The sequence below is a fragment of the Bernardetia sp. Wsw4-3y2 genome (assembly GCF_037126295.1).
GTDB lineage: Bacteria > Bacteroidota > Bacteroidia > Cytophagales > Bernardetiaceae > Bernardetia.
The window spans coordinates 2,589,705-2,705,047 of record NZ_CP147017.1 but is presented as its reverse complement, the minus strand read 5'-3'; the positions used below and the strand labels follow the sequence as shown (position 1 = coordinate 2,705,047).

100 protein-coding genes and 1 tRNA gene (2 of these 101 cut by a window edge) are annotated in these 115,343 nt (G+C 31.5%); 49 read left to right on the top strand and 52 right to left on the bottom strand.

Annotated elements, in window-relative coordinates; genetic code table 11:
- A protein-coding gene (locus V9L05_RS11000) for a glycosyltransferase family 4 protein (RefSeq protein ID WP_338811938.1) crosses the window boundary here: on the bottom strand, positions 1-951 show its 5' portion. It extends 285 nt beyond the left edge of the window; the window shows 951 of its 1,236 coding nt (coding positions 1-951); it begins with the start codon at positions 949-951; the stop codon falls past the left edge of the window.
- 81 nt (positions 952-1,032) lie between these two features.
- Here V9L05_RS11000 and V9L05_RS10995 point away from each other — a divergent pair, with 81 nt between their 5' ends.
- Complete coding sequence (locus V9L05_RS10995) at positions 1,033-1,794, top strand: class I SAM-dependent methyltransferase (protein ID WP_338811937.1); 762 nt, start codon at positions 1,033-1,035, stop codon at positions 1,792-1,794.
- Positions 1,795-1,870: 76 nt separating this feature from the next.
- Here V9L05_RS10995 and V9L05_RS10990 read toward each other — a convergent pair whose 3' ends face one another.
- From V9L05_RS10990 to V9L05_RS10975, 4 genes are all read right to left on the bottom strand, one after another.
- Positions 1,871-2,536, bottom strand: coding sequence for a methyltransferase domain-containing protein (locus V9L05_RS10990; protein ID WP_338811934.1), 666 nt, complete (start codon positions 2,534-2,536; stop codon positions 1,871-1,873).
- Between the two features lie 93 nt (positions 2,537-2,629).
- Positions 2,630-3,595: a glycosyltransferase gene (locus V9L05_RS10985; RefSeq protein ID WP_338811931.1), complete on the bottom strand. Its 966-nt coding sequence runs from the start codon at positions 3,593-3,595 to the stop codon at positions 2,630-2,632.
- Between the two features lie 115 nt (positions 3,596-3,710).
- Positions 3,711-5,060 carry a flippase gene (locus V9L05_RS10980; RefSeq protein WP_338811928.1) on the bottom strand — a complete coding sequence of 450 codons (1,350 nt, stop codon included), beginning with the start codon at positions 5,058-5,060 and terminating at the stop codon, positions 3,711-3,713.
- A 39-nt stretch (positions 5,061-5,099) separates the two neighbouring features.
- The gene (locus V9L05_RS10975) at positions 5,100-9,194 is read right to left on the bottom strand and encodes a gliding motility-associated C-terminal domain-containing protein (protein WP_338811926.1); all 4,095 of its coding nucleotides are present in this window, start codon (positions 9,192-9,194) and stop codon (positions 5,100-5,102) included.
- A 143-nt stretch (positions 9,195-9,337) separates the two neighbouring features.
- Between V9L05_RS10975 and V9L05_RS10970 the strand changes: the two genes are divergently transcribed.
- A complete protein-coding gene (locus V9L05_RS10970; protein WP_338811925.1) occupies positions 9,338-10,426 on the top strand; it encodes an IS4 family transposase in 1,089 nt (362 codons plus the stop codon).
- Between the two features lie 61 nt (positions 10,427-10,487).
- Here the strand turns inward: V9L05_RS10970 and V9L05_RS10965 are convergent, their stop codons facing one another.
- From V9L05_RS10965 to V9L05_RS10955, 3 genes are all read right to left on the bottom strand, one after another.
- Entirely contained in the window at positions 10,488-10,946 is a 459-nt protein-coding gene (locus V9L05_RS10965; RefSeq protein WP_338811924.1) for a DUF4174 domain-containing protein, read from the bottom strand.
- Between the two features lie 201 nt (positions 10,947-11,147).
- A tRNA-Asn gene (locus tag V9L05_RS10960) sits at positions 11,148-11,221 on the bottom strand.
- A 363-nt stretch (positions 11,222-11,584) separates the two neighbouring features.
- Positions 11,585-11,932, bottom strand: coding sequence for a HepT-like ribonuclease domain-containing protein (locus tag V9L05_RS10955; protein WP_338793203.1), 348 nt, complete (start codon positions 11,930-11,932; stop codon positions 11,585-11,587).
- A 312-nt stretch (positions 11,933-12,244) separates the two neighbouring features.
- Between V9L05_RS10955 and menC the strand changes: the two genes are divergently transcribed.
- The 8 genes from menC to V9L05_RS10915 all read left to right on the top strand — a co-directional run bounded on the left by menC (position 12,245) and on the right by V9L05_RS10915 (position 22,323).
- Positions 12,245-13,294 carry an o-succinylbenzoate synthase gene (menC, locus tag V9L05_RS10950; RefSeq protein ID WP_338811923.1) on the top strand — a complete coding sequence of 350 codons (1,050 nt, stop codon included), beginning with the start codon at positions 12,245-12,247 and terminating at the stop codon, positions 13,292-13,294.
- A 23-nt stretch (positions 13,295-13,317) separates the two neighbouring features.
- Positions 13,318-13,944 (top strand): hypothetical protein, encoded by a 627-nt coding sequence (locus V9L05_RS10945; protein ID WP_338811921.1) that lies wholly within the window; start codon positions 13,318-13,320, stop codon positions 13,942-13,944.
- 329 nt (positions 13,945-14,273) lie between these two features.
- On the top strand, positions 14,274-15,638 hold the full coding sequence (locus V9L05_RS10940) for a Na(+)-translocating NADH-quinone reductase subunit A (protein WP_338811920.1): 1,365 nt from the start codon (positions 14,274-14,276) through the stop codon (positions 15,636-15,638).
- 105 nt (positions 15,639-15,743) lie between these two features.
- Positions 15,744-16,958, top strand: coding sequence for an NADH:ubiquinone reductase (Na(+)-transporting) subunit B (locus V9L05_RS10935; RefSeq protein ID WP_338811919.1), 1,215 nt, complete (start codon positions 15,744-15,746; stop codon positions 16,956-16,958).
- Positions 16,951-17,742: an NADH:ubiquinone reductase (Na(+)-transporting) subunit C gene (gene nqrC / locus V9L05_RS10930; RefSeq protein WP_338811917.1), complete on the top strand. Its 792-nt coding sequence runs from the start codon at positions 16,951-16,953 to the stop codon at positions 17,740-17,742. The genes V9L05_RS10935 and nqrC overlap by 8 nt, the downstream gene beginning before the upstream one ends.
- A gap of 82 nt (positions 17,743-17,824) precedes the next feature.
- The gene (locus tag V9L05_RS10925) at positions 17,825-18,514 is read left to right on the top strand and encodes an NADH:ubiquinone reductase (Na(+)-transporting) subunit D (protein WP_338793209.1); all 690 of its coding nucleotides are present in this window, start codon (positions 17,825-17,827) and stop codon (positions 18,512-18,514) included.
- Between the two features lie 78 nt (positions 18,515-18,592).
- The gene (gene nqrE, locus V9L05_RS10920; protein WP_338793210.1) at positions 18,593-19,207 is read left to right on the top strand and encodes an NADH:ubiquinone reductase (Na(+)-transporting) subunit E; all 615 of its coding nucleotides are present in this window, start codon (positions 18,593-18,595) and stop codon (positions 19,205-19,207) included.
- Between the two features lie 173 nt (positions 19,208-19,380).
- Positions 19,381-22,323 carry a hypothetical protein gene (locus V9L05_RS10915; protein ID WP_338811916.1) on the top strand — a complete coding sequence of 981 codons (2,943 nt, stop codon included), beginning with the start codon at positions 19,381-19,383 and terminating at the stop codon, positions 22,321-22,323.
- 52 nt (positions 22,324-22,375) lie between these two features.
- On the opposite strand, the gene V9L05_RS10910 is transcribed toward V9L05_RS10915, so the two are convergent.
- Both V9L05_RS10910 and V9L05_RS10905 read right to left on the bottom strand, forming a co-directional pair.
- Entirely contained in the window at positions 22,376-23,158 is a 783-nt protein-coding gene (locus V9L05_RS10910) for a hypothetical protein (RefSeq protein WP_338811915.1), read from the bottom strand.
- Positions 23,159-23,231: 73 nt separating this feature from the next.
- A complete protein-coding gene (locus V9L05_RS10905; protein WP_338811914.1) occupies positions 23,232-24,197 on the bottom strand; it encodes a VWA domain-containing protein in 966 nt (321 codons plus the stop codon).
- Between the two features lie 350 nt (positions 24,198-24,547).
- Here V9L05_RS10905 and V9L05_RS10900 point away from each other — a divergent pair, with 350 nt between their 5' ends.
- Complete coding sequence (locus V9L05_RS10900) at positions 24,548-26,710, top strand: GAF domain-containing protein (protein ID WP_338811913.1); 2,163 nt, start codon at positions 24,548-24,550, stop codon at positions 26,708-26,710.
- Positions 26,711-26,714: 4 nt separating this feature from the next.
- Here V9L05_RS10900 and V9L05_RS10895 read toward each other — a convergent pair whose 3' ends face one another.
- Complete coding sequence (locus tag V9L05_RS10895) at positions 26,715-28,784, bottom strand: OmpA family protein (protein WP_338811912.1); 2,070 nt, start codon at positions 28,782-28,784, stop codon at positions 26,715-26,717.
- Positions 28,785-28,913: 129 nt separating this feature from the next.
- Between V9L05_RS10895 and V9L05_RS10890 the strand changes: the two genes are divergently transcribed.
- The gene (locus V9L05_RS10890) at positions 28,914-29,222 is read left to right on the top strand and encodes a hypothetical protein (protein WP_338811911.1); all 309 of its coding nucleotides are present in this window, start codon (positions 28,914-28,916) and stop codon (positions 29,220-29,222) included.
- A gap of 37 nt (positions 29,223-29,259) precedes the next feature.
- On the opposite strand, the gene V9L05_RS10885 is transcribed toward V9L05_RS10890, so the two are convergent.
- Together V9L05_RS10885 and V9L05_RS10880 are read right to left on the bottom strand one after the other, a co-directional pair.
- On the bottom strand, positions 29,260-30,522 hold the full coding sequence (locus tag V9L05_RS10885; protein ID WP_338811910.1) for an S-adenosylmethionine:tRNA ribosyltransferase-isomerase: 1,263 nt from the start codon (positions 30,520-30,522) through the stop codon (positions 29,260-29,262).
- An 87-nt stretch (positions 30,523-30,609) separates the two neighbouring features.
- Complete coding sequence (locus tag V9L05_RS10880; RefSeq protein WP_338793219.1) at positions 30,610-31,029, bottom strand: ATP-binding protein; 420 nt, start codon at positions 31,027-31,029, stop codon at positions 30,610-30,612.
- 344 nt (positions 31,030-31,373) lie between these two features.
- On the opposite strand from V9L05_RS10880, the gene yidD reads away from it, so the two are divergent.
- The 4 genes from yidD (at position 31,374) to V9L05_RS10860 (ending at position 34,636) form a co-directional block, all read left to right on the top strand.
- Positions 31,374-31,607 (top strand): membrane protein insertion efficiency factor YidD, encoded by a 234-nt coding sequence (gene yidD, locus V9L05_RS10875; RefSeq protein ID WP_338794187.1) that lies wholly within the window; start codon positions 31,374-31,376, stop codon positions 31,605-31,607.
- A 307-nt stretch (positions 31,608-31,914) separates the two neighbouring features.
- Positions 31,915-33,420 carry a Do family serine endopeptidase gene (locus V9L05_RS10870; protein WP_338811909.1) on the top strand — a complete coding sequence of 502 codons (1,506 nt, stop codon included), beginning with the start codon at positions 31,915-31,917 and terminating at the stop codon, positions 33,418-33,420.
- 285 nt (positions 33,421-33,705) lie between these two features.
- Entirely contained in the window at positions 33,706-34,143 is a 438-nt protein-coding gene (locus tag V9L05_RS10865) for a hypothetical protein (RefSeq protein ID WP_338793221.1), read from the top strand.
- A 67-nt stretch (positions 34,144-34,210) separates the two neighbouring features.
- Entirely contained in the window at positions 34,211-34,636 is a 426-nt protein-coding gene (locus V9L05_RS10860; RefSeq protein ID WP_338811908.1) for a hypothetical protein, read from the top strand.
- 10 nt (positions 34,637-34,646) lie between these two features.
- Here the strand turns inward: V9L05_RS10860 and priA are convergent, their stop codons facing one another.
- A complete protein-coding gene (gene priA / locus V9L05_RS10855) occupies positions 34,647-37,193 on the bottom strand; it encodes a primosomal protein N' (RefSeq protein ID WP_338811907.1) in 2,547 nt (848 codons plus the stop codon).
- Between the two features lie 285 nt (positions 37,194-37,478).
- On the opposite strand from priA, the gene V9L05_RS10850 reads away from it, so the two are divergent.
- The 3 genes from V9L05_RS10850 (at position 37,479) to V9L05_RS10840 (ending at position 39,879) form a co-directional block, all read left to right on the top strand.
- Positions 37,479-37,772, top strand: a complete 294-nt coding sequence (locus tag V9L05_RS10850) for a hypothetical protein (protein ID WP_338793224.1) — start codon at positions 37,479-37,481, stop codon at positions 37,770-37,772.
- A gap of 554 nt (positions 37,773-38,326) precedes the next feature.
- Entirely contained in the window at positions 38,327-38,839 is a 513-nt protein-coding gene (locus tag V9L05_RS10845; RefSeq protein ID WP_338793225.1) for an RNA polymerase sigma factor, read from the top strand.
- 149 nt (positions 38,840-38,988) lie between these two features.
- Complete coding sequence (locus V9L05_RS10840; protein ID WP_338811906.1) at positions 38,989-39,879, top strand: phytoene/squalene synthase family protein; 891 nt, start codon at positions 38,989-38,991, stop codon at positions 39,877-39,879.
- A 103-nt stretch (positions 39,880-39,982) separates the two neighbouring features.
- On the opposite strand, the gene V9L05_RS10835 is transcribed toward V9L05_RS10840, so the two are convergent.
- From V9L05_RS10835 to V9L05_RS10810, 6 genes are all read right to left on the bottom strand, one after another.
- Complete coding sequence (locus V9L05_RS10835) at positions 39,983-40,504, bottom strand: hypothetical protein (RefSeq protein ID WP_338793228.1); 522 nt, start codon at positions 40,502-40,504, stop codon at positions 39,983-39,985.
- A gap of 135 nt (positions 40,505-40,639) precedes the next feature.
- Entirely contained in the window at positions 40,640-41,176 is a 537-nt protein-coding gene (gene dcd / locus V9L05_RS10830; RefSeq protein WP_338811905.1) for a dCTP deaminase, read from the bottom strand.
- A 58-nt stretch (positions 41,177-41,234) separates the two neighbouring features.
- On the bottom strand, positions 41,235-42,329 hold the full coding sequence (ribD, locus tag V9L05_RS10825; protein WP_338811904.1) for a bifunctional diaminohydroxyphosphoribosylaminopyrimidine deaminase/5-amino-6-(5-phosphoribosylamino)uracil reductase RibD: 1,095 nt from the start codon (positions 42,327-42,329) through the stop codon (positions 41,235-41,237).
- A 62-nt stretch (positions 42,330-42,391) separates the two neighbouring features.
- On the bottom strand, positions 42,392-43,609 hold the full coding sequence (locus V9L05_RS10820; protein ID WP_338811903.1) for a hypothetical protein: 1,218 nt from the start codon (positions 43,607-43,609) through the stop codon (positions 42,392-42,394).
- Between the two features lie 31 nt (positions 43,610-43,640).
- A complete protein-coding gene (locus tag V9L05_RS10815; protein ID WP_338811902.1) occupies positions 43,641-44,849 on the bottom strand; it encodes a BamA/TamA family outer membrane protein in 1,209 nt (402 codons plus the stop codon).
- A gap of 158 nt (positions 44,850-45,007) precedes the next feature.
- Positions 45,008-45,436, bottom strand: coding sequence for a hypothetical protein (locus V9L05_RS10810; protein WP_338811901.1), 429 nt, complete (start codon positions 45,434-45,436; stop codon positions 45,008-45,010).
- Positions 45,437-45,538: 102 nt separating this feature from the next.
- On the opposite strand from V9L05_RS10810, the gene V9L05_RS10805 reads away from it, so the two are divergent.
- Positions 45,539-46,339 carry an IS5 family transposase gene (locus V9L05_RS10805; protein WP_338811837.1) on the top strand — a complete coding sequence of 267 codons (801 nt, stop codon included), beginning with the start codon at positions 45,539-45,541 and terminating at the stop codon, positions 46,337-46,339.
- Between the two features lie 15 nt (positions 46,340-46,354).
- Here the strand turns inward: V9L05_RS10805 and V9L05_RS10800 are convergent, their stop codons facing one another.
- Together V9L05_RS10800 and ileS are read right to left on the bottom strand one after the other, a co-directional pair.
- A complete protein-coding gene (locus V9L05_RS10800; protein ID WP_338811900.1) occupies positions 46,355-46,564 on the bottom strand; it encodes a hypothetical protein in 210 nt (69 codons plus the stop codon).
- Between the two features lie 259 nt (positions 46,565-46,823).
- On the bottom strand, positions 46,824-50,192 hold the full coding sequence (ileS, locus tag V9L05_RS10795) for an isoleucine--tRNA ligase (RefSeq protein ID WP_338811899.1): 3,369 nt from the start codon (positions 50,190-50,192) through the stop codon (positions 46,824-46,826).
- 706 nt (positions 50,193-50,898) lie between these two features.
- Between ileS and V9L05_RS10790 the strand changes: the two genes are divergently transcribed.
- The gene (locus V9L05_RS10790) at positions 50,899-51,180 is read left to right on the top strand and encodes a DUF427 domain-containing protein (RefSeq protein WP_338793235.1); all 282 of its coding nucleotides are present in this window, start codon (positions 50,899-50,901) and stop codon (positions 51,178-51,180) included.
- 51 nt (positions 51,181-51,231) lie between these two features.
- Here the strand turns inward: V9L05_RS10790 and V9L05_RS10785 are convergent, their stop codons facing one another.
- The 4 genes from V9L05_RS10785 to ccsA all read right to left on the bottom strand — a co-directional run bounded on the left by V9L05_RS10785 (position 51,232) and on the right by ccsA (position 54,271).
- Positions 51,232-52,497, bottom strand: a complete 1,266-nt coding sequence (locus V9L05_RS10785) for a hypothetical protein (RefSeq protein ID WP_338811898.1) — start codon at positions 52,495-52,497, stop codon at positions 51,232-51,234.
- A 161-nt stretch (positions 52,498-52,658) separates the two neighbouring features.
- Positions 52,659-53,090, bottom strand: coding sequence for a cytochrome c maturation protein CcmE (locus V9L05_RS10780; RefSeq protein WP_338811897.1), 432 nt, complete (start codon positions 53,088-53,090; stop codon positions 52,659-52,661).
- Positions 53,091-53,156: 66 nt separating this feature from the next.
- Positions 53,157-53,477: a CcmD family protein gene (locus V9L05_RS10775; protein WP_338811896.1), complete on the bottom strand. Its 321-nt coding sequence runs from the start codon at positions 53,475-53,477 to the stop codon at positions 53,157-53,159.
- A gap of 107 nt (positions 53,478-53,584) precedes the next feature.
- Positions 53,585-54,271: a cytochrome c biogenesis protein CcsA gene (gene ccsA / locus V9L05_RS10770; protein WP_338811895.1), complete on the bottom strand. Its 687-nt coding sequence runs from the start codon at positions 54,269-54,271 to the stop codon at positions 53,585-53,587.
- Positions 54,272-55,196: 925 nt separating this feature from the next.
- On the opposite strand from ccsA, the gene V9L05_RS10765 reads away from it, so the two are divergent.
- The 4 genes from V9L05_RS10765 (at position 55,197) to V9L05_RS10750 (ending at position 58,253) form a co-directional block, all read left to right on the top strand.
- Positions 55,197-55,418, top strand: coding sequence for a DUF2795 domain-containing protein (locus V9L05_RS10765; RefSeq protein WP_014797151.1), 222 nt, complete (start codon positions 55,197-55,199; stop codon positions 55,416-55,418).
- 224 nt (positions 55,419-55,642) lie between these two features.
- Entirely contained in the window at positions 55,643-56,674 is a 1,032-nt protein-coding gene (gene hemE / locus V9L05_RS10760) for a uroporphyrinogen decarboxylase (RefSeq protein ID WP_338811894.1), read from the top strand.
- Positions 56,675-56,858: 184 nt separating this feature from the next.
- Positions 56,859-57,770 (top strand): hypothetical protein, encoded by a 912-nt coding sequence (locus tag V9L05_RS10755; RefSeq protein WP_338811893.1) that lies wholly within the window; start codon positions 56,859-56,861, stop codon positions 57,768-57,770.
- 99 nt (positions 57,771-57,869) lie between these two features.
- Positions 57,870-58,253, top strand: coding sequence for an EbsA family protein (locus V9L05_RS10750; RefSeq protein ID WP_338811892.1), 384 nt, complete (start codon positions 57,870-57,872; stop codon positions 58,251-58,253).
- A gap of 177 nt (positions 58,254-58,430) precedes the next feature.
- Here V9L05_RS10750 and V9L05_RS10745 read toward each other — a convergent pair whose 3' ends face one another.
- Entirely contained in the window at positions 58,431-59,099 is a 669-nt protein-coding gene (locus tag V9L05_RS10745) for a sigma-70 family RNA polymerase sigma factor (RefSeq protein WP_338793244.1), read from the bottom strand.
- A gap of 208 nt (positions 59,100-59,307) precedes the next feature.
- Positions 59,308-60,381, bottom strand: coding sequence for a glycosyltransferase (locus V9L05_RS10740; RefSeq protein ID WP_338811891.1), 1,074 nt, complete (start codon positions 60,379-60,381; stop codon positions 59,308-59,310).
- Positions 60,382-60,536: 155 nt separating this feature from the next.
- Between V9L05_RS10740 and V9L05_RS10735 the strand changes: the two genes are divergently transcribed.
- Positions 60,537-60,851, top strand: a complete 315-nt coding sequence (locus V9L05_RS10735; RefSeq protein ID WP_338811890.1) for a hypothetical protein — start codon at positions 60,537-60,539, stop codon at positions 60,849-60,851.
- A gap of 1 nt (position 60,852) precedes the next feature.
- On the top strand, positions 60,853-61,338 hold the full coding sequence (locus V9L05_RS10730) for a hypothetical protein (RefSeq protein WP_338811889.1): 486 nt from the start codon (positions 60,853-60,855) through the stop codon (positions 61,336-61,338).
- Between the two features lie 19 nt (positions 61,339-61,357).
- Here the strand turns inward: V9L05_RS10730 and V9L05_RS10725 are convergent, their stop codons facing one another.
- Positions 61,358-62,416: a DUF1838 domain-containing protein gene (locus V9L05_RS10725; RefSeq protein ID WP_338811888.1), complete on the bottom strand. Its 1,059-nt coding sequence runs from the start codon at positions 62,414-62,416 to the stop codon at positions 61,358-61,360.
- Positions 62,417-62,554: 138 nt separating this feature from the next.
- Here V9L05_RS10725 and V9L05_RS10720 point away from each other — a divergent pair, with 138 nt between their 5' ends.
- The 9 genes from V9L05_RS10720 to V9L05_RS10680 all read left to right on the top strand — a co-directional run bounded on the left by V9L05_RS10720 (position 62,555) and on the right by V9L05_RS10680 (position 73,718).
- Entirely contained in the window at positions 62,555-62,989 is a 435-nt protein-coding gene (locus tag V9L05_RS10720; RefSeq protein ID WP_338793248.1) for a RimK/LysX family protein, read from the top strand.
- Between the two features lie 565 nt (positions 62,990-63,554).
- Positions 63,555-64,568, top strand: coding sequence for an AraC family transcriptional regulator (locus tag V9L05_RS10715; protein ID WP_338811887.1), 1,014 nt, complete (start codon positions 63,555-63,557; stop codon positions 64,566-64,568).
- A gap of 176 nt (positions 64,569-64,744) precedes the next feature.
- Positions 64,745-64,927 (top strand): PspC domain-containing protein, encoded by a 183-nt coding sequence (locus V9L05_RS10710; RefSeq protein WP_338793250.1) that lies wholly within the window; start codon positions 64,745-64,747, stop codon positions 64,925-64,927.
- 338 nt (positions 64,928-65,265) lie between these two features.
- Positions 65,266-66,270, top strand: a complete 1,005-nt coding sequence (locus V9L05_RS10705; protein WP_338793251.1) for a type IX secretion system membrane protein PorP/SprF — start codon at positions 65,266-65,268, stop codon at positions 66,268-66,270.
- A gap of 570 nt (positions 66,271-66,840) precedes the next feature.
- A complete protein-coding gene (locus V9L05_RS10700; RefSeq protein ID WP_338811886.1) occupies positions 66,841-67,914 on the top strand; it encodes an SUMF1/EgtB/PvdO family nonheme iron enzyme in 1,074 nt (357 codons plus the stop codon).
- Positions 67,915-68,863: 949 nt separating this feature from the next.
- A complete protein-coding gene (gene gldL / locus V9L05_RS10695; protein ID WP_338793253.1) occupies positions 68,864-69,673 on the top strand; it encodes a gliding motility protein GldL in 810 nt (269 codons plus the stop codon).
- An 89-nt stretch (positions 69,674-69,762) separates the two neighbouring features.
- Positions 69,763-71,364 carry a gliding motility protein GldM gene (gene gldM / locus V9L05_RS10690; RefSeq protein WP_338811885.1) on the top strand — a complete coding sequence of 534 codons (1,602 nt, stop codon included), beginning with the start codon at positions 69,763-69,765 and terminating at the stop codon, positions 71,362-71,364.
- A gap of 233 nt (positions 71,365-71,597) precedes the next feature.
- Positions 71,598-72,887 (top strand): amidohydrolase, encoded by a 1,290-nt coding sequence (locus tag V9L05_RS10685; protein WP_338811884.1) that lies wholly within the window; start codon positions 71,598-71,600, stop codon positions 72,885-72,887.
- A 132-nt stretch (positions 72,888-73,019) separates the two neighbouring features.
- Positions 73,020-73,718: a hypothetical protein gene (locus V9L05_RS10680; protein WP_338811883.1), complete on the top strand. Its 699-nt coding sequence runs from the start codon at positions 73,020-73,022 to the stop codon at positions 73,716-73,718.
- 18 nt (positions 73,719-73,736) lie between these two features.
- On the opposite strand, the gene V9L05_RS10675 is transcribed toward V9L05_RS10680, so the two are convergent.
- Positions 73,737-74,540, bottom strand: coding sequence for a class I SAM-dependent methyltransferase (locus V9L05_RS10675; RefSeq protein ID WP_338811882.1), 804 nt, complete (start codon positions 74,538-74,540; stop codon positions 73,737-73,739).
- A 219-nt stretch (positions 74,541-74,759) separates the two neighbouring features.
- On the bottom strand, positions 74,760-75,197 hold the full coding sequence (locus V9L05_RS10670) for an organic hydroperoxide resistance protein (protein WP_338793258.1): 438 nt from the start codon (positions 75,195-75,197) through the stop codon (positions 74,760-74,762).
- A gap of 549 nt (positions 75,198-75,746) precedes the next feature.
- Between V9L05_RS10670 and V9L05_RS10665 the strand changes: the two genes are divergently transcribed.
- The 4 genes from V9L05_RS10665 to V9L05_RS10650 all read left to right on the top strand — a co-directional run bounded on the left by V9L05_RS10665 (position 75,747) and on the right by V9L05_RS10650 (position 78,996).
- Positions 75,747-77,135, top strand: a complete 1,389-nt coding sequence (locus tag V9L05_RS10665) for a tetratricopeptide repeat protein (RefSeq protein ID WP_338811881.1) — start codon at positions 75,747-75,749, stop codon at positions 77,133-77,135.
- A gap of 125 nt (positions 77,136-77,260) precedes the next feature.
- On the top strand, positions 77,261-77,644 hold the full coding sequence (locus V9L05_RS10660; RefSeq protein WP_338811880.1) for a transposase: 384 nt from the start codon (positions 77,261-77,263) through the stop codon (positions 77,642-77,644).
- 50 nt (positions 77,645-77,694) lie between these two features.
- A complete protein-coding gene (locus V9L05_RS10655; protein ID WP_338811879.1) occupies positions 77,695-78,540 on the top strand; it encodes an IS3 family transposase in 846 nt (281 codons plus the stop codon).
- Between the two features lie 150 nt (positions 78,541-78,690).
- Positions 78,691-78,996, top strand: a complete 306-nt coding sequence (locus V9L05_RS10650) for a GNAT family N-acetyltransferase (RefSeq protein ID WP_338811878.1) — start codon at positions 78,691-78,693, stop codon at positions 78,994-78,996.
- On the opposite strand, the gene V9L05_RS10645 is transcribed toward V9L05_RS10650, so the two are convergent.
- On the bottom strand, positions 78,993-79,595 hold the full coding sequence (locus V9L05_RS10645) for a hypothetical protein (protein ID WP_338811877.1): 603 nt from the start codon (positions 79,593-79,595) through the stop codon (positions 78,993-78,995). The two genes, V9L05_RS10650 and V9L05_RS10645, sit on opposite strands and share 4 nt — an antisense overlap.
- A gap of 111 nt (positions 79,596-79,706) precedes the next feature.
- Positions 79,707-80,756: a hypothetical protein gene (locus V9L05_RS10640; protein ID WP_338811876.1), complete on the bottom strand. Its 1,050-nt coding sequence runs from the start codon at positions 80,754-80,756 to the stop codon at positions 79,707-79,709.
- Between the two features lie 391 nt (positions 80,757-81,147).
- Here V9L05_RS10640 and V9L05_RS10635 point away from each other — a divergent pair, with 391 nt between their 5' ends.
- Complete coding sequence (locus V9L05_RS10635; protein WP_338811874.1) at positions 81,148-83,871, top strand: 7TM diverse intracellular signaling domain-containing protein; 2,724 nt, start codon at positions 81,148-81,150, stop codon at positions 83,869-83,871.
- 167 nt (positions 83,872-84,038) lie between these two features.
- Here V9L05_RS10635 and V9L05_RS10630 read toward each other — a convergent pair whose 3' ends face one another.
- Positions 84,039-85,349 carry a metal ABC transporter permease gene (locus tag V9L05_RS10630; RefSeq protein ID WP_338811872.1) on the bottom strand — a complete coding sequence of 437 codons (1,311 nt, stop codon included), beginning with the start codon at positions 85,347-85,349 and terminating at the stop codon, positions 84,039-84,041.
- Between the two features lie 141 nt (positions 85,350-85,490).
- Here V9L05_RS10630 and V9L05_RS10625 point away from each other — a divergent pair, with 141 nt between their 5' ends.
- The 3 genes from V9L05_RS10625 (at position 85,491) to V9L05_RS10615 (ending at position 87,161) form a co-directional block, all read left to right on the top strand.
- Positions 85,491-86,267, top strand: a complete 777-nt coding sequence (locus V9L05_RS10625) for a hypothetical protein (RefSeq protein ID WP_338811871.1) — start codon at positions 85,491-85,493, stop codon at positions 86,265-86,267.
- A gap of 81 nt (positions 86,268-86,348) precedes the next feature.
- Positions 86,349-86,771 (top strand): hypothetical protein, encoded by a 423-nt coding sequence (locus V9L05_RS10620; RefSeq protein ID WP_338811870.1) that lies wholly within the window; start codon positions 86,349-86,351, stop codon positions 86,769-86,771.
- Between the two features lie 105 nt (positions 86,772-86,876).
- Positions 86,877-87,161 carry a TIGR03643 family protein gene (locus V9L05_RS10615; RefSeq protein WP_338811869.1) on the top strand — a complete coding sequence of 95 codons (285 nt, stop codon included), beginning with the start codon at positions 86,877-86,879 and terminating at the stop codon, positions 87,159-87,161.
- An 88-nt stretch (positions 87,162-87,249) separates the two neighbouring features.
- Here the strand turns inward: V9L05_RS10615 and V9L05_RS10610 are convergent, their stop codons facing one another.
- The 3 genes from V9L05_RS10610 to V9L05_RS10600 form a co-directional block, all read right to left on the bottom strand.
- Positions 87,250-88,359: a cytochrome c peroxidase gene (locus tag V9L05_RS10610; RefSeq protein ID WP_338811868.1), complete on the bottom strand. Its 1,110-nt coding sequence runs from the start codon at positions 88,357-88,359 to the stop codon at positions 87,250-87,252.
- 82 nt (positions 88,360-88,441) lie between these two features.
- A complete protein-coding gene (locus V9L05_RS10605) occupies positions 88,442-88,897 on the bottom strand; it encodes a hypothetical protein (RefSeq protein WP_338793268.1) in 456 nt (151 codons plus the stop codon).
- A gap of 104 nt (positions 88,898-89,001) precedes the next feature.
- Positions 89,002-90,033: a lysylphosphatidylglycerol synthase transmembrane domain-containing protein gene (locus V9L05_RS10600; protein WP_338793269.1), complete on the bottom strand. Its 1,032-nt coding sequence runs from the start codon at positions 90,031-90,033 to the stop codon at positions 89,002-89,004.
- Positions 90,034-90,170: 137 nt separating this feature from the next.
- Between V9L05_RS10600 and V9L05_RS10595 the strand changes: the two genes are divergently transcribed.
- Positions 90,171-91,571 carry a hypothetical protein gene (locus V9L05_RS10595; RefSeq protein WP_338811867.1) on the top strand — a complete coding sequence of 467 codons (1,401 nt, stop codon included), beginning with the start codon at positions 90,171-90,173 and terminating at the stop codon, positions 91,569-91,571.
- A gap of 14 nt (positions 91,572-91,585) precedes the next feature.
- Here V9L05_RS10595 and V9L05_RS10590 read toward each other — a convergent pair whose 3' ends face one another.
- From V9L05_RS10590 to mutY, 10 genes are all read right to left on the bottom strand, one after another.
- Positions 91,586-92,905, bottom strand: coding sequence for an anthranilate synthase component I family protein (locus V9L05_RS10590; RefSeq protein ID WP_338811866.1), 1,320 nt, complete (start codon positions 92,903-92,905; stop codon positions 91,586-91,588).
- Between the two features lie 81 nt (positions 92,906-92,986).
- Positions 92,987-93,982, bottom strand: a complete 996-nt coding sequence (gene gap, locus V9L05_RS10585; protein ID WP_338811865.1) for a type I glyceraldehyde-3-phosphate dehydrogenase — start codon at positions 93,980-93,982, stop codon at positions 92,987-92,989.
- A 200-nt stretch (positions 93,983-94,182) separates the two neighbouring features.
- Positions 94,183-95,430: a glycosyltransferase family 9 protein gene (locus V9L05_RS10580; RefSeq protein WP_338811864.1), complete on the bottom strand. Its 1,248-nt coding sequence runs from the start codon at positions 95,428-95,430 to the stop codon at positions 94,183-94,185.
- Between the two features lie 119 nt (positions 95,431-95,549).
- A complete protein-coding gene (gene infB, locus V9L05_RS10575) occupies positions 95,550-98,891 on the bottom strand; it encodes a translation initiation factor IF-2 (RefSeq protein WP_338811863.1) in 3,342 nt (1,113 codons plus the stop codon).
- 490 nt (positions 98,892-99,381) lie between these two features.
- The gene (gene nusA, locus V9L05_RS10570) at positions 99,382-100,626 is read right to left on the bottom strand and encodes a transcription termination factor NusA (protein ID WP_338794188.1); all 1,245 of its coding nucleotides are present in this window, start codon (positions 100,624-100,626) and stop codon (positions 99,382-99,384) included.
- Positions 100,627-100,681: 55 nt separating this feature from the next.
- Positions 100,682-101,278: a hypothetical protein gene (locus V9L05_RS10565; RefSeq protein ID WP_338811862.1), complete on the bottom strand. Its 597-nt coding sequence runs from the start codon at positions 101,276-101,278 to the stop codon at positions 100,682-100,684.
- Positions 101,279-101,468: 190 nt separating this feature from the next.
- Positions 101,469-101,960, bottom strand: coding sequence for an RNA polymerase sigma-70 factor (locus tag V9L05_RS10560; protein WP_338811861.1), 492 nt, complete (start codon positions 101,958-101,960; stop codon positions 101,469-101,471).
- Positions 101,961-102,124: 164 nt separating this feature from the next.
- A complete protein-coding gene (gene gldE, locus V9L05_RS10555; protein ID WP_338793279.1) occupies positions 102,125-103,522 on the bottom strand; it encodes a gliding motility-associated protein GldE in 1,398 nt (465 codons plus the stop codon).
- A 23-nt stretch (positions 103,523-103,545) separates the two neighbouring features.
- Entirely contained in the window at positions 103,546-104,028 is a 483-nt protein-coding gene (locus V9L05_RS10550; RefSeq protein WP_338793280.1) for a single-stranded DNA-binding protein, read from the bottom strand.
- A 149-nt stretch (positions 104,029-104,177) separates the two neighbouring features.
- The gene (gene mutY, locus V9L05_RS10545; RefSeq protein WP_338811858.1) at positions 104,178-105,338 is read right to left on the bottom strand and encodes an A/G-specific adenine glycosylase; all 1,161 of its coding nucleotides are present in this window, start codon (positions 105,336-105,338) and stop codon (positions 104,178-104,180) included.
- 159 nt (positions 105,339-105,497) lie between these two features.
- Between mutY and V9L05_RS10540 the strand changes: the two genes are divergently transcribed.
- Entirely contained in the window at positions 105,498-106,511 is a 1,014-nt protein-coding gene (locus V9L05_RS10540; RefSeq protein WP_338811857.1) for a PorP/SprF family type IX secretion system membrane protein, read from the top strand.
- Positions 106,512-106,560: 49 nt separating this feature from the next.
- Here V9L05_RS10540 and V9L05_RS10535 read toward each other — a convergent pair whose 3' ends face one another.
- The gene (locus tag V9L05_RS10535) at positions 106,561-107,058 is read right to left on the bottom strand and encodes a hypothetical protein (RefSeq protein ID WP_338811855.1); all 498 of its coding nucleotides are present in this window, start codon (positions 107,056-107,058) and stop codon (positions 106,561-106,563) included.
- 157 nt (positions 107,059-107,215) lie between these two features.
- A complete protein-coding gene (locus V9L05_RS10530) occupies positions 107,216-108,427 on the bottom strand; it encodes a lycopene cyclase family protein (RefSeq protein WP_338811853.1) in 1,212 nt (403 codons plus the stop codon).
- 148 nt (positions 108,428-108,575) lie between these two features.
- Between V9L05_RS10530 and V9L05_RS10525 the strand changes: the two genes are divergently transcribed.
- Positions 108,576-109,172 (top strand): Crp/Fnr family transcriptional regulator, encoded by a 597-nt coding sequence (locus V9L05_RS10525; RefSeq protein WP_338811852.1) that lies wholly within the window; start codon positions 108,576-108,578, stop codon positions 109,170-109,172.
- Positions 109,173-109,311: 139 nt separating this feature from the next.
- Positions 109,312-110,127, top strand: a complete 816-nt coding sequence (locus tag V9L05_RS10520) for a sterol desaturase family protein (RefSeq protein WP_338811851.1) — start codon at positions 109,312-109,314, stop codon at positions 110,125-110,127.
- A 111-nt stretch (positions 110,128-110,238) separates the two neighbouring features.
- On the opposite strand, the gene V9L05_RS10515 is transcribed toward V9L05_RS10520, so the two are convergent.
- From V9L05_RS10515 to V9L05_RS10505, 3 genes are all read right to left on the bottom strand, one after another.
- On the bottom strand, positions 110,239-111,156 hold the full coding sequence (locus V9L05_RS10515) for a rhomboid family intramembrane serine protease (protein WP_338811849.1): 918 nt from the start codon (positions 111,154-111,156) through the stop codon (positions 110,239-110,241).
- Between the two features lie 298 nt (positions 111,157-111,454).
- Positions 111,455-112,267 (bottom strand): rhomboid family intramembrane serine protease, encoded by an 813-nt coding sequence (locus tag V9L05_RS10510; RefSeq protein ID WP_338811848.1) that lies wholly within the window; start codon positions 112,265-112,267, stop codon positions 111,455-111,457.
- Positions 112,268-112,373: 106 nt separating this feature from the next.
- On the bottom strand, positions 112,374-113,033 hold the full coding sequence (locus V9L05_RS10505; RefSeq protein ID WP_338811846.1) for a VTT domain-containing protein: 660 nt from the start codon (positions 113,031-113,033) through the stop codon (positions 112,374-112,376).
- A 210-nt stretch (positions 113,034-113,243) separates the two neighbouring features.
- Between V9L05_RS10505 and V9L05_RS10500 the strand changes: the two genes are divergently transcribed.
- On the top strand, positions 113,244-115,343 hold the 5' portion of the coding sequence (locus tag V9L05_RS10500; RefSeq protein ID WP_338811843.1) for a two-component regulator propeller domain-containing protein. 1,317 nt of this gene lie beyond the right edge of the window; only the first 2,100 of its 3,417 coding nucleotides appear in the window; it begins with the start codon at positions 113,244-113,246; its stop codon lies beyond the right edge, outside the window.

Here is a 115,343-nt window from a genome sequence, read left to right as displayed (position 1 = left end):
TTCGGCTTCCGAACACATCAAAAGTGCATCACTTTCCAAAAGTTTTGAGGTAGGATTAGAAATATAACCTTCAAAAATTACTTTTTCTTCTAAAGAATATTGTTTCACTAAATTTTCTAACTCTTCTTGATAGCCTTTAAAATTTGACTTTCCGATAATCTGTAAAACTGTATTTGAATGTTTTTTCTGAACTTCTGCAAAGGCTTTTATGGCTTCGTTTTGTCCTTTAGCTGGATGTAAAAGTCCTAAAATGCTAAAAATAAATGGTTTTTGCGTAGTTTGATTATTAGTTTTTGTTTGTTCGAACTGTTTTTTCAAATCTTCAAAGACTTGCTTTTCAAAAACTCCATTATAAATCAAAAATGTATTTTGTTTTCCTTCTTCATTTTTTCGGCTATTTTCAGTTGGAAAATGATGATTCTGAATAGCTTTTGAAATAACAATTTTAGCATCTAACTTTTGCCATTTTTGACGGACATCTTGCCACGCTGTATAAGGAACAAGAAAATAATCTTTATCACCAAACTCTCTAAAATGCTGAATATGTGGAATATGTAAGGCGTTTGCTACAAACTGCCCCACATCAAAAACAGAGGAGTTTGAATGAATAATATCAATATTTTTTTGCTCTACCCATTTCAAAATTTTTAAAATTGCTTTTTCATTTTTCATTTTTGATTGAATGGCAGAATATCTAAAAAACAGCGAACGAAGTAGTTTTTTTAATCCTTTTTCTTTGGGAGAAATAACTTGCATATTGAGCAAAAAAGGAATAATCTTAAATTCAATATCATTTTTTTGTAACTCCCCTGTAAACTCTCCTTTCTCAGCTACGATAACAAAAGGTTTTATATTTTTAGTAGTATGATTTTTTAACCCTTTTAATAGGCTAAGTAAAGAACGATTTGCACCGAGCAACTCTCCATAATGCGAAAGAAAAAGTAGTTTCATTTTTTTAAAGTATTTTTGCCTACAAATCTACAAAGTTAATCTCAACTCTATATTTATTTTACTCAGACTTTATATAATTTTATGGCAACTAAATGGCTTCCCAAATCAGTAAAAGAATTTATTTTAAAAAAAACCCTCAAAGGAAATTATGTTTTTTGTCCTTGTTGTCAGAATAATTTAGTTACATTTTTTCCGTATGGAACTGTCGCTCGTTCGAATGCCTATTGTCCAATTTGTAGCTCTTTAGAAAGACATCGTTTGACTTGGCTTTTTTTGGAAAAAGAAAATTTATTACAAAATGGAAATAGTAAAGAAGAAAAATTGAAAGTTTTGCATGTCGCTCCCGAACCCGCTCTTTTTCGTAATTTATTAGACTTATCTCAAAAAAATAGAATTGATTATACGCCTTGTGATAAGTTTGAAGAAGGATATGAATATCCCAAAATCACTAAAAATTATGACTTGACAGCTTTACCAGAAAAAGATAATTCATTTGATTTGGTGCTTTGTTCACATGTTTTGGAACATATTCCAGATGATACAAAAGCCTTGGAAGAAATTTATAGAGTTTTGAAACCAAATGGAAAAGCTATTTTGTTAGTTCCACTTGACCAAAAGTTAGAAAAAACATACGAAGATTGGTCACTTACGTCTTCAGAAGAGCGTTTGAAAGCCTTCGGACAAACTGACCATGTGCGTATGTACGGAACTGATTTTGAGAATAAAATAAAAAATGTAGGCTTTGAAGTGCAACAATTTAGCTCAAAAAACTTTACTTCTGAGCAGCAGTTTAAGTATGGATTATTAGACGAAGATATTTTGTTTTGTGCAACTAAATGCTAAATACATTTTAAACACAGAGATCACAGAGAATGAAAATGCAGGATGATATACAATAATTAATTCTGTTTTTGCGACTTTAAGGTTTTTGAATTGTAATAATAAACTGAAAAGTAATCAAATCTCTAAAAAGGGGTAACTTATTCAAAATAGGAATAAATATTCCATCTAACGGTGTTTTTCCTATTTCTTTCAGACGATAATTTCGTGAAGCAATCTTGAAAACAGCATTTTGAGGAGCAAGCGAAGGCAGATTTTTACGCATAAAAAAACGTATATGGGTATCATCATAAATTCCTCTATCTCTCATCGGTAATTTTTGATTTAATAAATGAAAAAAAGATTCCCAAAAACCAAAATTAGGAAGAGAAATAATAATTTTTCCAGTTGAAGAAAGATGACTATACAGCTCTTCGACTATTTTCCAAGGAAACCGAACATGTTCCAAAACATCAGCACAAATAATAGTATCAAACTCTTTATTTTCTAAAAAATTAGGCAAAGCATTTTCATTTTCTAAGTCAATCGTATAGGCTTCATCAACTCTATTTTTGGCTACCTTTATCGCTTCCGAATTATAATCAATTCCTGTTACATGACTTTCTGAAAAAAGAGCTTTGATAGATTCACCTAATGCACCTTCATTACAACCTACATCTAATACTTTTTTTGGATTAGAAAGTTGTTTTATAATGTCTGGTCGTGTGCCTGTGTAGGCTTTTACGTTTTTTACTTTTTTGTTCATTTGTAATTTCTATTAATCAAAGAGTCTTTTTTAGCAAGCAGATGCTTGCAAAATAGTAAGCACAAGATAGAATCTTGTGCTAGAAATAACCTTTTATTCTAAAAAATGAGGAGCTTCTTTTTGACAAACTAATCGTTGTTTTTTGATAACATCCAAGTTTTTCAAGATACGAAAGTAAGCATTCCATTCTGCCCAAAACTCTGCCATTTCATTTTTTTGTAAATGCCTTACAGCTCTTTTGGCTGTATGAGAAAAACTTTTTGCTTTTCTATTTTCGAATGAATAATTAATGTTTTTAAAGAATGCAATTTGGTCAGAATAAAAGCGAGTCGTAAGTTGTTTTTTTCGTTCTGAAAACGATTTTTTTTGCTGTGTATGTCCTTTGTAACGAGCGTGGTGAACAATGCTATTTGTAACAACACCCATTTTGAACTGATGAAAAGCTCGTCTATTATTCAAATCATTATCTTCTCCATATAAGAAAAAAAGAGGGTCAAATCCTCCTATTTTACTCAGACATTGTCTTGAAATAAGCCACGCTGCTGCATTAGTAAAAGGAAGTTCTATTAAATTACTTTCTATTATTTTGTCAAAATCTTGATGAGGATTATTTTCTAAATTTGGCAAAACTTCTTTTAAATGTAAATAATGATTTGGGTCAAAATGAGTTCCTTCTGTATTGACTTGTATAGGCGACAAAATTCCATATTCAGGGTTTTGAAGTGCTTTTTCTACTAAAATAGGAATAGAATTTTGAGTAAACCAAGCATCTTGATTCAATAAAAAAACAAAATCATAGTCGTTTTCCAAAGCGTGCTTCATTCCCAAATTATTTCCTTTTCCGAAGCCTACATTTTTATCTAAGAAAATAAGTTGATGTATTTTTGATTCGTTTTTTTCTAAATAGACTTTTGACTCATCGCTTGAAGCATTATCGACTACAAACAAATCTACTTTGCAAGATTCTTCTCTACTGCTTTTTTCTATACTTTCTACACACTCTGAAAGCAAAGGCATTCCATTATAAACCACCACTACGACAAGCACTTTTGTAGGCATTTCTTTCTGTTTTTTTTAAACAGGGTTAAAGCCTGTTCAATTAATGAAAATACAATTTTATTTCTTTAATGTCGTTGTGGGTGTTTTAGCGTAGCGACACCAACAACATCAGATACTATTCCTTTTCTTGTTTTTTCTTTTTTTCCTCCAAATAAGTTTGTATGAATTGATTTATTCGGAAAGGAAATGTAAAAATACGAATTTGAAAAAGAACTAACTCAATTAATTTTTTATGAAATAAATTACTAATTGTATAAACCAATAAATAAGAAATGACAGTTGCCCAAGCTGCGCCTTTTATTCCATAGATAGGCAAAAAATACCAGTTCAGAATAATATTTACAATTGCCCCTAGAAGAGTTCTGAAAAAGACAATTTTCTCTAGCTTTTCGGCATAAATCCACTTTCCACTTACTGCACCAATAGATATAAAAAAACCTCCTATAATATGAATAGTCAAAATTTCAGCAGAAGGAGCATATTCTTTTCCACAAGCCAATAAAATAATCCAGTCACTAAACAAAAAACAAAATAGAGCCACCAAAATAGCAAACCAACCTAGAACATCAAAAAGCTGTTGTAAGCGTATTTTATATCGCTTTTCATCACTTGCCTTTGCATGAAGAATAGCAGGAAAAACAGAAGCACAAATAGAAAGAGGAACAAAATACCACATTTCACTAAGCCGAACAGCAGCAGCATAATATCCATTTAGAGCATTATCTTGAAGTATTTTTTCTATCATTAATTGGTCTATTCGCATATAAATACTCATCAAACCATTGCTAATAAGTAAAGGTAAAGCAGTCAGAATAAGCCGTTGAGCTACTATTTTATCAAATTCCCATTTAAAAAGGTCTTCTGATTCTAATTGATAGCCAACCAACAGACCAATGACCAAAATTATATTTTCAGCAGCCAAAGCAACAGCAAAATAAATCAAAGGAAGTTCAAGAAATATAAAAACTAACTTCAAAATTGCGCCTATTGACAGAGCAACTAAATAGGCTTTTACTTTTCTATCTGAAATTACTTTTGCTTGAAAATAATAAATGACAATATCAAAGGAATTGAAAAAATAGCCAAAGGAAATAATGCCAATAATCCAGCGAGTTTGAATATCTTGTTCATAAAAAAAAATATAACAAAGCATCGAAATCAAAAATAATCCTCCACCAATTAGGCGAAGGATTAGAGCAGTTCCTAGTATTTTTTGTTGTAATTTAAAGTCAGCTATTAATTCTCTAGTAATGACTTCTGTGATTCCTAAAAAAGTAAGTGTATTAAATAAAACAACTGCACTTTGAGCATAACTGAGCATACCAAAACGCTCTGCACCCAAATAACGAACAACATATAAACCCACAAATACTCCAGAAATGATTTGCAGCAATTTTTCTAAAATTAGCCAATTCGTATTTTTGGCATATTTCAGAAAGTGTGTTTTATCAAAGATTTTTGCCATTTATCAAGTGTCTATTTTAATTTGCTATGTTTCCTTATTTTAATCATTTATGACATGAATCCATAGCCTTACCTCACTATCAGAACAAGCATCGTAAGCAATAACAAAATACATTCCACTAGGTAAGCTATTGGCATTCCAATCGTGCTTGTAGTTATCAGATTGATATACTTTTTCTTCCCAACGAGAATAAATAGACAGTTTTGCATTATCAGTTGGAAATACAAATGTATCATTAAACCCATCATCATTTGGTGTAATTACGTTTGTTACATCTTCTTCTGTAAGTGTAGGGTTAGTAGCTTTTACCTCTGTTGTGTCTTCAAACTGACAACCAAACTCATCGCTTACAATTATTTTATAGACTCCTTCTTGATTTACTAAAATTGTCTTTTCAGTAGAAGTTTGTCCATTTGGAAATACCCATAAGTATTCAGTAAAATTTTCCCTTAATGATAATTCAATTGACTGATTAATACATTTTAGCTCAAAACTATCTTGAATTAAATCTTTTTCTACTTCTACAAACTGAACATTTAAAGAATCCGTAAATCTACACCCAGCAGTAGTTTGAACTTGAATTGTATAAAGTCCTTCTAAAATCGTAGAGATAGATTCGTTTGTAGAAGTTGTGCCATTTGGTAATGTCCACAAATAAGAAGTGTGTTGTTCTGTTAGAGAAATAGTTTGACTTGTTCCACAAGGTAAGCTAAGGTTATCAAGTAGTAGATTTGCTGATTTTACTTCGTTATCCAAAACTACATCAGTTTGGTCTGTAAAACGACAACCTGCTGAATTTTGAACTTGTAGAGTATAAGTTCCTACTTCACTTACTGTAATATCTTGAGTAGTTAAAGTCGTTCCGTTTGGTAACATCCATAAATACGAAGTATAGCCATTTGGGGCTGATAGAGTCGTGATTGCATCACAAGATAAAGAAAAAGAAGTTGGAACTAAATCTAATCCTGTTGGAGTAGAGTCCAAAACTACATTTGTTTGATCAGTAAAACTACAACCTGCTGAATTTTGAACTTGTAATCTATAAGTTCCTACTTCACTTACTGTAATATCTTGAGTAGTTAAAGTCGTTCCGTTTGGCAATGTCCATAAATAAGAAGTATAGCCATTTGGGGCTGATAGAGTAGTTGTTCCTCCACAAGGCAAAGAAAAAGAAGTCGGAACTAAATCTAATCCTGTTGGAGTAGAGTCCAAAACTACATCGGTTTGGTCTGTAAAATTACAACCTGCTGAATTTTGAACTTGTAGAGTATAAGTTCCTACTTCACTTACTGTAATATCTTGAGTAGTTAAAGTCGTTCCGTTTGGTAACATCCATAAATACGAAGTATAGCCATTTGGGGCTGATAGAGTCGTGATTGCATCACAAGATAAAGAAAAAGAAGTTGGAAGTAAATCTAATCCTGTTGGAGTAGAGTCCAAAACTACATCGGTTTGGTCTGTAAAATTACAACCTGCTGAATTTTGAACTTGTAGAGTATAAGTTCCTACTTCACTTACTGTAATATCTTGAGTAGTTAAAGTCGTTCCGTTTGGTAACATCCATAAATACGAAGTATAGCCATTTGGGGCTGATAGAGTCGTGATTGCATCACAAGATAAAGAAAAAGAAGTTGGAACTAAATCTAATCCTGTTGGAGTAGAGTCCAAAACTACATTTGTTTGATCAGTAAAACTACAACCTGCTGAATTTTGAACTTGTAATCTATAAGTTCCTACTTCACTTACTGTAATATCTTGAGTAGTTAAAGTCGTTCCGTTTGGTAACATCCATAAATACGAAGTATAGCCATTTGGGGCTGATAGAGTAGTTGTTCCTCCACAAGGCAAAGAAAAAGAAGTCGGAACTAAATCTAATCCTGTTGGAGTAGAGTCCAAAACTACATCAGTTTGGTCTGTAAAATTACAACCTGCTGAATTTTGAACTTGTAGAGTATAAGTTCCTACTTCACTTACTGTAATATCTTGAGTAGTTAAAGTCGTTCCGTTTGGCAATGTCCATAAATAAGAAGCATAGCCATTTGGTGCTGATAGAGTCGTGATTGCATCACAAGATAAAGAAAAAGAAATCGGAACTAAATCTAATCCTGTTGGAGTAGAGTCCAAAACTACATTTATTTGATCAGTAAAACTACAACCTGCTGAACTTTGAACTTGTAATGTATAAGTTCCTACTTCACTTACTGTAATATCTTGAGTAGTTAAAGTCGTTCCGTTTGGTAACATCCATAAATACGAAGTGTAGCCATTTGGTGCTGATAGAGTCGTGATTGCATCACAAGATAAAGAAGAAGAAGTAGGAAGTAAATCTAATCCTGTCGGTGTTGTATCTATAACGACATCAGTTTGGTCGGTAAAAGTACATCCACTTGCATTTTGAACTTGCAAACTATACGTTCCTGCTGCACTTGCTGTAATATCTTGAGTAGTTAAAGTTGTTCCGTTCGGTAATGTCCATAAATACGAAGTGTAGCCATTTGGTGCTGATAAAGTGGTTGTTCCTCCACACGGTAAAGAGAAAGAAGTAGGAAGTAAATCAGGCGATGTAGGAATTGAAGAAGTTACAGTTGTTTGTGCAAAAAACTCACAATTACTTGTGTTTGTGGCTCTTAAAGAATGTACTCCTACTTGTGAGGTGGTAATCACTCGGTTTGTAGAAGTAGTTCCATCAGGAAAAGTCCATAAATATGAAGTATAGCCTGTTGAAGCAGAAAGAGTTGTACTAGGTGCAGAACATGAAATTGTTGTAGTTCCTGTAATACTTACCGAACCAGTACAACATGTAGAGTTTTTAGTTAAAGCAATAGAACCTGTGTTTAAAGCATTTCCATTTCCTAAAGTTATTGAGGTTGTATTAAATGTAATATTACTTATTGTTCCTGTAATATCTTCAACAGGGTCGGTAAAGTTAGTTTGATTACACTGCACATCTGTATCATCCTCTATTTTTACTGCATAAATATCATTTTGTCCTGCTCCAAAACTAGCTGTTCTTCCAATAATTACGATTCCATTTCCATCATTAGTAAGCACTACACTTCTAGCCTCTTCAAATCCTGTTCCTCCAAATGCTTTGCTCCAAAGATAATTCCCATTTATATCAGTACATAAAACTAACATATCCCTGTCTCCTCCTCCCACAGAAGAAGTGTAGCCTACAAAATAAAGTTTACTTCTATCTGCTGTAGCTGTTGCATAAAAAACTCTTTCGAATCCACTTCTGCCAAACTTTTTCCTTTGTGTAATTGTACCGTTTTGTTGTACTTTACAAAAAGCCATTTCTAAATCTGAAGCTGTGTTTCTATAACTTCCTGCTACTATGGTTTCGGTAGAAGAAATAGGCAAGATTACTCTAAACTCATCATTATCAGATGCTCCAAATCGTTTTCCCCAAACTTGATTTCCACTTCCATCTATACAAGTAATAGAGTTATCATATCTTCCACTAGGTGTTCCAGAACCATTACCTCCGTATGCTGTTGGTATGATAAAATTTCCATTCTGAATTTGTCTAATTCCTATGAAATACTGACTAATTTGATCATCATTAAATCCTCCCCGATGATAGCCTTTACACCAAATTATAGTACCTGTCGCAGAAATTCGCATAACCATTCCACTTCTATTATTTCTATTTGAATCAAAGGCAAAGTATCCAGTTACCATGTAATCTCCATTTGATAATTCTAAAGCATGGGTAGGAGCTACATAATTGGAGTAGGTGTATGTTTTTTGCCATTGAATATTTCCATTATTATCTGTTTTAATAAATAAAACTCTGTCAACAGAACTAAAACTAGCTGTAGTTGATGCAGATATTAGGAAACCATTATCATTTGTTCTGAGAAGATGCCATGATGTTTCGTCTGTATTTGAATCTCCATACGTACGTTGCCAAATTAATTCTCCACTTTCATCTATTTTCGAAAGATATAAGTCTTTTCTACTTCCTGCTTGTACATCTCCTAAGATTACATACCCATCTCCAACAGCTACTGATGCAATTCCCTCTTGATTTCCTGTTAGTCCATACGTATTTTGAAAAGATTGAGAAAAAACATCAGCAAAAGAAAAGAATACAAGATAAAAAAATAGTGTACAGTAAAAATTTTTCATAATTTTATTATATAAGAAAACATGCAAAACAAAAATAATCTGTAAAATTAATCTCAGTCCTCTGACAAAAGATTTTGAAACGAGATAAAAAAAAGCCATAATTGAGTTTCTTACAAAATTTTTCTCACAAATTTTTCTCAATTATGGCAAAAGCAAAGTATGCTTCTAGTGGTAAAGTTACAAAATTAGTTACTGTTTTATCTTCTCATTTAACAGAGTTTCATTTTGCACGAGTTCAATTTATAGGTCTTTTTGTAATAGCTGTTATAAAAGTAGGATTAGGAGGGTTGATTCAAATTGCTACAGCTTTTGAACGGAATGTAGAGTGCAGCTCCTCTTTACGTCGTATTGAACGCTTTTTAAATCACTATAACCTTGATTTTAAGGCAATTACTCTTTTAATTGTTTCTTTACAAGGTATTGATAAGTGGAAGGATATTGTTTTATGTCTTGACCGTTCCAATTGGAAAGTGGGTAAAAAAAATATAAATATTTTGTTACTTTCAGCAGCTTATAAAAATGTTTCAGTGCCTCTTATTTGGTCTGTTTTTCCAAAAAAAGGAAACTCTTCTACTGAAGAACGCATCGAATTAATAGAACGTTTTTTATCTATTTTTCCTAACCTATCTATTTCTTCTATTGTAGCAGATAGAGAGTTTGTAGGTCAAAAATGGTTTACTTATTTATCAGGAAAAAACTTTGATTTTGTAATGCGACTAAAGTCTAATTTTAAAGCGACTAGAAAAGGTAAAACAAAGTCAATTGCAGCCTGGTGTAGAGGACTGGCTATTTCAGAAACGTATCATTTAGAGGGTGTTTTTATAGTCAATGGTGTAGAAGTATATTTATCTGTAAGTAGAACACAAAAAGGATATATTTATCTAGCTTCACCTGTTTTTTTAGAAAACGCTTTTGAAATTTATAAACAACGTTGGGAAATAGAAACGCTGTTTAAAGCACTAAAAACACAAGGTTTTAAGCTAGAAAATACAAAATTGACAGAACCAGAGAAAATAGCTAAATTACTTGCTCTTTGTTCTATTGCATTTGTTTGGTGTTACAAAGTAGGGGAGTGGAAACATAAAAAAACGAAAATAAGAGTCTGTTCAAATGGATATAATGAATACTCTTTTTTCCGATATGGATTACTAGAAATCAAAAAAATACTCAATAATCCAATGAGTAAAGAAACTAAATTCAATCAGAAAATTAAAGTTTTGTCAATGGAGTGAGAAAATTAATAAAAAAACTCACTCCATGTATCCATTTAGATATTTCAAGAATACAAGCAATTTATTCTTTCTTTTTCTTCATTTCATTTTGTCGCATAGGCATAGCATCAATAGTTCCGAATAGCTTTTCTAAGGTCAGAATTTTATTTTCTACTTTTAATTTTGTACCTCCATCTTTTCCCACCAAAAAGACAGCAAATTTATTTTCTGCAAAGGAAAAATCAAATTGTTTTTTCAGTTCTTCAGTATCAGAATTAGAAATAGTTTTCTTACTAGGCATAATTCCTATTTCTTCAAAAACTTGAAATACAATCAAATCACGCTCTTCCAAACTTTCTTTGTCTTCCAAGAAAAGTTGCATTTGTTTTTGAAAGAGACTATTGTCTTTTGTATCTGAAAAAATAATTAAAATACGATTTTTCCATTTGTAATTAGCAAGCAAATCAGTCTTGTTATCCATAAATTTACAAGATAGAAGTAGAAAAAGTAAAGTAATAATAAAATAAATAGGTAGTTTCATAATTTTATCAACTCTATTTTTCTATTCTTGTTTCAAATGTAGAATGACTAACTAACTTTAGCTTACGCAAGAAAGGACATAAAAAAAGCCCTTACAAATTTGTAAAGGCTTTTTTCTATCTTTCAATTATGAAAATCTCAAAGTATCAGAACTACTAGAAAATAAAAGATAGTAATCTAATAATATCCTGTTAAGATTTTGCTCCTTCTCTTGGGCTCGAACCAAGGACCCTCTGATTAACAGTCAGATGCTCTAACCAGCTGAGCTAAGAAGGAATTTAAACTGGCTTCATTATGTTTAAATAATGTTTTGCAAAGGTATGAAAACTTTATTTAAATAACAAAACAAATTATGGTTATTTTTAAATGAGTTTTAAACTTTTTTTTGTTTTTAAAACTTGTCTTCTTTCTTTTTGATGACTTGTTTTTCTCATTTGCTGATGCAAAGGTAAAACGTTTTTTTAAATTACACAATAGTCAGACTAACTTTTTTTTATTTTTTTCTTGTTTTTTTCTCAGAGCTAATCTTATTCAGAGTTATTTTATTGATAAACAATGACTTATTAAAAAAATAATTTTTTCTGCCTTTTTCTAAAAACCTCTGTTTTATGTTGAAAGAGTATCTATTACTTAATTATTTCAACCTATTTGTGATAAAATAAGTTCGAATTGTTTTTTCAAAACAGGAATTTCTTTACGAGCCGTTACCCACACAAGTTCGAAGTTAATTCCTAAATATTCATGTACTAGCACTTTATGTAACTTTTCAATAGCTTCCCAATGTAATTGTGGATAATCATCTTTCAAGTCATCAGAAACTTTTTCTACAATCAATCCAATAATTTCCAGTTGCTTTACGGTCGCAATACGCATCATCGAATTGTTTAGAAAATCTTCATGAGAAGCTCCTTTTACATAACTTTCGATTTCATACATAGACTCCAAAACACTTTGTATACGTGCTAAGTCTGTTTTGCTTTGACTCATAAGGGTTTTGGGATTGGGTTTAAGTAGTTTTTTGAGAAATGAATAGCTTTACTTTAGATACTATAGAAAAGCTAATTTTATTCATTTTGTTGTAAAACCTACAGTATCGTAAAGGAATTTTTGACAAATTATTTAAACAAAGAGATTTGATTTACTTTCCAATATTACAAAACTTCTAAGAGAATTACATATTAAAAAATGTTTTTTTATACTCTTGACCTCAAAAATAGTAATTTCATCTAATAATCTAATCAAAAGTAATTTTAATTTTGTGTAAAGCTCTCACTACTTTCACTTCCAACCTCTTAATTTATGTATTCTGCATCTTATAAAAAACATCGTTTAAAATTTCGTTTCGTAGCTGGCACTTCTCGTGGCACAATGACTGAAAGAGATACCTATTTTATCTATTTATCAAAAAAGGATAATAATAAAATTATTGGAACAGGTGAAATATCGCCTCTTTTTGGATTAAGTATAGATTTTCTACCCAACCTTGAAAGTATAATTATTGATGTCTGTAAACGAATAGAAAAGGCTTCTATAAAATCACTTTCAGATATTTTTGCTTTAATTCCTGATTCTCTTCCTGCTGTTCGTTTTGGTTTCGAAACTGCTTTTTTAGATTTAGAAAATAATGGAAAACGTATTATTTATAAAAATGATTTTTCACTCAATCAAAAACCTATTCCTATTAATGGATTGGTTTGGATGGGAGATTTTGAATTTATGCAAAGTCAATTAGAAGAAAAACTAGAACAAGGATTTTCTTGTATAAAATTAAAGATTGGTGCAATAAATTTTGAAAAAGAATGTAAATTATTAGAATCCATTAGAAAACGTTTTGATGAAAATAAAATTACAATTCGTGTAGATGCAAATGGGGCTTTTCCTGCTAATGAAGCTCTAAAAAAATTAGAAGTTCTATCAAATTATGCCATTCATTCTATCGAACAACCAATTATGGCAAATCAATGGTATGAAATGAGACGACTTTGTGCAGAAACTCCTTTACCCATTGCTCTTGATGAAGAACTCATTCCTTTGGTAAATTTGGAAGACAAAAAGCAAATGTTAGATTATATCAAACCTCAATTTCTAATTTTCAAACCTACCTTATTAGGAGGACTACAAAAAACGGCTGAATGGATAGAACTCTGTAAAGAAAGAAATATAGATTGGTGGATTACCTCAGCTTTAGAATCGAATATTGGATTGAATGCCATTTCACAATTTGTAGCCAATTATAATCCTACACTTCCACAAGGATTAGGAACAGGAAAATTATATCATAATAATATAGAGTCTTCTTTGGAAATTGAAAATGGAGAGATTTTTAGTAGAAGAGGCGATAAAATATAAAACACAAACAACGCTTTTAGAAAATGAATACGCAAAATATTTCAGAAATTCAAACAAATACAATAATCAAAGAAGATCATGATGGATGGATCAATTTACCTGCGTGGAATGGATTTCAAGCTAGAAATAGAACTTATAGTTCAATAGATTCTGAAGAATCTTCTGATGGAATAATTAAAGCACATATAGTTGGTGTAATAACTAATCAAAAATATCTTTTATCTCAGGCACAGTTCAATGCAATTAAATATTTGAATGAAAATTCTGAATTAGTTAGAGATTCTTTGTTAAATAGTCTTTTAGATGATTATTCGAACACTAAAGATATCTATGAAGAATTAATGCCCGAAATTAATGTGATAGAAGATTATAAAAATTATGTTGGTGTTTCATTCTTGCATATAATGGATAGCGAAAAGAATGGCTTTGCTTATTATGGGTTTGAGTTAGGATGTAGCTGGGATGAAGAACATGGGGCAGGTGCAATGATGTATAAAGATAGAGTCATTAAAACTGGGCTTGCTGAAGAGTCATTTAATCACTGGAATTGCTATGAAGATAATGGGACTTTAGAATATCAACAAGAAAAATGGCAAAGAGACAATAAGATAAATACGTATCGAAAAAAATGGTGGGAATTTTGGAAATAAAACTATTTTCTATTGATACGAAATTCTTCATACAAAATGTAAAGCCATAGACTTTTCAAAATTTCTCAAAACAAATTTCCTTTACATTGATTTGTAAGTCGAAAATAGCTTTTTATCGAATTCTAATTTGATTTTTAGTGGTTTTTAGGAACTATTTCAGAAAAAACATGGCATTTCTTAAAATTATCTTTACTTTTATCGAATAAAATTAAATTTATACGTGTAAAGTCTTTAGATATTTTTTAATTTTGCCCTCAATTATTTTGCAAACTTATTTAGATTTGCATAAGATTAAAAATATATGAATCATTAGGTATCAGCCAAGCACAATGAACATAAAAACTCGTAAAGGATTCGACATAAACCTTGCAGGCAAAGCTGCCTTGCAATTAGGAGCTGCCGAGCAATCCGAAACATTTGCCATAAAACCTACCGATTTTGTAGGTATGCATCGCCCAAAAGTAGTAGTACGTGAAGGCGACGTAGTAAAAGCTGGAACACCTCTTTTCTTTGATAAACAATTAGAAAAGGCTCTTTATACCTCACCTGTAAGTGGTGAAGTGGTAGAAGTAAAGCGTGGAGACAAACGTAAACTCTTAGAAATCAAGATTTTGGCAGATAAGCAAATCGAATACGAAAACTTTACCAAGTATAGCGTATCTGATATGGCAAATCTGAAAGGAGAAGACGTAAAAGAATCACTTTTAAAAAGTGGTGCTTGGATAAACATTATTCAACGTCCTTATGGCATTGTTGCTAATCCTGATGAAACTCCTCGTGCTATTTTTATTTCTGCTTTTGACTCAAACCCTTTAGCTCCTGATTATGACTTCCTTTATAAAAATGAAGTACAATATTTTCAAGCAGGTATTGATGCACTAAAGAAAATGGTTGATGTACCTATTCACCTTACTACAAATGGAAATGCTGAAGTTTCAGCTATCTTCCAAAATGTACGTAATGTGGAACAACATACTATTTCAGGACCTCACCCAGCAGGAAATGTAGGAGTTCAGATTCATCATATTGACCCTATTAATAGAGGGGAGGTTGTTTGGACTATTGCGCCTTATGGAGTTATCCAAATGGGAAAATTATTTTTAGATGGGCGTTATGATGCTTCTAAAAAAATTGCTGTTGTAGGCTCAGAAGTAACAACTCCACAATATTATGAAACTTATATTGGTGCTAGGGTAGGTAAATTCTTAAAGAATAATCTCAAACAAGACCATGTAAGAGTTATTTCTGGAAATATTTTGACAGGAACAGCTATTGAAAAAGACAGTTATATTGGCTTTTATGATAATATAGTTACTGTTCTTCCAGAAGGTGACAGACCACGTTTCTTTTTAAGTGATGGTTGGCTTGCTCCTACTTCTCGTTTGAGTTTCCACCGTGCCTTAGGTCTTTTATCTTTCCTAAATCCTAAAAAAGAACGTGTTATTGATACAAGTTTGAATGGAGAAGAAAGAGCTTTTGTAGAGACAGGTGTAATGGAACAAGTAGTTCCGATGGATATTCTTCCTCTACAACTTGTAAAATCTATTATGGCAGAAGATTATGATGGAATGGAAAGTTTGGGTATTTATGAAGTGATTGAAGAGGATGTAGCTCTTTGCGAATTTGTAGATGTTTCTAAACACCGTATTCAAAACATTGTTCGTCAGGGAATTCAACTTTTACGTGAAGGCTAGAAAACTTAGCAATTTCGTAACTGATATATAAAGTTTGAATTAATTTTCAGACTAATTAAAATAAACAACTAATTTGGTTAATTTATACCTTATAAATTCGTAAGTATGAAGTTCTTACATGATATTTTAGAAAAACAAAAACCAATGTTTGAAAAAGGAGGAAAACTTGAAAAGTTTTACTACCTTTTTGAAGCTGGTGAGTCGTTTGCCTTTACTCCTCCTACCACAACTCCTGCGAAAGGCGCACATATTCGTGATGCCATCGACTTGAAACGCATGATGATGACAGTAGTTATCGCTATGGTTCCTGCTCTTTTATTTGGTATTTGGAATGTAGGCTATCAACATTTCTTAGCAACAGGAAATCCTGATGCTGCTCTTTTAGATATTATAATGGTAGGTACTATTCAAGTATTGCCTATTGTTATTGTAGCGTATACGGCTGGTGGTATTGTCGAAGTTATTTTTGGAATAATTCGAAAACACCCTATCAATGAAGGATTTTTAGTAACAGGACTACTTATTCCACTCGTTATGCCACCTGATATTCCTCTTTGGCAAGTTGCTTTAGCTACTGTTTTTGCAGTTGTGATTGCAAAAGAAGCCTTTGGAGGTACAGGAATGAACATTTTGAATGTAGCTCTTACAGCTCGTGCTTTTCTTTATTTTGCTTATCCTACTGATATTTCAGGTACGGTTTGGACATATTTGGGAGAAGGTGGAGCAAAAAATGCTGTTGATGGTTACACAGGAGCAACAGCATTATCTATTGCAGCAGAAGCTCCAGTTGGAACAAGTGTTGATGCAGCTTTGCAGTCAGCTACAAGTGGCTGGGCAGGTGCAGAAAGTTTATTTAGTTTCAATAATATGCTTATCGGTGTAATTCCTGGGTCTATTGGAGAAACATCTGCTTTAATGGCTCTTTTGGGAGCAATTATTCTTATCGTTGCTGGTGTAGCAAGCTGGAAAATTATGGTAAGTGGTGTAGTTGGAGCTTTGGTTATGGGACTTATCTTTAACCTTGCTGGTTCTACTCCTTTTATGCAAATGATGCCTCATTATCACTTAATTATGGGTGGTTTTGCCTTCGGAATTGTCTTTATGGCAACTGACCCAGTATCAGCTGCACAAACAGAAACAGGAAAATGGGTCTATGGATTTTTTATAGGACTTCTTACTGTTCTTATCCGTGTATTTAACCCTGCTTATCCAGAAGGAATTATGCTTGCCATTCTTCTTATGAATGTCTTTGCTCCTCTGATAGATTTTTATGTAATTCAAGCTAATAAAAACCGTAGATTAAAAAGAATCCATGTCTAAAGAATCAAACGCATACATCATAACCTTTGCAGTAATAATGATTGTCGTTATTGCTGCAACACTCGGCTTCGCTAAAGAATTCTTAAAAGAATCACAGACACAAGCCGTAAACTTAGATACTCAGAAACAAATTTTGAGTGCTATCGTTCCACTTTCAGAGGTTGGCGAAACAGGCGAACAAGTAAATGCCTATTACGCAAAACACATCGAATCTATTGCAGTAGATGTAAATGGTGATGAGAAGAAAGTAAACGAGGATGGCGAACAAATCATTCCTGAAAAAGTAAGTATCCGTAAAGAATTTAAGAAGAAGGATAAAGCTGAAAAAATTCTTCCTGTCTTCAAATTTAAAGATGATGCAGGAAAAGTAACTGCTTATATCTTACCTGTTTATGGAAATGGTCTTTGGGATAATATTTGGGGCTATATCGCTCTTGAGCCAGATATGAAAACTGTAAAAGGGGCAGTATTTGACCACAAAGGAGAAACTCCAGGACTAGGCGCACGTATCGCTGATGATGATATTGAAAGTCGTTATGCAGGAAAAACTATTTATAACGATAAAGGAGAACTAGGTATCGAAATGATTAAAGGTGAAGGAAACGTAGAACCAGGTTCTTTAGAAGGCTACAAAGTAGATGGAATGTCAGGAGCAACTATCACAGGACGTGGTGTTAATGACATGTTGAAAAACTATTTCACTTTGTATGAAAATTATATGCAAAAAGTAAAAAAATCTGCTTATAATGCCTCTTCCTTAAAAGAAGTCGCTCTAGTAAAATAGATTAAAAAACAGAAAATTTAGATTTAATTAAAATACTATAAATTTATTGAATGTATTTCAATAAATGCAACTATAACATTCTATGGCAACAGAAACAGCTAAATCTATGGAGGCTACCGTAGTAAAGAAAAAATCGGAAGATTTATTCTCAAAACGCCGTCGTCGTTTGGTAGCAGACCCATTAGACGATTCGAATCCGATTACAGTACAGGTTTTGGGTATTTGTTCGGCTCTTGCCGTTACTGCCAAAATTGCTCCTACTCTTGTTATGGCAACAGCTGTAATGATTGTAGTAATTGGTTCAAACGTTATTGTATCACTTTTACGCAATGTAATTCCAGGGCGTATCCGTATTATTGCACAGCTTGCTATTGTGGCAATGCTTGTAATTTTGGTAGACCAAGTTTTGAAAGCCTATTTTTATGACCTTGCCAAAATTGTTGGGGTTTATGTAGGTCTTATCATTACAAACTGTATTATTATGGGACGTTTGGAAGCCTTTGCAATGGGTAACAAACCATATGATTCAGCTCTTGATGGCTTAGGAAGTGGCTTAGGTTATGCTTGGGTTATTTTAGTAGTTGCCTTTTTTAGAGAGCTTTTTGGTTCTGGAACATTACTAGATATTCCAATTATAGCTCCTTTGAATGAAGCATTGGGAGTAAGTATTCCTAACAACGGACTTATGACTAATCCAGTTGGTGCATTTATCGTTATTGGTATTATCATTTGGGTACAACGCTATTTCAATGGTTATGTAGAAGACCATTAATTTATTGCTTTAAATTTTTTATAAAATAAAATCTTGTCGTTGTTGTGTTTTAAACCAACAATTCATCAATTACTAAAAATGGATTTAATCAATATATTTATTCGTTCGGTTTTTATCGAAAACATGGTCTTTGCTTACTTTTTAGGAATGTGTTCGTATCTAGCCGTTTCTAAGAAAGTTTCAACAGCTATGGGACTTGGTCTTGCAGTAGTTTTTGTTTTGGGCGTAACGTGTCCTGCTAACTATTTGATTCAAGAATATTTACTTAAAGAAGGTGCTTTAGCTCCAGTTTTGGGTGAAGAATTTGCAAAAGTAGATTTGAGTTTCTTACAGTTTATTACCTTTATTGCTGTAATTGCTTCTATTGTACAGCTTGTAGAAATGGTTATTGAACGTTTTTCTCCTGCTTTATATGGTGCATTAGGTATTTTCTTGCCACTAATCGCTGTAAACTGTGCTATTTTGGGTGGTTCACTCTTTATGGTTCAGAAAGAATATGATCTTGCTCAATCTGTTGTGTATGGTATTGGTTCGGGTGTAGGTTGGTGGATTGCTATCATTGCACTTGCAGCTATTCGTGAGAAAATGAGATATTCAAATGTTCCTGCGCCTTTGCGTGGTCTTGGTATTACATTTATCATTACAGGACTTATGGGACTTGCTTTCATGTCTTTTATGGGAATTACGCTGTAAAGATATTTCACAAAATAAAAAGAAATTAGATTGTGATAAACAATTTAATATGCTATTTTTATAAAATACTAAAAACTACTTTCTTTTATCAAAAGAAAGTAGTTTTTTTGTTTAAGAATTACTGTAGCTGACACTAAAGTGTCAGAGCATATCAGTTACTAAATGATAGTTTTATGACAAAATGGAAAATGCGTTTTTTGCGCTTTCGTGTGTGGTTAGAAAATCAATGGAAAATTCGTTCTCAGAAAGAAAAATATACTTTAGGGATTGCTGGGCTTTTAGGAGTTTTGCTTGTCCTTGCCATCTCTTTTGTCATTTGGGATAATAATAGAGAGGCTTCTGTATGGGAACTTGTGCCTAATGATGCCATTTTGGTTTTAGAAACAACTGAAGCACAACGTATGAGAGAAAAAATAGACTCTCTTCCTTTTTGGCAACCCTTTAGAAATTTGCCTTACTTGCAAGCGTATCATTCACGCAAAACCGTTTTAGATAGTATTGGTAGAGATTCTTTGGATATTATGAACTATCTAAAAGGACGAAAAATTTATGTTTCATTGCACCAAACTTCACGAACAAGTGCCGATGTGATGTTTTTTGTTCCCATGTCTTTACAGTCAAGAATTATAAATAGTCTGAGTAAAAAACTAAAAGAAAAAGTCCCTTTTACGCATTCAGAAAGATTGTATAATGATATTACTGTTCATGAGCTGAAATATGAATATGAAACAACAGATGAAAATGGAGAAATAAAAGCTAGAAAGAATTCAAACCGAAAAAATGAAACTCAAAGTGTTATTTTTACTTATGTTATTTATAAAAACTTTTTTATTGGAAGTTATACACCTTTTTTAGTAGAAGATGCTGTCAGAAAAATAGCAAATAGTGAAGGAACGCCCTTTTTTAAGGAAAACAAAGACCTTTTAAAACTCACAAAAATTGAAGATGATGATGCAAATTTATATGTTTCCGCTTCACAAATTCCAAAACTTTTTTCTCTTTTCACAGAAGAAGAAAATACAGCTTTGCTTTCTAGTTTTGAGAACTGGGCAAAATCAGCAATGCTTGATGTCTCTTTGAAAGAACATCTGCTTTTACTCAATGGCTATATTTTGACACAAGAAGAAGGTTCAGAAAGAGATTATTTATCTATTTTAGAAAGTCAAAAATCGATTGATTTTATTGATTTACAGCAGTTCATTCCACAAGAAACGGCTCTTTTATATCGAATTGGTCTTTCTGATCCTCAAAGCTATTTTCATGACTTAGAAGATTATAGAAAGGAATATTTGCCAAAACAGATTGAAGCAAAAGAAACACTCATAGATAATTATAGCTTTTCACCAACTCGTTTTTTGGATAATCTAGGAAATGAAATTGCTGTTGCAGTCTTGGAAATGCCTGAGAATAGAAAGAACCCAGAAAAATTAGCTTTCCTAAAAATAAAATCAGAAGATGGGCAAACTGAAAAATACAAACAAAAAGCAGTTGCATTATTGACTCAACTTGCTGAAAACTCTCGTATAGAAGTAAAAAGTGAAGACGGAAAAGAATCAGAAACAAAACCATTGACAGAGATTTATGAAGAATTACCTATTACACGTATTGAAGTAGCTGATTTTCCTAAAAAAATGTTTGGAGAAGGATTTAGTGGATTTTCTCAGTCTTATTTTACAGTTTTGGAAAGCAAATATATTGTTGTTGGAAGCAGTTTTCAAGCAATTCAAAAACTTATCGATGACTATAAAAATGAACGAGTTTGGGGAAAATTGGTAAGACAAAGACAGTTTTTTGAACAAATAGGAACTCGTTCGACAGTTAGTGTAATTGTAGACTTACCTCGCTCTTGGAACTGGCTGATGACAAATGTTTCTCCTGAATGGCAAAAAACATTTGAAGCCTATAAATACGACCTTTTGAAAGTAGAGTTTTTGGCGTGGCAAGCAGAAGGAGAAGAAAAGCGTTTTGCAAGTTCAATTATTTTTCAACAACAAAAAACGGCTGAATTAGTCGCTCAAAGCAAGAAAGAAGAAGCTAAAACAGTCTTTAAAAGTCGATTGGAAAGTCCTCCTTATTTGGTCAGAAACCATTTGGATAGAAGTCAGGAAGTTTTGGTTCAAGATGATAAAGATATGTTGTATTTGGTTTCGAAAGAAGGAAAAATACTTTGGAATTATTATCTCAATGGAACAATGCGTCCACAAGTCTATCAAATCGATGCCTATAAAAATGGAAAATTACAATATTTGATTGCCACTCCTACAAAGGTCTATTTGATTGACCGTTTGGGAAGAAGTGTTTCTGGTTTTCCAATTTCTTTTCCAGAAAATACATTTATTACGCATCTTTCTGTAATTGATTACGACAACTCAAAAAATTATAGAATTGGAGTAGCAACAAGTCAAGGCAATGTTTATTTGTATGATAAAACAGGCAAAAGTCTCCCTGGTTGGCAGCCTCGTAAATTAGGGATGGCTCTTTCTGCTCCTTTAGAACACGTAAGAGCAGGTAGTAGAGATGCCATGATTGCGATTGAACAAAACGGAATTGTCAATTTATTGAAACGAAATTCTCAGAGTTATTCTAATTTTCCACTCAATTTCAATTCTGATATTACCAATGACTTTCATGTTGATTATGGAAATACACTTGCTACAACTGAAATAAGTATGCTTACCGAAGCTGGCGAACTGATTCGTTTTAATTTGGAAGGAAAGATAATGGATAGAAAGTTTTTTGAAAGAGGCGAACAAGGCGCAATTTTCACACTAGCAGCCGATAAACAGCGTGAACAAAACTTTGTAATTGCAAGACAAGATAGTAAAAAACTAACGCTTTATTCGTCAGAAGAAGAGCTATTATTCAGCAAAACTTATGATAATGATGGTACAAAACTGATTCAATATTTCAATTTTGGAGCAAGTATAGAAGTCATTGCTGTTACAGATATGCACGCACAAAAAACCTATTTGTATTATACCAACGGAACAATGGTAGGAGGAAAAACAATACAAAGTAATACAACCATTGCGCTTTTTTATTCAGAACAAACAAGCCTTTTTACGCTTTACAGAACATTGGATAAAGAATGTCAGAAGTTGGTTTTTGGGAGGTAGATGGTAAAATAAAAAGTCGTCGATGGGACACCGACAACAGCAGAAGTTGATTTTATAGTTTAAATTTTTCAGTAACACTCTTAATATCCTGTCTGCTATACATACAACCTCCACAAATGTATATTGTACCATTTTTATGACATATAAAATTTATGATTTTTACTTCCTTGTCTGTTAATCTTACTCCCATTTTATTTAGTTGAAATAGTCCATCAACAGCATATACTTGTTTTTCTGTGTTTGTTGATGTTAGCCATTTTAGCAGTTCTGTTTTATTTTTCGCTGTAATCCATTCTTCAATTTGTTCTCGTCCAGTCGGATTTATTCCTGCAAAACCACAATGTTTTCCATATACAAAATCAATTATAAATAATTCATTTTCATTAATGTCTGTTTGATAAATACTCTTAAATGAAATCTTCAATTTATCGAAAGCTTTGTCATTTTTAAACTTTTCAAGGATTTCAAAATAGTTTTCCCATTCATTTCCAACTTTTTTGTATTTCTTTTCGCTAAGTTCGTAGTATGCAATATTTTTATCTGTTGTTACAAGTTTTACACGAAATCTATAAACTGAAAATGATGAAGGATTGTCTTTATCTGGAACTGATTTTTCAAAAATAAAAACACCTTCTTGAAATTCATTCGTTAAGTCACGCAAACATTCCCAATGAGAACTGATTCTCTTCTCTTTATTTGACAAATTATCTGCATATTTTTTGAAAGCAATAAAATCCTTTGAAGCAAGAATCTTTTTTACATCATTTTGAACTTGTGCAAGTAAGCTACTTGTCGAAATTAGCCCTACTAATAGTGTTAATAATAGTTTATTCATAAAATATAGTATAATTGAAATATATAGAGTAAAAATAAATGTTTAATTTCAAAAACAAATAAATAATACCTCCTTAAATCTTAATCACTTTTATAGTAAATAAAACATCAATAATTGCCAAAAACAGAGCTGCATATAAGAAGTAATAATATTTATTTGTCGTTGTGTCTATTTGTTTTACACCTCTTACTTCGCCTTGAATAGATTGAATAGAATTTATTAGACGTTGCACATCGTTTTGAGTTTCTCCAATTTCAAAATATTTTCCTCCTGTTTGATTAGCTAAATCTTTCAAGTCTTCTGGATTTAGTTTTGTGATAATTGTTTCTCCATTGCGTTGGTCTTTTTTGAACCCACTTCCAGAAGGTATTTTTCCACCTTGTTCTGTTCCAATTCCTAGTGCAAAAAGTTTGATTCCCAAATCTTCAATTTCATCGATGGCATCGCCTGTTTCCTCTCCAAAATCTTCTCCATCGCTTATCATAATGATAATTTTTGAATTCGTTTTGGTTTCTTTATCGTTGGCAAACTTCTCTAAAGCCATTTTCAAAGGTGGTGCAAAGTCAGTTCCTCCACTTGGTACCAGTCCAGTATTTAGAGATTCCAAAATCAATCGCAATGCACTTTGGTCGCTCGTAAGAGGACATTGAAGAAATGCTTCTGATGAAAAAATGATAATTCCTTGTCGGTCAGATGGAAAAGCTGCTGTAATTCCTTTGAGTTCATGCTTGATACGCTCCATTCTTGAAGGCTGAATATCTATAGCATCCATTGAGCGAGATAAATCTACAAGATAAAAAATATCTTTTCCTACACTTTTCACATCCTGTTTGGTTTCTCCAAAAGAAGGTCCAAGTAGAGCTAAAATAAGCAAAATAAAATAGCTTCCTCGCAACACAAATTTCAACCAAACATATTTGGAAGAAGTACGGAGATACTTTGCTTTTTTGTGTGTTCTGAAAATATAAAGACCGTATAAAAGTAAAAAAATAAGAATAAATACGGTCTCAAGAATGCCTAAATCGTTGTTCCAAATCATAATACAATAAAAAATCTTTGTCTTTGTTGGGGATTCTATTACTAAAATACCAACAAAAGCGTATGTAATTTTCTTTTTTTGAAAGTCTTTGAATAAAATAATTAAGTGAAAGTAAGCAAAAACTGTGATTTATAGGAATTTTTTAGTGTAATTTATCAAAAATGCTTTTTAAAGACTACTAAGACTACAATAAGAAATGATTTTAGGTGTTTGATAGATTTTTTTTATGAAATTTATTTTCCAAAAATTGAAAACTACTAAATTCTTTTTGTATCTTTTAGTTTCTTTATAAGTTTTTTAGACCCTAAGGGTTTTAAAAACCCTTAGGGTCTTGAAATTTCTTTTAATTTATGAATATCAAACATCTAAAAATTAGTCAAAAATTAGCGATTCTGTTTTCAGGATTGTTTGTGATGCTTTTGCTTCACTACTTTTTAGTTTTTAAGTTAGATAATAATATTTTAGATGACGGAACAAAATTAGATATTGCACAGCGCAATGGAATGTCGATTCAGCAAGCTATTTTTTATCTACGAAATGTAGTAGATGGCAATCAACAAACTGATCTCAACGACCTTAGCAACCGAGTAAGTTCTATTAATTCGAATTTAGACATTCTTCAAAATGGAGGAATATATAAAGCTCGCTTTGATGAAGAAATTGAAGTAAAACCTATTTCTGAAGAAATTAACAATCAATTAGTTTCCTTTCAACGTCTTTGGAAAGAATTTGACAAACGATTTACCAAAATAAGAACAACGAGTCAGTTACATCACGACAGTGTTCTTGTTTATTATATTCCAGAAAGTAAAAGTAGTTTAATTAATCAACTTCCAGCAGAAGAAAATTTATTTTCTTTAGGAGATTTGGGTGGCTTAGATGGAGGGTTAGATGACTTGGGAGATTTATCACTTTCCTTTGATGATAATACAGCAAATACAGCTCTTTCCATTAATTATAGAAAAATGGAATATCAGTTTGACAATGTTTTGAATGGAAATATTGCTCCAGATGTAAATTTCATTATCCGTAATGCTGAAAAACTTATTTTACTCAATAAAAATTTAGAAAACTCTCTCTCTACTCGTTTATACTACGATCAAATTCGTTTACGTTATTGGATGGTTGCACTTTTTTTAATTAATGCTATCGGTATTGGTTTGGGTTATTGGTTTGTTGTCACAACTTCTTTACATCCACTTCTAAAAATTCGTCAGCTTATCAATCGTTTGGCAGCAGGAGATATTTCTCGTACCCTTTTAGCTCGTTCTCATGATGAAGTTGGTAATCTGATTCAAGATTTAAGTCGTTTTTCACAAGGACTAGAACATATCACAGAATTTGCGACTCAAGTGGGAAAAGGAAATTTTGATGAAGATTTTGAGGTACGAAGCAAAAAAGATACTCTAGGATATGCACTTTTAGAGATGCGAGATGATCTAAAACAAAACGCAGAAGAAGACAAACGTAGAAACTGGGCAAATGAAGGAACAGCAAAATTTTCGGATATTTTGCGCCAACATGCACAAGATATGCAAGCTCTTTCTTATCAACTTATTTCTAATTTAGTTCATTATTTGGAAGCTAATCAAGGTGGAATTTATAGTTTAGAGAAAGAAGGAGATGAAAAGGAGGCAAAAGCACATCTAGTTTTGAAAGCTGCATACGCTTATAACAAACAAAAATTCATACAACAATCCATTCCTATCGAACAAGGACTTTTAGGACAGGCTGTAATGGAAAAAGGACATTTGTATTTTAATCAAATTTCTTCTGATTATATCCGTCTTACTTCTGGATTAGGAGAAGCTACACCAAGTTATTTATTGATTGTTCCTCTGATTTCGAATAATGAAGTACATGGAGTAATTGAAATTGCTTCTTTTCATCCAATTGAAGAATATCAACTTGCCTTTGTTATTAAATTATCTGAAAGCATTGCTGCTACACTTGCTAATGTACGAAGTAATGAACGCACAAAGTTACTTTTAGAAGAATCTCAAATGTATGCTGAACAGATGCGAGCGCAAGAAGAAGAAATGCGTCAGAGCATGGAAGAACTAACAACCACACAAGAAGAATTAGAACGTATTCAAAGAGATTTGAGAGAGCGTTTGGCTAATTATGAAGGGGTTGTCAATAGTACAAAGAGTATGATTTTGGCTCTTGATGAAGAGTATAACATTAAAGTTTTGAACCGTTCGTATGCTGCCATGTTACGAAGATTAAAAGGAACAGAAGTTCCAAATGGCTCAAATATTTTAGAAATATTGACTCAAGAGCAGTTAGAATATTGGAAGCCATATTATGAACGTGCTTTGGGTGGTGAATCATTTACTATGGTTTCGAATATCAAAAATTCTGAATTTGAAGATTTGTATTATGAATTAGAATTTTTCCCTCTCATTGCTACAAGTGGAAAAATCACAGGTTTTGCAATTGTAAATAGAGAAGTAACTTCACTTAATCCTGTTCGCTTTACAGAATATGAAGATATTGTTCCAATTGATTAAAACCCTAATCCCAAACTCGTACCTCAATTCTTCGATTTAGTTCTCGTCCTTCTTTTTCATCATCATTACTAGCTATTGGTCGCTCTTGTCCATAACCATTTGCTTTTAATCTAGCTTTTTCCACTCCTTTTTCTACCAAAAAATCAATAACACTTTGCGCTCTTTCTTTTGATAAAATAAGATTTTGAGATGCACTTCCAACATTATCTGTATGTCCAATAATTTCTAAATTCAGTGATGGATTTTGAATAAGAAACTCAGCCACTTCTTCTATCATTGGATAAGATTCTTGTTTTAAAACAGCATTTCCATTTTCATAATAGATATTTTTCAGAATAATACTTTTACTTTTATCTATACTTGAATTATCAACTAGTTTTTGTAATAATTTCTGATTTTCTGATTGATTATCATCCTTATACATATCTTCTTCTTCAACATATAAGTACGCATTGATTACATAGTTTTTAGAATTTCGCTTTGCAAGAAGATAAGGATTTAATGAGATTTGGTCTTGATAAGCTAATCTATTTTGATAGCGAATTTCTATATCAAATACAGTTTCATTATTTGATTTTGTTTGATAATTAGCAGTTATTTGCTCTTCTTCTTTTAATTTGTTTTTCAAATATATTGGAATATTTATTTTATAATTTCCTTCTTCATCCGTTTTAGTTTGAAAGGTTACACTATCTATTGCATAGTTTAGACTTTTAAAAATAATTTCTGCATCTTGAACTGGTTTTTTATCTAATGTTCGTTCTCTAAATTGACCTTTTACTTCTACTGAATCAAAAAAGAAAACTTCATAAATATCATCACCTCCTTGTCCTTTTATTCTGTTTGAAACAAAATAGCCTAACTGATTGCTTTGGTTATTTGAATTATCAATACTAAAATAAAGCTCATCAGCAACACTATTTATTGGATAAGGAAGTAATAAAGGATTTATCCATTCATTTGAAACTGTATCCAAATCTGCTTTAAAAACATCAAAACCTCCTGCCGTATTTTGTCTATTCGAACTAAAATAAAGAGTATTGTTTTTATCTAAAAAAGGAGTTACTTCATTTGATTTAGAATTCAATTTTTCCAATAATTCAGGTTTTTCAAAGTCATCTTTTATGTCTTCTCTTCTTGATACAAAGAGTTCATAATTTCCTTTTGATTTATAGTCTGAAGCAAAAACAAGTATTTTTTTATTTTCTGATAGACAAGCATATTCCTGAACTCCTTTTTCTTCACTCAATGTTTGCGAAAATAATTGAGGTGTCTGCCAAACTCCTTTTTCACGTTTGAGTGTTTTTAAATCTCCATTTTGAGAAATAAGAAAAGTTTTGTCACTACTTGTAAGTTCGTATTTCAGAATTTGTAAAACACTAAATTGAGAATCCAAAGACTCTGACCTATTCCACTGCTCAATTTCTTCTACTGTTCCATCTTTTTCTATTTTGGCGTTATAGAGTGTAAATATTTGGGTCTCATAACGATCAGTAATTTTTTCTTTAAAAGTAAGACGATTACTACTATAAATAAGATTATCAGAAAAAGGAATTTTACTCACTCCAAAATCATGAAAAGGCGAATTGACATGTTGTCCCATATTTCGGACAATATAATTTTCTGGTCTTTGATATAGTTCTAATGCTGTTTTGAGGTGAGAAAGTAATCTATCATAGGTTTCTATTCTACTTTTTGGATTTTGTTCAGCATAAAGTTTTAGCATTTCTAAAGCATCCCCAAACTTTTCATTAAGAAAATAAGCCTCTGCTAACCAATAAAAATAATGTGTATTTTCTTTGAGATGCATTACATTTACATTCTTTAATTCATTTAAAGACTGTTCTTGTAAGTGCAAATGTAATCTGCAGATAGCAGCATAATATTTTGCATCTTGATGTAAAGTATTATTTAATTTTATTTCTTCAAAATAATAGAGAGCACTTCTATATTTGTCATTTTTGAAATCTTCTTTTCCATTCAAAAAAAATTCCTTTTCATTGTAACCAATTTGTGGGAAACAAAACGGAATATGTATTACAAGCAATAAAACTACACCTATTATTTTTTTCATATTTCAGATATTATTAACTGCTGTATCATCTATCTTCTTTCTAAATTAAAGCTAGTTTCTATTTTAATTCTAAAAAATAGTATATTTATATCTGACGAATTTAGACTAAAATATCAATTTCTCAAAACTATGAATTTAGAAACATTATTAAAAAACTATGCAGCAAAGATTATAGGTTTTTCTATGGCTATTTGTAATCTATTTTTCTTGATAAATATTATTCACTTATTTTATCAATATCATTTTAATGACCACTTCGTATGTTTTATAATCAGATTATCTAATGCCGTTTTATTAACCCTATCAATTCTATTCTCTTCAGGAATTGGTATAGGAATCTTGATTTTTAAAGAAAAAATAAACTATTTAAAATGGTCTTTGATTAATATAGGAATTGTAACTTCAGCTTTTGTAATTGCAAACTTATCTACTATGTAATTATGAAAAAAATCTTCAAAATCAATAAAGTAAATACCTACAAAAACAATAAAGAGGAATCTCCATAACTTAAAAAACGATAGTTATTATCAAGTGCAGTTTGATAAATTTTCTCCCAGTCTTTTCCTATAAAAGCAGCTACCAATAAAATAAGTGTCGTTTCGGGCATATGAAAATTGGTGATAAGTGCATTACAGACACGAAACGTATAAGAAGGAAGAATAAAAATTTCGGTTTCGCCTGTTAGTTTTTCTTGACTAGAATCATTCATATACTTTAAAATAGCTTCAAAACTTTCTTTTTTAGAAGGTAATTTTATTTCAGAATCATAGCTATAAGGTTCTAATTTTTCTATAAAAAAAGTGGTTTCATTTTTAAGTAAAATTTTTGTTCCATACCAGTACAAACTCTCCAAAGTTCGCATAGATGTAGTTCCAACAGAAGCCACCTTTTCCGAATCAATAATGCTTTTTATATTTTCTTTTGTAACAACAATCTGTTCGCAGTGCATTGTATGTGTAGCTACATCACCAGCATTTTCTTTTTTAACAGGTTGAAAAGTACCTGCTCCTACATGCAAAGTAAGTTCATTTGTTTTTATATTTTTATTTGCAAGACTTTGAAGGACACTTTCAGTAAAATGCAGTCCTGCTGTTGGTGCTGCTACTGCTCCTGCTGCTTTGCTATAAATAGTCTGGTAAGTAGAAGAGTCTTTCTGTTTTGCTTCTCTTTTTATATAGGGAGGCAAAGGCATGACACCTAATTTTTCTACAATATCTACAAAAGGAATTTGAATTTCTTCTGTTGAATTAGGATTATTATTTTTCCATTCTAACTCTATCAAAAGCTCATTTCTATCTGCTATTTTTGCCTGAATTAGAATAGTTTGATTATTAATTTCTAATTCTCTTTCCAAAACTAGTCCATCTTTCCACCTTTTAAGATTGCCTACAACACATTTCCAAGTACATTTTTCTGTACTTAGCATGGCTTCACTAACATCAGCAGTTGGCAAAACAGGATGTAACAAAAATATTTCTATTGTTGCTCCTTTTCCATTTTGTCCTTTTTGAGTAGCCTTTTTTTCAAATAAAAGACGTGCAGGAATCACCTTAGTATTATTAAAATATAAGGTATACTCTTCACTCAAAAAATCAGTAATTTCTGTGAAATGATGATGAGAAATAGTACCCTTTTTATATACTAAAAGTTTTGAACTATCTCGTCTTGCTAAAGGATTTTGGGCAATTCGCTCAGTTGGCAAATGATAGGTATAGTCTTCTAAATTTATCTTTTCCACAGGGCAGTTATCAGTTATCAGTAAAGAGTTATCAGTTAATTTCTACTAACTGCTTTTTTCTAATTTACCGTAATTTTTAATTTCTAATTAATTTAAAACGGAGTTGGTTACGTTAAAAGTCATCTTGACAGTTCTTCCTTCGTCTAAAAAATCAACTTTATCAGCTAGATTTTTTACTAAAAAGATTCCTCTTCCTCCTATGGTCAAAAGGTTTTCTGGTGCAGTTGGATCTGGAAGTGAGTCTGGATCAAATCCTTTTCCTTGGTCTTTAATTGTAAAAAACAACTTTTCTTTTCCTACTTCCAAACTCAAATCTACTTCTTTATTTTTATCTTTTCCATTTCCATGAATGATAGCATTATTAACAGCTTCGGTAACAGCAACCATAATATTTCCGTATATATCATCATTTAGGTTAAATTTATCACGAGCATTATCTATAAAACTCTCTACAATACGGATATTTTCTAAAAGGGAAGGGATTTTGATGTGCAAAACTGATTTCATAGTATTTTTTGTGTTGCAATATAAAAGGTAAAAAAGGGAATTAATACTGAAAAAAAAGAGAATAAAATGATTATTTAATCTTGATTCACTCTCAAAAATGAGTCTATTTATAATTTAGTTATAATTATTGCTATTCAAGTAGCATAAAATTTTAGATACAAATCCCAAATATAAGGATTGCTGTAAAAACAAACTTACTTATTATCACTTATTTTTGTTTTTATTCGATATTTATTAAAAAATATAGAACAGACAGAGATATTATTCTAACCCATCTATAACGCAATTACTACTCATAACGTTCTAATTAAATTAATTATCCAAATAATACTATTTTCATTGTGATACAAAAAGCTATTTCCCGTTTCTTTTCTTATGTATTTTTAGCAATAGTTCGGTTCTATCAATATTTTATTTCTCCTATGCTTCCTCCTCGTTGTCGTTACACACCTACCTGTTCAGTATATATGGTAGAATCTATCAAAAAACATGGAGCATTTAGAGGAGGCTGGAAAGGATTAAAACGGATTGGAAAGTGTCATCCTTGGGGTGGAAGTGGATACGACCCAGTAGATTAGAAATAATATCATTTGTTTTATTCAAACTGACAAAAAGGCATTCTAAATCTTAATTTTAACCTTTTGCCTTATAATCTGTCTTAATTTTATGCTATTTTTTCATTATTTTTATTAGCTTTTCTTAGAAATTGTTAATCAGATTGACAGTAATTAGAATTAGTACGACTTTCGCAATCAAAATAACAAGTTAGACAACTCACTAACTAAAAATCAGAACTAAATCTATACAAAGCAGTTTAGACACAAAATAATATACTGCATTTTAATATAATTAAATTATACAACCATCACTTAAATCAATCAATTTATGAAACGAATAGGATTATTTTTTATCGCCTTACTTTCTGCTATTGTAGGTGGAGGAGTTGCATTAGGCGTTTATTTGAACTTTTTTCTTCCACAAAACCAAGTTAATTTTACAAATACAAACCAACCATTTCTACAGACAGGTTATGGAAATCCTGACCCAGTCAATCCTACTTTTTCGCCTCAAAATATCAATTTTGTGGAAGCAGCCAAAAAAGCTACACCAGCAGTAGTTCACATTCAAACATTTGGAAATCCTGCTTTGATGAGTAATCGTCAACAAAACTCAATGGAAGACTTATTTAGAGATTTTTTTGGACAGCAATTGCCTGATAGAAATAAAAATCAAAATGAAGTTAGAATGGGTTCAGGTTCAGGAGTTATTATCGAAGAAGGTGGTTATATCGTAACTAATAATCATGTTGTAGAAAATGCTACACGTATTGATGTAATCATGAATAATCAGAAAAGTTATACAGCAGAACTTATTGGAACAGATCCAAGTACAGATTTGGCAGTTTTGAAAATTGATGCTGATGAAGATTTGAAACCAATGACTTTTGGTAATTCAGATGCCTTACAAGTCGGAGAGTGGGTACTTGCAGTTGGAAATCCATTTGACCTTACTTCTACTGTAACAGCAGGAATTGTGAGTGCAAAAGCTAGAAACATTAATATCTTACGTCGTAAAGATGGTTTAGGTGTTGAGGCTTTTATACAAACTGATGCAGCCGTAAACCCAGGTAATAGTGGTGGTGCATTAGTAAACTCAAATGGAGAGTTAGTGGGAATAAATACAGCTATTGCTTCTACCACAGGTTCTTTTGCAGGATATTCATTTGCTGTTCCTATCGGAATTGTACAGAAAGTATACACAGATTTGAAAAAACACGGAATTGTTCAGCGTGGACTTCTAGGTGTTCAGATTAGAGATGTAACAGCAGACCTTTCTAAAGAATTAAATTTATCAGTTGTTCGTGGAATTTATGTTGCTGGCGTAACAGAAAAAAGTGGAGCAATAGAAGCAGGATTAGAAAGAGGTGATGTAATTATTGAAGTAGATGGTGTACAAGTAAACACTTCGGCACAGCTTCAAGAACGCATCGCACGTAAACGTCCAGGAGATAAAGTAAAAGTAGTTTATCTTAGAAATGGAAAAGAGCGAAATACAAATGTAGAACTCAAAAATAGTTTGGGAACAACCGACCTTATAACTAATGAAGCTGGAAAGATGATGAAAATTGAATCTTTAGGAATAGAAATTCAAAATATCTCTCCAGAAATGGCTACAAAAATTGGTACAACAGGTGTAAAAATAGCTACTATTAAAGCAGGAAAGTTTAAAGAAGCTCAAGTTCCTGAAGGTTTTGTTATTACGCACATTGATAAAGAAAAAGTAGAAACTTCAGCCGATGTAATCCGACTTTTAGAAGGAAAAAATGGAGGTGTATTAATTGAAGGCTTCCATCCGACAGGTAGAAGAGGATTTTTTGCTATTGCAATGTAAAATCTGAATCTTGCTAGACTTATCTTAAAAACTAAAAAGCCTTACTTCACAAAAAGTAAGGCTTTTTGCGTTTATAAGTGTCCGAAATATAACATCAGAGCCTATCCATAAAAACCTGATAATATTTATTCCTCAACAGGTGTCAGCATTTGTGTATTAAAATGCACTGATAATTTAAAATGCATGACAACTTCATTTTATTCTAACATCAAAATTGTTTGAGTATAACCAAAAATCATTGTATATTATCATCTAAAACATTTCTACTCTAAACTATTTAATTTCATGGAAAAAGAACTTCTCACAAAAATTCAAAATGAACTAGAAGATGACTATGCTCACTTTTACCGACTCACAGATTACCCTCATATTCTGCTTCAAGAATGGAAAGGATTCTGTATGCCACAAGAACTTAAGGAGGGACATCAAAAAGTAATTGATTTAGTAACTGAACATCATTTTACTCATCTGATTTCAGTAATTGTAGAGATAGAAGGTTCATTTGATGAAGTAAATGAATGGTTTTTAAAAGAATTCAACCCTAAAATGGTAGCACTAGGAATGAACTATGAAGCTATTATTCAAAGTAAAAATCTATTTTCTCAACTCTCTGCTGAAGACTTAGTAGAAAACAGCGAACTCAAAGAAATAGGTTATCACATGCGTTTGTTTGATTCTGTGGAAAAGGGTTTGGAGTGGTTTGAGGAAAGTAAAAATAATTAAACAACACATTCACTACACAACATTATAAATTTATTTTCACGAATAATCAACTAAAGCAATTATAAAAATGCCCATACAAAGACGTGATAACAATTTTGGAACCTTAGAAGAGTTCTATCAAAAAATAGAAAAAATACCTCACGAGCTTGATTTTGGTTCTAGAATGTTGTTATTGATTGATGAGATTAATAAGATGTTTGTTCATACTGATTTATGGGCTTACACATCTCATGGTACTTTGGTTATTCAAAATATTGATGATATAAAGCAAGAGGAACAATTAATAGAAATCTGTTATCATTATAATGGAACATATAGAATTAATTATGAAATGCCAAAACATGCTCCTTGGAAAAATGCTAAAGTACACGTACACGGATTAGCTGATGGTATAGAAGAAATTAAAAAGTATCTTTTGATTGCTATGAGGGAAAGTGGAGGTTGGCAAGATAATGAAGAATTAAACTTTTTATTAAAAAAATACGAATTATAGTTATAAAACCTTAAACAAAATCCACATCAACCACAACTTGTATTTTCTTAAACGATTTATCTTTATATAGCTCATCAATTTGAAATTGAATAAACTCTTTTGTTTTTCTTAAATCAAACTGATTGCGTTCTAGTTTTATCAAAATAGCTTGTTGAAATTTATTTCTGATACGTTCGATAATTGGAGCTTCAGGTCCTAAAACACGTTGAAGACTAAGTTTTGATTGAAGTTTTTTTGATAAAATAAAAGCTGCTTTTTGTGCCATTTCTCGCTCTTCGTGTCTTACCATTAGTTTTATTAGTCTTGCAAAAGGAGGGTAATTATATTGTTCTCTTTCCATAATTTCTTGATTATAGAAAGTTTGATAATCGTGAAGACTAATAATAGCAAAAAGAGGATGCGATGGCGCATTGGTCTGAATGACTACTTTTCCTTTTCCACTCCTACGTCCTGCACGTCCACTCACTTGCATGATAAGCTGCATAAAACGCTCAGAAGAACGAAAATCAGGAAAAAACAAAATTCTGTCGGCATCAAAAACGCCTACTAGATTTACCTTCTCAAAATCTAATCCTTTTGTTATCATCTGCGTTCCTACCAAAATATCAACTTCATGCTTTTCAAAGGAATCAATAATTTTTTCGTACCCTGTTTTAGTTCGTGTTGTATCTCTGTCCATCCTTGCAATCCTACTTTCAGGTAACATAACCTGCAAATCTTCTTCTATTTTTTGCGTTCCAAAACCTATCGGATATATTTTTGTAGAGCCACAAGCCGAACAGTTTTGAGGAATTTTTGTAGAAAATCCACAATAATGACAACGCAATTCTTGTGCTTTTTGATGATAGGTAAGACTTACCGAACAGTTCTGACATTCTGGAATTGTTTCACAAACTTCACAGCTCAAATAAGGTGCATAACCACGACGATTTTGAAAAAGTAAAACCTGTTCATGATTTTGTAAAGCTGTTTTCATTTGCTCAAAAAGTTCTCTTGTAAATTGCTCTTTGAGTTCTTTCCTTTTTTTGGATTCTCGTAAATCTACCAACTGAATTTCAGGTAAAGTAGCCTCTCCAAAACGCTGCAAAACTTCTACTAAACCATACTGTTTTTGTTTAGCTAAAAAATAGCTTTCTACAGACGGAGTAGCCGAACCCAAAACAACCTTTGCTTGATGTTTGTGAGCCAAAACAAGCGCAGCATCACGAGCATGATAACGTGGCGCAGGGTCATACTGCTTATAAGAAGGGTCATGTTCTTCATCGACGATTATCAGACCCAAATGCTCAAAAGGCAGAAAAACAGACGAACGCACACCAATAACAAAATTAATATCGCCATTCAAAACACCTTTCCAAACTTCCACACGTTCGTTATCTGAAAAACGAGAGTGATAAACACCAACAGCATTTCCAAAAATTCGCTTCAAACGAACTACAATCTGACTGGTAAGTGCAATTTCAGGTAAAAGCATCAAAACTTGACTTCCACTTTGCAAAACTTGTTCTATCAAACTAACATACATTTCTGTTTTTCCACTTCCTGTTATGCCATGTAAAAGAACAGTAGATTTGTCTTGAAAATGCTCAAAAATTTGATGTACAGCTTTTTCTTGTGTAGAAGTTAGATTTATAGCTGAGGTAGTTTCTGTCCACTCTTCGAACTCAAAGCGAGAAAATGTCTTTTCAAACTCTTCAAAAATTCCGTTTTTTATTAATGTTTTTAGAGAACTAGGTGACAAATTTTCCCCTAATAATTCTTTCTTAGAAATACTTTTTGGATAATCTTTTATTGGATTTTTACTCAAATAAGTAAGTAAAAGCTCTTCTTGTTTTGCGCTTCTGGTTATCTTTGTGAATGCTTCTGCTATTCCTTCTTGACTTACATACTCCTTAGCAATCAGGATATGTTTTTCTCTTAATGGGCTATATTTTTCTTTTAATTCCTCAAAAATAATAATGATTCGTTTTTGAGTTAATTTTTTTATGACTTGATAAACATCTTGCAAATCTAACTTTTCGCCTGCTTGTTCATAAGTCAATGAGCTTTCTAATTCTAATAAATTAATCAAACGAATTTCATCATCTGACAAATCATACTCAATACGTTTCTGTTTTATTTCCTCTTCGTTTATTCCGTTTTTCCATTCAGGGTGTAATTGCAATCTACTTGTACTGCTTAATTTCAATCCAGAAGGCAAGGCTGCATTCATTACTTCGCCAACCGAACACATATAATAAGATGCAATCCAAGTCCAAAACCAAATTTGAGTTTGTGTAATAAGTGGTGTTTCATCTAAAAGCTCTAAAATATATTTTGCAGAATAGCCTTTTGGTGCTTCTTGAGTAATCGATTTTACAACGCCTGTCAAAACTCGTTTTCTTCCAAAAGGCACAACCACCCGAACTCCACTTTGAACAAATTCATTTAATTCAAAAGGAATACGATATGTAAAAGTAGTTTTTAGAGGTACAGGAATAATAACCTCTGCAAAAAGTGTTTTTCTTTCTGTAGAAATAGCATTTGTAGAATCAGAAAAGGATTGAAAAAGCGACAAATTAGATAAAATTGAAAGGTTATATAAAAGTTAAACAGAAGCAAAAATAAGCCTAAAAAATCATTGTTGATACAAGTATAATACTGTTTTTTGGAAGAACTATACTGCAAAGTTCGTTATTTTTCTTGAAAAAAAGGGTGTCTAAATTAACTCAAAATAAGGGTAGATTTCAGTTTTACTATATTTTTTACTAGAACTTCCTAAATTTGTTTAACTTTTTTAAATAAATTTTTAGTATTTTTGAATTTTACTTTAAACAAAAATCTCAATTCTTTCATTTCTTTTATGGAAATCGTTCTTTGTCCAATTTGTCAAGATTCCATGTTTGAGAACTCTCGCTATCCAAATGAAATTTGCAAAAAATGTGTGGGACGTGCAACAGATGGACATGGACGTTATGTAAGATTTTATAATCGTACTATTTCTGGTGGCTGTATAGCTTTTTATGTAGATCCAGATGGAAGAGAAGAATACCATAGCACTATCTGTTATGTTAGTAAACAAAAATGTCAGGCTAAAGAAGCTCGTTTTGGAGGAATAGTAATAGAATTAGTTAAATTAAAAGATAAAAATCAGTAAAATTAATTATTACGTATAAAAAACCACTTACACATACTCTCTGATAGGTATTAAAACAGCTATTTTTAAAAAAATGTAGAAAAATCAAAACAATTTTGAAACTTTTCAATAAAAAATGTAACCTTTAAAAAAAGTTTGCGTTAGTATAAGCAAGTGAAATAAAAAAGGTCATTTTTTATAGCTTTTTATTTCTTCACTTCATAAGTTCTGAGAAATTTATCTCAATTATTGAACTTAATTTTTTAATCTTAATTTTTGTTTTTATACAATCTTTCAATTTTCTTAACTCACCTTTTTTCAAATAACTTCTCCAATTTTAATGACTTTTTTATCAAAAAATTCATTACTTGGTAATCTAATAAAGTTTGCATTTGTTGCAAAAAACACTATATTAGATTAAAATAGAAAAGCATTTAGTTAATACTTGTACAAACAATCATTTGTTTAACTTTTTTAACTAAATAATTACACAAAAATTTGGAAAGACATTTTAGAAATAGTAAATTTGTATTAAACAAAAACAAATACCTCCAAACTTCAAAATTTTTTTAACTATGACAGCCTTCGAATTTGGATTTGCACTACAAAAAATAGCTTACTCTTTGCGTCCTTTCGCATTAAAGCTAACTAAAGATTCTGATGAAGCAAATGATTTGCTTCAAGAAACAATATTAAAAGCCTTTTCTAACCGTGAAAAATTTACGGAAGGAACAAACTTAAAGGCATGGTTATATACCATCATGAAAAATACATTTATTACGAATTATCAGCGTTTGGTGCGTCGTAATACATTTATTGATACTACTGAAAATTTACATTTCCTTAATTCTTCTAATCATGTAGCTGCAAATGGTGCATATGGAGATTTTATGATGCAAGATGTAGTTCGTGCAATTGACAAATTAGATGATGCTTATAAAGTACCTTTTATGATGCACTTTAGAGGCTTCAAATATTATGAAATTGCAGAACGTTTAGAGATTCCTATCGGAACAGTAAAAAACAGAATTCATATTGCACGTAAAGAACTAAAAGGAAATTTGAAGGTTTACTCTTCTAAAAATTAATTTAGTTTACTAATCTGAACTTTATATAAAAATATTTAAAAAAAACGCACATTTTTTTCAAACAAAAGTGTGCGTTTTTCTATTTTGGAAAAAGAACATACTTATTACCTTTACTATTTCGTTCTATTAGAAAATCTTATAAAGTTCTTATGAATACTCTTACTACTTCCACAACATCAACAAGAACTGATACTATTTCAGATTCTATGGCACTTTATAATACAACTGCTTTAAAGTGTAGTAAATTAATTACTCAACATTACAGCACTTCTTTTACGCTAGGCATACAAACATTACACAAAAAATTACATTTTCCTATTTATGCAATTTATGGATATGTTCGTTATGCTGATGAAATTGTGGATACTTTTCACGACAAAGATAGAGCAACTTTACTTGCTCGTTTTAGAGAAGATACTTATCGTGCGATTGAGGAAAAAATTAGTACAAACCCTGTTATTCATTCTTTTCAACTTGCAGTTGAGCGTTATTCTATTGAAAATGAACTTATAGAAGCCTTTTTGAATAGCATGAAAATGGATTTAGATAAAAAAGAATACAGTGATAATAAGTACAATGAATACATTTATGGCTCTGCTGAAGTAGTAGGTTTAATGTGTTTGCGTGTATTTTGTGAAAATGATAGCGAACTATATGATAGTTTGAAAGCAGGAGCTAGAAGTCTTGGAGCAGCTTTTCAGAAAGTAAATTTTTTGAGAGACATGAAAAGTGATTTTGACGAACGTGGAAGAGTTTATTTTCCTGATGTTGATTATTCGCAATTTGATTCTAGTGCTAAACTTGAGATAGAAAACGATATTCAAAAAGATTTTGATGCAGCATACGAAGCCATTTTACGATTGCCTAAGCCTTCACGTATGGGTGTTTATTTAGCTTATGTTTATTATTTAAAACTATTCAATAAAATAAAACAATCTTCTGCCCAAACGATACTTTCAGAAAGAATACGTGTTCCTGATAGTAGAAAAATGTTTTTATTAGTTGAAAGTTATGTAAAACACCGTCTGAATTATTTATAATATTCAATGAAAAATTAAGACAAAATAGTTTAATTATAAAAAAAACCTATCATTTTATAAAGAATGATAGGTTTTTACTTAATAAATAAAAAGGATTATTTGCTTATTCTCCAAATTCCTCTAATTTGAAAGTATAATCTTTCGGATCTAATTTAAAAGTTCCTTTATTGAAGCTAGAAATAAATTTAGAAACTGTTTCATCAGTTACTTCTTTTACTTTCAAACAAACATCTAAACCTACACCATATTCGACAGCTTCGTCAAAATCAATGTATTCGCTTACCTGTACTTCTTCATTTTCTTCAATTTCGGCTACTTTTTCGTCAAAGTATTCCATAGCCTCTGAATCTTCATTTTCCATTTCCATTTCCAAATTAAAATCTGGAAAAGTATCCTCTACACGCTCTTCTGCTAAAGCAAAAACTGCCATTTCGTACTCTACACGTAAGGCAAACAAACATGCATCAAATACAACAGCATTTCCTTTGTATTCTCCTGTAAAATAAAAACAAACTGATTCGGAAGTGCGCTCAATATCTTCGTTGATTACAAAATCACGTCCTTCTTTTAGAGCCTTTTCTCTAATAGTTTTGATAGCTTCTGCTGAATATCCTTCGTTTTGCATAAATAATAATGTCTATAGATTGATTTTAATATTAGGTTAAGATAAAAAAAGTTTAAAAAATGAGTAATTTTACAATAAATTACTGCTTAAAATTTTCCTACCAAACGGATTTTGTTTATAGTTTGTTGTGAAAATCTAAAATTTATTTTTCCACATCATAGATTCTACTGGCTTTGTACTTCTTTCGTTGTATTTAGCTGAGTTTTTCTCATTATAAGGTCTTTCAATTTGTCCATCTACCTTGAAGTAAATAAGCTGACCAATCGGCATTCCTGCATAAATCCGAACAGCTTGTGTCACCGAAATTTCTAATGTCCACGCATTACAAAAACCAACATCACCTTTTCCTGCCGTTGCATGAATATCAATTCCTAATCTACCTACACTAGATTTTCCTTCCAAAAAAGGAACATGAGCAAGTGTTTCGGTATATTCTTCTGTCACTCCCAAATAAAGCGTATTTGGTTGAAGCACAAAACCTTCATCTGGAATTTCAAAAGTTGTAATTTTATTGTGTGCCTTGGCATCCAAAACTTCATCTTGGTAGGTAGCCAAAAATTTACCTAAATGTACATCATAAGAGTTTGTACCCAAACATTCTCTATCAAAAGGCTCAACTAAAATAGTCCCTTTTTCAATCTCGGTTAGTATTTCTTTGTCTGATAAAATCATAATTTGAATTGTGAATTGTGAATGTTGAATTATGAATGAATAGTTCATCATTCACAATTCAACATTCATAATTCATTATTGTATCTAGTTTGTTTTCTTCTATAAATTCTGTTTTGATAGGTGAAATAGAAATTTTTGGAGCTTCAAAGCCTTCATTAAAAAAGATATTTGGAGCTGTAAAACGACGGATTTCATCATAAAATCCATTTTCTATCAAGGAATATAAAATTTTACTTCCTCCTTCTATAAAAACAGAATGAATATTTTTACGATGCAAATCTTCAAAGAGTGTTTGCCAAAAATTAGCTTGATCTAGTCCTTGGTTTAGTTCTATGAGTTCAGTTTGTAAAAATTTATCTACAAAAGTAGTCTTTTTTGAGTTATCATTATCAGAATAAGAATAAAAAATTGTTGGCTGCGAATCATCAAAAACAGAAAAGCTAGAATTCAGCTCATCAAAACCATTTCCTGCTAATATAATTCGTGTCGGATTTTTACCTATCCATTCTCTTACATTTAGCTTTGGATTGTCTTGCAAAACTGTATTTTTTCCTACCAAAATTCCGTCTTCTTCACTTCTCCATTTATGCACCAATTTTCTAGAAACAGCATTACTAATCCATTTTGAAGTGCCATCTTTTCTAGCTATAAGCCCGTCAGCCGTTTGCGCCCACTTTAAAATAATATATGGACGTTTTTTTATAAAAGCAGTCAGAAAACGTCTATTTTGGTGTTTTGCTTCCTGCTCACACATTCCTACAATTACCTCAATTCCTGCATCTTTTAGTTTCTGAATTCCTCTTCCTGCATCATTTTGAGTGACTAACGGATTTGGGTCAAGTGTAGCAATGACTACTTTTTTGACATTTGCTTTAATGAGCGCATCAGCACAAGGAGGCGTTTTTCCAAAATGACTACACGGTTCTAAAGTAACATAAACAGTTGTTTCTTGAAGTAAATATTTATCTTCTTCTGAAATGCTATTAAGCGCATTTACTTCTGCGTGTGCTTCTCCATATTTTTTGTGATAACCTTCTCCAATAATTCGGTTTTCGGCTACAATTACACAGCCTACTAAAGGATTTGGACTTACAGAACCTTTGCCTTTTTCGGCTAATTGTAAGGCACGTTGCATGTATAGTTGTTCGTTCATTTTTTTCTTTGTAGTTAATTACTGGTTTAAGCGTCGACGCTTGAACCAGTAATCAAGTTTATTTATTCTTCGCAGTATAATTTTAATGGAATAGAAACGAGTTGTTGTCCGTTCCATTGCAAAACATATCTTCTTATTACAGTTAAATTTAGATTTGTATGAACAAATGGATGTGAAATAAGAGCAAGTTGTTGTTTTTCAACATTAAAAACAGGAAATGATCCTGTACGATTATATCTATGATAAACTTTTAGTTCTTCTCCTTCTATACAATCTTTGCAAGGAATTGCTTTTCCATCTTTGATTTCAATCGCTTGAAGAATAGTATATCTTTCTCCTCCCATATTTCCATTGTATTCATGTAAAATAATAAATACTGGATTTCCGTTTCTCTCTACTTGAAAAATTTGTGCAGGAACACGAGGATAACAATAACTGTTTCCATTTACTTCTCTACATTTTATTTGTTCAACAATGAGCTTATCATTTTTAGATTTTCTGTATTGAATATACACATCAGCAGTATAATCCCAACCAAAATCTACGATTCCATTCATTCCATCAACATTAAAATAAGAAAAATAAAATACTCTAAGTTTTTTATCTGGAGAATACAAAACTTCTAATTTCTTGTTTATTCTAGGAAGTGCATAATCATAAGAAGTGGGTTCTTTTAATAGTTGAAATAATTTTTTAGAGGTTATTTTTCTAATTTTTTCTTGTTCTCCATAATCTATCCCTCTCATAGAATCCATTAATTCTAAAACCTTATTTTCCATATTTAATAATTTTTCAGAAGGAATAGATATTGAAATTTTTGCTGCTTGATTTGTAGTATCATAGAAAGAAGAGTAAAGTCCTTTCTTATCAGTAATATGTAAAAAATTAGTATCCAATAACACATTTAATGCAGCTTTAAATACTACATCATCTTTATTATACAAAGAAAATATACGAGATAAATACTTTACATTGAGTTCTTGTTTGTTTAAAAAATAATCTCCTTTTATCCACTTTTTGAACATTCGAATATCTTGTGTAGAATCATACAATTTACAATTCGATAATCTGGTTTGCATCTCTGACAAACTATCCTTTTCAGCCACCGAATAAGCCGTAGAAATATATATTTTTTCAAGAACATCAGTAGTTCGTTTTTTGGCTTCTTCATTTTTGATTTGAGAAAGCCATTGTTCTGGGTTTACTGGCAATTTTTCTTCTTTTTGCTTACAAGCCATAAAAAGATTTAAAAATAGAAGTAATAAAGCTAGATTTTTCATTGAGCGTCTATGATTATTTTCCAAAATTAGCTTAAAATGCTTCTGCAATTCCGAAGTAAAAATTAATTTTTTCGCCTTTTGCGACATCAAAACGAAGGTTAAGATTTTCAGATTTTACAATTCTCAAACGCAATCCTGCACCATATCCTACTTTTATATCCTTAAAACGTAAATCAGAAATTTGATGATATACTTCGCCAGCTCCAGCAAAAATAACCATGCCGATAGGTGCAAAAACAGGGAAACGATATTCAGCTTGTGCAGCCAACATATTATTTTCTAAAAAACGTCCTTTATAGTATCCACGCATTAGTTCGCTTCCACCAAGCGCAGCGAGTTCTCCCAAAGGCGCACGACCATCACTAAAATAACCATACGCTTGCAAAGCCAAAACATCATCACGCTTAGATAATTTAAAATACTGACGCAAATCTACTTTAGTCAAATCAAAAGGAACTCCACCTACTTTTTTTCCATAAAAAGCATGTCTAAATTCATACAAAGAGCCACTAAAGGCATTCAAAACGTTATCTCTATCATCATACGTAGCTGCCAATTCTAGCCCTGCTGAAATAGCACCATCAAAACCTAGTGGTTTATCCCTTTCTAATAACCCATCTTTTTCATATTCCATATTCCAGATATTATTGTAGCGAATGCCTCCTCCTAGAAAAAATTTTCCTACAATTCGTCTTAAAAGTAAAGGTTCGAAAAGGATATTTTGATACTCAAAAAGTTCTTCATCTTTGCTAGAAGTGTTGTTTCCAATTCCATAATATTGTTGTGGAAATTTAGAATAACCAATATTTCCTTTGAGCATCCAGTTTTCGTGATTGAAAAAAATAGTGTAGCCAGAGGAGATAACTACTTGCTTTCGAAGTGTATAAAGTGCCGAAATAGGCATGTTTGAAGTACGAGTGTCTTGAGTAGCATGTTTGAATTTGAAAAGCCATTTTGCGCCTATTCCAAATCCCCAACTTGTTTCAGGCTTATAAGAAACCACTGGAGAAATAACAAATTTGCTACGAAAACGAGTAGAATCTTGCTGTCTATCAGCTTCATTTCTAAACTCTACATAATCAATTATTTTTTCAAAGAAAGTTTCTTGTTGGTCTTGATTTGAATCTAGTTTAGTAGAATCATTTTGATTTTCTGATTGATTTTGAGCGTGTAGTAAATTTTGAGTAAATAAAGTAGTCCAAAATAGAAATACAAAAACTATATAAGTAGTAGTATTCATTAATAAAAATAGAATAATTGAAAGTGAAGGAAATAGAAGATAAAAAAATAGACTTATTAATAACTCTTTTTTGGTTTATTAAGAAGTCTTTTTATAGAACTGTATTTATGAGGTTTTTGTTAAGTATTGAAAGATAAAAGAGATTTGAAAATCGTAAACTATCTACAATTTTTATGAAAATCTTCCATTTTCTGTTCTAAAATTTGATATAATTTTCTAAGATGCTTTACTTCTGAATCTTTCACATTATGGTTTTCTTTAAAAGATTGAATGTACTCTTCATTTTGAATATTATCATCATCTAACCTAAGATACATATCAGAAAAGAACAAACCAGTCGAAGTAATCAAGACTCCACAATCTTCTAAAGATGCTTGTACTATATCGTATTCTTGCAGAATTTGACACAATAACTCATAATCTCTTTTAGGATTTTTATCAAATTTGGATGCTGATTTATGGTTTAATAAACTTCTATAAGCTGCAATTCTTATTACTGGACTAGGATAATTTAAAACTTTTTTTGCTTCTAATTGTGTCATATTTTTTGAAAGCCAATCTATATTTTCATAAATAATTCCATACATATCGTAAGAGCCTGTTCGAGTTTAGATACATAAAAAAGAACATCAGATTTTTTTATTAGTTAAGTTATTGATTTTCAGTTACTAATTAAAATATCAATGACTATGTTTACTAATGAATATTTATCTGATGCTCTTTGGCAATATATGAAAAAATTTATACCTTTTTCGTACTTGGAAAGAAAACGCAAACACAGTTTGTATAATATCTTTTCAGGACTATTTTACATCACTCGTTCTGGCAGTAGTTGGCGTTTACTTCCCAGTAGTTATGGTATTCCTTGGAGTAGTTTGTATGACTACTTTAGCAAATGGCAGAAGATGGGTTGGTACAAAAAACTTTTGGACAAGTTGGTCACAAGAGAACGGTTGGCTCAAGGTAGAAATGCTAAACCCTCTTTGGGTTCTATAGACTCTCAAAGTGTACAAAGTGTATATGGAGGGGAAGCTATAGGTGTAGATGGTTACAAGCTCAAAAAAGGACGTAAACGGCATATACTGGTAGATACGCAAGGAAATTTACTAGAATTAGAGATTAGTCCAGCCAATGAAGCTGACGTGAATCAACTTGCTTATCTAGCTTATTTAGCTCAATTTAGAGGAAGAAAATTCTTTAAAATTCTTGCTGATGCAGGCTATAGAAGTGCTAGTTTGGCTGCTGAAATATTTAGTCAAACAGGAGTACAAATTGAGATTGTCAATAGTCCAAGAAGAGAAAAAAAAGAGGATAAAGCATTTGTACCTCAACCCAAAAGGTGGGTAGTAGAAAGAACTTTTGCTTGGCTTAATCAAAACAGAAGACTAAAAGTAGATTATGAGAAAACTGTAGATTCTGCTAAAGCATTTGTGTATTTAGCTATGATTTTAAACCTCATAAATAAAGGGGCTAGAAGAAAGAAAAAATAAAAACTCGAACAGGCTCTAAGGATATTTTTCTCCATAAAAGAAAGAACGTTTGTCAGTATCTGTTATCTTTTTTTGCACTTCTTCACTAATTCCATCGAAACTAAAAAGCCAAGTTTGGCGAAAAGAAGACAAACAAAATATTGAGATTGCAAAAAATAGAATAATCAATCCCTGCACAAATAAAACAGGAAGATTTGGAAAAATATAGAATCTGTTGCGTTTCATTGTAATAGATTGAAATTAAAGTGTTTTCTATCTTTATCAACCTGTTTTTTAATGGAAAGTAACATTATTATTTTCCCCTTAAAACTACAAAAGTTCCATCTCTTAAAGAAATGGAACTTTTGATTTTATTTGTAGCGTATGCTTTAGCTTACAAAAGTGTAACCTGACCTTTAGGTTAGGAAAAAACAAACAGCTAGTTTTTTTGCCGAAAGCTAAAGCATTCGGTACAGATATTCACACGCTAAAGCGTATGCTACTTTTAGCTTAGTTGATGCACTCGCATAGCCAATTTAACAGTTGTTTCTTCGGTTTCTAATTCTACTGAATTATCAACTGAATCCAAAACTTCCATTTCTAATGCCTGTGTTTCATCACAAATATATTTTTTGAAGTTGGATAAAGCACCGTTCAATAGGTCGCTTCCTTTTTCCACTTGCAATAAAATTTTGTCTTGAACATCCAAACCTTCGTCTTTTCGTAGATTTTGAATGCGATTTACCAAATCTCTCGCAACTCCTTCTTGACGCAATTCGTCAGTAAGGTTTACATCTAAAGCTACCGTAATTCCATTTTCACTCATTACTACCCAACCTGCAATGTCTTCTGTTCCGATTTCTACATCGTCTGGAGTAAGTGGAATTACTTCGCCATCAAGATTCAAAGTAAACACGCCTGTTTGCTCTAAAGTAGCAATGTCTGCTTGTGTCATTTTCTTAACTAAACCAGCAATTTTTGGCATTGCTTTTCCATACTGTCCACCTAATTTTTTGAAATTCGGCTTGATTGTTTTGGTAAGTTTATCAGAATCTGGAGCTAAAAACTCTAATTCTTTTACGTTTACTTCTGACAAAATCAGTTCTTGTACAGCTTTAATATGTTTTTGTGTAATTTCATCTACAACAGCAACCATCACTTTTTGTAACGGCTGACGAACTCTCATTTGATTTTTCTTTCTCAAGGCATGAACCATTGAGGAAATTTGTTGAGCCAATTCCATTTGAGTTTCTAAATCTTTGTTGATTAATTTAGAATCAGAAACAGGGAAATCTGCCAAATGAACCGAAGTTGTAGTATCGCTTTCATCTGCTTTTTTCAAGTTACGATATACAAAATCCGAATAAAAAGGCGCAATCGGAGAAGCAAGAAGCGCAATCGTTTCCAAACACGTATGAAGGGTTTGATAAGCTGCAATTTTATCTTCTACCAATTCGGCTTTCCAAAAACGTTTTCTATTCAGACGAACATACCAGTTTGAAAGGTCGCTAGTAACAAATTTTGACATGGCACGAGCTGCTTTTGTTGGCTCATATTCTGCAAAAGCTGCATCTACTTCGGCTATCAAAGAATGAAGCTTTGAGATAACCCAACGGTCACTTTCTGGACGTTTTGAGATTGGAATAAGATTCTTTTCATCAAAATCAAAATCATCTAAATTAGCATACAACGAAAAGAACGAATAGGTATTTTGAAGTGTATTAAAGAATTTACGCTGAACTTCCGTAATTCCATCTTTGCTAAACTTCAAACTATCCCAAGGATTCGAATTTTCAATCAAATACCAACGAGTTGGGTCTGCACCAAAATCAGCTAATGTTTCGAATGGATCAACTACATTTCCTTTAGATTTAGACATTTTATTGCCTTTTTCATCTAAGACAAGTCCGTTCGAAATTACATTTTTATACGCTACCGAATCAAAAAGCATTGTCGAAATAGCGTGTAAAGTAAAGAACCAACCACGAGTTTGATCGACACCTTCTGCAATAAAATCAGCAGGATATGATTTGTTAAATATTTCTTCTTGCTCAAATGGATAATGCCATTGTGCATAAGGCATTGCACCCGAATCAAACCAAACATCAATCAAATCAGCTTCTCTAGTCAGTTTTGTTTTGCCTTTTACAAGTGTAATATCATCTACATAAGGACGGTGCAAATCAGCTTGATTTGCCATAAATTTCTCTAAAAATCCACGATTTTTCTTTACTTCTTCTGTACTTAATACTTTTGAATTGTTTGCCTCTTGTATTTCTGCCATAAGATCTTTGATAGAGCCAATACAAGTTTCTTCTGTTCCATCTTCACTTCTCCAAATTGGAAGAGGTGTTCCCCAATAACGAGAGCGAGATAAATTCCAATCGACTAAGTTTTCAAGCCAGTTTCCAAAACGTCCTTCGCCTGTACTTGCAGGTTTCCAGTTTATCGTTTTGTTTAGCTCTACCATTCTTTCTTTATAATCTGTCGTCTTGATAAACCAAGAATCTAATGGATAATATAAAATAGGTTTATCTGTACGCCAACAATGTGGATAATTATGTTCGTATTTTTCAGTTTTGAAAGCACGATTTGCATTTTTGAGCTTGACAGCGATACGCAAATCAACCGATTCATAGCCCTCAGCACTTGTTACCTCATCAGGTTCGTATTCTGCTTTTACAGCCTCTCCAGCAAAATCAGTAACTTCTTTTACAAAACGTCCTCTTTTGTCCACAAGTGGCATCGGATTTCCATTTTCATCAGCTACCAAAATAGCAGGAATATTAGCCAGTTTGGCAACACGAGCATCATCAGCACCAAAAGTAGGTGAGATATGAACGATTCCTGTTCCGTCTTCTGTACTTACAAAATCTCCTAAAATTACTCTAAAAGCAGTTCCGTTTGTTTCATCTGGTTTTACATACGGCATAAGTTGCTCGTACTCCAAACCTTCCAAACGCTCTCCTTTACATTGTTCTATAACGGTATAAGGGTGTTTCCCTGCATGCTTTTCTTCATCAAAAATGGCGTGATCGACGTATTTTTTATCATCAAAAACACTTTTCAATAATGCTTTTGCTACATAAACATTGATTGGCTGTTTTGTATACTGATTGTGCGTTTCTACTTTTACGTATTCTATATTTTTTCCAACAGCCAAAGCAGAGTTTGAAGGAAGTGTCCAAGGCGTTGTTGTCCAAGCCAAAAGAAAATCATTTGAAGTTCCTTTTACTTTAAATTGCGCTATCATAGACAAATCTTTCACTTCACGATAACACCCTGGTTGATTGATTTCGTGTGAAGAAAGTCCTGTGCCAGCAGCAGGAGAATAGGGCTGAATGCTATATCCTTTATATAAAAGTCCTTTTTCGTGGAATTGCTTTAATAAATACCAAAGCGTTTCCATATAATTTTTATCGAAAGTAATATACGGATTACCCAAATCTACCCAGTAACCCATTTTTGTCGTAATATCGTCCCAAAGTTCTTTGTAACGCATTACGGCTTCTCTACATTTTTGATTATAATCTTCAATCGAAATACTTTTACCTATATCTTCTTTTGTAATTCCTAATTCTTTTTCTACTTGTAATTCAATAGGCAAACCGTGCGTATCCCACCCTCCTTTACGCTTTACTTGAAAGCCTTTCAAAGTTTGGTAACGACAAAAAATATCCTTAATAGTACGAGCCATAACGTGATGAATCCCTGGTTTTCCGTTGGCAGAAGGAGGACCTTCATAGAACGTAAAAGTAGGTTTGCCCTCTCTATTTTGGACAGAAGCCTCAAAAATCTTGTTCTCTTTCCAAAAATGGAGAACATCTTTAGCTACGCCTGCGTAACTTATATTTTTTGGTTCGGTATATTTCATTTTATATATATTATTCTAAGACCTTTTCAAGTCTTTTGATGGCTATTCAATTTCAATCAATCCACAAAGGTAAGAAATTGTAAATTAAAAAGATAACGTGGTAGGAAGGGAATTTTATTATCTTGTAATTATAACTAAAATAACAAGTAATATGAAAAAGATTGCGATACTATATTTTATTGTATTTACACTGATTTGTTGTACCTCTAAAAGAAATAATGTAGAAGTTATAAAAGAAGTTCAAATTGATTCTTTGCTGTTGTTGGTATCCCCACCACTGACAATATTCCCCATATCCAATACTTTAATAATATCATTTCTTTACTCTTGTAAAATGACTAAAATAAATAGAATTTTACTCTAAAATAGTTGGCAATCAATAAAAAAGGTGGCTCTTCCGACTTTTTAGTGAAACATTGTGTGTTCAGTTCCTCAGAACTAAAAAAAACGCTTCCTCAGAAGCGTGATATTGCTTAAATCATGCTTCTGAGGAAGCGTTTCGTTCGTTTTTGAGAACGGTGTAACCCTCAGCGAAGCTAAAACGAACGCACACCCTTTATAATAAACCTTACCACAACTTGTATTAAGGTAGTTCAGACTTCTAGTCTGAACATCAAAAACAGTATTTTATCAAACAATTTCTAGCTACATTACCTTTTTGATATGAAGTCAGTTCAAAAATTTCTCACTTATAAAAACAGAAACTATGAAAGCCATTTGGAACGGTCAAGTCATTGCAGAAAGCGATAATACAGTACAAATAGAAGGAAATCATTATTTTCCTGCTGATTCTGTAAAAAAAGAATTTTTAAAAGAAAGCGACCATAAAAGTATGTGTCCTTGGAAAGGTACAGCTTCTTATTATTCGTTAGATGTAAATGGAGAAGAAAACAAAAATGCCGTTTGGTATTATCCAACTCCAAAAGATGCAGCTAAAGAAATTGGTGGCAGAATGGCATTTTGGAAAGGTGTGGAAGTAGTGAAATAAATGCTAGTTCAATTATTAGAATAATAAAAAATGGCATTCAGTTGCCATTTTTTATTCGATTTCTATCATCAAAACTACAACAGGTTTCCAGTCATTCTTAGGTTTATTTTCTTTATCATAATTTCCCCATTGACTATTGGCAATGTAGTAAAACTTATTTCCTATCAAAAAACCATTAGTAGGTTCACCAAAATAGATATTTTGCTGTTCCAAAATCTTTCCTGTTTTTGCTTTCTGATTTTGCATATCTAACTCAAAACTTGAAACTCTCATAGGAGAAGTTCCATTTTGAACCGTAATGAGTGTATTTTTATAGAGATAAAGTCCGTCTGTTGTCTTAAATGAAAAACCTTTTGGAGCTTCTAGTGCATTTATTTTTCCAGTCTGAATATTAATCTGATAAATTGTTGAAGAATAATCAGCCACAAAAGCCCATTTTCCATCCTCTGAAAAAGTAATTCCTTGCAATGAACGCCATTTCGGATTTGTCCATTTTTCTTCTAGTTTTTGAGTTTGTTCATTCCAAACATAAATAATTGGATTTTGGCTATCAGTACAATATATTGTCCCATCTTTTGCTTGCTTAATTTCTCCCAAAACGTGGTCTAAAGAATCTGAAAGTTCATATTCAACTATTTTTTTATTTGTCTTTGTATCAATGCAAAAAATGGCTGCTTTACCTTTATTTTCTTCTTTATAAAGTGATGAGTTTTCTAATTCGCTCATTACTCCCCAAAGTTTTTGAGTAGCTTCTTCATAAAAAAGATTCATAACAGGCATTTTCATTTCCATATACGAAGTATCTTTTCCATCCCAGAAACCAATAGCAGGTTTATTGATACAAGCAAAAGCAATTTTATTTTCTCCTAGAGATGTAAGTCCTTCAATATGTCTTGCAGGAAGTAAAAAGGCTTGTGTGCTAATTTGCACTTTCTCATTTTGAGTATTCCAAAGTTTTTGAAGTCTCTTGAGTTGTGATTTTTTGAGGGAACTGATTAGTTCTTCATTCTCTAAAACAGAAGGTTCTGCATAAATGAGAGCTAATTTTTGTAGTGTTTTTTCTGTTTGTTTTGAATCTTTATTTAATGAATAAGATAAAGACAAATAACGCAAAACAGTTGGATGATTGGGACGAATCGTATCCAAAATTTTGGCATAATAGAGCATCGAATCATATTTTTTTTGGTCATACGAAGATTGTAAACCTTCAAAATAATCATTCAATGTTTTTTGACTAAATACAGAAGTTGATACAAACAGTAAAGAAAGAAAAAAGCTAAAGACAAAAAATTTCTTGGAAGTAAAGTTGAATTTCATAAAGAGAGATTTCAAAAATAGTATCGTAAATTAAAGAGTAGAAAAATAGAAAATTTAATCTATTTTTTTATAAAACAACTCTATTTTATACGATAACTTAACTTTTTAAAATTTACTTTCAATTCTATCTACATATTCTTTACTGTTTGTACAGAATACTATTATTTTACAGCGACAGTATTTTCTTCATATTTAGAAGGACATTTAAGCAAAATATCACTTACTACAAACTGTTCATTTTGCTCATGTATTTCATATTTTCCAATCACGACAACTTTTTCAGAGCGTTTGAAATCTGTCATGGAAGGAGGTGGCGTACTTGTAATGACACGTTGTTTGTTGCCTTTCTCATCGACGAGTTGAAAAGCCATAAAGTTAGCATCTGCCATAGGGTTATATTCAATCCCTATTACTTCACCACTTGCATCTCTAGGAAGCTCACCTACAACATGAATTTTATTGTCATCCCCATCTTTAGCAATTGTAAGAGCTTTATCAAAATCTACATATTGACTAGCATTTTCGCTAGAACTGACAAAAATTCCGATGCCAACAGCTATAATAACGAGTACAATTATATGTGAAATTTTCATAGTTTTATGAATTTTGGTTGAGTTTGTTTACTTTATTTTAACGAAAAATAATCTTAAAGCGTTGTTTTATACCTTTTCTTTTGAAGCTCTTTCAGAATATACTAAATCCTCTAATTTTTTGAGTTTGGATTCTGTAACCACTAAAAAGACTACAATTCCTGCAAAAATAGTAGCTAAAACAGCAACAACAACATAAATTTTGCCGTCTGCTCTGAATGTATCAGCCATCGAAACTTCTGTGTTTTCGTAATCTCGCTGTGTCACAGGAATTTTTCCGTTTTTATTAACTTCAGTAGTTTGTTCTGTATTGGTATCCTCCTGAGCAATAGCCATCAAAGGCGAAAAAGCAAAAGAGAAAAGAAGCAAAAGTAGATATATATTTTTCATTGATTTTTTATTTATGTGGTAATTTTTTGTTGTTGGTGTCGCTGCGCTAAAACACCAACAACGGCTATGGTATTTTAAATTCACAGACTAGAAAGTCTATTATAAAGTTAATCAAAAAGTGTTTTGTATTCAATTCTTCTCATTCTGACACGAAGTTGTGCCACCCAAACTCCCAAAAGCGTCCAACCAATAATGGCAATATAAAAGACTTTTTTGAGGTCGTTATCATAATCATAAGCACTAAAAGCAGGGTTTCCTTCTGCCCCAGGGTGTAGAGAGTTTACCATTCTAGGCAAAATATAGATAAGAGGGATATAGGTAGCAAAAGCAAAAATATTGAAAACAGCACTTATTCTGCCTCGTTTTTCATCATCTGGCAATGCACTACGCAAAAGCAAGTAACCGAAATAAATCAAAAGAGCAATAGCAGAAGCATTTTGTTTTGGATCTCCACTCCAAAAATTTCCCCATGTAAATTTTGCCCACCACATTCCTGTCAGGATTCCCAAAATACCAAAAGCAATTCCAGAATTTGCGAGTTCTACTGCCCAGTCGTCGTGTCTTGGATTGGAAGTTTTGAGGTACATTATCGAATAAATAACGGAAGCAAGTAACATCAGAACCATTCCAAACCACATTGGAACATGGAAAAATAGATTTCTAATGGTTTCGTTAAGAATATTTAGTCTAGGAACTTCAACTAAAAGTCCTCCAATAATTGTATAGAAAAGGATAATTACACAAGCAATTTTCCACCAGTGTTTTTTGAGTAAATTCATTTTATTCTGTGGCATCCCTTTAGGGTGTGAAGTATTCTGTAACACACTCTTATTGAGAGTGCGAAAATAATATTCTGCAAAATTACAACTCAAAACACCAAAGAACAAAAATAGGATAGAAAAGAAAGGCTAAAAGTTTATAAAATTATGAATGCATAACTTACCTTAAAAGATAAAATACATTTTCGAAAACTAAAGAGTACACTCTATTGCATAAAAAAGCCGTTGCAGATCATTCCGATACTGCAACGGTAGAATTTTAGTTTTGTCAGAAAGCCCCCTCCCTGAAAATAACTAAATGAAAATCTTTTCTTATAAAACTTGTTTAATAAAGTTCCATAAAACTCCTTAACTTGATATTCTAAAAATACTACTATTTTTCAACAAAAACAACTCATTATTAAAAAAACTTGATTTTTTTGCAATAATTTTTTATATATTATCTATAAAGCTGACTATCAGCTATTTTACTAATAAGATAAATTTGTATAATAAACAGTTATTTGCACTATTTTGTTATAAAATTAAGGTATTTACAATAAAAAAGTTTTTTATGTTACCCTTTCATGAATTCTATATGAACATCAATGCTTATTTTTGGATGCAAATTTGCAAAAGTTTTCTAAAAGTAATTATAGGAAGTAAAACAAAAAATAAAGCCTTGCGTTACACTTTAAAATCCCTTAAGTATGGTAAAATGGTTTTTAGTATTTGCTCTTTGAAAAATTGAAAACAACTATTTTATTTAGTAAAATAGAAAAACTGAAATTAGCTTGAAAAATTCCCTCAACTAACTTGTTTAGAGTGAATAACTTATTACCTTTGCAGCCTTATTGAAAAAAATCAGCCTCAGGAAAAATCTAATAATAATTAAGATTAAAAAAATTGTAAGCTGATTAAAAATTTTAAATTATTACAAAAAAAATACAAATATAAGCCTATGTATTGGACACTAGAACTTGCATCTTATTTAGAAGATGCTCCTTGGCCAGCCACTAAAGACGAATTAATCGATTATGGGACACGTACAGGTGCGCCTATGGAAGTAGTGGAAAACCTGCAAGACTTAGAAGATGATGGCGAGCCTTACGAGAATATCGAAGAAATTTGGCCTGATTATCCAACTAAAGACGACTTCTTTTTTAATGAGGACGAATATTAGTAAATAATTACGAATTAAAAATTACGAATTACGATTGTAATACCCTGACTATCAATCAAATAAAAGCAATAATATATGTAATTTATGTTCTTACTCGTTAAATTGAACGAATAATCTAACTTTATAAACTCCATTTTGCTTACTTTTGTATCAAAATGGAGTTTTTTTATTTTTAATTAACCGTCAACGAGGTTAAAACCGTCGTTGAGGATTATGTTCCAATTATGACGACCCTACAAAACGATTTACTTTTAAGAACAGCAAGAGGAGAAAAAACAGAACGTGCCCCTGTCTGGACAATGCGCCAAGCTGGCAGAATCTTACCCGAATATAGAGAGCTAAGAGCAAAATTAAGTGGTTTTATTGAACTTGTTACTACGCCACATTTAGCAGCCGAAGTAACCATTCAGCCTGTAGATAGATTGGGAGTAGATGCAGCCATTATTTTTTCGGATATTTTGGTTATTCCTGAAGCTATGGGTTTGCCTTACGAAATGGTAGAAAAAGTAGGTCCTCGCTTTCCTCAAACTATCAAGACAGAAAGTGATGTCAAAAAAATGACCACAGATGGCATTGAAGAAAAATTGAGTTATGTAACAGAAGCTATTTCTATTACAAAAAAAGAATTGAATGGACGTGTTCCTTTAATTGGTTTTGCTGGCGCACCGTTTACACTTTTTTGTTATATGATAGAAGGCAAAGGCTCAAAAACTTTTTCAAAACCTCGTGGATTACTTTATGAAAATCCAAAATTAGCACATCAATTACTACAAAAAATAACAGATTCTACAATCATTTATCTAAAAGCTCAAATAAGAGCAGGTGCAGATATTGTACAAGTTTTTGACTCTTGGGCTGGCGTTTTGGGATTGGAACAGTACAGAGAATTTAGTTTGAAATACATTGAGCAAATTGTAGAAGCGATTGATGAAGTGCCTACAATTGTTTTTGGTAAAGACCAACATGCAGCAAGAGCTGATTTTGGAAAACTTCCTTGTAATGTTGTAGGAATGGATTGGACAATGTCGATTGAAGAATCAAGAAAATTGATAGGAAATGACAAGGTTTTGCAAGGAAACCTTGACCCTTGTGTTTTGTACGGCTCGTATGAAACGATAGAAGCAGAAACAAAGAAAATGCTTACTTCTTTTGGAAAAGGAAAACACATTGCCAATCTAGGACACGGAGTTTATCCAGATTTAGATTTTAATAAAGTCAAGCATTTTATTGATACTGTTAAGGCTTGGAAATACTAGGAATTCGATAATGAGTAACTATAAGACTTATATCCATTCTCTTATGTAAATTAACTTAAAGGATTTGAAATTTTTATATTTCGAATCCTTTTTTTATACAAACTAAATCAAGTTTTATACCTTTGTACTTTTAGAAGATATTCAAATAAAATAATATTCTCAAATACCATAACTATTTATTAAAATGAAATCACTATTTTTATTTAAAATGCTAATTATCCTCTCCTTTTTATTTATAAGTTGTAACGATGAATTAAAAGATACTATTATAGAAAATCAGCTTAACATAAACATAGATGGAACAGAATATCAATCAATAAATGAAGATGTTGGAGGAAATGAAAACTGTGATAAGCTATATATTACGGCTTTTTATTCGGATAAAGATAAAATAGATTTCAGAATTAGATTTGAGATTTCTAAAGAAGGAAATCTACTGAATGTTTGGTATGCAGAGCCTAAGGATAATCTATTTAAGACATTCATCACTCCAAACTTTAACCCATTATCGACATTTAGTATTTCAAATTTTTATTATGATTCTACTACTGGAGAAGTCAGATTTGATTTTGATGGAACTCTTTATCATGAATATGATAGTGATAATTCAATGGCTATTTTTGGTAAAATTAAAATTAAATCCCTAAAAAGTATTGAATGTTCAACTTATAAAAAGGGATTGTCTTATACTTCTAATCAACTCAATTTATTTAGCTTTTACACTTCTGCCACAAAGTATGAAGACAAAACTCAAATACATCGTTTTTTGTCTAATAATGGATTCAGAATTTATTTACATCTATCAAAGGATTTATGGCTTTATCCTTTAGGAGAAATTAATTTTGATGAAAATACCCAAATAGATAAAGTAGAGTTTAAAGAAATAATTGGAATTGTGGTAACTGATCAAGTCGGACTGGTTAAGGAAACACAATGGAAAAACTTCGAAACAAGTGGTGCAATAATAATTGAAGCCAAATATACAGAGAAAGGCAAAAAAATGATACGTGGAAAAATTAATCTTTTAGTTAAAGATAATGGACAAGTAATTTATAATCTGAATGGAATTGATTTTAAAACAAACAGTTTTGAATAAGAAAAAAGGATTTAAAGTTTTGATGCTTTAAATCCTTTTTTAAGTCTCTTTTTTTGTAGGAAATAAACACTATATTATTTTGTGAAATTTGCGAATAAAATGAATGAAAAATTCAAATATCGTCATAATAGCCTTTCCCTTATTAATGGGATTTTATTGTTTATTTTATGTATTGCTTTTGCTTGGTCAAATGGTTTGTATGATTGGCGCATCTATGTATTTTGGCTAGGAAGCATATTTTGTTTTCATATATATTTTTCATATCGTAAATACTTCTTGTTAATTGATGATGAAAAAATAAGTTTCAATCGTGGATTGTGGAAAGATAAAAAAATAGTAGTAAATGATATTGAAAGAGTTGAGATTCAAAAGAGATATTTTCTCCTTAAATTAAAAAATGGAAAAACTCAAAAATTGTACAAACTGTCTTTTGAGAAAGATGCTATTTCAAAACTTGAATCTATTTTAAACTCATTTAATTAAGATATAGCAACACTATTTTGATGCTATTTTTCAATATCTTAATCTAGATTTTAATAAAGTCAAGCACTTTATTGATACGGTAAAGGCTTGGAAATATTAGAAAAACAAAAAGGATTTAAAGTTTTGATGCTTTAAATCCTTTTTTTAAAAAATAAATTTTATAGGTTTAAAAAGTTTTTAAATCACATCACGCTTATTTTTCACTAAGTCGTACATCAATTCTCTTGCTCGGTGTAATTGTGCTTTTACAGTTCCTAGAGGCGCATCTAGTTCGGTTGCTATTTCATCATACGAAAGTTCGTCAAAGTAGCGTAGTTCTACCAATTTTTTATATTTTGGAGGAAGCTGATCGACAAAATTTCTAATAATTTCTATTTTTTGTGTTCGGATTGCTTCTTCTTGTGGTGTTAGATTTTGGTCTGGAACATCCATTTGAATCTGTTCACCTGAATCATTTTTATAAGGCGTATGTAAACTTAGCGTTTCTAATTTTTTCTTGCGAATAAAATCGATACAGTTATTGGTTGCAATACGGAAAAGCCACGTACTAAACGTATATTCTTTCTTAAATTTCTTTAGACTTTTAAATGCTTTTGTGAATGCTTCGACTGTCAAATCTTCAGCATCGTCAGTATTTTTTACCATTTTGAGAAGCATAAAATACACCGAATTTTTATAACGATTCATCAGTTCAGCGTATGCTTGTTGGTCGCCTTTTACTGCCAAATCAATTAAATCAAAATCTTTTAGAGCTTTGTCTGAAAATTCTTTATCATCAGCATTAGACAAAGGATTTTTATTTACTTTTTCTTCTGAATTTTCGGAGTTTTTTTTATTATCTTTCATCAATAGAGGTGTAATAAATACTTTTTTTTTGTAATAAGTTATTAATATTTTTCTTTATAATAAATAACTTCTGTGTTATTTGCTACGTTGTTGTTGGTGTTTTCACAAACGACATATAGCTATTTTTAATCCATAAATCAAAACTAGGTAAGAAATGGTCATTTTGACACATTTTTTCAGGATTTACTTTGTTAGAGTCGTTTCTATACTATTTCCATCTTTTAGGAGGAAAAAAAACTGCCCCTATTCCCACCACGAAATAATAAAAAATAAATACGAATTCAAAACCCAAAAAGGCAGTAAAAAAATCTTTAAATAAGTATTTGTAAAAATTTTTATACGTAAAACGGCTTGAAACGTAATTATTTTGTATTTGGTTATAGAATATACGCAAAATAGCAAAAAAAAGCAATTGACGAATCAATTCAAAACCTAAAACTTCATAAAAGCCATTTATAAAAAACCCTATAATAGCGATATACCAAAAAAAGATACTCAAAGGATAAATACTAGAAATAACTTTCTGACGAAAAGAATATTTTGTTCCAACAGACAAATGTCGCCGTTTTTGATGTAGCCATTCTCTAAAACCTTGAGGTGCTTTACTCTCTGTTTGTCCATCCAAACAAATGCCTACATTTTTATAAAATCGTTTTTCTGAAAAAATTAAATCATCATCTCCTCCTAATTGAGAAGCTATTTTTTCAAAACCTATCGTGTTACTTGTCTTTGTTGGGGACACCCAAAACGGCTGGATATTTTCTTCTACTGACGACAAAAAAACACTTTTTTTATAAGCCAAATTTCTTCCCACTCCCATATAAGCCATCCCAAAATTAGCAAAAGATATATATTGAAGTGCTGTTAGTAAGGTCTCGTTTTGTATAAACCAATTTAAAAAATTACTCCTTTCTTTTTTATACAATGAAATTCCCACAACTGTATTTATTTCTTTATCAGAAAATGAATTTGCCATCTTTTCTATCCAAAACCTATCTTTTGGCAAGCAGTCTGCATCTGTCAGTAAAATAATTTCATTTTTAGCTGCTTGTATTCCTATATGTAAAGCATATTTTTTTCCATTCCAATTTTGAGGTTTTTCGTTGATAGAAATAAAATGAAAGTTTTTAGCTGGATTATTTTTTTTGAATTCTTCCAAAATCTCTAACGAATTATCGTCTGAACGGTCATTTACTACAATAACTTCAAAATCTGAATAGCTTTGATTAAAAATAGAAATAAGTAGTTTTTCTAAATTATGTGCTTCATTTCTTGCTGCCATGACAACAGAAATAGTTTTTTTAGAAGATTTATTTTTGATTTTTCTAGTAAAGAGTAACTTAAAAATTACGACAAAAAAGCTACCTTGTAGAACAAGACTAATTACTAGAAAACCAAAAAAAATATAAATTTGATTCACGCTTTTTTATTCTCACAATGAAAAATACTTTTTTACTTCTGACTTTACTCTTATATGCTTGTTCGCCTACAAAAAAATCAGTTAAGCAAGATGATAAAACAGATTTAGATTCTATTCAAACTGAAATTATCAAAACAAAGATAGTAGAAACAGAGCCAAAAGAAGAACGTTTAAGGTATTGGTATATTTATTCAAATGGAAATCATAAACAACCTTCTGATTCTCTAGGTTGGTATAGGTCAGATTATGAAAAGTCATTAGCTCTCTACAATGATGTTGATAATCTTTCAAAAACTGTACACAACATAGGACTTCACGTTTCTATTTTATAAATTGGAAAATGAAAAGTTTGCTTTTGTAATTGATTCTACGACAAAAATATATAAATTTATTGAAGGAAATTATAAACAAATTATTTCTACTAATTCAGCTTTTGCTTTTGGAACAAATGTAAAAATTGAGCAAAAAAGATTGAATCTAGATAAGTTTAAAGATGTTTTAGTAGAAATTCCTAGTGGTGGAATGGGTGGTTCTGAATTTTTATTTCTTTTCTATAACCCTACAACCAAATCGTTTGATTACGATTATGAAACAGAACTTAGAAACATAGAATTTGATATAAAAAAGCAAAAAGTCGTTAGCCATTATCAGTGGTCTAAAGCAACATTTGTTTTAGAGAACAATAAATTCAGAAAAATAGATCAAACCTATTATTTAAGATTTAGTAGTGCCAAAGAAGAGTTTATTGACAAAGAACAAGTTACCAAATACGACAAAGAAGGAAGAATAGTAAGTATTGATACAGTAAAAATCGAATAAAAGAATAGAATCGTAATTCCTAATTCGTAATTCGTAATTGATTTTTAACCTTCTTAAAATATGACCAACTCGTTTCATTGGGTTGTGAATATTCTGTTGGAGCATGCTCAAAAATAGGCTGCTTTGCTCTTACATAATCTTTTATATCTTGTGGCAATCCTTCAAAACCTTCCAAAATTTTATAACCTCTACATTGATACACTAAATATCCTTGTTTGTCGCCCATGTTCATAAAAGGAAGCCATTGTCCGATACGTGTCCATGAAATAGTGGCAGGCATATCTGTTATCATTGGATTTTCTAAATCACTTTTTCGCACAAAAAACTGGAATAGTTCTGCACCTTGATACAAATCACTTTGTACATTTTGAGGAAATTCTTTTCTTGTAATAAGTGATGGATAAGTCAGAAAAATATCAGCATAAAAACAAACCATATCCTGTCCTAACTCACTATAAGGAATACCATAAACTGTACTTTCATCACGATTTTGCTCATAATTTTCTTTAATATCATACGGAAAACGTTGATTTACAGGATTGTTCCAAACGTGAATTACTTCTAAAGAATCTTTATTTACTTTTGAATTTTCATCTAAAAAAGGATTTTTCATTTTTTCTATTATCTCTCCTGTGCGCTTGTCTGTATATAAGGCTACTTCTCTAGTCAATAATTGTCTTGAAGAATCTGTTTTTAACCATCTTGACATACTAAAACCTTTCATTCCCATTATCTTTTTACTTCGTTCTCCATCAATGAAAGAATAAATATTACCTTCCCAATAATAAGTGCTTTCTTTTGCTGAATTTCCATTTTCTAAGCCTTCCACTGAACTTCTAATTTTCATAAAAGCATCAAAGTTTTGTTTGTCATCTTCTAAATCAATTTCTTTATTTGGGTCAGAATCTAAAATTATTTCATTATCTAATTTATCTTTCAGACTATTTTTTATTCTATCAGATTCGCTATTCTGACTTATTTCGCTTTTCTTTGTTTGACAACCACACAAAATCAAACTCAGACTAAAAGTGATTATTCTTATCCACAACAAAAGGTTAGGGTATATTTGCTTAAACATATATTTAGTTTTCTTTATTTACAAAAAATGTAGTAGTAATTATAGATTCTATTCCCAATTGATTTTCTGTAAAGCTAAACAAATTAGTAAGTTTTAGATTATAATTTTAGAATTTTTTTTACAAAAAAATAGTACACTATGGAAATTATTGGAAGAGTAGAATCAGTAGGTTTGACAGACTTAGAAGTACCTTTGATAGATGCTAAAACTGATACTGGAGCTTATACTTCTTCGTTACATTGTCATAATATTAGAGTGATAGAGGAAGATGGAAAACAATTATTGTGTTTTTCTATTCTAGACCCAACTCATGAAGATTATCAAGAAAGAGAGTATCGTTTGGAGGAGTTTTCTCAAGCAAAAGTACGTAGCTCAAACGGAGTAGCTCAAACTCGTTATAAAATTAATACTCGTGTACGTATTGGACGAAGTGATTATAGAACCTATTTTACACTCACAAACAGAAAAAGTATGCGTTACCCCATCTTACTTGGTAGAAAACTGTTAAGTAAACGTTTTTTGGTAGATTGCTCACAAACCTACTTATTACCTATGCCTAAAAAAAAGAAGTAAAACAGAGTTGATAAAATATTATCGTAGTCTTTTTTGACTAAAACCACAAAAGGCTCATTCTACAAGTAGAATAAGCCTTTTGATTGGTGTGTGTGTTGTGTTATTTGTGTGTAAGGTCAAAAAGTGTTTCGATTCCAAACAAATGAAAACTAAAAACAGAGTCTCATTAAAACCTTTATGTTATTTGAAAACAGTTTTCAGTAAATATATTTGTGTGTATTGATATATTTCTGGGTGTGTAAAACTATTCTCTGTGTTTTATTCCAATTTTGTGACAGAAAAATTGTATCTTGCTAAGTCTTTGTAAGTTATCTCATTTTATTATGAGTGACTAATTACTACTTTTGCTTTCTACAAGTGTGTTTTTCTTCTAGCACATAACAAATTTACGGCAAGTCTAGTAGTAAAAATTATACGAAACTCTCTATTTTTTGAATCAATCCTTCAAAGTGTTCAAAAAGCAATACTATTGTTTCGTTTTATTAAAAACATTTATTTTGTTTTGTGCATAGACACTCTTTTCAACTTTGGTTTTGGCTTACTTCATTGATTTATCTTTTATTTTATGTCTATTATTTCCTCTGAATCTACAACATATCAATCTAATAGAACTACTCTATCCGTATTTAATTATACTGATAAAATTAATTCTATTCATTCTGTAAAGCCCAAAACAATTCAAACTGGCAAAGTTACTTTGGTTATAATTTTAGATGGAAATCTCAATTTTGAGTACAAAGAATACAATCAAAGCTGTACGATAGGCGAATCATTAATTATTCCTCCTCATAAAGCAGTCCGTTTGGAAGTCTTAAATATAGCTGAGGAAAAACAGAATAAAAAAACTGCTAAAACTAAAAAAAGTGGTCTTTCTTGGATTGAGGTGGAAGTTCCTATAGAAATGGTTAATCTAACTATTTCTCAATACAATAAAATAGGAATAGCCGAAGATGATTGTAAATTAAAGGTCGAAAATAATTCAGTTTGGCAGTTTGGAGAAAAACCTATCAATGTTACACATGACACGAGTATCAAGAAAGCTATTACAAGATTAATTGACTTGTTTACTGAAGAGCATTATAATAAAGATGTCTTTATAGATTTTGCTCTAAAAGAACTTATTTTACGATTTGTCCGAACTCCTGCACGAGATAAAATAGAAGTAGAAAAAAATGAAGATTTAGAAAATGACACCAATCCAAGTATTGAAGCTGTTTTAGATTATATAAAAGAACATATTGACGAGCCTATTTCTATTGATACCTTAACCGATATTGCCAGTATGAGCAAAGCTGCATTTTTCAGGACTTTCAAAGAAACCTTAGATATTTCACCAATTGATTATATTAATAGAGAGCGTGTAGAAATTGCAAAAAATCGTTTGGTAGATATTTCGAAGTCAGTTACTGATATTTGTTATGAATTAGGCTACAATCATATGACTTATTTTATTCGTGTTTTTAAGAAATATGAAGGAATAACACCCAAACAGTTTCAAATAAAACAGAATAAAGAGAATAAAGAAAACAGTAAAAACGAGGACAAACAGATAGAAAAAGAAAATAAATCAAAAGAATAATTTTAATTTTTCATTGTAATCAAATATTGATATTATGTGTAAATTTAAAGAAATTTAATTTTTTCGTAACCTTACAACATTTTGTTTCGTTGTTGTAGATATATAAGTCTGTTTAGTTTAAATACTTTATAGTCTTCCAAAATAAATTACTCACTATTAAAATAACTATCTTCTTTATGAAACTTACAAAATCTACTTACGATTCAGTTTTAGCAGGTGTTTGTGGAGGAATTGCAGAGGCTTTTGGCTGGGATAGCAATTTGATTCGTATGGCATTTGTTTTATTTACATTTTTTGGAGTAGGCTCACCTATTCTTATTTATATCATTTTAGCTTTAGTAATGCCTAAAGAGTTCTAAGTTATCTACTAGAAGAGTAATCAAAATAGTAATATATATATAAAGCAAAAGATTTTTACATCTCTTATTTTGCATCAAATTCCACCTTTTAAACAAGTTAATTGTTAAAGAGTGGAATTTTTTATGGATTTGCTTGTACTTTCAGTTTATTTTTTCAAAAGTTTACTAACTTAGCATATCCTTTTCCAAAACTATTCTGAAATAGAAAAAAACTAAAATCGGATAAAAATGTAGAAAAACAAAACAAATTTCTATAAAAAGACCTTCTGAATACTTGTACTATCATCAATATAAAGTTTATATACTGCCATTTATCCTAATAATAATGTAATTGAATCATGAAAAAATATTTTCTCTCTACTCGTTGTAGCTCATTTTTTAACCTTATTTTCTTCTGTACTATACTCTTTATTAGTAACAATCTTTTAGCTCAACAAGACGCTCAGTTTAGCCAATACATGTTTAATAGTCTTTATTTTAATCCAGCAGCAGCAGGAAGTGATGCAGATTATACAACAATGGGCGTTTTTCATAGAAGCCAGTGGATAAACTATTCTCCTACGTTTGATGATGGTGGTGCGCCTAGCTCACAGGTTGGTTTTGTGAGTATGCCTCTCAATCGTATCAATAGTGGTATAGGACTTCATTTTGCGAATGACAAGATTGGTCCTTTGAGCAGCACAGAAGTACAGATTTCTTATGCTTATCATTTTAATCTCAAAAATAAAGACCGTATTTCGTTTGGACTACGTGGAGGTATGTATAATCAAAGAATTGATTTTAGTCAGTACCGTCCAAATCAAGAAAATGACCCAAGAATTCCAAGTACAGGAGTAGAAAATCAATTTCAACCTGATTTAGCAGTCGGCTTATATTATCAATCTGTAAAAGGATACTATGTTGGAGTAAGTACAAATCACTTATTGAAATCTACTTTTGATTATAGTACAGGAATTGATATTACTTCTCTACAACCTCATGTTTATTTGATGGGTGGAAGTAGTTTTGATATTTCTCCTTCTCTTATGTTGCAACCTTCAGCTATTTTGAAATTTACTTCTGGAGCTTTATCCTATGAAGGAAGTATTCTATTGAATTATAACGAAACTTATTTTGGAGGTGTTTCAGCTAGAGCTTCTAATGCACTTGATGCAGGAATATTTATTTTGGGAGTAAACATGTTAGAGAATAAAGACCTTAGAATAACCTATTCATTAGATTTGGTAACAAGTGGAAGAGATGCAAAACAACCTACTTCACACGAAATTTCAATTGGTTATCGTCTTCCTTCTCCGAAGCCTAAAGTTTTACCTACAATACGAACGCCTCGTTTTCGTTTCTAATACATAAGTGTAAAAGAAATTTTTAGTCTACTAGAAGTTTTATTTTAACTTTTCTATTGAAAATCTTAGAAAAAAATCTTTTTTCACCAAATAATCTATTGAATTAGTTTAATTTTGCGTTATATTTCACTTTTTTAGTAAAAGATTAAAAAAAAGTTACCTAGATTCGACGAATAGACAGAAAATTTCGATAAATTTGATAAATATTTCGGTAAAACTATACTAATCTCTAAAAAATGTAGTTATTAGTATAAGAATAACAAATAGAGTAATAGACCAATTACATCTATTTAATTGATAACTAATGATTTATATTAAACCATTAAAACAATAAATAGGCTATATTTGGCATTATTATTCTATGTTTACTCTGAAAAAAAACTAATCTGATTCGAAAATTTAATTTAAAAGTCTGATTTAAAGCTTTACTTTTAGTATTTAATTGACTATCTAATATTTAAGAAACTCATCACAAAACAAATCTATACTATACTTATTCACTCTAACAAGCAATAAGGATAAAATTTTAAAATAGATGCGTTCTTGACCTTTATAACAAGAAAACCGAACATGACTACGAACATGATACAAAAAATCCGTACAACTCGTACAATTTGGGCTGTCCTTTTAGGTATAACTGCTGCCCTTTTTCTTCAAAGCTGTGGTGGTGGTGGAAACCTAGCCAAATTACAAGAAAATGGAGAACTTACTGGTACTTTGGGGCGTGAAGGCTGGAGACAAGAAGTTCCTTATGGAATGATTGTAGTTCCTGCTGGTACATTTCATATGGGACAAGCAGACCAAGACATCTTATCTTCAAAAATAAATATGAACCGTCAGATTACAATTGGTGGTTTCTATATGGATCAAACAGAAATTACAAACAATGAATATCGTCAATTTATTGATGAGATGACTGAAAACCCAGATTCAGTTGATGGCGAAATTCTATCAGAAGAAGAAATTAAAGAACGCTTTTATCCTGATACTACAGTTTGGATGACAAACTTTACACATCACTATGGCGACCCAATGACAGAAAACTATTATGCTCACCCTGCTTATGATGATTATCCTGTAGTAGGTGTAAGTTGGTTTGCTTCCAAAGCATTTTGTGGTTGGAGAACTAAATTTATGAACGAAGCTAGAGAGTCTGCTGGTAAATTCCCAGTTCCTATGTTCCGTTTGCCTTCAGAGGCTGAATGGGAATACGCTTCTCGTGGTGGTCGTGATGTAGCAAAATATCCTTGGGGTGGTCCTTATACAAGAAATGCTAAAGGTTGTGCACTTGCCAACTTCAAACCAGGTCGTGGTAACTATTACGATGATGGTTTCCAATATACAAACCCAGTAGGTGCATATTTTCCTAATGATTTTGGTCTTTATGATATGGCTGGAAATGTTGCTGAATGGTGTAACGATGCATATGCTCCTAATGCAATGCCTTTAATTTGGGATTTGAATCCTACTTTTATTGATGATAGTGAGCCTCGTAAATTGGTTCGTGGTGGTTCTTGGAAAGATATTGCTTTCTTTATCGAAACAGGTACTCGTAATTATCAATACCAAGATTCAGTAACTGCTTATACAGGCTTCCGTTGTGTGATGACTTACTTAGGTCGTTCTTCTGGAATGGAATTCTAATAAAAAAGTAAATAGCATTAATACTCTAAAACTCATCTTTTTAATAAATCACTTAATTTATTTGTGTTTATTCAGAAGGTGAGTTTTTTTATGAAAAATACTTTGGTAGCTTTATCGATAATAAATAAGTGTTAATTAGCTTAAACTATATATTTAACGAAAGGCTATTCTTTTCTACGATTGAGACTTAATTTAGCTATGATATTTGTGATAAGAGATATTACTTTTAATCAAATTTAAAGTTTGATAAAATCTAAATAAGTAATTTAAAAAAAGTAAGCCTAGTAGAAAAAAAACAAAAAATAATTCTGTATTTTAAAAAAAAACTTGCATAATTTATTTTTTTATCACAATTTTACAGACATTTTACAGTTTAAATATTGTTTGTATTTAGAAAGTAAATACAAATATAATAATGACTAGTTTTTGACCTATTTGTTTATTACCTCTTAGCTAAAGCAAGGAGACAACAAAGTATAAGTTCTTCATTTATTCAAAGTATATTGGCTATTGTTAGATTAGTTCTGATGGATACCATTAAAATATGGATAGTAAACGTTGAATATTTGTTGATTAAACATAATAATCGTTCTAAATTATTCAATTTAAGCCTATTTTTTTTATAAAATCTTTGGAACATTCCAAATAAATGACTTATTTAGGATATTCAAATTGAAAAATAATAGTTTTTTGATAACCTAATTTATTAGATATGTTATTAAACTCTTATCTATCAATAATTTGACTAACCAACAAACATACAAAGCTAGAATTATATGAAATCTATTGATTATTCAATAATTTTAAATTATTAGTAATTAAGATTATTTACTAGAAATTATAATTAAAAAAATCTTTTTTTATATAAATCTATTTCTGTATATTTAATCCATTGAAATTTTAACTTCTTTTTAATAAATCAACTCTCAACTCTAACAATCGTTTGACTATGGCTCATCAAGAAACAGGACTCCAACGTTTTTATCGTACAGTAATCCCTAAGGCAACCAGTGTAGGTGCTGCCGTTGTAGTATTAGGTGCTTTATTTAAAATTATGCACTGGCCGGGTGCAGGTCCTATGCTTATCGTAGGTCTATTAACAGAATCAGTTATCTTCTTATTTGGTCTTTTTGAGCCAGCAGCTCCTGCAGATCCTCACTATGAGTGGGAACGTGTTTATCCAGGTTTGGTAGATGCAAACGTAAAAGCTGTTGTAGCTAAGAAAGATGATGGAAAAGATGGTGCTGCTTTAGTAGGTCTTGACAAAATGTTAGGAGAAGCGAATCTTTCTGCTGATTCATTCAAGCGTTTCGGACAAGGCATTCAGTCTTTGAATGATACTGCTACTCGTATGAAAAGCATTACAGAAGCTGTAAACTCTACTAATGACTACTCTAACAACTTAAAGCAGGCTTCTAAGTCGCTTACAAGTCTTAATTCTGCATATTCTTCTACTGTATCTGCAATGGGCGAAATGTCTAATGCTGCTAAAGATGCTAAAGAATATCATATCCAAGTACAAGCAATCACTAAAAACCTTGCTGGTTTGAATGCTGTATATGAAATGGAATTGAAAGATGCTAACAGTCACTTGAAAGCAATGAACAAATTCTATAGCAACCTTACTCAAGCTATGGAAAGTATGGCAGATGCAAGCAAAGAATCTCAAGTATTCAAAGAGCAAATGTCTAAATTGACGACTAACATTACTACCCTTAACAAGGTATATGGCAATATGCTTACTGCAATGAAAGGTTAATTTTTAGTTTTGTATAACATTATACAACTGAAAATACATTCATTCATTAAAATTTTAAATATATTATTAACCAAAAACCATAAAAAACTATGGCAGGTGGCGGAAAAGAAACCCCAAGGCAACGGATGATTGGCATGATGTACCTCGTACTGACTGCACTTCTCGCCCTACAGGTTCAAAACGAAGTACTCGAAAAGTTCTATTTTATAGATGCGAGTCTTCAAGATGCAAAAGAAGTTGGGCTTAGTACCAACAGTAAGATCATCACATCAATGAGTGATCAAATCAAAGACTCTGGAAGCAACCCAAGAGATTTGGCTGTTTTGAAAAAAGCTCAAGATATTAAAGATGAATCAGCTAAAATGATTGCTCGTATTCAAGAAATACGTAAAACTATCATTACTGAAATGGGTGATATTGACCCTGAAACAGGAGCATACCCACAAGGTGATAAATATGATGATGTAAATCGTCTTATGCTCGGAACTGGTGAAAGTCAAGATGGTTTTGCATTTAAGTTACAAGATGAGCTAAATGCTTATGTAGCTAAAATTGCAGCAATTGATGACACTTTAGGTCCTCTTTTAAAAGCAAATAATCTAATGCCTTTGGCAAAAGAAAAATCTGAAGAGCCTCGTTACCAAGCAGCTAAGTATGATGGAATGGAATGGGAACATATCAATTTCCAAAACACTCCAATGGTTGCTGCTCTTGCTGTACTTTCTCAATTAGAGAATGATGTAGTAAAAGTAGAAACTAAAGGTGTTGATGCTATGCGTGGTCGTATTGGAGAGTTCCAAATTAAGTTTGATAAAGTATCTGCTATGGCTTCTGCTGAATCAAATGTAGTTGCAGCTGGTACAAAGTACAAAGCTGAAATGTTTATTAGTGCAACCTCTTCTACGTTATCACCAAAAATGGTTGCTAATGGAAGTTCTGTACGTTCTAATGAAAAAGGAGTTGGACTAGTAGAATTTACAGCTTCAGGTGGTACAACAGAAGGTGCGAAGAAAACTTGGCAAGGTTCAATTACTATTAAAAATTCTGCTGGTGAGGATACAACACTATTAGTAAAAAAAGACTATACAGTTGTTTCTCCAGTAATTGAAATTGAATCTGGTACTATCAATTCACTTTACTTGAAGTGTGGTAATGATTTGAAGGTAAAAGTTCCTGCTCTAGGAGTAGAATATAACCCTTCTTTCTCTGCCTCAGGTGGTAGTGTAATGAATGGCTCTGGTGGTAAAGGTAGTATTATTATTGTACCTACTTCTGCTAGTGTAAGTCTTAGTGTTTCTAGTGGAGGTAATCCTATTGGCACTAAGAAATTTAGTGTAAAACTTGTTCCTAAACCTGATATTAGAGCTAGAGGTTTAAATATCAAACAAGGAGGCGCATGTCCTCGTTCTGTTACTATAGATGCTATTCCAGACCAAAGTTTCAAAGACCAATTACCTAAAGATGCTCGTTATCGTGTTTCAGGATTTACAGTTACCCTTGCAAGAGGAAAACGTGTAATTGGTTCTGCAAACTCAAATGGACCTACAGCTAATATTTCTGATTTAGGTTCTAAAGCTAAAGAAGGTGACCGTTTGGTTATTGAAGTAAAATCTGTTCAACGTATGAACTTCCAAAATCAAGTAGAAAATGTAAGTATCGGAACAGAAATTATTACTTATCCTATCAACTAATCTAGTTGTAGATAATTATAAATTCGGTTTATATAAAGAAAAACAGAACATCAAAAATGTTCTGTTTTTTTTATGCTTATTTATTTCCAAATATATTTTGATTAAATTGTATATTATCTTTACTATCATTCAACTACCTAAAAAATAATAAAATGATTCGCTTTACTTTATTCACAATCAGTTTATTGATTTACTTTTCTTGTAACTCATTAGCTCAAAAAAACGTCAATACTATGGAAACAGAAACACTTAAAGATATAAATAATCAAATAAATAATGAGTTAAAGAAAAATACACCTTCGCTCATTGAACTTTATACTTATTTACATCAAAATCCAGAACTATCAGAACAAGAAGAAGAAACATCTAAAAAAATGGGTTCTGAACTCAGAAAATTAGGTTATGAAGTAACAGAAAAATTTGGAGATTATGGAGTAGTAGCTATTCTAAAAAATCCTCCTGCAAATGGAAAAGGAAAAACTATTCTTATTCGTGCTGATATGGATGCACTGCCTGTTGAAGAAAAAACAGGTTTGCCGTATGCAAGTACAATGAAACGAACTGATAAAGATGGAAATGAAGTTTCAGTTATGCATGCTTGTGGACACGATATGCACATGACTGTCTTAGTTGGTGTTGCACAAACAATGGCAAAATTAAAAGATACTTGGAAAGGAACTTTGATTTTGGTAGCACAACCAGCCGAAGAAGTGGGAAGTGGAGCAAAAGCAATGGTAGAGGCAGAACTTTATAAGAAATTTGGAACACCTGATTATGCCTTAGCACTTCATACAAATGCAAATTTGGCTCATGGAACTATAGGGTATTGCAAAAATGCAGCTCTAGCAAATGTAGATATGGTAAATATTACTGTTTTTGGAGAAGGAGGACATGGTGCATATCCACATACTACAAAAGATCCTATTGTTTTGGCTTCTCAAATGATTTTGGGTTTTCAGACGATTGTAAGTAGAGAGACTTCGCCAACTGATGCAGCCGTTGTTACAGTGGGTTCTTTTCATGCAGGTACAAAGCATAATATTATTTCAGACCGTGCAGAACTTCAACTTACTCTCCGTTCTTATACAGATGAAGTTAGAAATAATACATTAGAATCTATCAAAAGAATGGCAAAGGGATATGCTATGGCAGCAGGAGTAGAAAAAATGCCTATCATAGAAATTGATGGAAATCCAACACCTGCAACACTCAACAACCCTGAGCTTACAGAAAAAGTAGCTAACTCTGCTAAAAAAATTATAGGAGTTGAGAATGTAGTAGAAGTAGAGCCCGTTATGGGAGGAGAAGATTTTAGTCGTTTTGGTCGTACTGCTGAGAATGTTCCGATAAGTTTGTTTTGGTTGGGAGTAGTAGCGCCTGAAAAAATAGCAGAAAGCAAAAAAACAGGAAAACCTTTACCTTCTTTGCATTCTCCTTTTTATGCTCCTGTTCCTAAACCATCTATACAAACAGGTGTAAAAGTAATGGTACAATCAGCATTAGATTTATTTGGGGAAGAATAAAAATCTATCTCTATTAAAAATTTATTCATTTATACTACCTTTATTTAATTTTACGTTAAACACTATCTTTTAGATGGTGTTTATTTTTTTGTACTCTTTTCTAATTTTCAAACCTTTCCCTTTTTATTATTTATGCTCCTTCAAAATTTAGGTAGAATACCAGTTGGCGATTCAGGTCCTATTTATCAAGAAACTATTTTAGGTCGTTTACCCGTCGAACCCTTTAATACAGCTAGTAATCTTTTATTTCTTTTTATAATTGTCTATTGGACAATCAAGATTTATTCAGATCTTAGAAAATACCGTTTTCTTGTCTATGTTTTGATTACTTTATTTATTGGGTATGTAGGAGGAACTATTTATCATGCAACACGTAGTCATGAAATTTGGCTTATAATGGACTGGTTGCCTATTTTTATTTTGAGTGTAAGTGGAGTTGTTTATTTTTTTAGAAGATTAGGAGTTCATTGGCTTATTATGGTTGTACTTGTACTTTTTCCTTTTGTGCTAATGTTTACTTTAAAATCAATGGATTCTATTCCTCGTTCGCTGCGTAATTTGATAGAATACACTTCTTTAGCTCTTGTAATTCTTATTCCTATTTTCTCTTACCTAAGAAAAACAAAATGGCTTTTTATGAATAGAATTTTGACAGGATTATTACTTTTCTGTATAGCTATTTTCTTTCGTACAATAGATGATACCCAAATTTCAAACGAATATTTTCCAATGGGAACACATTTCCTATGGCATACTTTCGGAGCTTTAGCTGTTCATGCCATAATTAGTTATTTATATTTAGTAAAAAAAATACATACTAATTTTATTTAAACTAGTGAGTATTTTTCCTCAAAATCTTAAATCAAAATGTTGTTTGGGTTGGTCTTTCATCAAAAAAACTAATCCTAATTGAAATAAATCTATCGAAATAGTTACTTTTTCATTGTTTATAATTTCTTTCCATGCCTTTTCCATACCTTCTGACCAATGAATATCATCTAAAATAATAATTGTATCATTATGACACTTTTCTAAAATTTGATTAAAATAATCAAGAGTAGGCTCATAACGATGATTTGCATCTAAAAACACAAAATCTAATGAAGGACAAGAAACAAGGTTTTTTGGAAGTGTCTTATCAATATTTCCTACTATAATTTCGATATTATCTTGTTCTAATTCTTCAAAATTCTCTTTTGCTTTTTCCGCTATTTGTGGACAACCTTCAAATGTAATAATTTGAGCTTCTGAAGGAGCAGCCAAAGCCATAAAAAGTGTAGAAATTCCTAAAGAAGTTCCTAATTCTAAAATAGTTTTTGGCTTAAAATAATCGACTAATCTAAACAATAGTTGTCCTTTTTTAGAAGTAGTAGCAGAATAAAGAGCAATTTTTGAAATACTTTTTTTAGTGGAATTATTATTTATTTTTGGAGAAATGGTATGTTTTGAGCCAGCCCCAAAATCGGTAACTTCTAATTCTGTACGATCAGAAATAAGTTCTTGACGTAGGCTTTCTAATTCTGAAAAAGCATAATACTCTTTTTTGGTTTGTATAGCTAAGGTGTATAATTCATAAACAAAAGACGAATGAACAGCCTGCTGATTACCCGCCTTTAAATAGAAATAAACATAATTTAGGGCATAGAATAGCATAGTTTGTTGTTCAAAAGTGAAGAGAAAATATGGACAGCATAGAAAACAAGAAAAAACTCCAATAAAAAATTATATTGGAGTTTTATTAAATTTAGATATATAATTTGAAATAGCAATCTAAGAAAGGTTTATAAGAAATCTAAATTAAAATAAGCCAAAATTGATTTTTTAATTGTAATTACACAATAAATTAATTTGTAAGACTTACCATAATTCTGATTAATTTACATGAATATTCACAGGAATATTCCCTCTTGTAGCTTTTGAATATGGACAAATTTGATGTGCAGCTTCTGTTAGTGCTTGTACTTCTGATATTTCCATATCTGAAATATGTACAAAAATATCCACAGCAAGACTGAAAGCTTCGCCTTCTTTTCCGATAGTTGCATGTACAGTTACTTCTGGAGGAGAAGCCAATTTTATTTTTTTACTTGCTGCTACTGCGCCTAATGCACCACCAAAACAAGCTGCATAACCTGCTGCAAATAATTGTTCTGGATTGGTATGTTTGCCTGTTTCGTCACCACCCATTCCTTTTGGTAGGCGTACATCAAGGTCAATTGCTCCATCAGAAGATTTTACGTGTCCACTTCTACCACTTACTCCCATTACCTTTGCTGTATAAAGTGGTGTAAATTTTGTATTTTTTTCCATATATTTTAAATAGTAAGATAAGCTAATTCTAAATCAATAGTTGACTAAGTGTGTTTTGTGTATGCAAATTGCATAAAAAACTCAACAAAATCAAATTATTTTTACACCTTCATTTCATAAAATTAACATCTATTTGTTACTTTTGGCACTCATTTGGACTTATAGAAGTTGAAGACCAATAAGAACAAAATTTTGTAAATCTAAAAATTTCTATCTAGAAATAAGGCTTAACAAAAAATTAACCTCTAAAAAAGGATATTTATCTTGAAAAATCAAATTAAAATTATGTATAAATTGTTTACTAATCTAAAAACATAGATATTTGTGATTTGTAAATTTCAGGAATTTTAAAAAACTATTAAATAAAGCTAATCATTATCAACTTTATTAAGTTTTTGAAGTTTATTAAAAACAAACTAACGCCCCTTTAACATAACAAATAAAAAAGTATAGTTTTGTTTAAAGCTATATTGACTATTTCAAAACATATTAATTTAATTGGTTGATAAATTTTAACCAAATAAATCACTAATCCAAAACATAAAAATTATGAAGAAGATACAATTCAATTTAAAAACTATTTTGCTTTTCCTGGCTCTTTTCGCCTTTTTAGCTCCTTCATCGTATGCACAAGATGATGATGACAAAGTAAGTCAGAACGAACCTAATTGGCCAAGTGGAAGAAATAAAGGCATTGCAAAAGAACAATATGCCTTGCTGATAGATGCTGTAAATAATGAGCAATTTGAAGAAGCTATTGAACCTCTCAATTGGATTTTGGAAAATGCTCCTAATTTGCACGCTGATGTATATGTAAAAGCAGTAAAGCTCTATGCTGGTCTTGCAAAAAAAGCAGGAGAAGATGGACGTGATAGCGAAATGAAAGTAAATCAGGACAAAATTGCTGAAATGTATCAAATGCGTATCAAAAATGGCTTGGCTGAAGATATGAACGATATTTATCGTCGTTTTGGACGTGATGCATATTTCTATTGGAAAGATGATGCTTCTAAAACAGATACACTTTATGCTCACTACAAAAAAACGTATGAGATGGATAAAGATAATTTTCCTCGTGCGCAAGTAATTTATTACGCAGATGCAGCAGGAAAAGTATACGAAAAAGAAGGAATGACTTTGGAAGAAATGACTACTATTTATGAAGACCTCAAAAAATATGTATCTAGTCGTATCGCTAAAGAAGAAACTGCAGAAGAAAAAGACAAATGGAAAACATTTGTATTAGATAAAATTGATGAGTTAGAACTTATCTATTTTCCTAAAGATTGTAACCGTATTGCAGATTTGTTTGGAGAGAAATTAAAAGCAAGTCCAAATGATACACTTCTTATCAATAGAGTTGTAAAATTGATGGCTGATAATGGTTGTACAAAAGAACCTTTATTCTTAGAAGCGATGCAAGCATTCTACAAACTTACTCCTACAAATGCTATTGCAAATACTATCGGACAACTTCACATGCAAAACGGTGATACAGATAAAGCTCTTACTTGGATTGAAAAATCATTAGTAGGTGCAAGTGCAGAAGAAAAAGAAAAAGCTGCAAATACAGTTTTGACACTTTCTAAAGTAGCTTATAAAGATGGAAATTATACAAAAGCTCGTTCTTTATCGTATAAGGCTGCCGAAATGGGTAATGCAACTGTAGCTGCAAATGCTTATACTTTTATTGGCGATTTGTATATGAGTACTTACAAGCAATGTATGCAAGGAGATGATATTGTACAAAAACGTGCTGTCTTTTTAGCTGCTTATGATATGTATGCAAGAGGTGGAGATGCTACTAAAATGGCTTCTGCAAAAGGACAGTTTCCGACTAAAGAAGATGTATTTTCTAATGATAAATATAAAGTAGGTGATTCTATTTCAGTAGGTTGTTGGATAGGTGTAACTACTACAATACGTACTAGAGATTAAGATAATTAGTTTTTAAAACTAAGATTTCATCAAAACAAAAATTCCTTATTTCTATTTTTAGAGATAAGGAATTTTTTTGTAGCTTATGTCTCGTCCTAACATAGTGTTACACAACCAATTTTATTATGGAACGTACCTATGTAAAACGTACACAGAAAGACTATACCATGCAGTTCAAACTTCAAGTAGTTAAGGAAATAGAACAAGGTCTTTTTACAATAACTCAAGCACAACGGAATTATGGTATTCAATGTCGTCATACTGTTGTGAACTGGTTAAAAAAATACGGTAATTTTGATCATTCTTATAAAGTAATTCGTCCTATGAAAACAGCAGAACAACGTTTAATGGAACAAGAGCAGGAAATTCGTCTTCTTAAAAAACAAAATGCCACTCTACAAGAAGAATTATCTACCTTAGATAAGAAAGCCATTTTGTTTGACATGATGATTGACTTAGCCGAAAAAGAATATAAAATTTCTATACGAAAAAACTCCAACCCCAAGTAGTTAGTTCATTTAGTGAACAGCCTGCAACCAGTATTGAAAAGACCTGTAAATTGCTTGGGATATCTAGACGGGTATATTATTATTCTTTATTTCGGACAGATAAATACAAAGAATTAGCTCAAAAAGTAGTTGATTTAGTCAAAGAAGTTAGACATCGAATGCCACGAGTGGGTACTCGTAAACTTTACCACATTTTAAAAATTCCTTTAAAGGCTTTAAAAGTGGGACGAGATAAACTATTTCGTATTTTGGAAGCTAATCATCTTCTTATTTTACCTAAACGGAGGTATCATGTTACTACAGACTCCTTTCATCGTTTCAAAAAGCATAAAAATTTAATTGCAAACTTGAAGGTAGATGGAGCAGAACAAGTTTGGGTAAGTGATATTACCTATATTGGAACACGAGAAAATCCGATGTATTTGGCATTGGTTACTGATGCGTATTCAAAGAAAATAGTTGGTTTTGATGTTTCTAATAGCTTAGAGACTGTTGGTTGTTCAAATGCTTTAAAAATGGCATTGAAAAACAGAAATTATCCGTTACGAGAATTGATTCATCATTCAGATAGAGGTGTCCAATATTGTAGTGATGAATATCAGACGATTTTAACTAAAAATCGTATTCGTTGTAGTATGACAGAATGTTATGACCCTTACGAAAATGCAGTAGCAGAACGTGTCAATGGTATTCTCAAACAAGAGTTTTTACTAGAAACTCAACAATCGTATTTGACTTGGATGAAACAATTAGTACAACAAAGTGTACAAATATATAATCAAGAAAGACCTCATTTTTCTTTATATATGCAAACACCAGAGCAAACACATCAAAAGGAAAATATTGAAATAAGAACCTATAAAAAAGAAAAATCAGACAATCTTAAGACTGCCTGATATATATTTAATCTATCTAAAAAACTGTAACACTATTTCAGGACTAGACATTACGTTACGCTTTAGTGTGAGAAAAAATGTACTTTAATTTGTAAATCTAAACAAGCCATTGTTTGTGTCCTCACAAACAAAATTCATAATCCCAAAAAAATGAAACAAATACACAAAGAAGCTATCTATCAAAATGGAGATAAAAAACGTTTTGAATGGAATGTAGAAGGAAAAACTGCATTTATTGAATATATTTTGAATAATCAAGACGAAATTTTCTTGACACATACAGAAGTTCCTCAAGAATTAGAAGGAAAAGGAATTGGCTCAAAACTCGTTAAAGCAGTTTTAGATTATATAAAAGAAGAAAACTGGACAGTTTATCCAACTTGTCCATTTGTAGGTTCTTATATCAAAAAAAATGAAGAATATCAAAGTCTAGTAAAAAAAGGACTGAGATATTAACTTTTAGAACTATGATAGAAAACAGTTTCTTTCTTATGGTCTAACTCATAAATATATGAATAATTTATTGTTTCTGTTTTGGTGGCAATAAGTTCGTTAGCTATTGAGAGAATTGTGTTTGCACATTCTGTTAAGTCTTGCCAAACAGATATAGAAGCACATTCTGACCAATAATAAGTTGTATAAGAATATTCGTTTCCTAAGGTAAATATAAAAGTATGTCCATCTCTTCCAACTTGTCTATTTAGCTGTAAATCAATGGGAATACTGAGTTTTTGCAACTGTGAAAATAAAGGTTGAAGTAATTGTATTTCATTTTGACCTGTTTGTCTATTCAAGAGAAGGTCTATTTCTTTATTTTCTTTTTTATTTGTCAGTGTATTAAGAACATTTCTATTATCTTCTATTGGTAAAGTTATTCGCTCCCAATTAAAATCCATTTTATTCCAATAAAAAGCAATACAAATGTCACTAGAAAATGGATATTGACAAATAAGTTTTACATAAAAAGAATATTTATGGATTTCTCTTTCTGAAAGAGTATGTTCTAAGGCTTTTTGTAAAACCTGATTATAACTAGAACGACTGTAATGAAGCATATTTATTTTTTGGTTATTATATTCCAAAAAACCACCTCCATCAAAGAAATGATAAAGGTGGTTTAATTGTTTTTGAAAGAATAAGTTATTAATAATCAATCATTAAACGACTTATCTAATTCTAAATTTGTATTTATCCATTACTGACTCCTCTTTGTAAGTAAGGTCAAAATAATAGTCTCCGTCTTCAAGATTTTTATCTACAAAAATTTGTGCTTGTGTACGTCCGTTTTCTAAGACTGGAATTGGTCTTTTTACTACTTTATAAGGTTTTCCATTTCTGTAAAGAGTCAAATAAACAATGCGTTCTTGTGCATTTCCTTCAAAAAGACCTTCTCCTACTTCGAATTCTAAGTGTACTTCTTTTCCAATTTTACCTTTGTGTTTTCCTGTTTCATCAAGAATAACACGTCTGTTTTGGAAATCATATTGAGCTGTAAAGTTATAGGCTTTACGAGTAAGTCCTTTTAAGCGTTCGATTTCTTCTTTTTGGCGTTGGATAAGTTCTTCACTTTGAGTGAGTAACTCTCTAAGTTTGGTACGGTCTTCTCCAATTTGCTCAAGTTGTGCAAGTGAAGTCTGTTGTTCACTCAAAATTTTATCTAATTTTGCTTTCTCAGCTTTGTATTTTGCAACTTCGGAAGCAGAAAGTTTATATTTCTTAGTCATATTTGCCAACTGACCTTTATAAGACTGAATTTGCTTTAAGAGTGCTTCAATACGTTCACGATTTTTCTTTAATTCTTCTTTGAGTTGAGAAATTTCACCAATTGCATATTCATCTTTCCCAGAATAAACTTGTCCTAAACGTTCAGAATAGTCTAATTTTTTCTGTTGTAATTCACTCATTCTTTCTAATGCTTTATCAGCATCTTCGCTAATGACTGCTTTTTCGTTCTTGATATCATTTCTAGTACGTAACAATACTTGACGCAACGAATCTGCATTTTGATAAGGGATAAGCTCATTGTCAATGTTTCTAATTTCGTTTGAATAGGCTTGTTCTAGTCTATTAAAATCTTTGTATAAAGCTTCTAATGTCTCTCTACTAGAATTACGAAAGGCATTTGTTGCCCAAATTGCGCCCACCACTAAGACCAACGAAAGTATAATTACTACTGCAATAAAAGTTTTGCCTTCACGGGTGTTATATCTGCTCATAAATTTCGAATTTTGGATATGATAAAGTAGCTTTTCTTTTTTAGAGTAAAAAAAACTAAAAAATGGGTTAATTATAAAACTAGATAAAAATTGAAGTAAAATAGGTAAAATTCAAATAATATCAAATTTATTATTTTAATCTCTAATTTAGTAAGGCAATATACAACTATATCATCTGTATTGCCAAAAAATAGTTTTGAAAAGCGAAGAAGTTGAATAAATATAACTTCAAACAGACCTGATTTATTAAATCAAACAGTGAGTTTATCGAATAAATAATACCAGTAACAATTATTTTTAGTTATTTTAAACAGTTTTCGTTAAATTGCTTCGTTGTATAACTAACACAAAATAGCCTATAATACTCTTTTATCTGTAATTATTAACTAAGTTGCTTATTACTACGCAGAAAAAAAAAATAGCTTTACCTTTATTTTTCTTCATCAATCTAATTTCAATTAGTATTTTTGGAGGCTTTTCTGTTTATGCCCAACAAAATACCTCAAATTCAGATTTTAAAACAGCTATTATTCAACAAGGACAAAATGATTTGAGGTTAGAAGGAAATAGCATTGGCATTTTTGAAGACACAAACCATAGTAAAACATTTGCTCAAATTTCAGAAGAGCATTTTTTGTCTAATTTCAAACCTTCTCAGGGATACAATCCTAACTTTGGTTTTAGTGAGTCTGCTTTTTGGATACGTGTAGAATTAGAAAATCAAAACGAGGAACAAAATGAATTTTTAGTAGAAATAGCTGCGCCTCTTTTAGATTCAATTACCTTTTTTTATAAAGAAGAAGGAACGTATGACAGTATAATTACAGGAGATGCTTTTGAGTTTTGGCAACGTCCTGTTGAAAATCGCTATTTTTTATTTCCTTTTCAACTCAAACCCACTGAAAAGCAAGTTTTTTATTTCAGAATTGCTTCTACGGCAAGTTTAATGCAATTTCCTATACGTGTTTGGAAACCATTGACTTTTGAACAATACAATCATCAATTTCAATTCATCTTTGGAATTATTTATGGAATAATTATTTTTATTCTTATTAATAATCTCTTTTTATATTTCAATTTAGGTAAAGGAAATAGCTATTTATATTATGTAATTGCCATGGCTTGTTCTCTCTTGGTTATCGCAAATCTAAATGGTCATGCCTATGAATATTTATGGGGAAATTTTCCCCTTTTGCAGCAAAAAGCCTTACCTATGTGTCTCACATTTTTAGATTTTTGGCTCGTTTTATTTTGTAGAAGATTTTTGAATACTCGTACTTTCTTAGAAAAATTTGATAAAGCACTTCGCATTTTTGGATTTGTACAACTTGCTTTTTTTATTCTGACGATTTTCTTACCTTATGAATATGCGATGTATCTATCCAATCTTTCGGCTGCTGCAACAGCTATGGTACTTCTGATAACAGGAACAAGTGCTATTTTGAGAGGAAATACTTCAGCTTGGTTTTTTATAAGTGGTTTTTCTGTTTATATTTTGGGTTATGTTATTTTTGCTTTAAAGACAAGCTCTTTGCTTCCTCTAAATTCTTTTACAGAATACAGTGTACAAGTAGGTGCAGCTCTTCAAGTAATTTTGCTTTCTTTTGCCATAGGAGTAAGAATAAGAGAAATTAGAAATGAGAAAAATGAGGCACAACGTTCCATGATGGAAACACAAATGCAAGCCAATGAACAGTTAGAATCAAAAGTAGAAGAACGTACCTCTGAACTCAATGAAAAAGCTGAGGCTTTAGAAAACTCGTATAGAACGGTTTCTATTCTATCTTCTATTGGACAAGAAATTACTGCTTCATTGGACTACGAAGCTATTTTTGCAGTTCTTTATCGCTATGTACATGAACTTATGGACTCTGCTTTCTTTGGAGTAGATTTGTATTATCCTGATAAAGAACAAATTGTTTATGTATACAACATAGAAAATGAAGTTTTGCTTCCTGAAGAAAAAATTGATGCAAATAATCCGAACAATCTGTCAGCTTATGTTGTCAGAAAAAAGGAAAATTTATTTATCAATGATGCAGAAAATGAGATAAAAAAATATTTACCTAATGTAGAAATTGTAGTAGGAGAAGCTCCAAAATCTGTTATTGCCATTCCTTTATTGTTAGGAGAACGTGTTTTGGGGGTTGTTTCAGTACAGAGTTTTGAAAAAAATGCTTATACAAGTCAGCACCTTGAGATTATGAAAACGCTTGCTTCTTATACAGCCATTGCGTTAGATAATGCTTCTTCTTATTCTAAAATTAGGAATGCAAATACAAAGACGATGCAAAGTATTCGTTACGCACAACGCATACAGGAAGGACTTTTGCCAAGACCTAGAATTCTGACAGAAAATTTTGATCAGGCAAGTGTTTTTTATCGTCCTAGAGATATTGTAAGTGGAGATTTTTATTGGTTCGAAACTCTTTTAAAGAAAGATTTTGATGATGAATTACATCAAAATATGCCAAATAAACTCAAAATGATTGCCCTTGCAGATTGTACAGGACATGGAGTTCCAGGTGCATTGATGACCATTATGGGAGTAAATCTATTGAATCAAATTATTGCAGAAGGAGGAACATGGCAACCTGATGAGATTTTGACAAAACTAGATGAGCGTGTTCGTCATACATTCCATTTAGAAGAAATGCACACCCCTAAAAGCCGTCGAAATGATGGAATGGATATCGGTATCTGTGCTATTGACGAAGAAGAACGAGTAATTTATTATGCAGGAGCAAAAATGCCTTTATACATTGTCAGAAATCAAAAAATTGAAACTATAAAAGGTAGTTCATTTGCTATTGGAGGCTCATTTGTGTCAAAGAAAAAAGAAAAAGAATACAAAATAAATATTTTCAGATACGAAAAAGGAGATAATTTATTTTTAGCTTCTGATGGCTTTCAAGACCAATTTGGAGCAGATAGTAAAATGGATAGTAACACAATAGAAAGAAAGTACTACACTCGTTTCTTTAGACAATTTTTGGAAGAAATAAGCATTCTTTCTACTGCTGAACAGTATTCAGCCTTTAGTAAAGAACTTATCAGATGGAAAAAAACAAGAAAACAAACTGATGATATTTTGATAATGAGTGTGAAGTTATAAACTACTTTTTATCAATAACTGATATTACGCAGTTAAAACGAAACCCATAACTTTAGTTATGGAAAAAAACATGCTGTTTTCTAACTATTCTGTCCCTGCTTTTTTCCCACGATTAAAATCGTGGGTTTCGTCTATGTATGCAAATTTTTATCCTTGCGTAACATCAGTCAATACGGAATTTCTCTATCGTGTGGGTCTTTTTGTGGATATTTCAATCTTGCTTCTAATTGTGCTTCAATTTCTGGAGTCAGAATATGCTCTAATGCTTCGGCTGCCTCGTGTACATGGTCAGGGGCAAGACGTACAAACTCAGTCAAATACAATTCCCAAAGGCGATGAAGTTTGACTAACCTTTTTGCTTTTATATTTCCTTTTTCGGTGAGTTGCCAACCATTTTGAGTTTTTTCAATAAATTGTTTTCGTGTTAGCTTTTGCAATGAATTTTTGAGAAGTACAGGTTTAAAATGACGTTGAAGTCCAATATCTTCTAAAGATGAAATTGATTTTGTAGTATCCTTTTCTGAAACATGATAAATAGCTTTCAGAATATTCTCTTCCAAAATCTGTTTTTTATATAAATATTGTCGTCGTCGTCGTGCTACAATTCCCTTATTTGGCGCAAAGAAAAAAGAAACCATGGCAATAGCAGAAGCTACCAAAACAATCCAAGGACCTGTTGGCATTTGTGTTTGAATATAAGAAACAAAAGCTCCTCCAATAGCTGCCAAAGCTCCAAAACTAGCAGCAATAAAGAGCATATAATGAAGTTTGTCTGTCCAAAAACGAGCAGCAGCAGCAGGTGTAACAAGCATAGCAGCCATCAGAACCACTCCCACCGACTGAATACCCACCACAACAGCCAAAACGGTAAGAGTTGTAAGTAGAATCTCAATGGCGACAATAGGAAGCCCAATTGTTTGAGCAAAACTTTTATGAAAAATAACTATAATAAACTCCTTATAAAAAAGTGCTACCAAAAGCAGCATAAGTGCAGCCAACCCTCCAAAAATCCATACATCAGTTCCTACAAGTGCAGCAGCTTTACCAAACAAAAAACTTTCTAAACCAGACTGTGATGCATTTCCAGATTGTTGAATATAAGTAAGCAACATCACACCAAAACCAAAAAAGACAGATAAAATAAGTGCTACAGCTGTATCTTCTTTGAGTTTGCTATAACGTGTAATCAAATTCATACAAACAATAGAAAGCCAACCTGAAACAAATGCTCCCAAAATCAAAAAAAGTGGATTCTTTGTTCCTGCCATCAGAAAAGCACCACAAACTCCAGGTAAAACTGAATGTGCCACAGCATCTCCAACTAAAGCTCGTTTTTGTAGAAAAGTAAAACAACCCACAATGGCCGAACTTGCTCCCAAAAGAATCGAACCCAAGACAACATAACGAGTATTGGGTTCAGTCAATAACAAAAAATCAATTATTTTATCCATAGATACAAAGTTAGGAATATCTAACATTAATGTTAGATATTTGATTAGAGAAACAAACATTATTTTGAAAAAAACAACTTATCCCAAATTATAAGTATCATTTCTAGCTCAAATTTTGTACTTTAGTATATAAGATATTCATACCTGTTCAATTCCTACTTATTTTCTATGTTATTCAAAATAGTTGTTCTGTTTTTATTTCAATTTTTATTTTCTTGTTTACTTTCATTCTCTTTTGCCCAAATTTCTACTAAAACTTCTGCTTGTGATAAAAGTTTTATATTAGAAAATCCTCCTTATGGTGTTGATTCAGAAACCCATAATTCTACTTCACAAATTAATCTGCATTGCATTGATAATTTGCAGAAACCTAGAGTTATTGATAGTTTGGAGATATTATATGGAAAAAATAAAGAAATTCCAGAAAAATATAAACTTGCTATACTAATCGCTCTATCTTATTATCCTGAACTCATAGAAACACCTATTACTTTCAAAGAATGTGCTATCAAGACTACTCTTAATGCACGCCCTACCATCAGTTCTCTATGTTTGAAAAATAAATCTAAGAGAAGTTATGTAGTTCGAATAAATAACAGCCAAAAAGAAGGAATGATAACGATTGATGAAGTTCCTTTTAATGCCAGTATTGGTATTTTTGCACACGAATTTAGTCATTTTGTAGATTATCAAAATCGTACTTTTGGAGGTGTTTTGCAGCGTCTTTGGGCATATACAAGCAAAAGAAGAAAAGCCATTTATGAAAAAGAAATTGACAGCATGACTGTTGCAAGAGGTTTAAAATGGCAAATGTATGACTGGTCATATTATGCAATCTTTCAATCAAATGCCTCTGACTCGTATAAATTATTCAAAAAAAACACGTATTTGAAGCCCACAGAAATACTAGAACAACTTGAAAAAGGCATACAGACTGAAAAATAAATGTGTACTTTTGATTTTGTATAATAACTTTTTCTGTTACATAAAGTTAGAATGTTTTTAACCTATACTTTTTAATCTATTATGGAACAAGACAAAAATCACGAAGAAACTATGGAAAGCATCTCAATCAAACCTCAAGAATTGGTTTTTATATACGATAAAGACCAAAAAAACTACGAAGAAAGGCGTACTGAAGCAATGGGAATTGCTGAGTTTGTACGTGAAATGGAACTCAAAAATATTACACCAACTATGTGGGAAACTCTTTTAGGTTGGCTAAACGTAGAACCCAAAGCACTCTTTGATGAAAATCATGAAGACTATAATGATAAAATCAAAGATAAAGATTATGACCCAAATGATTGGCTGACTATTTTGGTTAATGATTATAAGATGATAAAATTTCCTATTGCTGCTATCAATAAGAAAGCTGTTTTATGTCAGCAACGCAATGAAATTACAGCTCTTTATTCAAACCGACCTGCTAACGAGAAAATGAAGTAAATAAGTCTAAAAATTTATTTTTTTGAAAGTTTGTATACATTTTATGCAAACTTTTTTTGTATCAAAATATTTAATGCCTAAAGTATTTTAAATAAAATTTAAATTATGAAAAAGCTAAAACAACTTTCAGAAAGAGATACAAACCGAGTAATCGAAATGGCGTGGGAAGACAGAACTCCTTTTGATGCTATCCTTTCACAGTTCAATCTAACAGAAAAAGAAACAATTACGCTCATGCGTAGAGAAATGAAACCTTCATCTTTTAGAATGTGGAGAAAAAGAGTGCAAGGAAGAAGCACCAAACACAAAATGAAGGCAGCCAATGATTTGAAGCGTTTCAAATGTAGCCTTCAAAAAACCATTTCACTCAATAAAATTAGCAAAAGATAAATAAAAACAGGGTTAAAACCTGTTCAATTTATAAATCAGAATAGTTTTTACCTTTGTTTGGTATTTTAGCGCAGCGACACTAACAAAATTATTTTGGCTCACTAAATTTAGGATTTGTAATAAAATCTTCATCAGTCAGCATTTCCAAAAAAGCTATAATATCTTTCTTTTCTTGTTCTGTCAGAAATAAATTTACTTCTCCATTTGGGTCATTAATAAATTCATTACTTGCTGCTGTAATAAGAGAAGAAAGTGTTTGACTTTTTTTGATTCCATTGTCGTAATGTTCAATGACTTCTTCTAATGTTTGAAATCTACCATCGTGCATATAAGGAGCAGTAAGTGCAATATTTCGAAGAGATGGTGTTCTAAATTTTCCTTTATCAAAACTATTTTGTGTAACAGCAAATAAACCCTCTTTCAAATTTGCATCATCATCTAAGCCGTTGTTGTGCAAACCTTCAAAGCCTAATGTACTTCCTGAAGTAAGTGAACCCAAATGACAATCGCCACAATTTCCACCCCGAATTCCTCGTTCTGCATCTGGGTGTGTAAAAAACAACTGAATACCTCTAAGTTCTTGTTCTGTTGGTTGATACTCTCCTCTCAAATATTTATCATAGTTTGAATTTTTACTAATTAATGTTCTTTCAAACTGTGCTAAGGCTTTTGTGATTTTCTGTGGTGTAATCTCGTTTGTACCAAAGGCTTTTTCAAAAAGAGCTGGATATTCATTTGTCTCTGATAGAATTTGAGCCGTAATTTCTGCATCCTGATTCATCTCTTTATGATTTTCCATAGGTAAAATAGCTTGTTCTTCTAAGGTTTTAGATTTTCCATCCCAAGTCAAACGGCTATTCCAAGTCAGATTTACTAATGACATGGCACTAACTGGCATTTGTTCATTATTTACACCAATGCTTTTTGCTTTTCCATCTGTAAAAGCTAATTCTTGTTTATGACAAGTTCCACAAGAAACTGTACCATCAGAAGACAAACGTTTATCATAGAATAGTTTTCTGCCTAATTCTACCCCTTCATACGTCGTTATATTGTCTGTTGATAGATTTGTATCTCCAAAATAAAGAAGTTCAGAAGTTGGATAGTTTCCTGTTAACTTTTCTTCAGGTTTTGGATTTTCTTTTTCTGAGCAAGAGAAAAAAGAGAAAATCAAGAGCAAATTAAATATTTTTTTCATTGTAATTGATAGCTAGTTTCTTACTGAAACGTTTCTTTATTCGCTCTTGTTTTTTAATATTCTGCTAAATTTATATAATATTTTACTCCAAATCTGAATCATTAATTTCAAATAAATAAACTCCTGCATCTTGATTTTTGTCGATAAAATAATCCCAAAAACTTCTATTTAGAAACTCTTTTTGTACAAATGAAGTATCAAAATATCTAGTTCTTGTTGAATCTTCATCTAAGTAAAAACTTCTTATTGTAGCTATTTTTAAATTATCAAAAACATCAATCTGACTTTGATAATTATCTGGTGCAGTAGCTGAGTTTTCTCCTGTTACCGTATAAATACTTCTTGGTAATTTGGTAGGAAGTAAACGAAAACGACGAAGTGTGTCAGGAAACTGGCTTTTGAATGTGCTATTTTTTTCTATATAGTTAATCCACAACGTATCACTACTATTATTTTGTAGTTTGAATTGATGTGTATAAAATTTATCACAAGAAGAGAAAGAAAATAACAGAAATAATAAAAGAGCTATTTTTTTCATAATTTAGAAGTTTGAAATAGAAATAGTGTAAATTGGTGGTGGTGGGGACACCAACAAGGGCAAGAACTATCTGACACTTTAAAGTGTACTAAGAGTTTATAAAATTAATTAGCAATTGATGATTGATCATTAGTAACTGGTTTGCGTCCCCACAAATATAATCCGATTGCAGCACTAATTCCACCCACCACAATAACCATTACAGTTTGTGCTGTGTGTCCTAGAAAAGCAAAATCTAAAGCTGTAGTTTCATTAATTCCATAAGCTACAAGTGTTTGTTGGACAAAAAAGTGAAAAGAGCCAATTCCACCTGGTATAGGAATAACCATTCCCACACCAGCCATAACCATAGCTGTAAATCCAGCCATAACTGTTAGGTTTGATGTTTCTTCAATGGAAAAGAAAAGTACATAAATCATAAGATGATAACATACCCAAATTATGATTGTATGTAAAATATAGAAAACCTGTTGTTTTCTATTGAGCTTAGTTATAGAGGAGATTCCCTGCCAAAGCCCTCCTAAGAATCCTTGTATCTTAATTATAAAGGCATTTTTACGTATTTGTTCTCTATATAAATAAATAAATCCTAGTGCTACAATACCTGACAAAATAAAAACCCAAAGCAGCCAAATATTATCATAAAATTTTTGTTCGTATATACCAAAATCAGCATATTTATCTAAAAATCCTTTTATAATATCCCATTCTACGAAAAAAGTAAATGTTGTAATTGAAACCAAAATTACAAAGTCTAAAGCACGCTCTCCAATCACAGAGCCAAAAGAAGCTTCGACTGGAACATTATCTGTTCGTTTTAAAAATGCACACCGAGCTACTTCTCCAGCACGAGGAAATGCAATATTCATCACATAACCCACCATAACAGAAACAAATGCTTTTCTTTTTTGCACCTTGTAACCTAAAGGGCGTAATGCAATCGTCCAACGCACACCTCTACTCCAATGCGACAAACAACCAAGTGCCATCGATAAGAGTATAATTCTATAATCTGCTTTTGATAAATCTTCAAGCATTTTGCCTGTATCCACATTGCGATACAAAAAGTAAAAAAATACAATTCCGATAAGTAGTGAGATACTGAATTGTAGTGTTTTTTTTAAAGTAGGATTCATAAAAAATAAAATAATTGTGGTTTTTCTAAACAGAATCTGAATAGAAAGAAGTCTGTTTTAGTGAGTTTTTATTTAAAACAGTTCGGAAATAAGTTGTATTTTTGAACTGTTTCTATTTAGTGTATGATGAATATATAATGAATATTTTTTTTAAGTTTTGGTTTTGCTGTTTTTTTCTATATCCCTATCTAGCATTAGCTTCTCTTTGGGATAATGAAACAAGTCAATTAAATGCAGTTCCTTACCAAACTGTTATGCAGGTTTTGGTGGGCAATCATTTAAAACATTCACAAAATTACCATTTTTGGCGAATATCTATGTATGAAGATGCTTGGAATAAAAATCCAGATTCTTTGATGCTCTATGATGCAATGGCTGTTTCGTATCACTTGACAGGCAGAACAAATGATGCCATTCGCTTAATGATTGCAAAGGAACGAAAAAAAGCAGGAGAATATAGCACATATTCAAATTTAGCCACTTTTTATATTGCTGATAGAGAACTTTATAAAGCTCGCTTTTATGCTCAAAAGTTACTCAATAAACATAGTCCTCTTGCCTTGAGAGATAAATATCAAGTTTATTGGATAGATTATCTAATTGAATGTGCAGCAAGAAAAGGAGCTACCAAAAAACTAAGGCGCAAAATTACTTTGCCCGTACAGGGCGACTTTACGGTTGATGATTTGGCAGACAGCCGACAAATGTATGAAATTCCTAACTTTTATTCTTTCTTAGCTCAAAAATTTAGGTCTAAAAAAGATAGAAATAAAAAAAGCATTCTACTTACAGGAAAACAAACTGATGAAGCTATTTTTGCGATGTTACAACTTCTTCGTTTTTCACATTCTGAGAATATAATTTTGATAGAAGCTATTGGAGATTTACTATTAGGAAAAACAGTCTTACCAACTTTAGAAGAAGGGCAAGTAACATATAAAAAAGAGCAATTAGAAAATCAAAAAGCAGCAGCACAAGTGGCAGCTTTTGCTTATCTGAGAGCAGCTCAACTTATTTCTAAATACTCTCCTAAAGCCGAAAAATCATATACTTTTTTGGCTAGTTCAGCTTTACTACATCATCAAAACTATCTTAAAAAAGAAGAGCGATACAATACTGAAGATATTTTAGTTTTTTTAGCTCAGAAAATAAAAGAAAGAGACAGCTATTTAAATCCAATTTTCAAACAAGAAAAAAAATGGATAGAAGAAGGTTTGCAATTAGATGAACAATTTGAAATTAACTATTTACCTGAATTAGAAAATTATACTGATTCTACTTTCTTTATCCAAACAGATACAACAGCTTCACAACTTCTTTATATTCTCAATGATAAAATCCCTGACTACTTGGTTGTTGATTCATTACAAAAGGCTGCTTATTTAGCGACTTTCATAAAAGAAGAAGATATTCCTAAAGGGAAAAATAATCGAATTATTGTAAGTAAAATTGATTCTCAAACCTCTATTACAGTAGGACTAACAGCTCTTATTTCTCTTTCTTTAGCCATTATTTTGTTTGTGAGATTTAGGAAGTAATAAGCTAGTTCTGCTTATTCAAATAAAGACCGAATTGCCTTTGCTTTCAATAAACATTCTTCCCATTCACTTTTTGGGTCGGAATCAAATGTAATTGCACCTCCTACTTGAAAAGAAGCATATTTTGAAAGTACATCATAAAAAAGAGTTCGGATTACTACATTAAAATCAAAATTGCCATCGGGAGAAATATAACCTATTGAACCCGAATACAAACCACGTTTTGTTTTTTCGTATTTTTCTATCAACTCTGTTGCTTTTATCTTTGGCGCACCTGTCATACTTCCCATCGGAAAAGCATTTTTTATGGCTTCTGACCAGTTTTTGTCTTTATGTAAAGTAGCTTCTACTGTAGAAATCATTTGATGAACCTGCTGAAAAGTATAAATCCCAAACATTTCGCTTACGTGTGTAGAACCTATTTCTGAACTTCTTGCCAAATCATTTCTAACCAAATCTACAATCATCATATTTTCGGCTCTTTCTTTTTCACTTGTTCTTAGATAATTTTTATTTTCTTCATCTTCTGCTTCTGTCTTCCCTCTTCTTACTGTTCCTTTTATGGGTTGGGAAATAAGTTTAGTTCCTGTTTTCTTTAAAAATCGTTCTGGAGAAGCACAGAGTGCATATTTTTCATTTCCATTTACGGTAATTTTCAAAAAAGAAGAAAAAGGCATTTTTGAGATTTTACATAATTCTTGGTAGGCTTCTAAAGGATTTAATTCTAATTTTTTAATAAAAAATTCTATACATAAATTGAGTTCATATACATCACCTTCAATGATATGATTTTTGATTATTTCAACAGTTTGTAAATATTCTTCTTCTGTAAAACGACAGTTTATTTTAGGTTTCAACTTTGAATTATAAATTAATTTTGATTCTAATTTTATTTCTTCTATTTCTATAATTAGTTGTGATAGAATTTCATTCTCAAAATTATTTTCTTGTTTTGTTTTATCAATTAGTAAATTTCCTTTTGTATCAAAAAATAAAAGATATTTAGGTTCGAAAAAATAAAATTCTGGAAAGCCTAAATTATCAAGATTATTACTTGAAAGATTTTCCAATTCATTTTTTAAATCATAATTAAAATAGCCAAAAATATACGGATTCTTTATTTGACTCTGACTATTCCAAAAATTATAGAGTTTATCAAAACTTGTTTTTCCTTCTGTTTTATTACTATTTTCACTAGAAATTTGTCTTTTTTCTCCTACTGCCAAAACATGCAAAAAAGGCTCATGAGAATAAGGTATCTCATTCGGATTGAGATAAATAAAGGTTTTGAAAGCCTGCGCCCATTGTAGGGATTTTTTTAGGAAAGTTGGCATTTTGTACAAACTATTATTTACATAAAAACCCTAAGGGTCTTGAAGACCCTTAGGGTTTAATTAGGGCATAAAAGTATTTTATTAACCTATTTTTTCGATCAAATCAGCCGAACGGTTTGAATAACCTGATTCGTTGTCATACCAACCTACTACTTTTACCATAGTTCCATTGGCATAAGTAAGAGCTGAATCAAAAATACAAGAGTGAGGATTTCCTACAATATCAATAGAAACGATAGGCTCATCTGTATATTCCAAAATTCCTTTTAATTCATTTTCAGAAGCTGCTTTCAAAGCTTCATTAATTTCTTCTTTAGTAACTTCTTTTTTCAAAATTACAGTAAGGTCAGTCAAAGAACCATCTGGAATTGGAACACGCATCGCACAACCATCTAATTTTCCTGAAAGCTCAGGTAAAACCAAACCTACTGCTTTAGCTGCACCTGTCGTTGTAGGAACGATAGAATATGCTGCTGCTCTAGCTCTACGAAGGTCTTTATGTGGAGCATCGTGGATATTTTGGTCAGAAGTATAAGCGTGAACCGTTGTGATAAAGCCTTTTTCTACGCCAAATTTGTCGTTCAAGACTTTTACCATTGGCGCAAGACAGTTTGTAGTACAAGAAGCATTTGAAATAAGCGTATCGCTATCTTCCAAAATCTCATCATTTACACCCAAAACTACTGTTTTGATGCCGTCTGAAGCTGGTGCAGAAATAACTACTTTTCTAGCTCCTGCTTTGATATGGTCTTCTGCTTTTTTGTTAGTAAAAAATCCTGTTGATTCTAATACAACATCAATCTTATTTTCTTTCCAAGGAAGTTTTGCAGGCTCTCTTTCTGCTGTTACTTTGATTGTTTTTCCATTGATAGTCAATGAATCTGGAGTAGAAGAGATAGTTCCGTCAAATTTGCCGTGTACCGAGTCATATTTGAGAAGGTGGGCAAGTGTTTTTGTATCTGTAAGGTCGTTGATTGCTACTACTTCGATAGACGATTTTTTCATTAAGGCACGAAACGTAACACGTCCGATGCGTCCAAAACCGTTGATTGCTACACGAATTTTTTTATCTGCCATTCTGAGTTGAGTATTTATGAAGTGAGTAAAACGAAAACGTGCTTTTTAAGAAAAGCTACGTCTTTAAATTGGTGCAAAAGTACGGAATTTTTATTAGAATTTATTTTATCAAAGCGTTATTTATCACTCTGTATGTTTAAAAATTGAGATTTATAATTTTTTATCATAATTAGCGTTTGTATCTACGTTTTTAGAATTTGTTATACTTCCTCCAAAACTCTCGCAACAGAAACATTATTAATATCTATTCCCATAGAATTACAATACTTTTCATAGACTTTTTCTATATCATTTTGATTTAATTCTTCTTCAATTTTGGGAGGAAAAATATAGGAAATAGGCAAATTGTATTCTGTATTTTCTAAACTAGGATATGGACTAAAACGACCAATATGTCTTCCATTGGCAATACAAATAGTCTTTGTCTGAGTAGCTGCGCCAAGGTGAGAAGCAACTGTTTCATTAGTAATTAATAGATTACTTTCAGCTATTTTTTGAGTGAGTTCTATTAGGTTTGTTTTTCCTGTGAGATTAATTATATTCGTCGGTGGGGACACCGACAACAGCGAAGTTATATTTTGAGTTTCGCTTTGATTTTCAGAATTATTTTTATTTTTAATAAAATCAATGATGTTTTGAGCCAAGATTTGTTCGTTTTTTCCTCCAATCAAAATAAAATTTAATTCATTATTGATAGCATTTAATTCTAAAATAAGTTTTGCAAAGTTTTCAAAATGCCACTTTTTATACACTTCACTTGCACCAATAAAAAGAGCAATTTGATTTCTTTTCTTTTCTTTTGTATTTACTTTATTTAATAAAGAAGGATATTTCAAATCAATTTTTCTATTCAAAAACTGTTCAAAGAAAATTTTATTTCTATCAAATTCAAAAACTGGTTTGTTTGGAGTTTCTAATAATTCAGTATAAAAACTATCAGCTAATTTTTTCTCTTTTTCTATCAAATTATCTGTATTTCCTTCGTTTCCGATTCGTTTTTCTGCTCCTGAAACATGTGCAATGGCATCTCCAAAAAGCAATAATCTTGAATAAGTTGATTCGATAGCTATTTGAAAACCTTGTTTTCTAATTTCTTTTTGTTTTTGATAACGATACAAAGGATTTTGATAGAATTTTTTACGGTCAATCCAAATTACCTCATCGACAGTTTCTTTGTCCCATTCTTCAAAAAGAGATTTCCACATTATATTTCCACACAAAACATGCTTATAATTTTTATAGATTGTATCATTTGCTAGTTCTTCTAAAAAATTTCTGAATAGAATATAATCTCCAATTGCATCCAAACGAATGATGAGAAGTGTATTTTTTTCTACTTTATATTTTGTAGAAATACAGACTAATTTATCAATAAAATGGCACAGACGAACCTCAAAAGCAATTTTGATGCGTTCTTTTAGGTTTTGGAAGATTGTTTTTTCTTTCATAGATTTTTTTTATTTACTGCTTCAATCGTCGACACTGAACCAGTAGATAAGAATAAACAAAAAAGCACTCCTAAAAAATAGAAATGCTTTTTTGTTTTTATATAAATTGAGAAGTAGTCTTAGTTAGCTTGTTTCTCTTTATTTTCTTTAGCTTCTTTGGTTGCCTCTTCTTTCGGAGTAGGAGTTGCATTTTTGAGTTCTTCAAAAGTACGTTTTACTTCTCTCTCTTCGTACGATTCTATCTCATCTCCAACTTGAATTTCGTTGTAGTTCTTAATAGAAATACCACATTCAAATCCAGACTTGACTTCTTGTACATCATCTTTATAACGTTTCAATGCCTCAATTTCTCCTTCGTGGATAACAATACCATCACGAATAATTCGGATTTTGTTGTTACGCTTAATACGACCAGTTGTAACCATACAACCAGCAATAACACCCACTTTAGAAACTTTGAATGTTTCACGAATTTCAACTGTACCGACGATATCTTCTTCAATTTTCGGAGCAAGAAGACCAACAATAGCCGACTTAACTTCATCAATTGCTTTATAGATAACTGAATACAGACGTACTTCTACTTGTTCTCTGTCTGCCAATGCACGTGCATTTCTTGATGGACGAACTTGGAAACCAATAATAATTGCATCTGAAATAGTTGCAAGGTTGATGTCTGACTCTGAAATCTGACCTACACCCTTCATTACTACATTTACATTTACCTCATCAGTAGACAGTTTTTGTAGTGAATCTGCCAATGCTTCCACTGAACCATCAACGTCACCCTTAATAATAAGGTTGAGCTGTTGGAAGTTTCCGATAGCAAGTCTTCTATTAATATCGCTAAGCGTAAGACGACGAGTAGCACGAATAGACTGTTCACGTAAAATTTGCTCTCTACGAGTAGCAATATCTTTCGCTTCACGTTCTGATTTCATTACATTAAATCTATCTCCAGCTTGTGGCGCACCATCAAGACCTAAAATCTGAACAGGTGTTGATGGTGGAGCAGTTTCCAAACGATTACCTAAGTGGTCAATCATGGCACGTACTTTACCAAAATGCGAACCTGCTAAAATTACATCTCCTATTTTTAAAGTACCGTTTTGTACGATTGTAGTAGCTACATATCCACGTCCTTTATCCAAAGAAGCATCTACAACAGTTCCTGCTGCATTTCTATTTGGGTTTGCTTTAAGCTCTAATATTTCGGCTTCTAATAGAACGCCTTCTAATAATTCATCTATACCTTCCCCTTTTTTAGCTGAGATATGATGTGATTGATATTTACCACCCCATTCTTCTACAAGAACATTCATATCTGCTAATTCTTGTTTTACTCGGTCTGGGTTAGCTCCTACTTTATCTATTTTATTAATAGCAATAATGATAGGTACTTCGGCAAGTTTAGCATGATTAATTGCTTCACGAGTTTGAGGCATAACCCCATCATCTGCTGCTACTACAATAATAACAACATCAGTAACTTTTGCACCCCTTGCACGCATTGCTGTAAAGGCTTCGTGACCTGGAGTATCTAGGAAAGTAAGTTCTTTACCTTCATCTAAAATTACTTTATAAGCTCCAATGTGCTGTGTAATACCACCAGCTTCACCGTCTGCTACTTTTGCTTTTCGGATATAATCAAGAAGGGTAGTTTTACCGTGATCTACGTGTCCCATAATGGTAACAATAGGTGCACGTTCTTCTAAATCTTCTGCTTTGTCTTCTGCTTCTAGTACTACTTCTGTTTCTTCTTCGGCAGATGTAAACTCTACATCATACCCAAATTCGTCTGCAAGAAGTGTAATAATTTCAGCATCAAGACGTAAATTGATTGAAATCATTACGCCTAAGCCCATTCCTTTAGAGATAAGTTCATTGATAGAAACATCCAGTAAATTTGCAAAATCACTTGCAGGAATAAACTCAGTTACTTTCAATAACTTGTTTTCTACTTTTACTTCGTTTTGTTCGCTTTCACGAGCCTCACGTTTATCTCTTCTATTTCCACCTCTACGACGTCCACCTTTACCAGCACCTGTGTTCATACGTGCAAGTGTAGCTTTGATTTGTTCTTGAACCTCTTTTGCAGTTGGTTCTTTACGTCTTTTCTTACGTTTTTTACTTGCTTCTGACTCTGTTTTTGGCTTCTCAGCAGTAGTTGCTGTACCTTTATCACTTGTGTTCAGTTTAGTCAAGTCTTGAGGTTTGCTATCTGAAGAACCTTCTCCTTCACCTCTACGACGGCGACGGCGACGGCGACGGCGACGAGTTCCATCATCTGACTTATCATCTGATGAAGGTGTTTTTTTCTTTTTAGAGAAAGACGATAAATCAATTTTACCAACAACTTTAAGTCCTGGTAGTTTATCTCCTTGTGAAGAAACAAAATCATCTTCTCCGTCAGTTTTAGCTTTAACAGCTTCTTTTGTTGGAGTTGTTTTAGATGCTTTATTATCTTGACTTGATTTTTTTGAATCTTCTTTTGCTTTATTCAGAGCAGTTTCAGGCTTATTTGTTTTATTATCTATTTTTTTGCTGTCTGAGTTTCTGTTATCTTTTTTAGTAGAAGAAGGCTGTAAAGTAGTTTTTTCACTACTATTTTTATCTTCTTTCTTACTATCTGGTTTTGTACTAATGTTCTTTGTTACTTCTGTTTTCTTATTATTATCGTTCTTAGAAGCTGAATCATTAGATGGTGTTTTAGAATTTTGAGAAGGCTTGTTAGTTACCTTTTCATTTTTCTTATCATCTTGCTTAATATCTCTATTAACTTCGCTTTTAGGATTTATTTTTTCTATTTGTTTCTTATTATCAGTATTTCCTTTTTCAGACGATGAAACTGCTTTATGAGTAGTCTTATTATCAATAGATTTTGTTTTTGGTTCTTGTTTTTCTTCTTTCGGAGTAACTTTATTTGTGTCCTGTTTTACAACTGTTTTGTTTGTACTCGCAGATTTGTTTTGATTAGAACCTGTTTTCTTTTTATTAAACTTATCTAAATCTATTTTTCCTACCACTTTCATTTGATGTGAAGTAGTAGTAAATACTTCAGATTCTGCTTTCTTTTTCTCTTCTTTTTTCTGGTCTTGAGAATCAGCTTGAACAGTCGGCTTTACATTTCCTTTTATAAACAATTCTTTTTCTGGCTCTGTATTGTCATTATCTTGCTCTTTTTCTTTTTCTGTCTGAGCTTTGGCTTTTGTATCTTTATCGATAGTTTTGCCTGTTGCAGAAGTTGTTCCTATTTTGATATTCGACGCTTCTCTTCTGTTCTTGAGTGACCCCTCAAAATCTTTTTCCAAAATTGCATACATTTCCTGATTGATAGGCTCATTGGGATTGCCTTTCAAATCGTGTCCTTTTTTTCGTAGATGTTCGACTATGGTATTGCGTCCGATGTTTAGTTTTCGGGCGACCTGACTAAGTCTCATTTGTTTTTTATTTTCTGCCATAAATTTTTTTTGGGGCGACTTTTAGCCTATCTTCTAAAAATTATCTTTACTTATATACTCTAAAAATTTGTATAATAAAAGGTCAATAAAATTCTAAAAATGATGAGTTGCCTACTTTTGACTCCTAATAGATATGTATTTTAGTGATTTTAGGAGGGTCTGTTCTTAAACTAATTTAAGTTTTTATTGAAACGATATTGGGTTTTGATGAATAAACTGATTTGATACAGTTATATGAATTGTTGAATTTTGTTTATTTACATTAGATTCAAAAAAATGCCTAGATTTAGATAACTAATTAGGGTATTTTGAACTAAGAAATACTTTATCTTACAAAAATACGATAATTTTTAGAAAAAATAATGTAAAATCGTAAAAAAAAGTAAATATTTATTTTTTGTGTACGATTTTCACAAAAATATCTTTAAATAGTAAACCCTAAAAGCAATTTTCACTTCACTCTTAGGGTTTACTTATTTTTGTAACTAGATTATTCGAATTCTTTTTTAAGAACTTCTAAAACAAAATCGATTGTTTCTTCTTCTAAATCTACACGACGAATTAGGTCTTCTCTATTGTATTCCAATACACTTCTTGCTGTATCAAAACCTACTTTATGAAACTCATCGATAATCCAATCATCGATAGCATCTTTGAATTCTGTTAAATCTACATCATCTTCAAAATCATCTACAGCTTCTTCTCTAAAGACATCAATTTCGTAGTCTACTAACTTTCCAGCCAAACGAATATTTTGCCCTCCTTTTCCAATAGCTAGTGAAATTTGGTCACGCTTTAAAAAGACAGCAACACGAGAATTATCTTCGTCTATTTTCATAGAAGTTGTCTTTGCAGGACTCAAAGCACGAGAAATAAGTAATTCTAGGTTTTCGGTATAATTAATTACATCGATATTTTCATTACAAAGCTCTCTTACAATTGAATGAATACGTGAACCTTTCATTCCTACGCAAGCACCAACTGGGTCAATACGATCATCAAATGATTCTACAGCTACTTTTGCACGCTCACCCGCTTCTCTTACCACTTTTCTTACTGCGATTGTTCCCTCTTCAATCTCTGGGATTTCAGATTCGAATAATTTTTCTAAAAACAAAGGTGCAGTACGTGAAAGGATAATTTTGGGATTGCCATTTTGCATTTCCACACGATGAACAACAGCACGAACACTATCTCCTTTACGGAAACGGTCTTTTGGTATCTGCTCTCCTTTTGGCAAACTCAATTCTTTACCTTCACTATCTTGTAAGACTACTTCACGTTTCAAAACTTGATAGACTTCACAGGTAACAATCTCACCTACATATTCTTTGTATTTTTGATACAATAAATCTTTTTCCAAGTCTCTTACCTTTTGGATAAGCGTTTGACGAGCTGTTTGAACAAGTCTTCGTCCAAAATCATCAATTTTGATTTCCTGTGCTACGTCTTCACCAACTTCAAAGTCAGGTTCGATTACTTTAGCATCTGTAAGACGAATTTCTGTTTGTTCATCATATTCTGGTTCATCATCAGCAATAATATTTCTGTATTGCCAAATTTCCAAATCACCTTTTTCAATATTAACAATAACGTCAAAATTTTCATCAGAACGATATTTTCTACGAATAAGGGTACGAAAAACATCTTCCAAAATACGAATCATCGTAGGACGGTCAATGCGTTTTAACCTTGCAAAATCAGCAAAGGATTCTATTAATGTTGAAGTTTCTATACTCATTGTTTTTATATTTTTGTACACCCTAAAAGGATATAGTACATGAATTTCACTATTTTTTCTTGAATGATATTTGAACATGCGCCACTTTCACTTCTTCAAAGTTTAGAGTAGCAGGTTTGTATTTTGTCTTGATTTTTCCTTTTTTTCCTTCAGCCACTTCATATTCTTCAGTAATTTGAAAGATTGGTTTGCCTTCTTCGTTTTGTTCTATTGATTGTAGCTTGCCTACTTTTTTTGTTCCATCTTTTAATTCGAATTCTAAAGTACGTCCTACATGTTGAGGATACTGTCTGAAAGTATGTAATCCATAATCTACTCCTGGTGAAGTAACTTCTAAATTATAAGGATTGTCTTCTCCTTTTTCATCTTTTCCAAACAAATCATCTTCTTCAAAATAAGCTCCAACCTTTCGGCTTACGTTTGCACAATCAGCAATTCCGACACCATCATCTCCATCAATAATAATTATTACTTTGGGAGTTCTAGTTTTTGAAATTTGAATTTCTAATAAAAAAATATGTGTTGAAAGTGCATAATCAAAAAACTTATTTCCTTCTTCACTTGCTTGTGGAGAAGTTGCTTTTTGAATAAAATCACTAATTTTTTCTTTAATAGAATTAATTTGTGCTGTTTTTGAATCGGACATATAATAAAATTAGATTTCAGAATTCAGGAGTAAAAAATGCTATACAAAATATAATAAAACGAAAATGGAAGGCTTTTCTGCCTTCCATTCGTGATTGTTTCCTAATTAGTTACAAAATTACAAAAAAGGGTTTTGTTTTGCAAATTTTCGATTTTACTAAATTGAGTCTTTTTGATTAAATTTCTAAAAGTTAATACAGTAGCCACACAGTCAATAAAGGTAAATAATCTTTCAATGCTACTCGCATTATTTTGAGAGCTTTGCCAATTTGATTTTCTACTGTTTTGATAGAAATTCCTAATATATCAGCTACTTCTTGATAAGACATTTCTTCAAAACGATTAAGTATAAAGACTTCTTTGCAGCGTGGAGGAAGTAATTCTAAGGCAGCTTCAATATGGTTGGATAGCTCTTCTGTTCTGATAGTTGAATCGCTTTGATTAGAATCTACTACCAAATGTTGATACATTGGCTCATCAATATCAAGTGCATTATCAGAGGTAGGGCGTTTTTTGCGAAGATAATCTATGCCTGCGTTGGTGGCTGAGCGTTTGAGATAAGCAGCTAAAGAAGTAGTAATAGTTAATTGTTCTCTTTTTTTCCAAAAATTAAAAAACACCTCTTGGACTATATCTTCTGCAATAGCTTCATCTTTTACCATTCTATAAACTATCCTACACATAGTTGTATAGTGCAACTTAAAAAGTTGTTCTATATCATCTATTAAAATGTTTTTAGTCTCAGACATTTAATAAAGTTAGGAGTAAAGGTTGATAGACTTTTGTAATTTTAAATGATTGGCAAAAATAATACATTCTATATCATTTATTAATAGCTAATAATTAGTTAGTCTTCTTCTTTTTGGTCTTCTCGCTGTAAAACTCTCACTTTTACTTTCTTTACTCGCTTTCTATCAGCCGATTCGATAACAAACTCAAAGGGAGGAAATTCTTTTGTTTCTCCTCGCATAGGCATTTTTGAAAAAAGCTCTAACATCAATCCTCCAATAGACTCACTTTCTCCTTTTACAGTATCAAAATGACTTCCATGTAATTCAAATTCCTTTGCAAAATCACTCAAAAGTGTTTTACCTTCAAAAATATATTCGTCTTCTGCTGTTCTGATGAACAAACGTTCTTCTTCATCATCAAACTCGTCGTTTATTTCACCTACAATTTCTTCGATTACATCTTCTAAAGTTACCAAACCAGAAGTACCTCCATATTCATCCACTACAATTGCCATGTGAATGTGTTTGGTCTGAAAATCTTGAAAAAGATCATCTATTTTCTTTGTTTCTGGAACATAAAAAACATTTTCTCTGATAATTTTTTGCCACTCAAAATCACTTCCTTTTCTCAAATGAGCTAATAAATCTTTTGCATAAATTAGTCCTATAATATCATCCATTTTCTCCTTATAAATCGGAATTCTAGAATATCCACTTTCTTTGATTGTTTCTAACAGATTGTCATAAGATGTTGAATATTCTACAGCAGTGATGGCTGTGCGAGAAGTCATAATTTGCTTGGCATTGATTTGACCAAAATTAATTACTCCTCTCAAAATCTGCCTTGCTTCTTTGGCTGCTTCGTTATTAGTGGTAAGTTCTAATGCTTTATTGAGTTGTTCTACAGAAACAGGTGTTTGATTTTGCCCTTTTTTAACACTTTTTTCTAGTCTCTCACCCATAAAAGCAAGTATCCAAGCAGCAGGTTGAAATATTGTAATGGCAAATGCCATCGGACGAGCAACACTCCTTGAAAATAAAAGTGAACGCTGACGAGCAATAACTTTAGGAACAACTTCTCCAAAAAACACAATAGCTGCTGTCACTATTGCTGTTAAGATAACAACAATAATCCCTTCTTCCTCTCGCCCAAAAATCTGCCACATCATATAGGTCGAAGAAATTACGATAGCAATATTTACTAGATTATTTAATAATAAAATAGTAGCTAAGAGTAATTTTTGTTTGCTAAGAAGTTCTAAAAGTTTTTTATCTACTAGTTTTTTACTGTCTTTACATTCTTCTATTTGCTGAGTAGTAAGAGAAAAAAAGGCTACTTCCGAACCTGAAATCAGCCCCGAAAGTAGCAATAAAATGAGTATAACAAATAATTCTACAGCATACATTGCTAAATTAGAAGCCTGTATGCTATTTATTTGTAAAAGAATATCTAAACTAGAAAAGTTGTCTAAAATGCTTGTGATATTCCAACTAAAACTATCGCTGTCGTTCAATGTCGTAAAAATTAAGTTTTAGATTAGAAAGGAAGATCGTCTTCAGGGTTACTAGAACCACTCAACTCACTTGCCACTTCTGTATTCTGAGTAGAAGAATTTGAAGAGGAAGAATTCGTAGAACTTCCACCATAAGGATTTTCTGTTGGCATCGGAACGCCTCCATTATAATTTCCGTCTCCCATTTTAGCAGTAAATTGAAGGTCATTAGCTACAATTTCTGTTACATATTTTTTTACTCCATCTTGTTCCCAAGAGCGAGTTGAAAGTTTACCTTCTACATAAACTTTGTCTCCTTTTTTAAGTTTTTCTGCTTTTTCTGCATTCCAACGCCACAAAACGACACGATGCCATTCTGTACGTTCTTGCCATTCACCTGATTGATCTTTAAAATTCTCGCTGGTTGCAATAGATATAGTGGATACTTTTGTTCCATTTTCTAAGGTACGAATTTCAGGGTCTTGCCCTAGATTTCCTAATAAGATTACTTTATTTACTCCTGCCATACTTTAAAATTGATTTTAATACAAATTGATTGTAAAATAAACTAATAAAATTGATTTGATTTACTTCGTACTTAGAAACGGTTGTTTGACTAGCTTAAGTATAAATACTTTACTGAATTATAACGTAAAAATACAAAAAAATAATAGATTTAGAAAAGATGTGAGACTAAATAGTCAAGATATTTACTAATAAGCACAGGTTTTGGAATTTTATCTAAGTTTTGCCAATTTATTTCTTCTAAATTATATTTTTTCTTCAATTTATTCCAAAATTCTATTTGCTCTTTTGTATTGTTTATTTCTAGAGTATAAAATTTTGCGTACAAGGTTCTATGAGAAAGTTGGTGTTTGAAGATAATAGATTCGTGAGTAGATTTAAGTTTGGATTCTAGATTCTGAATGCTCTCAAATTCTATATCAAATTTATCTTCCTTCAATTTATTTTGTAATTCCTTTACTGGCTCAAAATTCTTTTTGTCTTTGTTTAAAAATTCTATTACAAAAAAATCATTTAGTCCTTGCCAAATATCACCTTCTTGTCGTTGCCGTATTAAAACTTTTTTTTCTGAATCAATTTCATTTTGCTTTACAAAAACAAAATAGTGCATAAAACGGTCTTTTACAACTGTTTTCTTTCCTTTTATGGGAAGCCTTTCTATCCAACTTTTCTCAAAGGCTCTACATTTTTCTTGCAATGGGCAGATTTTGCAATTCGGATTTTTGGGAACACATTGTAGCGCACCAAACTCCATAATTGATTGATTGTAAATAGCAGGTTCTTTTTTATCGATTAATTTTTGAGCTAATTCTCTAAATTCTTTTTTGCCTTCAGTCGAAGTAATATCTTTTTCTATTCCAAAAAAACGAGCCAAAACACGATAAACATTCCCATCTACAACAGCTTGTACTTCATCAAAAGCAAAAGAAGAAATAGCTGCTGCTGTATAATCTCCTACGCCTTTTAGTTTTTTTATTTCTGTATAATTATTTGGAAAAACACCATTTAGTTCTTCTGAAATATATTTGGCTGCTGCATGTAAGTTTCTAGCTCTTGAATAATATCCTAAGCCTTGCCAAAGTCTCAAAACGGTTTGTTCATCTGCTGCTGCAAGCTGTTGAACAGTTGGAAAATGCTCAATAAACTTTTCATAATAAGGCATTCCTTGTGCTACACGAGTTTGTTGAAGAATAATTTCAGAAAGCCATATTTTATATGGATTTTGAGTATCACGCCAAGGTAAATCTCGTTTGTTCTGCTGATACCAAGATATGATTTGTTGAGAAAAAAAAGTGTTCTTATCTTTTGACATTTATTTTTTAAGTTAAAGTAAGAGTAAGTAAACACAGAATTACAGATACAGTTTTGATAAAAAGTAATTTAAAATCAATAAATTTGTGAATAAAATAAGAATCTCAACGTTCTTTTTATAATTTTCCTAGGCTAAAACAAAAAGTAACATTCAACTACTATGAAATTAAGTTTTAAAATAAATAAAGTAAAATCTATAAATTGTATTTTATCTCTTTTTTTAATCTCGCTTTTCTATACTATTTCTAATTCTGTTTTAGCACAAGATAGTCGTTTTACACAGTTTTGGAGCGCACCCATGACTGTAAATCCTGCTTGGGCAGGTACAATTCCACATTGGAGAGCATCTGTTTTGTATCGCCAACAGTGGTATGGCGTAAATGGTGGAATTCAGTCTTTCTTTGGTGGATTTGATTATAACTTAGGAACAGGCAGAGGAGCTTTAGCAGGTTGGGTAAAACAAGACAGAGTGGGTTCTTTAAATGCAAATAATTTGGAAGTGGCTGCAATTTATTCGTATAGAGTTCAGTTTCAGAATGATTGGCAACTTTCAATGGCAGGGCAATTTAGTTATGGACAACGAAGTCAGGGAATGGATGGTTTGCGCTTTGAGGACGCCATGCTCAGTGGAAATGTAACACAAGAAGAGTTTTCAAACTTCACACTTCGTTATCCTGATTTTGGGACTGGTTTTGTGGCTTATAACTCTAAAATGTGGATTGGTGCAGCAGCTTATCATCTTTTACAACCTGATATTTCAGTTTCAAATATAAGAGATCAGATTCCTATTCGAATTACAGCACAGGCAGGTTATAGAATTGCTTTGAATGATGAACATACACTTGTTCCTTCTGCAATTTTTCAATATCAAAGTCCATTTTTACAAGTTGATACAGGCATTAATTGGGAGTGGGACTTCTTATATGCAGGAGCTTGGTATCGTGGTTTGCCAACTCGCAGTGGCACACAACTTTTGCCTTCATCAGCACTTGCTTTAGTTAGTGGAGTAAAAGTAGAAAATTGGCAGTTTGGCGTAAGTTATGATTTTGCTTTGGCTTCGCTTGTTAATGTAGGTGGAAGCTATGAAATTAGTCTTACCTATATGCCAAAATATGATTTGAGACGTTCAGCACGAGGAAGGGAAGAGGTAAAATGTCCGATTAACTTCAAATAAAATTGATAAGCTAGGAAAAGTATGAATCTTATCCTAGCTTATAAAAAAACTACATTCCTAGATTAGAACAATCTTGTAATTTGATATTCTCAAATGTTTTGACTTGATTATTAAATTTAATTGTTACTAAATCAAAAGTTCCATATATACAATCAGCTTCTTTTTCTTCATAATTGCATTTACTTGTAGTTATTTCTAAACCTTCTCCTTTGAAAGTATAAATTCCTTCATTAATATTTATTTCTGTGATAGAATAAGGATCATTTCCGATAGCTATTTCTCCTGTCTTATTTTTTTCATTGATATAACAAAGAATTCCTTCTTCATTTTCTAGGGCAACTCCTCCATACATATCAACATTATCACGACTAAAAACTGAAACATCAAAATCATTATTAGTTTGCTCTGAAGAAGAAGTGCGAGTTTCATTACTTATTTCAGATGTTTGTGTTTCTTCTAAATTTTGGTTCTCTTCTGTTTTAGTTTCCCTATTTTGACAAGAAGCTAAAAGACCAACTATAAAAAGCAAGACAATTATATTTTTCATTTTTTGAGATTAGAAGGTGGCTAAAAAATTTTCCAAAGCTAGATACAAAGCAAATTTAAACAAAACAAATACATCAAAAAAGAAAGTATTTTTTTCTAAAAAGTAAAGTTTATCATTTAGTATTTCTCACTCTGAAAAATTATGTCTACTGGCGAAGTTATGAGGCTATTTTGATAGAACTTTGATGTAGTCTTTGCCCTTTTTTTCCTGTTATTAAGTTTTTAATAGAAGTCAGAAAAGGAAAAGATGGAACAGAAGCCATAATTTTTAAATCAGTAAGAAAATCAGTTTGTTCGTCTAGGAAAAGTAAAACTCTTTCAATAGAATTATTCTGAAACATATCCGTAAAAATACGTTGAATGTCTTTTGGATTGCGTTCCATGATATTCAAAATCATTTTGTCGTAAGTTTCAAATTGCTTATTGAATTTTTCTTCATAATTAGGACTTCCAGTTTTTTCCCACGCCTCAACTCTACATTCTGCATCTCTATACATTCTCAAAAATGCATAACCCGTACTTGGTTTGGCTCTTCCTGCTTTTGTGCCTAAATAAATTATATTTTTTGGCTTTGGTTGCTCAAATTTAAAATCAGTCATCGGAATAACTCCATATTCTTCTTCTAAAACTCTAAAACCTTCTACTTTGAGTTTCGTAGCCATATAAGTTTCCAAGCGAACTTTATAAAGCTCTTTGTTTTCTAAAAGTTCTCCAGAAAAAAGTGTATATTCAACTAAGGCTTTATTAGGAGAAAATGGCAAAACATATACAAACTCTACGGCATTTCGTTGTGGCAAACGCATATCAAAAAGTTGTGCTACTTCGGTATCAAAAACAACTTCATCCGTTTCAACAACATAACCAAAAAAGTGCTGTAATAAAGAATGATAATCATTACTTTTTGGTGGAATATCTTCTTGTAGAAAACGAGAATCAAAAACATATTCAGAGTGAAAAGTCTTGTTTTCAAATTCTTCTGTCAATTTTACTTCTGCTTCTGTATCAGAAATTGATTTTACATCACTTACTTCTGCTTGCAAAAATTCTATATTTTCGAACTCAGATAATTTAGCATTGACAAAATTATAAAAATCAATCCCACGAATCATTTTATATTTGAGAGACTTTAGCGTGTCTATTTTATCTATTTTTGGAGCAATAAAGCGCACTTTTTGCCATTCTTTATAAACTAAAATATCAAAGTCTGTCTTTTTATTTGTCCAAAAAGACCATGAACGATTATTTTTGTCTTTTTTTTCTTTGTCAATAACTAGAATCTTTTTTTGAGATAAGGTTTCGTCTTTTGTCATTTTGTAGAGTAACATCAATGCTGCTGCGCCTCCTCCTGTAAAAATTATATCGTAATTCATTATGTATTTTAGATGAAAAAAGTATTTATAAATATGGCTTCAAAACTGCTTTTCTTTTCATTATGTTTGGCTATATTCAAGCTAAAAATTTACTTTTAGATTACTTTTCGATGAACCTGTTCTTTTTATTGGTAAATAATTTAATTCTATGATAGACTTAGAAAAACTAAACCATTATTTTGGTATGTTTAAGGGCTTGGGAATGCAAGATTTGAAAGATTTGTTTGCAAATACAAGCCTCAAAACACTTGAAATTTCTGATTTTTTTATAAAAGAAGGAGAACAAAAAAAACAAATTGCCTATATCAAAAAAGGGTTGATGCGTGTTTTTTCGGTTGATGAAAAAGGTGATGAAATAACAACTGCCATTCGGTGGGAAGATCAATTTATTACTTCGTATGATGTTATTCTGTATGAGCGTCCTTCTCGTTTTTATTATCAAGCCTTAGAAAAAACAGAGATTTTAATAATAGATTATGATTTGGTTCAAGGAATTATAGCCAAAAATCCAAAATTAGAACAAGGTAGATTATTTTTTTTGCACAATGTCCTCAAAGACTCTTTTGCAAGAATAGAATCATTCACACTCTATTCTCCTGAAGAACGTTATATAGAATTTGTCAAGTCAAAGCCCAGCATTGTAAACCGAGTTCCTGATAAATATATTGCTACTATTTTGGGAATGACACCTGTTTCACTTTCCAGAATTCGAAAACGAATTGCTACGAAGGCTCAAAAAAAATAATTCTTTTTTTTCATTACTTATCTTTTGTTAATCTCCAAAGGCTCTCTTGTATAGTATATTTGTATAAATAAAATCAATCATAAGTCATTCATTATAAACTGGTTGATAAGTTTATACACTCTAAAACAAACATACTATTATGGAAACTCAAGCCTTTTATTTTTCGCCTTATGTACCTCTTATTAGCAATCTACTTCGCTACTTAATTTTTGCAGGGTTAGCTTTTTTGATTGTCTATAAATTATTTTCTAATGAATTTTACAAGAATAAAATTCAAAGTCGTTTTGCCCAAAAGAAAGATTTTTTGAGAGAAATAAAACACTCTATTTTCTCCACACTTGTTTTTGGAATTATTGGTTTTGGCTTTATTTATTCTTCCCTTGGAGAGTATTCACAGATTTATACAACTATGTCTGATTTTCCGTTGTGGTGGTTGCCTGTGAGTGGTTTTTTGGTACTTGTGATTCAAGATACTTACTTTTATTGGATGCACAAAACTATTCATTCTCCCAAATTATTCAAGCGCATTCATCGCATTCATCATCAATCTATCAATCCTTCACCTTGGGCTGCTTATTCTTTTCACTTTGTAGAAGCTATTCTTGAAGCTGTGATTATTCCGATTACACTTTTTATTATTCCTGTTCATCCTTTTGTTATTCTTGCAGTTACTTTTACTTCTTTTTGGTTTAGTGTTTACGGACATTTAGGATTCGAAATTACTCCAAAATGGTTTAGAAACTCATTTCTTTTTGAAATCATGAATACTTCGGTTTATCACAATCTTCATCATGCCAAATTCAAAGGTAATTATGGACTTTATTTTAGATTTTGGGATAGAATAATGAACACAGAAAATCCTGATTATGTAAAAGAATTTGATAGAATTCAAGAAAATCGTTTTGAAAAAAATGTATCTTATATTTTGGACTTGGATAGCATACATCAAGAGTAGAATTTTCAGAAATATTCTTTTTAGTTTTTTGTTATAAGACAGCCGTACCAAAATAAAGATAGAAGATTTGGTACGGTTAAACTCATAGATACCAGACTCTAAAACTATTTCTTACTTTTTGCTTGCTTGAAATAATATTTGCTTTTCTTTTTGTGTAAGCGACTCATAACCAGAAGCCGAAATTTTATCTAAAATTTCATCAATTGTATTTTGTTCTTCAGTAGATTTTTTTGCTCGTGCTTGTTTTTGTTGATTATATGCTTCATCACTAGCAGCACTTCCACCTCTATAAGCCTTCATTTTAGGTTTTCTTTTGAAAATATTCTGAAAGAAAGTAACAAAACTCACAACAGGCTTGCTCCAATCATTTCCCTTTCTATATTGAACCACAAATAAATAACCTATCAATGCACCTCCTAAGTGTGCCATATTGCCTCCTGCATTTCCACCAGCTAATGATACAAAAGACATAAGAACAACAGCCAAAGCAATCCATTTTAAACTCACTTCTCCAAAAAAGAGTAATCTCATTTTTGTATTAGGAAGTAAAGTAGCTGCTGCTACCACTACAGCATCAACTGCTGCTGATGCGCCAATTGCCCCTGCCATGTGAGGCTTGAAAGCAATAAAATAAGGTACTAAATTGTATAACATTAAAAATGCAGTTGCTCCTGCAAATATTCCCCATACATAAACACCTAGAAGTCGATTAGAACCTGCTTCTGAAACAACAATATTTCCAAACCAATAGAATATCAACATATTAAAAATAATATGTAGTGTATCTCCTAAAGAATGGGTAAATGCGTGAGTAATTAATGTCCAAGGACGATATAATACGTCCATAAAATCTGCTGGTAGATATAATGCTTTTATAGCAAAATCTTGTAAAGCAGGAAAACCCCCAAATTTAGAAATAATTACTATAGTTGCAAATAATAGATAAACAGCTACATTTATCATAATGATTCGCATTACTACATTATTTGATTTACTCCATTCATATTGTAATCTATCTCGTAATTCCATTTTATTTTTAATTTTATTTTTATTTTTATTTTTATTTTTATTTTTATTTTTATTTTTATTTTTATTTTTATTTTTATTTTTTAATACAAAATTTTATGAGTATTAATTGCTTTACTATTGTTGAGAGTGCATAACAAATTGTCGCACCAGTAATTTGTATTTGTAGGGAAAAGGCATGTGTTTTCCCAAAATAGTCATTTATAATTTATTTAGAGCTACTAAATTTCCTACTGAGTAGGGAAAGGCGTGCCTTTTCCCTACATAAAAATGTTGATATGCCAACCAACGACATAAAATATTAATTCCACCTCATCGGTTTATCGCTTTTCCCCCACAATTTAACCAAAATAATTCCAAATATAAAGCCTCCAATATGTGCAAAGTGGGCTACATTATCTGTCGGATTAGCTTGATAAATAGCATAAATTTCATACAAAGCATATCCAAAAACCAAATATTTGGCTTTTATCGGAATAGGTGGAAAAAGTAAAACTAATTTTATATTTGCAAAGACAATCCCAAAGGCTGCCAAAATTCCGAATACTGCACCTGATGCACCAACAGTTTGAATATTTCGTTTTGCGTAAGCAATATTATCAACCAAACTTGTTGCGTTACTAATATAAGATTGATTAGTTGGATTTTCTTCAAAATCATTTACAAAGTTTCGTATTTCAGTAGAACGATCATAGGCATAAAAACCTTCTCCCTTCATAAATGATGTGAATTCAGCAGGAGTTGGATGTGCTTTAAACTCTTCTACTTGTATTTGCATGTTCTGAACTTCCCAAGCACTTACACCCACATGCAAAACAGCTGCTCCCAAGCCTGCAATCATGTATAAAGCAAGAAATTTTTTAGAATCAAAATAAGTTTCCAAAGGAGGTCCAAAGATATAAAGGGCATACATATTTCCTAAAATATGCCACAAACCAGCATGTAAAAACATATGTGTAACAAGCTGATAAGGTGCAAATGTTTCTGCTCCAAAATAACGTAAAGCAAACATTTCAGATAAATCAATTCCATAATTCTGTAAAATATATTGCAGAGCAAAAATAACGATATTAAGAATCAATAATACTTTTACAACAGGTGTTAGTTTAGACATATTTCTTTATTTTATGTAGATTCTAAGTGTTTTGAAAAACCTTAGGGTCTGTATATTTTGTTTTAGATTATTACTATTTTTTATCAAAAAAGGTTTTCATTATTGCTCAACCATTTGATAACTTATCATTATTTAGCTCTTTCATTGAATTTCTTACCATTCTACCAATTCCAAAAATAGTAATTACAGTTAGCAATACAATTATTATTTCTGAATACGGAAAGTCACTTGTTGTTTCATTTTCTATCAAACTCTTTAGGTTTTGTGCTCTTGTGCCTATATAGATTGCAAAAAGAGTTCTGGGCATCATTCCTATAAAAGAACCTATCAAAAAAATCTTCATTGGAAAACGAATGGCAGAAAGCACCAAATTCATGACTGAAAAAGGCAAGACAGGCGAAAGTCTTACTAAAATAATCAATTTCCAGCTTTTTTCTTTCAAAGAAGTCAAAAAATGACTTACTTTTGGCTTTTCTAATAGATTTTTATGAATTTTTTCACCTTCCAAAAATAATCCCAACTGATAACCTGTATAAGAAGCAATCAAATAAGAACCAATCATCAAAGGTGTTCCTTCAAAGCCTAAAAAATAACCTGTCAAGAAAGCCATCAATGTAGTAGGCATAAGCGCAAAACCCATCAAAATACTAACTCCCAAATATAGAAAAAGCCATTGCCAAAAATTCCATAGTAGAAGTTCACTTTCAAAATACAAAAGCAATACCGTAATGCCTGTACTTGCCAAAATGGGTAATAAGGCTGACAAAATTACCATGCTGATGCTACGAATATGTTTTTGTAATGTGTTTATTGTTTTTTTCAGGAATTGCATCAAAGAAAGGCAAATAAAATAAAGTGTTAAAATTTTATTTCTTTCTAACTAACTAATCAAACCTATGTTTGTGCATTTTATAATTTTCAAAACTCAAAAATTTTGTCGTACTTCAATTTTGGAAAAAAATATAAAAAAAACAGAGTGAAATCTCCTATAAAAGCATCTTTATTTATTTTTTCAATCATAAGAATTACTCATTTAGTAATTTTTTTGAGTGGTCTTTTTTTTGTGTTATTTCCTGTTTTTTCATTTGCTCAACAAACTATAAATCTTGATTCTAAAAAAACACTTTCTCAATATATTTTTAGAAAATGGACAACTGAAGAAGGATTACCTTCAAATGCTATTATAGATATTATTCAAGACCAAAAAGGATATATTTGGATAGCTACTCATGATGGATTAGCTCGTTTTGATGGCGCAAAGTTTACCCCCTATACAGTCAAAAATACGCCTATTATTCGCTCTCATGCTATTCGCTCACTTTTATCTGACTCAAAAGGAAATGTTTGGGTAGGAACACAGCGAGGGATTTTGAAATTTGAAAATAATGAATTTAGTGTTCCTATAGAGTTTAATATTTTAAATGAATACAATATTGAAGCAATCTATGAAGATAAAAATGGAATTGTTTGGGTAGGAACAAGTACAAACGGTATTTTTTATTATCAAGACGAACAGTTTAGACCTCTAAAAGAACTTCGCCTATATTTACAAGGAGCTGTGGCTTCTATTTTTGAAAAAGATGATGCACTTTACTTTACATCTCTTCGGGGTGATATAGTACGCTATAAAAACCAACAAATAAGCCGAATAATAGATTTTGAACAGACAAGAGGAATTTCATTTGCCAAAACAATCAATACAACTACATGGGTAGGAACAGAAAACGGGTTAAAACTATTACAAGGAGATTCTTTAGCTGATTCTCCTTACAAAAAAATAACGGCTATAAAAGATGCATCTGATATTTTGGAAGACCAAAATGGTTTTTATTGGATTACTTCTGAAAATGGATTATATCGTTTTAATAAAAAAACAAAATTACTAGAGCATTACAACGAAGATCAAGGTCTGTCTAGTAATATTCTACAAAAATTATTAGTGGATAGAGATGGTAATATTTGGATTGCTATGTTTAGAGGTGGACTTGCCCAGATTTTAGATGGAAAATTTGTTAATATTAGTCCTAGTGAAGGGCTTTGCTCTAATGTAATTTATTCTATTGTACAATTTACACCTGATAAATATCTTATTGCTGGAGAAAGTGATTCTATTTCTATTTTATATGGAAATACTGTCAGAAATGCAAAATTACCTTTACAGCTTCCAAGCCAGCGTATTCGTCACTTACTTTTTGATAGAGATTCTAGTCTTTGGATAAGCACCTATAATGGTCTTGTCAAAATTACACGAGAAAATAAACATAAAATTTACGGATTAAACGACGGACTTTTAGATGACCAAGTTCGTATGACTTTTGAAACAAAAGACTCTACTTTGTGGGTAGGAACACGAAGAGCAGGACTTTTTTATCTTACACACCAAGACTCTTTCAAAACAGTAAGTAAAAACTTAGCTTCAGAAACCATTATGAGTATGGCAGAAGATAAAACAGGAAATTTTATTGTTGGAACAAAAAGAGGAATTTCTTTTATAGAAAACAAACAAATTGTTAAACAGCTTTGGACACAAAACGGACTCGCAAGTAACATTGTTTTTTCAATTTTTGTAGACGATAATAATATAATTTGGTTAGGAACAGATTCAGGACTTACACGCATAAAAGGAGAGCAAATTACAAATTATGATGCCAGTTCTGGATTGTGTGAAGGAACTGTTTTTGATATTTTAGAAGATAGAGAGGGTTATTTTTGGTTACCTTGTAATAATGGTTTAATGCGAATACAGACCAAACAACTCAATGATTTTGCAGAGAAAAAAATTGATTTGGTAGATTGTCGTTTTTTCAATCGAACAGATGGAATGAAAAGTGACCAAATGGTCGGAACAGGAAGAGGATTAGTAGATTTGAAAGGGAATGTTTGGTTTCCAACTTATAGTGGAGTTGTTCATATAAATCCATCTTCTATCACAAAAAGAAAAAATGAATCTCAACCTATTTTTGAAAAACTAGAAACTGATGAAAAAACTATTTATGATTTTAATAAAGATATTTCTTTAGAAGCAGGAACGCAGTATTTGACTATTTTCTTTACAGCCTTTGATTATACAAACTCC

Excerpts from the sequence above, each read along its gene's own strand:
- V9L05_RS10995 (WP_338811937.1), top strand. The coding sequence starts at position 1,033 with ATGGCAACTAAATGGCTTCCCAAATCAGTAAAAGAATTTATTTTAAAA.
- V9L05_RS10990 (WP_338811934.1), bottom strand. The coding sequence starts at position 2,536 with ATGAACAAAAAAGTAAAAAACGTAAAAGCCTACACAGGCACACGACCA.
- V9L05_RS10985 (WP_338811931.1), bottom strand. The coding sequence starts at position 3,595 with ATGCCTACAAAAGTGCTTGTCGTAGTGGTGGTTTATAATGGAATGCCT.
- V9L05_RS10980 (WP_338811928.1), bottom strand. The coding sequence starts at position 5,060 with ATGGCAAAAATCTTTGATAAAACACACTTTCTGAAATATGCCAAAAAT.
- V9L05_RS10975 (WP_338811926.1), bottom strand. The coding sequence starts at position 9,194 with ATGAAAAATTTTTACTGTACACTATTTTTTTATCTTGTATTCTTTTCT.
- V9L05_RS10970 (WP_338811925.1), top strand. The coding sequence starts at position 9,338 with ATGGCAAAAGCAAAGTATGCTTCTAGTGGTAAAGTTACAAAATTAGTT.
- V9L05_RS10965 (WP_338811924.1), bottom strand. The coding sequence starts at position 10,946 with ATGAAACTACCTATTTATTTTATTATTACTTTACTTTTTCTACTTCTA.
- V9L05_RS10955 (WP_338793203.1), bottom strand. The coding sequence starts at position 11,932 with ATGAGTCAAAGCAAAACAGACTTAGCACGTATACAAAGTGTTTTGGAG.
- menC (WP_338811923.1), top strand. The coding sequence starts at position 12,245 with ATGTATTCTGCATCTTATAAAAAACATCGTTTAAAATTTCGTTTCGTA.
- V9L05_RS10945 (WP_338811921.1), top strand. The coding sequence starts at position 13,318 with ATGAATACGCAAAATATTTCAGAAATTCAAACAAATACAATAATCAAA.
- V9L05_RS10940 (WP_338811920.1), top strand. The coding sequence starts at position 14,274 with ATGAACATAAAAACTCGTAAAGGATTCGACATAAACCTTGCAGGCAAA.
- V9L05_RS10935 (WP_338811919.1), top strand. The coding sequence starts at position 15,744 with ATGAAGTTCTTACATGATATTTTAGAAAAACAAAAACCAATGTTTGAA.
- nqrC (WP_338811917.1), top strand. The coding sequence starts at position 16,951 with ATGTCTAAAGAATCAAACGCATACATCATAACCTTTGCAGTAATAATG.
- V9L05_RS10925 (WP_338793209.1), top strand. The coding sequence starts at position 17,825 with ATGGCAACAGAAACAGCTAAATCTATGGAGGCTACCGTAGTAAAGAAA.
- nqrE (WP_338793210.1), top strand. The coding sequence starts at position 18,593 with ATGGATTTAATCAATATATTTATTCGTTCGGTTTTTATCGAAAACATG.
- V9L05_RS10915 (WP_338811916.1), top strand. The coding sequence starts at position 19,381 with ATGACAAAATGGAAAATGCGTTTTTTGCGCTTTCGTGTGTGGTTAGAA.
- V9L05_RS10910 (WP_338811915.1), bottom strand. The coding sequence starts at position 23,158 with ATGAATAAACTATTATTAACACTATTAGTAGGGCTAATTTCGACAAGT.
- V9L05_RS10905 (WP_338811914.1), bottom strand. The coding sequence starts at position 24,197 with ATGATTTGGAACAACGATTTAGGCATTCTTGAGACCGTATTTATTCTT.
- V9L05_RS10900 (WP_338811913.1), top strand. The coding sequence starts at position 24,548 with ATGAATATCAAACATCTAAAAATTAGTCAAAAATTAGCGATTCTGTTT.
- V9L05_RS10895 (WP_338811912.1), bottom strand. The coding sequence starts at position 28,784 with ATGAAAAAAATAATAGGTGTAGTTTTATTGCTTGTAATACATATTCCG.
- V9L05_RS10890 (WP_338811911.1), top strand. The coding sequence starts at position 28,914 with ATGAATTTAGAAACATTATTAAAAAACTATGCAGCAAAGATTATAGGT.
- V9L05_RS10880 (WP_338793219.1), bottom strand. The coding sequence starts at position 31,029 with ATGAAATCAGTTTTGCACATCAAAATCCCTTCCCTTTTAGAAAATATC.
- V9L05_RS10870 (WP_338811909.1), top strand. The coding sequence starts at position 31,915 with ATGAAACGAATAGGATTATTTTTTATCGCCTTACTTTCTGCTATTGTA.
- V9L05_RS10865 (WP_338793221.1), top strand. The coding sequence starts at position 33,706 with ATGGAAAAAGAACTTCTCACAAAAATTCAAAATGAACTAGAAGATGAC.
- V9L05_RS10860 (WP_338811908.1), top strand. The coding sequence starts at position 34,211 with ATGCCCATACAAAGACGTGATAACAATTTTGGAACCTTAGAAGAGTTC.
- V9L05_RS10850 (WP_338793224.1), top strand. The coding sequence starts at position 37,479 with ATGGAAATCGTTCTTTGTCCAATTTGTCAAGATTCCATGTTTGAGAAC.
- V9L05_RS10845 (WP_338793225.1), top strand. The coding sequence starts at position 38,327 with ATGACAGCCTTCGAATTTGGATTTGCACTACAAAAAATAGCTTACTCT.
- V9L05_RS10840 (WP_338811906.1), top strand. The coding sequence starts at position 38,989 with ATGAATACTCTTACTACTTCCACAACATCAACAAGAACTGATACTATT.
- V9L05_RS10835 (WP_338793228.1), bottom strand. The coding sequence starts at position 40,504 with ATGCAAAACGAAGGATATTCAGCAGAAGCTATCAAAACTATTAGAGAA.
- dcd (WP_338811905.1), bottom strand. The coding sequence starts at position 41,176 with ATGATTTTATCAGACAAAGAAATACTAACCGAGATTGAAAAAGGGACT.
- ribD (WP_338811904.1), bottom strand. The coding sequence starts at position 42,329 with ATGAACGAACAACTATACATGCAACGTGCCTTACAATTAGCCGAAAAA.
- V9L05_RS10820 (WP_338811903.1), bottom strand. The coding sequence starts at position 43,609 with ATGAAAAATCTAGCTTTATTACTTCTATTTTTAAATCTTTTTATGGCT.
- V9L05_RS10815 (WP_338811902.1), bottom strand. The coding sequence starts at position 44,849 with ATGAATACTACTACTTATATAGTTTTTGTATTTCTATTTTGGACTACT.
- V9L05_RS10810 (WP_338811901.1), bottom strand. The coding sequence starts at position 45,436 with ATGTATGGAATTATTTATGAAAATATAGATTGGCTTTCAAAAAATATG.
- V9L05_RS10805 (WP_338811837.1), top strand. The coding sequence starts at position 45,539 with ATGTTTACTAATGAATATTTATCTGATGCTCTTTGGCAATATATGAAA.
- V9L05_RS10800 (WP_338811900.1), bottom strand. The coding sequence starts at position 46,564 with ATGAAACGCAACAGATTCTATATTTTTCCAAATCTTCCTGTTTTATTT.
- ileS (WP_338811899.1), bottom strand. The coding sequence starts at position 50,192 with ATGAAATATACCGAACCAAAAAATATAAGTTACGCAGGCGTAGCTAAA.
- V9L05_RS10790 (WP_338793235.1), top strand. The coding sequence starts at position 50,899 with ATGAAAGCCATTTGGAACGGTCAAGTCATTGCAGAAAGCGATAATACA.
- V9L05_RS10785 (WP_338811898.1), bottom strand. The coding sequence starts at position 52,497 with ATGAAATTCAACTTTACTTCCAAGAAATTTTTTGTCTTTAGCTTTTTT.
- V9L05_RS10780 (WP_338811897.1), bottom strand. The coding sequence starts at position 53,090 with ATGAAAATTTCACATATAATTGTACTCGTTATTATAGCTGTTGGCATC.
- V9L05_RS10775 (WP_338811896.1), bottom strand. The coding sequence starts at position 53,477 with ATGAAAAATATATATCTACTTTTGCTTCTTTTCTCTTTTGCTTTTTCG.
- ccsA (WP_338811895.1), bottom strand. The coding sequence starts at position 54,271 with ATGCCACAGAATAAAATGAATTTACTCAAAAAACACTGGTGGAAAATT.
- V9L05_RS10765 (WP_014797151.1), top strand. The coding sequence starts at position 55,197 with ATGTATTGGACACTAGAACTTGCATCTTATTTAGAAGATGCTCCTTGG.
- hemE (WP_338811894.1), top strand. The coding sequence starts at position 55,643 with ATGACGACCCTACAAAACGATTTACTTTTAAGAACAGCAAGAGGAGAA.
- V9L05_RS10755 (WP_338811893.1), top strand. The coding sequence starts at position 56,859 with ATGAAATCACTATTTTTATTTAAAATGCTAATTATCCTCTCCTTTTTA.
- V9L05_RS10750 (WP_338811892.1), top strand. The coding sequence starts at position 57,870 with ATGAATGAAAAATTCAAATATCGTCATAATAGCCTTTCCCTTATTAAT.
- V9L05_RS10745 (WP_338793244.1), bottom strand. The coding sequence starts at position 59,099 with ATGAAAGATAATAAAAAAAACTCCGAAAATTCAGAAGAAAAAGTAAAT.
- V9L05_RS10740 (WP_338811891.1), bottom strand. The coding sequence starts at position 60,381 with ATGGCAGCAAGAAATGAAGCACATAATTTAGAAAAACTACTTATTTCT.
- V9L05_RS10735 (WP_338811890.1), top strand. The coding sequence starts at position 60,537 with ATGAAAAATACTTTTTTACTTCTGACTTTACTCTTATATGCTTGTTCG.
- V9L05_RS10725 (WP_338811888.1), bottom strand. The coding sequence starts at position 62,416 with ATGTTTAAGCAAATATACCCTAACCTTTTGTTGTGGATAAGAATAATC.
- V9L05_RS10720 (WP_338793248.1), top strand. The coding sequence starts at position 62,555 with ATGGAAATTATTGGAAGAGTAGAATCAGTAGGTTTGACAGACTTAGAA.
- V9L05_RS10715 (WP_338811887.1), top strand. The coding sequence starts at position 63,555 with ATGTCTATTATTTCCTCTGAATCTACAACATATCAATCTAATAGAACT.
- V9L05_RS10710 (WP_338793250.1), top strand. The coding sequence starts at position 64,745 with ATGAAACTTACAAAATCTACTTACGATTCAGTTTTAGCAGGTGTTTGT.
- V9L05_RS10705 (WP_338793251.1), top strand. The coding sequence starts at position 65,266 with ATGAAAAAATATTTTCTCTCTACTCGTTGTAGCTCATTTTTTAACCTT.
- V9L05_RS10700 (WP_338811886.1), top strand. The coding sequence starts at position 66,841 with ATGACTACGAACATGATACAAAAAATCCGTACAACTCGTACAATTTGG.
- gldL (WP_338793253.1), top strand. The coding sequence starts at position 68,864 with ATGGCTCATCAAGAAACAGGACTCCAACGTTTTTATCGTACAGTAATC.
- gldM (WP_338811885.1), top strand. The coding sequence starts at position 69,763 with ATGGCAGGTGGCGGAAAAGAAACCCCAAGGCAACGGATGATTGGCATG.
- V9L05_RS10685 (WP_338811884.1), top strand. The coding sequence starts at position 71,598 with ATGGAAACAGAAACACTTAAAGATATAAATAATCAAATAAATAATGAG.
- V9L05_RS10680 (WP_338811883.1), top strand. The coding sequence starts at position 73,020 with ATGCTCCTTCAAAATTTAGGTAGAATACCAGTTGGCGATTCAGGTCCT.
- V9L05_RS10675 (WP_338811882.1), bottom strand. The coding sequence starts at position 74,540 with ATGCTATTCTATGCCCTAAATTATGTTTATTTCTATTTAAAGGCGGGT.
- V9L05_RS10670 (WP_338793258.1), bottom strand. The coding sequence starts at position 75,197 with ATGGAAAAAAATACAAAATTTACACCACTTTATACAGCAAAGGTAATG.
- V9L05_RS10665 (WP_338811881.1), top strand. The coding sequence starts at position 75,747 with ATGAAGAAGATACAATTCAATTTAAAAACTATTTTGCTTTTCCTGGCT.
- V9L05_RS10660 (WP_338811880.1), top strand. The coding sequence starts at position 77,261 with ATGGAACGTACCTATGTAAAACGTACACAGAAAGACTATACCATGCAG.
- V9L05_RS10650 (WP_338811878.1), top strand. The coding sequence starts at position 78,691 with ATGAAACAAATACACAAAGAAGCTATCTATCAAAATGGAGATAAAAAA.
- V9L05_RS10645 (WP_338811877.1), bottom strand. The coding sequence starts at position 79,595 with ATGCTTCATTACAGTCGTTCTAGTTATAATCAGGTTTTACAAAAAGCC.
- V9L05_RS10640 (WP_338811876.1), bottom strand. The coding sequence starts at position 80,756 with ATGAGCAGATATAACACCCGTGAAGGCAAAACTTTTATTGCAGTAGTA.
- V9L05_RS10630 (WP_338811872.1), bottom strand. The coding sequence starts at position 85,349 with ATGTTAGATATTCCTAACTTTGTATCTATGGATAAAATAATTGATTTT.
- V9L05_RS10625 (WP_338811871.1), top strand. The coding sequence starts at position 85,491 with ATGTTATTCAAAATAGTTGTTCTGTTTTTATTTCAATTTTTATTTTCT.
- V9L05_RS10620 (WP_338811870.1), top strand. The coding sequence starts at position 86,349 with ATGGAACAAGACAAAAATCACGAAGAAACTATGGAAAGCATCTCAATC.
- V9L05_RS10615 (WP_338811869.1), top strand. The coding sequence starts at position 86,877 with ATGAAAAAGCTAAAACAACTTTCAGAAAGAGATACAAACCGAGTAATC.
- V9L05_RS10610 (WP_338811868.1), bottom strand. The coding sequence starts at position 88,359 with ATGAAAAAAATATTTAATTTGCTCTTGATTTTCTCTTTTTTCTCTTGC.
- V9L05_RS10605 (WP_338793268.1), bottom strand. The coding sequence starts at position 88,897 with ATGAAAAAAATAGCTCTTTTATTATTTCTGTTATTTTCTTTCTCTTCT.
- V9L05_RS10600 (WP_338793269.1), bottom strand. The coding sequence starts at position 90,033 with ATGAATCCTACTTTAAAAAAAACACTACAATTCAGTATCTCACTACTT.
- V9L05_RS10595 (WP_338811867.1), top strand. The coding sequence starts at position 90,171 with ATGAATATTTTTTTTAAGTTTTGGTTTTGCTGTTTTTTTCTATATCCC.
- V9L05_RS10590 (WP_338811866.1), bottom strand. The coding sequence starts at position 92,905 with ATGCCAACTTTCCTAAAAAAATCCCTACAATGGGCGCAGGCTTTCAAA.
- gap (WP_338811865.1), bottom strand. The coding sequence starts at position 93,982 with ATGGCAGATAAAAAAATTCGTGTAGCAATCAACGGTTTTGGACGCATC.
- V9L05_RS10580 (WP_338811864.1), bottom strand. The coding sequence starts at position 95,430 with ATGAAAGAAAAAACAATCTTCCAAAACCTAAAAGAACGCATCAAAATT.
- infB (WP_338811863.1), bottom strand. The coding sequence starts at position 98,891 with ATGGCAGAAAATAAAAAACAAATGAGACTTAGTCAGGTCGCCCGAAAA.
- V9L05_RS10565 (WP_338811862.1), bottom strand. The coding sequence starts at position 101,278 with ATGTCCGATTCAAAAACAGCACAAATTAATTCTATTAAAGAAAAAATT.
- V9L05_RS10560 (WP_338811861.1), bottom strand. The coding sequence starts at position 101,960 with ATGTGTAGGATAGTTTATAGAATGGTAAAAGATGAAGCTATTGCAGAA.
- V9L05_RS10550 (WP_338793280.1), bottom strand. The coding sequence starts at position 104,028 with ATGGCAGGAGTAAATAAAGTAATCTTATTAGGAAATCTAGGGCAAGAC.
- mutY (WP_338811858.1), bottom strand. The coding sequence starts at position 105,338 with ATGTCAAAAGATAAGAACACTTTTTTTTCTCAACAAATCATATCTTGG.
- V9L05_RS10540 (WP_338811857.1), top strand. The coding sequence starts at position 105,498 with ATGAAATTAAGTTTTAAAATAAATAAAGTAAAATCTATAAATTGTATT.
- V9L05_RS10535 (WP_338811855.1), bottom strand. The coding sequence starts at position 107,058 with ATGAAAAATATAATTGTCTTGCTTTTTATAGTTGGTCTTTTAGCTTCT.
- V9L05_RS10530 (WP_338811853.1), bottom strand. The coding sequence starts at position 108,427 with ATGAATTACGATATAATTTTTACAGGAGGAGGCGCAGCAGCATTGATG.
- V9L05_RS10525 (WP_338811852.1), top strand. The coding sequence starts at position 108,576 with ATGATAGACTTAGAAAAACTAAACCATTATTTTGGTATGTTTAAGGGC.
- V9L05_RS10520 (WP_338811851.1), top strand. The coding sequence starts at position 109,312 with ATGGAAACTCAAGCCTTTTATTTTTCGCCTTATGTACCTCTTATTAGC.
- V9L05_RS10515 (WP_338811849.1), bottom strand. The coding sequence starts at position 111,156 with ATGGAATTACGAGATAGATTACAATATGAATGGAGTAAATCAAATAAT.
- V9L05_RS10510 (WP_338811848.1), bottom strand. The coding sequence starts at position 112,267 with ATGTCTAAACTAACACCTGTTGTAAAAGTATTATTGATTCTTAATATC.